The organism is Xanthomonas albilineans (assembly GCF_002939705.1).
In the GTDB taxonomy this organism is placed as follows: Bacteria; Pseudomonadota; Gammaproteobacteria; order Xanthomonadales; family Xanthomonadaceae; genus Xanthomonas_A; species Xanthomonas_A albilineans.
This window is the reverse complement of sequence record NZ_MDCB01000001.1, coordinates 57672-173014: the sequence shown is the minus strand read 5'-3', so window position 1 is coordinate 173014 and position 115343 is coordinate 57672. Positions and strand designations below refer to the sequence as shown.

Annotated in this window: 99 protein-coding genes, 2 tRNA genes and 1 other RNA gene (2 of these 102 cut by a window edge); 38 read left to right on the top strand and 64 right to left on the bottom strand. The window is 63.8% G+C overall.

Annotated features, from left to right (window positions below; genetic code table 11):
* The 3 genes in view from acnB to XalbCFBP2523_RS00735 are tightly spaced (at most 50 nt apart) and all read right to left on the bottom strand, a layout consistent with a single transcriptional unit that may run on beyond the window.
* On the bottom strand, positions 1-1646 hold the 5' portion of the coding sequence (gene acnB, locus XalbCFBP2523_RS00745; protein ID WP_045765660.1) for a bifunctional aconitate hydratase 2/2-methylisocitrate dehydratase. Its footprint begins 946 nt before the window's first position; the window shows 1646 of its 2592 coding nt (coding positions 1-1646); it begins with the start codon at positions 1644-1646; its stop codon lies beyond the left edge, outside the window.
* A gap of 50 nt (positions 1647-1696) precedes the next feature.
* A complete protein-coding gene (locus tag XalbCFBP2523_RS00740) occupies positions 1697-2104 on the bottom strand; it encodes a type II toxin-antitoxin system VapC family toxin (protein WP_012915862.1) in 408 nt (135 codons plus the stop codon).
* On the bottom strand, positions 2101-2358 hold the full coding sequence (locus tag XalbCFBP2523_RS00735; RefSeq protein WP_045766698.1) for an AbrB/MazE/SpoVT family DNA-binding domain-containing protein: 258 nt from the start codon (positions 2356-2358) through the stop codon (positions 2101-2103). The genes XalbCFBP2523_RS00740 and XalbCFBP2523_RS00735 overlap by 4 nt, the downstream gene beginning before the upstream one ends.
* Positions 2359-2509: 151 nt before the next feature.
* On the opposite strand from XalbCFBP2523_RS00735, the gene acnA reads away from it, so the two are divergent.
* The 3 genes from acnA (at position 2510) to XalbCFBP2523_RS00720 (ending at position 8242) form a co-directional block, all read left to right on the top strand.
* A complete protein-coding gene (acnA, locus tag XalbCFBP2523_RS00730) occupies positions 2510-5269 on the top strand; it encodes an aconitate hydratase AcnA (RefSeq protein WP_045765659.1) in 2760 nt (919 codons plus the stop codon).
* A gap of 291 nt (positions 5270-5560) precedes the next feature.
* Positions 5561-7243 (top strand): long-chain fatty acid--CoA ligase, encoded by a 1683-nt coding sequence (locus tag XalbCFBP2523_RS00725; protein WP_045765658.1) that lies wholly within the window; start codon positions 5561-5563, stop codon positions 7241-7243.
* A gap of 129 nt (positions 7244-7372) precedes the next feature.
* Entirely contained in the window at positions 7373-8242 is an 870-nt protein-coding gene (locus tag XalbCFBP2523_RS00720; protein WP_045756818.1) for a crotonase/enoyl-CoA hydratase family protein, read from the top strand.
* 60 nt (positions 8243-8302) lie between these two features.
* Here the strand turns inward: XalbCFBP2523_RS00720 and XalbCFBP2523_RS00715 are convergent, their stop codons facing one another.
* The 13 genes from XalbCFBP2523_RS00715 to XalbCFBP2523_RS00655 all read right to left on the bottom strand — a co-directional run bounded on the left by XalbCFBP2523_RS00715 (position 8303) and on the right by XalbCFBP2523_RS00655 (position 25731).
* Positions 8303-10480, bottom strand: coding sequence for an ATP-binding protein (locus XalbCFBP2523_RS00715; protein WP_045765657.1), 2178 nt, complete (start codon positions 10478-10480; stop codon positions 8303-8305).
* A 4-nt stretch (positions 10481-10484) separates the two neighbouring features.
* Positions 10485-11564, bottom strand: a complete 1080-nt coding sequence (gene rpfG / locus XalbCFBP2523_RS00710) for a cyclic di-GMP phosphodiesterase response regulator RpfG (RefSeq protein ID WP_012915856.1) — start codon at positions 11562-11564, stop codon at positions 10485-10487.
* Between the two features lie 207 nt (positions 11565-11771).
* Positions 11772-13289: a lysine--tRNA ligase gene (lysS, locus tag XalbCFBP2523_RS00705; RefSeq protein ID WP_045765656.1), complete on the bottom strand. Its 1518-nt coding sequence runs from the start codon at positions 13287-13289 to the stop codon at positions 11772-11774.
* A 96-nt stretch (positions 13290-13385) separates the two neighbouring features.
* A protein-coding gene (gene prfB / locus XalbCFBP2523_RS00700) for a peptide chain release factor 2 (protein ID WP_104629872.1) occupies positions 13386-14511 on the bottom strand; the annotation gives its coding sequence in 2 pieces (ribosomal slippage) (positions 13386-14435 and positions 14437-14511; 1125 coding nt in all).
* 160 nt (positions 14512-14671) lie between these two features.
* Positions 14672-16408: a single-stranded-DNA-specific exonuclease RecJ gene (gene recJ / locus XalbCFBP2523_RS00695; RefSeq protein ID WP_045766697.1), complete on the bottom strand. Its 1737-nt coding sequence runs from the start codon at positions 16406-16408 to the stop codon at positions 14672-14674.
* Positions 16405-17331, bottom strand: a complete 927-nt coding sequence (locus XalbCFBP2523_RS00690; RefSeq protein WP_045765655.1) for a phosphoglycerate mutase — start codon at positions 17329-17331, stop codon at positions 16405-16407. The genes recJ and XalbCFBP2523_RS00690 overlap by 4 nt, the downstream gene beginning before the upstream one ends.
* A gap of 4 nt (positions 17332-17335) precedes the next feature.
* Complete coding sequence (gene greA, locus XalbCFBP2523_RS00685) at positions 17336-17800, bottom strand: transcription elongation factor GreA (protein ID WP_196296903.1); 465 nt, start codon at positions 17798-17800, stop codon at positions 17336-17338.
* An 8-nt stretch (positions 17801-17808) separates the two neighbouring features.
* Complete coding sequence (carB, locus tag XalbCFBP2523_RS00680; protein WP_045765653.1) at positions 17809-21051, bottom strand: carbamoyl-phosphate synthase large subunit; 3243 nt, start codon at positions 21049-21051, stop codon at positions 17809-17811.
* Positions 21052-21154: 103 nt separating this feature from the next.
* A complete protein-coding gene (gene carA, locus XalbCFBP2523_RS00675) occupies positions 21155-22279 on the bottom strand; it encodes a glutamine-hydrolyzing carbamoyl-phosphate synthase small subunit (protein WP_045765652.1) in 1125 nt (374 codons plus the stop codon).
* Positions 22280-22444: 165 nt separating this feature from the next.
* Complete coding sequence (gene dapB / locus XalbCFBP2523_RS00670) at positions 22445-23161, bottom strand: 4-hydroxy-tetrahydrodipicolinate reductase (protein WP_045765651.1); 717 nt, start codon at positions 23159-23161, stop codon at positions 22445-22447.
* A gap of 206 nt (positions 23162-23367) precedes the next feature.
* A complete protein-coding gene (locus XalbCFBP2523_RS00665; protein WP_045765650.1) occupies positions 23368-23622 on the bottom strand; it encodes a DUF6587 family protein in 255 nt (84 codons plus the stop codon).
* Between the two features lies 1 nt (position 23623).
* Positions 23624-25483 carry a ferrous iron transport protein B gene (feoB, locus tag XalbCFBP2523_RS00660; protein WP_045765649.1) on the bottom strand — a complete coding sequence of 620 codons (1860 nt, stop codon included), beginning with the start codon at positions 25481-25483 and terminating at the stop codon, positions 23624-23626.
* A gap of 2 nt (positions 25484-25485) precedes the next feature.
* Complete coding sequence (locus XalbCFBP2523_RS00655; protein WP_012915845.1) at positions 25486-25731, bottom strand: FeoA family protein; 246 nt, start codon at positions 25729-25731, stop codon at positions 25486-25488.
* Between the two features lie 124 nt (positions 25732-25855).
* On the opposite strand from XalbCFBP2523_RS00655, the gene XalbCFBP2523_RS00650 reads away from it, so the two are divergent.
* The 4 genes from XalbCFBP2523_RS00650 (at position 25856) to yeiP (ending at position 29217) form a co-directional block, all read left to right on the top strand.
* Positions 25856-26644, top strand: coding sequence for an enoyl-CoA hydratase-related protein (locus XalbCFBP2523_RS00650; RefSeq protein WP_045765648.1), 789 nt, complete (start codon positions 25856-25858; stop codon positions 26642-26644).
* 165 nt (positions 26645-26809) lie between these two features.
* Positions 26810-27727 carry a hydroxymethylglutaryl-CoA lyase gene (locus tag XalbCFBP2523_RS00645; RefSeq protein WP_045765647.1) on the top strand — a complete coding sequence of 306 codons (918 nt, stop codon included), beginning with the start codon at positions 26810-26812 and terminating at the stop codon, positions 27725-27727.
* A gap of 82 nt (positions 27728-27809) precedes the next feature.
* A complete protein-coding gene (locus XalbCFBP2523_RS00640) occupies positions 27810-28580 on the top strand; it encodes an SDR family oxidoreductase (RefSeq protein WP_045765646.1) in 771 nt (256 codons plus the stop codon).
* A 70-nt stretch (positions 28581-28650) separates the two neighbouring features.
* Complete coding sequence (gene yeiP, locus XalbCFBP2523_RS00635; RefSeq protein WP_012915841.1) at positions 28651-29217, top strand: elongation factor P-like protein YeiP; 567 nt, start codon at positions 28651-28653, stop codon at positions 29215-29217.
* A gap of 78 nt (positions 29218-29295) precedes the next feature.
* Here yeiP and XalbCFBP2523_RS00630 read toward each other — a convergent pair whose 3' ends face one another.
* The 3 genes from XalbCFBP2523_RS00630 to XalbCFBP2523_RS00620 form a co-directional block, all read right to left on the bottom strand.
* A complete protein-coding gene (locus XalbCFBP2523_RS00630; RefSeq protein ID WP_045766696.1) occupies positions 29296-31203 on the bottom strand; it encodes an Lnb N-terminal periplasmic domain-containing protein in 1908 nt (635 codons plus the stop codon).
* A complete protein-coding gene (locus XalbCFBP2523_RS00625; protein ID WP_045756814.1) occupies positions 31203-31514 on the bottom strand; it encodes a DUF2388 domain-containing protein in 312 nt (103 codons plus the stop codon). Before XalbCFBP2523_RS00625 ends, XalbCFBP2523_RS00630 begins: the two co-directional genes overlap by 1 nt.
* Before the next feature lie 128 nt (positions 31515-31642).
* Complete coding sequence (locus XalbCFBP2523_RS00620) at positions 31643-33031, bottom strand: FAD-binding oxidoreductase (protein WP_045765645.1); 1389 nt, start codon at positions 33029-33031, stop codon at positions 31643-31645.
* 230 nt (positions 33032-33261) lie between these two features.
* On the opposite strand from XalbCFBP2523_RS00620, the gene serA reads away from it, so the two are divergent.
* Positions 33262-34503, top strand: coding sequence for a phosphoglycerate dehydrogenase (serA, locus tag XalbCFBP2523_RS00615; RefSeq protein WP_045765644.1), 1242 nt, complete (start codon positions 33262-33264; stop codon positions 34501-34503).
* Positions 34504-34543: 40 nt separating this feature from the next.
* Here the strand turns inward: serA and XalbCFBP2523_RS00610 are convergent, their stop codons facing one another.
* Positions 34544-35092 (bottom strand): NUDIX hydrolase, encoded by a 549-nt coding sequence (locus tag XalbCFBP2523_RS00610; protein ID WP_045765643.1) that lies wholly within the window; start codon positions 35090-35092, stop codon positions 34544-34546.
* Positions 35093-35266: 174 nt separating this feature from the next.
* Between XalbCFBP2523_RS00610 and XalbCFBP2523_RS00605 the strand changes: the two genes are divergently transcribed.
* From XalbCFBP2523_RS00605 to XalbCFBP2523_RS00580, 6 genes are all read left to right on the top strand, one after another.
* Entirely contained in the window at positions 35267-36739 is a 1473-nt protein-coding gene (locus XalbCFBP2523_RS00605) for an amino acid permease (RefSeq protein WP_012915835.1), read from the top strand.
* Positions 36740-36823: 84 nt separating this feature from the next.
* The gene (locus tag XalbCFBP2523_RS00600; protein WP_045765642.1) at positions 36824-38260 is read left to right on the top strand and encodes an amino acid permease; all 1437 of its coding nucleotides are present in this window, start codon (positions 36824-36826) and stop codon (positions 38258-38260) included.
* A 117-nt stretch (positions 38261-38377) separates the two neighbouring features.
* Positions 38378-39019 (top strand): methylthioribulose 1-phosphate dehydratase, encoded by a 642-nt coding sequence (locus tag XalbCFBP2523_RS00595; RefSeq protein ID WP_045765641.1) that lies wholly within the window; start codon positions 38378-38380, stop codon positions 39017-39019.
* A gap of 95 nt (positions 39020-39114) precedes the next feature.
* Complete coding sequence (locus XalbCFBP2523_RS00590; protein WP_045765640.1) at positions 39115-39681, top strand: 1,2-dihydroxy-3-keto-5-methylthiopentene dioxygenase; 567 nt, start codon at positions 39115-39117, stop codon at positions 39679-39681.
* Positions 39682-39684: 3 nt separating this feature from the next.
* Entirely contained in the window at positions 39685-40383 is a 699-nt protein-coding gene (mtnC, locus tag XalbCFBP2523_RS00585) for an acireductone synthase (RefSeq protein WP_045757966.1), read from the top strand.
* Between the two features lie 8 nt (positions 40384-40391).
* The gene (locus XalbCFBP2523_RS00580; RefSeq protein ID WP_080928198.1) at positions 40392-41456 is read left to right on the top strand and encodes a C13 family peptidase; all 1065 of its coding nucleotides are present in this window, start codon (positions 40392-40394) and stop codon (positions 41454-41456) included.
* A gap of 166 nt (positions 41457-41622) precedes the next feature.
* Here XalbCFBP2523_RS00580 and XalbCFBP2523_RS00575 read toward each other — a convergent pair whose 3' ends face one another.
* The 7 genes from XalbCFBP2523_RS00575 to XalbCFBP2523_RS00545 form a co-directional block, all read right to left on the bottom strand.
* Positions 41623-44787, bottom strand: a complete 3165-nt coding sequence (locus tag XalbCFBP2523_RS00575) for a discoidin domain-containing protein (protein ID WP_407070977.1) — start codon at positions 44785-44787, stop codon at positions 41623-41625.
* Positions 44788-44955: 168 nt separating this feature from the next.
* A complete protein-coding gene (locus XalbCFBP2523_RS00570) occupies positions 44956-45792 on the bottom strand; it encodes a carbohydrate ABC transporter permease (protein WP_045766694.1) in 837 nt (278 codons plus the stop codon).
* Between the two features lie 5 nt (positions 45793-45797).
* Positions 45798-46679, bottom strand: a complete 882-nt coding sequence (locus XalbCFBP2523_RS00565) for a carbohydrate ABC transporter permease (protein ID WP_012915827.1) — start codon at positions 46677-46679, stop codon at positions 45798-45800.
* Positions 46676-47989, bottom strand: coding sequence for a sugar ABC transporter substrate-binding protein (locus XalbCFBP2523_RS00560; protein ID WP_045765638.1), 1314 nt, complete (start codon positions 47987-47989; stop codon positions 46676-46678). The genes XalbCFBP2523_RS00565 and XalbCFBP2523_RS00560 overlap by 4 nt, the downstream gene beginning before the upstream one ends.
* Entirely contained in the window at positions 47986-49566 is a 1581-nt protein-coding gene (locus tag XalbCFBP2523_RS00555) for a glucoamylase family protein (protein ID WP_230599258.1), read from the bottom strand. Before XalbCFBP2523_RS00555 ends, XalbCFBP2523_RS00560 begins: the two co-directional genes overlap by 4 nt.
* A 361-nt stretch (positions 49567-49927) precedes the next feature.
* The gene (locus XalbCFBP2523_RS00550; RefSeq protein ID WP_012915824.1) at positions 49928-50212 is read right to left on the bottom strand and encodes a BolA family protein; all 285 of its coding nucleotides are present in this window, start codon (positions 50210-50212) and stop codon (positions 49928-49930) included.
* Entirely contained in the window at positions 50209-50508 is a 300-nt protein-coding gene (locus XalbCFBP2523_RS00545; protein WP_012915823.1) for a YciI family protein, read from the bottom strand. The genes XalbCFBP2523_RS00550 and XalbCFBP2523_RS00545 overlap by 4 nt, the downstream gene beginning before the upstream one ends.
* A 364-nt stretch (positions 50509-50872) precedes the next feature.
* Here XalbCFBP2523_RS00545 and XalbCFBP2523_RS00540 point away from each other — a divergent pair, with 364 nt between their 5' ends.
* Genes XalbCFBP2523_RS00540 through XalbCFBP2523_RS00530 form a run of 3 tightly spaced genes read left to right on the top strand, consistent with a single transcriptional unit; the run spans position 50873 to position 54271 of the window.
* Complete coding sequence (locus tag XalbCFBP2523_RS00540; protein ID WP_045765636.1) at positions 50873-51814, top strand: segregation and condensation protein A; 942 nt, start codon at positions 50873-50875, stop codon at positions 51812-51814.
* Between the two features lie 23 nt (positions 51815-51837).
* Positions 51838-52743, top strand: coding sequence for an SMC-Scp complex subunit ScpB (gene scpB, locus XalbCFBP2523_RS00535; protein ID WP_045765635.1), 906 nt, complete (start codon positions 51838-51840; stop codon positions 52741-52743).
* Entirely contained in the window at positions 52736-54271 is a 1536-nt protein-coding gene (locus XalbCFBP2523_RS00530) for a pseudouridine synthase (protein ID WP_045765634.1), read from the top strand. The genes scpB and XalbCFBP2523_RS00530 overlap by 8 nt, the downstream gene beginning before the upstream one ends.
* A gap of 411 nt (positions 54272-54682) precedes the next feature.
* On the opposite strand, the gene XalbCFBP2523_RS00525 is transcribed toward XalbCFBP2523_RS00530, so the two are convergent.
* The 3 genes from XalbCFBP2523_RS00525 to XalbCFBP2523_RS00515 all read right to left on the bottom strand — a co-directional run bounded on the left by XalbCFBP2523_RS00525 (position 54683) and on the right by XalbCFBP2523_RS00515 (position 61201).
* Positions 54683-55315, bottom strand: a complete 633-nt coding sequence (locus tag XalbCFBP2523_RS00525; RefSeq protein WP_407071003.1) for a hypothetical protein — start codon at positions 55313-55315, stop codon at positions 54683-54685.
* A gap of 264 nt (positions 55316-55579) precedes the next feature.
* Positions 55580-56401: a CDP-diacylglycerol diphosphatase gene (locus tag XalbCFBP2523_RS00520; protein ID WP_045765632.1), complete on the bottom strand. Its 822-nt coding sequence runs from the start codon at positions 56399-56401 to the stop codon at positions 55580-55582.
* A gap of 144 nt (positions 56402-56545) precedes the next feature.
* Positions 56546-61201, bottom strand: a complete 4656-nt coding sequence (locus tag XalbCFBP2523_RS00515) for an ESPR-type extended signal peptide-containing protein (RefSeq protein ID WP_045765631.1) — start codon at positions 61199-61201, stop codon at positions 56546-56548.
* A 272-nt stretch (positions 61202-61473) separates the two neighbouring features.
* Between XalbCFBP2523_RS00515 and XalbCFBP2523_RS00510 the strand changes: the two genes are divergently transcribed.
* Entirely contained in the window at positions 61474-62127 is a 654-nt protein-coding gene (locus tag XalbCFBP2523_RS00510) for a response regulator (RefSeq protein WP_045765630.1), read from the top strand.
* Positions 62128-62170: 43 nt separating this feature from the next.
* On the opposite strand, the gene XalbCFBP2523_RS00505 is transcribed toward XalbCFBP2523_RS00510, so the two are convergent.
* Positions 62171-65389: an ATP-binding protein gene (locus XalbCFBP2523_RS00505; protein ID WP_230599048.1), complete on the bottom strand. Its 3219-nt coding sequence runs from the start codon at positions 65387-65389 to the stop codon at positions 62171-62173.
* A gap of 368 nt (positions 65390-65757) precedes the next feature.
* Between XalbCFBP2523_RS00505 and XalbCFBP2523_RS00500 the strand changes: the two genes are divergently transcribed.
* A complete protein-coding gene (locus XalbCFBP2523_RS00500) occupies positions 65758-67011 on the top strand; it encodes an EAL domain-containing protein (RefSeq protein ID WP_012915813.1) in 1254 nt (417 codons plus the stop codon).
* A 4-nt stretch (positions 67012-67015) separates the two neighbouring features.
* On the opposite strand, the gene XalbCFBP2523_RS00495 is transcribed toward XalbCFBP2523_RS00500, so the two are convergent.
* The 4 genes from XalbCFBP2523_RS00495 to XalbCFBP2523_RS00480 all read right to left on the bottom strand — a co-directional run bounded on the left by XalbCFBP2523_RS00495 (position 67016) and on the right by XalbCFBP2523_RS00480 (position 70085).
* A non-coding RNA gene (locus XalbCFBP2523_RS00495) (sX9 sRNA) lies at positions 67016-67100 on the bottom strand.
* A gap of 370 nt (positions 67101-67470) precedes the next feature.
* Positions 67471-67905: a hypothetical protein gene (locus XalbCFBP2523_RS00490; RefSeq protein ID WP_045765628.1), complete on the bottom strand. Its 435-nt coding sequence runs from the start codon at positions 67903-67905 to the stop codon at positions 67471-67473.
* A 90-nt stretch (positions 67906-67995) separates the two neighbouring features.
* Positions 67996-68835 carry an amidohydrolase gene (locus tag XalbCFBP2523_RS00485; protein ID WP_045765627.1) on the bottom strand — a complete coding sequence of 280 codons (840 nt, stop codon included), beginning with the start codon at positions 68833-68835 and terminating at the stop codon, positions 67996-67998.
* Between the two features lie 101 nt (positions 68836-68936).
* Positions 68937-70085: a pyridoxal phosphate-dependent aminotransferase gene (locus tag XalbCFBP2523_RS00480; RefSeq protein ID WP_045765626.1), complete on the bottom strand. Its 1149-nt coding sequence runs from the start codon at positions 70083-70085 to the stop codon at positions 68937-68939.
* A 190-nt stretch (positions 70086-70275) separates the two neighbouring features.
* Between XalbCFBP2523_RS00480 and ccmA the strand changes: the two genes are divergently transcribed.
* The 11 genes from ccmA (at position 70276) to XalbCFBP2523_RS00420 (ending at position 78792) form a co-directional block, all read left to right on the top strand.
* Positions 70276-70923, top strand: coding sequence for a heme ABC exporter ATP-binding protein CcmA (gene ccmA / locus XalbCFBP2523_RS00475; RefSeq protein ID WP_012915809.1), 648 nt, complete (start codon positions 70276-70278; stop codon positions 70921-70923).
* Positions 70920-71615 (top strand): heme exporter protein CcmB, encoded by a 696-nt coding sequence (gene ccmB, locus XalbCFBP2523_RS00470; protein ID WP_045765625.1) that lies wholly within the window; start codon positions 70920-70922, stop codon positions 71613-71615. The genes ccmA and ccmB overlap by 4 nt, the downstream gene beginning before the upstream one ends.
* Before the next feature lie 115 nt (positions 71616-71730).
* The gene (ccmC, locus tag XalbCFBP2523_RS00465) at positions 71731-72480 is read left to right on the top strand and encodes a heme ABC transporter permease CcmC (protein WP_012915807.1); all 750 of its coding nucleotides are present in this window, start codon (positions 71731-71733) and stop codon (positions 72478-72480) included.
* Positions 72477-72653 carry a heme exporter protein CcmD gene (locus XalbCFBP2523_RS00460; RefSeq protein ID WP_045765624.1) on the top strand — a complete coding sequence of 59 codons (177 nt, stop codon included), beginning with the start codon at positions 72477-72479 and terminating at the stop codon, positions 72651-72653. The genes ccmC and XalbCFBP2523_RS00460 overlap by 4 nt, the downstream gene beginning before the upstream one ends.
* Positions 72650-72799: a hypothetical protein gene (locus XalbCFBP2523_RS00455; RefSeq protein ID WP_196297583.1), complete on the top strand. Its 150-nt coding sequence runs from the start codon at positions 72650-72652 to the stop codon at positions 72797-72799. Before XalbCFBP2523_RS00460 ends, XalbCFBP2523_RS00455 begins: the two co-directional genes overlap by 4 nt.
* Positions 72800-72988: 189 nt before the next feature.
* Entirely contained in the window at positions 72989-74923 is a 1935-nt protein-coding gene (locus XalbCFBP2523_RS00450; protein WP_045765623.1) for a heme lyase CcmF/NrfE family subunit, read from the top strand.
* Entirely contained in the window at positions 74923-75525 is a 603-nt protein-coding gene (locus XalbCFBP2523_RS00445) for a DsbE family thiol:disulfide interchange protein (RefSeq protein ID WP_045756809.1), read from the top strand. The genes XalbCFBP2523_RS00450 and XalbCFBP2523_RS00445 overlap by 1 nt, the downstream gene beginning before the upstream one ends.
* Positions 75522-75977 (top strand): cytochrome c-type biogenesis protein, encoded by a 456-nt coding sequence (locus XalbCFBP2523_RS00440; protein ID WP_045765622.1) that lies wholly within the window; start codon positions 75522-75524, stop codon positions 75975-75977. The genes XalbCFBP2523_RS00445 and XalbCFBP2523_RS00440 overlap by 4 nt, the downstream gene beginning before the upstream one ends.
* A 4-nt stretch (positions 75978-75981) precedes the next feature.
* Complete coding sequence (locus tag XalbCFBP2523_RS00435) at positions 75982-77025, top strand: tetratricopeptide repeat protein (protein WP_045765621.1); 1044 nt, start codon at positions 75982-75984, stop codon at positions 77023-77025.
* Positions 77026-77256: 231 nt separating this feature from the next.
* Positions 77257-78369 carry a homoserine O-acetyltransferase MetX gene (metX, locus tag XalbCFBP2523_RS00430; protein WP_045765620.1) on the top strand — a complete coding sequence of 371 codons (1113 nt, stop codon included), beginning with the start codon at positions 77257-77259 and terminating at the stop codon, positions 78367-78369.
* Between the two features lie 346 nt (positions 78370-78715).
* Positions 78716-78792, top strand: a tRNA-Pro gene (locus XalbCFBP2523_RS00420).
* Positions 78793-79142: 350 nt separating this feature from the next.
* On the opposite strand, the gene XalbCFBP2523_RS00415 is transcribed toward XalbCFBP2523_RS00420, so the two are convergent.
* The 7 genes from XalbCFBP2523_RS00415 to XalbCFBP2523_RS00385 form a co-directional block, all read right to left on the bottom strand.
* Positions 79143-79219: transfer RNA gene (locus tag XalbCFBP2523_RS00415), tRNA-Asn, on the bottom strand.
* 87 nt (positions 79220-79306) lie between these two features.
* Entirely contained in the window at positions 79307-79717 is a 411-nt protein-coding gene (locus XalbCFBP2523_RS00410; protein WP_045765619.1) for a type IV pilin protein, read from the bottom strand.
* The gene (locus XalbCFBP2523_RS00405) at positions 79717-83514 is read right to left on the bottom strand and encodes a pilus assembly protein (protein ID WP_045765618.1); all 3798 of its coding nucleotides are present in this window, start codon (positions 83512-83514) and stop codon (positions 79717-79719) included. The genes XalbCFBP2523_RS00410 and XalbCFBP2523_RS00405 overlap by 1 nt, the downstream gene beginning before the upstream one ends.
* 10 nt (positions 83515-83524) lie before the next feature.
* Complete coding sequence (locus XalbCFBP2523_RS00400; RefSeq protein WP_045765617.1) at positions 83525-84103, bottom strand: pilus assembly PilX family protein; 579 nt, start codon at positions 84101-84103, stop codon at positions 83525-83527.
* Complete coding sequence (locus tag XalbCFBP2523_RS00395) at positions 84100-85095, bottom strand: PilW family protein (protein WP_268989560.1); 996 nt, start codon at positions 85093-85095, stop codon at positions 84100-84102. Before XalbCFBP2523_RS00395 ends, XalbCFBP2523_RS00400 begins: the two co-directional genes overlap by 4 nt.
* Positions 85092-85586, bottom strand: coding sequence for a type IV pilus modification protein PilV (gene pilV, locus XalbCFBP2523_RS00390; protein ID WP_045765616.1), 495 nt, complete (start codon positions 85584-85586; stop codon positions 85092-85094). The genes XalbCFBP2523_RS00395 and pilV overlap by 4 nt, the downstream gene beginning before the upstream one ends.
* Before the next feature lie 25 nt (positions 85587-85611).
* Complete coding sequence (locus XalbCFBP2523_RS00385; protein ID WP_080928073.1) at positions 85612-86184, bottom strand: GspH/FimT family pseudopilin; 573 nt, start codon at positions 86182-86184, stop codon at positions 85612-85614.
* A 157-nt stretch (positions 86185-86341) separates the two neighbouring features.
* Between XalbCFBP2523_RS00385 and XalbCFBP2523_RS00380 the strand changes: the two genes are divergently transcribed.
* On the top strand, positions 86342-87379 hold the full coding sequence (locus tag XalbCFBP2523_RS00380; RefSeq protein ID WP_012915793.1) for a sensor histidine kinase: 1038 nt from the start codon (positions 86342-86344) through the stop codon (positions 87377-87379).
* Here the strand turns inward: XalbCFBP2523_RS00380 and ppnN are convergent.
* The 5 genes from ppnN to grxD form a co-directional block, all read right to left on the bottom strand.
* Positions 87369-88757 carry a nucleotide 5'-monophosphate nucleosidase PpnN gene (ppnN, locus tag XalbCFBP2523_RS00375; protein ID WP_045765615.1) on the bottom strand — a complete coding sequence of 463 codons (1389 nt, stop codon included), beginning with the start codon at positions 88755-88757 and terminating at the stop codon, positions 87369-87371. The genes XalbCFBP2523_RS00380 and ppnN overlap by 11 nt on opposite strands.
* A 109-nt stretch (positions 88758-88866) precedes the next feature.
* Positions 88867-92088: a TonB-dependent receptor gene (locus XalbCFBP2523_RS00370; RefSeq protein ID WP_045765614.1), complete on the bottom strand. Its 3222-nt coding sequence runs from the start codon at positions 92086-92088 to the stop codon at positions 88867-88869.
* A 419-nt stretch (positions 92089-92507) separates the two neighbouring features.
* Entirely contained in the window at positions 92508-93107 is a 600-nt protein-coding gene (locus XalbCFBP2523_RS00365; RefSeq protein ID WP_012915790.1) for a YhgN family NAAT transporter, read from the bottom strand.
* The gene (locus tag XalbCFBP2523_RS00360; protein ID WP_045765613.1) at positions 93104-93841 is read right to left on the bottom strand and encodes an SDR family NAD(P)-dependent oxidoreductase; all 738 of its coding nucleotides are present in this window, start codon (positions 93839-93841) and stop codon (positions 93104-93106) included. Before XalbCFBP2523_RS00360 ends, XalbCFBP2523_RS00365 begins: the two co-directional genes overlap by 4 nt.
* A complete protein-coding gene (gene grxD / locus XalbCFBP2523_RS00355) occupies positions 93841-94161 on the bottom strand; it encodes a Grx4 family monothiol glutaredoxin (RefSeq protein ID WP_012915788.1) in 321 nt (106 codons plus the stop codon). The genes XalbCFBP2523_RS00360 and grxD overlap by 1 nt, the downstream gene beginning before the upstream one ends.
* Before the next feature lie 130 nt (positions 94162-94291).
* On the opposite strand from grxD, the gene XalbCFBP2523_RS00350 reads away from it, so the two are divergent.
* A complete protein-coding gene (locus tag XalbCFBP2523_RS00350; RefSeq protein WP_012915787.1) occupies positions 94292-94870 on the top strand; it encodes a superoxide dismutase in 579 nt (192 codons plus the stop codon).
* A gap of 102 nt (positions 94871-94972) precedes the next feature.
* On the opposite strand, the gene XalbCFBP2523_RS00345 is transcribed toward XalbCFBP2523_RS00350, so the two are convergent.
* Both XalbCFBP2523_RS00345 and purE read right to left on the bottom strand, forming a co-directional pair.
* Complete coding sequence (locus XalbCFBP2523_RS00345) at positions 94973-96121, bottom strand: 5-(carboxyamino)imidazole ribonucleotide synthase (protein ID WP_045760626.1); 1149 nt, start codon at positions 96119-96121, stop codon at positions 94973-94975.
* Complete coding sequence (purE, locus tag XalbCFBP2523_RS00340) at positions 96118-96621, bottom strand: 5-(carboxyamino)imidazole ribonucleotide mutase (protein WP_012915785.1); 504 nt, start codon at positions 96619-96621, stop codon at positions 96118-96120. The genes XalbCFBP2523_RS00345 and purE overlap by 4 nt, the downstream gene beginning before the upstream one ends.
* 58 nt (positions 96622-96679) lie before the next feature.
* On the opposite strand from purE, the gene XalbCFBP2523_RS00335 reads away from it, so the two are divergent.
* The 3 genes from XalbCFBP2523_RS00335 (at position 96680) to XalbCFBP2523_RS00325 (ending at position 98298) form a co-directional block, all read left to right on the top strand.
* A complete protein-coding gene (locus tag XalbCFBP2523_RS00335; RefSeq protein WP_012915784.1) occupies positions 96680-96949 on the top strand; it encodes a Trm112 family protein in 270 nt (89 codons plus the stop codon).
* Positions 96946-97824 carry a carboxylating nicotinate-nucleotide diphosphorylase gene (gene nadC, locus XalbCFBP2523_RS00330; RefSeq protein ID WP_045765612.1) on the top strand — a complete coding sequence of 293 codons (879 nt, stop codon included), beginning with the start codon at positions 96946-96948 and terminating at the stop codon, positions 97822-97824. The genes XalbCFBP2523_RS00335 and nadC overlap by 4 nt, the downstream gene beginning before the upstream one ends.
* Positions 97825-97953: 129 nt before the next feature.
* Positions 97954-98298: a DUF3301 domain-containing protein gene (locus XalbCFBP2523_RS00325; protein WP_012915782.1), complete on the top strand. Its 345-nt coding sequence runs from the start codon at positions 97954-97956 to the stop codon at positions 98296-98298.
* Between the two features lie 230 nt (positions 98299-98528).
* Here XalbCFBP2523_RS00325 and XalbCFBP2523_RS00320 read toward each other — a convergent pair whose 3' ends face one another.
* The 6 genes from XalbCFBP2523_RS00320 to XalbCFBP2523_RS00295 all read right to left on the bottom strand — a co-directional run bounded on the left by XalbCFBP2523_RS00320 (position 98529) and on the right by XalbCFBP2523_RS00295 (position 103572).
* Positions 98529-98963 (bottom strand): ClpXP protease specificity-enhancing factor, encoded by a 435-nt coding sequence (locus XalbCFBP2523_RS00320; RefSeq protein WP_012915781.1) that lies wholly within the window; start codon positions 98961-98963, stop codon positions 98529-98531.
* Between the two features lie 73 nt (positions 98964-99036).
* Positions 99037-99672, bottom strand: a complete 636-nt coding sequence (locus tag XalbCFBP2523_RS00315; RefSeq protein WP_012915780.1) for a glutathione S-transferase N-terminal domain-containing protein — start codon at positions 99670-99672, stop codon at positions 99037-99039.
* Between the two features lie 170 nt (positions 99673-99842).
* Positions 99843-100589: a cytochrome c1 gene (locus XalbCFBP2523_RS00310; RefSeq protein WP_012915779.1), complete on the bottom strand. Its 747-nt coding sequence runs from the start codon at positions 100587-100589 to the stop codon at positions 99843-99845.
* Positions 100582-101844: a cytochrome b gene (locus XalbCFBP2523_RS00305; protein WP_045764402.1), complete on the bottom strand. Its 1263-nt coding sequence runs from the start codon at positions 101842-101844 to the stop codon at positions 100582-100584. The genes XalbCFBP2523_RS00310 and XalbCFBP2523_RS00305 overlap by 8 nt, the downstream gene beginning before the upstream one ends.
* Before the next feature lie 3 nt (positions 101845-101847).
* Positions 101848-102477 carry a ubiquinol-cytochrome c reductase iron-sulfur subunit gene (gene petA / locus XalbCFBP2523_RS00300; protein WP_045764401.1) on the bottom strand — a complete coding sequence of 210 codons (630 nt, stop codon included), beginning with the start codon at positions 102475-102477 and terminating at the stop codon, positions 101848-101850.
* A gap of 147 nt (positions 102478-102624) precedes the next feature.
* Positions 102625-103572, bottom strand: a complete 948-nt coding sequence (locus XalbCFBP2523_RS00295) for a lytic transglycosylase domain-containing protein (protein ID WP_045765611.1) — start codon at positions 103570-103572, stop codon at positions 102625-102627.
* Between the two features lie 283 nt (positions 103573-103855).
* Between XalbCFBP2523_RS00295 and miaB the strand changes: the two genes are divergently transcribed.
* Both miaB and XalbCFBP2523_RS00285 read left to right on the top strand, forming a co-directional pair.
* Positions 103856-105268, top strand: coding sequence for a tRNA (N6-isopentenyl adenosine(37)-C2)-methylthiotransferase MiaB (gene miaB, locus XalbCFBP2523_RS00290; RefSeq protein ID WP_045765610.1), 1413 nt, complete (start codon positions 103856-103858; stop codon positions 105266-105268).
* A gap of 111 nt (positions 105269-105379) precedes the next feature.
* Entirely contained in the window at positions 105380-106372 is a 993-nt protein-coding gene (locus XalbCFBP2523_RS00285; RefSeq protein WP_045765609.1) for a PhoH family protein, read from the top strand.
* A gap of 172 nt (positions 106373-106544) precedes the next feature.
* On the opposite strand, the gene hisIE is transcribed toward XalbCFBP2523_RS00285, so the two are convergent.
* Genes hisIE through XalbCFBP2523_RS00240 form a run of 9 tightly spaced genes read right to left on the bottom strand, consistent with a single transcriptional unit; the run spans position 106545 to position 114032 of the window.
* A complete protein-coding gene (gene hisIE / locus XalbCFBP2523_RS00280; RefSeq protein WP_012915773.1) occupies positions 106545-107171 on the bottom strand; it encodes a bifunctional phosphoribosyl-AMP cyclohydrolase/phosphoribosyl-ATP diphosphatase HisIE in 627 nt (208 codons plus the stop codon).
* The gene (hisF, locus tag XalbCFBP2523_RS00275) at positions 107161-107937 is read right to left on the bottom strand and encodes an imidazole glycerol phosphate synthase subunit HisF (protein ID WP_045765608.1); all 777 of its coding nucleotides are present in this window, start codon (positions 107935-107937) and stop codon (positions 107161-107163) included. Before hisF ends, hisIE begins: the two co-directional genes overlap by 11 nt.
* Positions 107931-108665: a 1-(5-phosphoribosyl)-5-[(5-phosphoribosylamino)methylideneamino]imidazole-4-carboxamide isomerase gene (gene hisA, locus XalbCFBP2523_RS00270; protein ID WP_045765607.1), complete on the bottom strand. Its 735-nt coding sequence runs from the start codon at positions 108663-108665 to the stop codon at positions 107931-107933. The genes hisF and hisA overlap by 7 nt, the downstream gene beginning before the upstream one ends.
* Positions 108662-109264 carry an imidazole glycerol phosphate synthase subunit HisH gene (gene hisH, locus XalbCFBP2523_RS00265; protein ID WP_045758788.1) on the bottom strand — a complete coding sequence of 201 codons (603 nt, stop codon included), beginning with the start codon at positions 109262-109264 and terminating at the stop codon, positions 108662-108664. The genes hisA and hisH overlap by 4 nt, the downstream gene beginning before the upstream one ends.
* A gap of 58 nt (positions 109265-109322) precedes the next feature.
* Positions 109323-110396, bottom strand: coding sequence for a bifunctional histidinol-phosphatase/imidazoleglycerol-phosphate dehydratase HisB (gene hisB, locus XalbCFBP2523_RS00260; RefSeq protein WP_045766690.1), 1074 nt, complete (start codon positions 110394-110396; stop codon positions 109323-109325).
* The gene (gene hisC, locus XalbCFBP2523_RS00255) at positions 110393-111493 is read right to left on the bottom strand and encodes a histidinol-phosphate transaminase (protein ID WP_045765606.1); all 1101 of its coding nucleotides are present in this window, start codon (positions 111491-111493) and stop codon (positions 110393-110395) included. Before hisC ends, hisB begins: the two co-directional genes overlap by 4 nt.
* Positions 111490-112785, bottom strand: a complete 1296-nt coding sequence (gene hisD, locus XalbCFBP2523_RS00250) for a histidinol dehydrogenase (protein WP_045765605.1) — start codon at positions 112783-112785, stop codon at positions 111490-111492. The genes hisC and hisD overlap by 4 nt, the downstream gene beginning before the upstream one ends.
* The gene (gene hisG / locus XalbCFBP2523_RS00245; RefSeq protein WP_045765604.1) at positions 112782-113696 is read right to left on the bottom strand and encodes an ATP phosphoribosyltransferase; all 915 of its coding nucleotides are present in this window, start codon (positions 113694-113696) and stop codon (positions 112782-112784) included. Before hisG ends, hisD begins: the two co-directional genes overlap by 4 nt.
* A 36-nt stretch (positions 113697-113732) precedes the next feature.
* A complete protein-coding gene (locus XalbCFBP2523_RS00240) occupies positions 113733-114032 on the bottom strand; it encodes a YerC/YecD family TrpR-related protein (protein WP_045765603.1) in 300 nt (99 codons plus the stop codon).
* 241 nt (positions 114033-114273) lie between these two features.
* On the opposite strand from XalbCFBP2523_RS00240, the gene XalbCFBP2523_RS00235 reads away from it, so the two are divergent.
* A protein-coding gene (locus XalbCFBP2523_RS00235) for a hypothetical protein (protein WP_045765602.1) crosses the window boundary here: on the top strand, positions 114274-115343 show its 5' portion. 73 nt of this gene lie beyond the right edge of the window; the window shows 1070 of its 1143 coding nt (coding positions 1-1070); its start codon is at positions 114274-114276; its stop codon lies beyond the right edge, outside the window.

Genomic DNA, 115343 nt, shown 5'->3' with positions numbered 1-115343 from the left:
AGGGTCACACCCGGCTGCATCTGCCCCTTGAAGCGCACCAGTACGCTCTCGGGCATGTCCAGCGGCATCACGCCGGTGGCCGCGGCGAACGCCACCAGGCCGGAGCCGGCCGGGAACGAGATACCGATCGGGAAGCGGGTGTGCGAATCGCCACCGGTGCCGACGGTGTCGGGCAGCAGCATGCGGTTGAGCCAGCTATGGATCACGCCATCGCCCGGGCGCAGCGACACGCCGCCACGGGTGGAGATGAACTCTGGCAAGGTGTGGTGGGTCTTGACGTCCACCGACTTCGGATACGCCGCAGTGTGGCAGAACGACTGCATCACCAAATCGGCGGAGAAACCCAGGCAGGCCAGATCCTTCAACTCGTCGCGGGTCATCGGGCCGGTGGTGTCCTGCGAGCCCACCGAGGTCATCTTCGGCTCGCAATAGGTGCCGGGACGCATGCCCTGCCCGTCCGGCAGGCCGCAGGCGCGGCCGACCATCTTCTGCGCCAGGGAGAAGCCCTTGCCGGTGTCCGGCGGATCCATCGGCAGGCGGAACAGCTCCGACGGCGGCAGGCCGAGGAACTCGCGCGCCTTGGCGGTCAGGCCGCGACCAACGATCAGCGGAATGCGGCCACCAGCGCGCACTTCGTCGAACAGCACGTCCGACTTCATCGCGAACTCGGCGATCACCTGCCCGTTCTTCAGCGCTTTGCCATCGTAGGGGCGAAGTTCGACTACGTCGCCGTGCTCCATCTGCGACACATCCAGTTCGATCGGCAGCGCGCCAGCATCTTCCATGGTGTTGTAGAAGATCGGCGCGATCTTCGACCCCAGGCACACGCCACCGAAACGCTTGTTGGGGATGTACGGGATATCCTCGCCGGTCCACCACAGCACCGAGTTGGTTGCCGACTTGCGCGAAGAACCGGTACCGACCACATCGCCAACATAGGCAACCAAATGGCCCTTGGCCTTGAGATCGGCAATGGCCTGGATCGGGCCGCGCTTGCCGTCTTCTTCCGGCTCGAAGGGTGCGCCGTCGCGCTTGTTCTTCAGCATCGCCAGCGCGTGCAGCGGGATGTCCGGGCGCGTGGTGGCGTCCGGCGCCGGCGACAAATCATCGGTATTGGTCTCGCCGGGCACCTTGAACACGGTGATGGTGAGGCTGCGCGGCACTTCCGGCTTGCTGGTGAACCACTCGCCCTGCGCCCAACTCTGCAACACCGCCTTGGCGTGCGGGTTACCGGCCTCGGCTTTTTCCTGCACATCGTGGAAGGCGTCGAAGATCAGCAAGGTGTGCTTGAGACCTGCCGCTGCCGTCGCGCCCAGTTCCGGGTTGTCCAGCAGTTCGATCAACGGATGGACGTTGTAACCGCCCAGCATGGTGCCCAGCAGCTCGGTCGCGCGGGCAGGCGAAATCAGCGGGGTCTTCTCGGTGCCAAAGGCGACCGCGGCCAGATACGAGGCCTTGACCTTGGCGGCATCGTCGACGCCAGCAGGCACACGCTGGCTCAACAGTTCGACCAGAAACTGCTCTTCGCCAGCAGGTGGATGCTTCAACAATTCGATGACTTGCGCGGTCTGCGTCGCGCTCAGCGGCAACGGCGGGATACCGAGCGCGGCGCGCTCTGCGACGTGGTGGCGATAGGCTTCCAACATGCGGGTTCTCCGGGATTAAAGACAGATGATGAGCAGGCGGTGGTGCGGAATCAGGCCGCAGGTCTGGGGACGATGATCTTCAGACCTTTGAAGTAGTCGCGGAAAAAGCCATCGTCGCGGGTAATCAAGGCATCGCACTGGAGCATGGCATGGGCGCCGATCAGGAAGTCGGCCACCACCCGTTCGCGCTGACCACCGCGGGCACGAAACCGGCGCTGCATCTCGCCGGCGCGCAACGCCGACTTCGATTCCAGGGCATTGAAACGGATGCTCATCTCTTCCAGAACCGACAGCGCCTCGGCGCCATCGCGCAGCGCCGCGCAGACCTCCGCCAGGACGATACCGCAAACCACCACCGGGCCGGTGCTCAGGCACTGGCGCAGACAGGCTTCGGCCGCATCGGCCTGCGGGCTGTCGGCCAGCAGATCCACCAGCACCGAGGAGTCGATCGCGATCACGCCGTGGCGTCCGACTCGAACGGATCGCCAGGCGCACGGCCACGGATCGCCCGCATCGCCTCATCGGTGCTGTCGAAGCCATCGAGCTTGAAGCGGCCACGCGCACGCGAGATCGCATCGTCCACGCTCTTGCGCAGGATGATGCGGCCAGCGTCCAACTCCACTTTCAGCACCGTGCCCTTGCTCAAGCCCAAGGCATCGCGCACGGCTTTGGGCAAGGTGATCTGTCCACGCTCGGCGACGATGGCTTCCATGGCGAACCCCATTTCAGATATGTACAAACTATACATACTAAATTACACATACTCAAACCCGTAGACGATCCCCGACCGCAGCCCAACGTTTACACTGAATCGGTCAGACTGCGGCACGTCCCTACAGCCTCGATGCCATAGGAGTTCGATCATGCACGACACCTTTTCCACCCGCACCTCGTTGGAGGTTAACGGCAAGCGCTACACATACTTCAGCCTGTCGCGGCTGGGCCAGCGCTTCGACATCGCCCGCCTGCCCTACTCGCTGAAGATCCTGCTGGAGAACCTGCTACGCCACGAGGACGGCGGCGCGACCGTGAGCAAGGAACACATCGAAGCGGTAGCGCGCTGGAATCCCACCGCCGAGCCGGACACCGAGATCGCGTTCATGCCGGCGCGCGTGGTGTTGCAGGACTTCACCGGCGTACCCTGCGTGGTGGACCTGGCGGCGATGCGCGACGCCGTGGTCAAACTGGGCGGGCGGCCCGAACAGATCAACCCGCTGATTCCCTCCGAACTGGTGATCGATCACTCCGTGCAGGTCGATGTGTTCGGCAAACCCGAAGCGCTCGATCTCAACGGCAAGATCGAGTTCCAGCGCAACAAGGAACGTTACGGCTTCCTGCGCTGGGGCCAGAAAGCGTTCGACAACTTCAAAGTGGTGCCACCGAACACCGGCATCGTGCATCAAGTCAATCTCGAACACCTGGCGCGGGTGGTGATGACCGGCGAACGCGACGGCGAAGCGATCGCCTATCCTGACACCGTGTTCGGCACCGACAGCCACACCACCATGATCAACGGCATCGGCGTGCTCGGCTGGGGCGTAGGCGGCATCGAAGCCGAAGCGGCGATGCTCGGCCAGCCCTCCTCGATGCTGATTCCGCAGGTGGTGGGCTTCAAACTCACCGGCAAGCTGCCCGAAGGCGCCACCGCCACCGACCTGGTGCTCACGGTGACGCAGATGCTGCGCAAGCATGGCGTGGTCGGCAAATTCGTCGAATTCTTCGGCGATGGCCTGCAGCACCTGCCGCTGGCCGACCGCGCCACCATCGGCAACATGGCCCCCGAATACGGCGCCACCTGCGGCATCTTCCCGATCGACGCCGAATCGCTGACCTACCTGCGCCTGTCCGGGCGCAATGCCGAGCAGATCGCACTCGTCGAAGCCTACGCCAAAGCGCAGGGCCTATGGCACGACGCCGACAGCCCGCATGCCAGCTATAGCGCTACGCTGGAACTGGACATGGGCCAGGTCAAACCCTCGCTGGCAGGCCCCAAGCGACCGCAGGACCGGGTGCTATTGGAAGACATGCAGCGCAACTTCCGCGATAGCCTCGTGCCGTTCGCCGATGCGCGCGCCAAGCGCCGCAGCGACGCCGTGCAGGAAGACCGGCTCAAGAACGAAGGCGGCGGTGGCACCGCAGTCGGGGCCCAAGCGGCGCAGGCACACAGTGCCGATGCCAGCGGCGCGGGCTGGCAGCTGCGCGACGGTTCGGTGGTGATCGCCGCGATCACTTCCTGCACCAACACTTCCAACCCGGCGGTGATGCTCGGCGCCGGTCTGCTCGCGCGCAATGCCGTGGCCAAAGGGCTGAAGGCGCAACCCTGGGTCAAGACCTCGCTCGGCCCAGGCTCGCTGGTGGTCACCGACTATCTGAAAAAAGCAGGCGTCATGCACGACCTGGAGAAGCTCGGCTTCTACGTGGTCGGCTACGGCTGTACCACCTGCATCGGCAACTCCGGGCCGCTACCGGAGGAGGTGTCGGCGGCCATCGCCAAGGACGACCTGGTCGTGACCTCGGTGCTGTCGGGCAACCGCAACTTCGAAGGCCGCGTGCACCCGGAAGTGAAGATGAACTATCTGGCCTCGCCGCCACTGGTGGTCGCCTACGCCATCGCCGGCACCACCGACATCGACCTCACCCGCGACCCCCTGGGCACAGGCAGCGACGGCCAGCCGGTCTACCTGCGCGACATCTGGCCGAGCAACAAGGCGATCGGCGACACCATCGCCGCCACCGTCGGCCCGGAGATGTTCAAGCAGAACTATGCCGACGTATTCAAAGGCGACAGCCGCTGGAACACCATCGCCTCGCCCGACGGCGAGCTGTACGCCTGGGACGACGCCTCCACCTACATCAAGAACCCGCCCTACTTCGACGGCATGACCATGCAGATCGGCCGCATCGAGGACGTGCATGGCGCGCGCATCCTCGCGCTATTCGGCGACTCGATCACCACCGACCACATTTCTCCAGCCGGCAACATCAAGAAAGATTCGCCAGCAGGCCGCTTCCTACAGGAGCGTGGCGTGCAACCGGCGGACTTCAACAGCTACGGCAGCCGCCGCGGCAACGACGAGGTGATGGTCCGCGGCACCTTCGCCAACATCCGTATCAAGAACCTGATGTTCGGCGGAGAAGAAGGCGGCAACACCCTGTACCACCCGCCCGGTGGCGGACAGCCGCAGAAACAATCGATCTACGACGCAGCGATGCAGTACAAGGCCGATGGCGTGCCGCTGGTGGTGATCGGCGGCAAAGAATACGGCACCGGCTCCTCGCGCGACTGGGCGGCCAAAGGCACCCACCTGCTCGGGGTCAAGGCGGTGATCGCCGAGAGCTTCGAGCGTATCCACCGTTCCAATCTGGTCGGCATGGGCGTACTGCCGCTGCAGTTCCTGGATGGACAGAACACGCAAACGCTGGGCCTTGATGGCTCGGAGATCCTGCACATCACTGGCCTGCAGGACGGCGGCAGCAAGCGCGCAAGCGTCACCGCAACCAGCGCCGACGGCCGCTCGCAGAGCTTCGAAGTGGCGGTGATGCTGCTGACCCCGAAGGAAATCGAATACTTCCGCCACGGCGGTCTTTTGCAGTACGTGCTAAGGCAACTTGCCGGTCGCTGATCCTCATCGGATCGGGCACGCTCCACGGCAGCCAGAAGAGGGCGGATCCAGCGCCAATCCACTCTCATGCGTTTTTACGCTTTGGACGGTGTTGCGCAACGCGTTCTGGCGCAAGGCAAGACAAGCGCCGCCATGAACGCGGCCAGCGTGTGCGTTCGTTACTGCATCCGGGTGTCGCACTGTCAGTTGTGCGCGGTTCGACTTTTCATCATGGAACGGTATGCTGCCAGAGCTAAAATGCGACGAATTCTGTCCGTTACGTACCCATCAATGCGTTGCTTGGAGTGACATATGAATCTGGATCGTCCGTGGTTGCAGAGTTACCCGCCTGGCGTTGACGCCACGATCGACGTCGAAGCGTACCGCTCGGTCGCCGAGGTGTTCGAAACCGCCGTCGCCAAGTTCAGTGATCGCCCCGCCTATTCCAACTTCGGCACGACGTTGACCTACCGCGAGGTCGGCGCACTGTCCCGGCAATTCGCCGCCTATCTGCTGGGCGAACTGCACCTTAAAAAGGGTGATCGGGTCGCGCTGATGATGCCGAACTGTCTGCAATACCCGATTGCCACCTTCGGCGTGCTGCTGGCCGGCATGACCGTGGTCAACGTCAATCCGCTGTACACCACACGCGAACTGCGTCATCAACTGATCGACTCCGGCGCCAGTGCGATCATGGTGGTGGACAATTTCTGCAAGACCGTGGAAGACGCGCTGGCCGGCACGCCAATCAAACAGGTCATCACCACCGGGATGGGCGACATGCTCGGTTTTCCCAAGGGAGCGCTATTCAACTTCGTCCTGCGCTACGTCAAGAAGCTGGTACCCGACTACACGATCAGCAACGCGATTCGGTTCCGCGAAGCACTCGCACTCGGCCGCAAGCATACGCTGTCGAAGCAGGATATCGCACCAGAGGACATCGCATTCCTGCAGTACACCGGCGGTACCACCGGCATCGCCAAGGGCGCGATGCTGACCCATCGCAACCTGGTGGCGAACATGCTGCAGGCCGGCCATTGGATCACCGTGACCGGCAAGCTGGAAGAAGGCAAGGAAGTCATCATCACCGCACTGCCGATGTACCACATCTTCGCATTGACCGCGAACGGGCTGATCTTCGTAAAGATCGGCGGACTCAATCACCTGATCAGCAACCCCCGCGACATGCCCGGCTTCATCAAGGAATTGAAGCGATTCCCCTTCACCGCGTTCACCGGGGTCAATACCCTGTTCAACGGACTGCTCAACACGCCCGGCTTCGCGCAGTTGGATTTTTCCTCGCTGAAGTGCACATTGGGCGGCGGCATGGCAGTGCAACGCGCCGTCGCCGAACACTGGAAGCGGGTCACCGGCCTCACTCTGGTGGAAGCCTACGGACTCACCGAAACCTCGCCGGGCGCTTGCATGAATCCATTGACGCTTGACGAATACAACGGCTCGATCGGGCTACCGATCCCCTCGACCGATGTGTGCATCAAAGACGACCACGGGCAGATCATGGCAACCGGCGAAATCGGCGAGTTGTGCATCCGTGGTCCACAGGTAATGAAGGGTTACTGGCGCCGCCCCGAGGAAACCGCGCACGCGATCGACGCCGACGGCTGGTTCCGGACCGGCGACATTGCGCGGATGGACGCGCAGGGGTTCTTCTATATCGTCGATCGCAAGAAGGACATGATCTTGGTTTCAGGTTTCAATGTATACCCGAACGAGATCGAGGAAGTCATCGCGATGATGCCAGGCGTATTGGAAGTGGCCGCGGTCGGTGTACCGGACGAAAAATCCGGCGAGGCGGTAAAAGTGGTAATCGTCAAAAAAGACCCGAACCTGACCGCCGAAGAGGTGAAGGCACACGCCCGTGCCAACCTGACAGGCTACAAGCAGCCGCGCACCGTCGAATTCCGCAAGGAATTGCCCAAGACCAACGTCGGCAAGATCCTGCGACGGGAGTTGCGCGACGCGCAAATGCATTAAGCAGGCCAGCGCGCGGTGGCACGAAAGAGTACGGGCTCAGTGTACCAAGGTGTAGCATCCACCGGGTGGAAACGCACTCGCCCGCTGCGCCACATTAATTTCTGCGGGCGCTTATTCCGAGACCCCGCCATGAGCATGATCGATACCCTGCCCCGTTCCCTCCCCTATTCCAGCATCCGCGTCGAAGCCAATGGCAACGATGATAGCCATTGGCTATACATGCACGCGAATGCGCAGCCGGGAATACGTCCCTGCTTCCATAGCTATATGATCGACGAGGTGCTGGCGGCGTTCGAAGCGATGACCATGTGGCCGCATCCATCCAAGAAAGCGACGCTGAAACATCTGGTCATCGCCTCCGATACGAACGTCTTCAATCTTGGCGGCGATCTGGCGCTTTTTTCAGAACTCATCCGCAAAAAGGACCGCGCACGGCTTCTCAGTTACGCCACACGCTGCATTAACGGCGTCCATCAACTACACCAAGGGTTCGCCGGCGATGTCCGCACCATCGCGTTGTTGCAGGGCGATGCGTTGGGCGGCGGACTGGAAATGGCGCTGGCCTGCCACACCATCGTCGCCGAGGAAGGCATCACCATGGGCTTGCCCGAGGGCATCTTCGGCCTGATTCCGGGCATGGGCGCCTACAGCTTTCTCTGCAAGCGCGTCGCCCCGCATGTCGCCGAACGCATCATTCTGGGTGCCGATCTGTACAGCAGCGAGCAGATGCACGCGATGGGCATCGTCGATGTACTTGTACCAAAAAACGAGGGCGTGGAACGCGTCAAGCAACTCATTCATAACCAGCGTCGCAACCCGCAGTCGTATCTGGCGATGAACGCTGCACGCAATCTGGCACAGGCGGTATCGCTACAGGAACTGCAGGCGATCACCGAGATATGGGTCGAGTCCGCGTTGGCGCTGGACGAGAAATCGCTGCGGACCATGGCTCGACTGGTGCGCGCGCAGACCCGACGCACAGAAGACGTCACGACCTGAACGTATGACGCCACGGTCCGCGAATAGCCCGGTTTAGCACCCCGGGCTATAACGCAAAGGTCAGCGCAATTCGCCCTCTTCGGAGGACGCGCTGAGGCGGGCACGCGCCTCAAGCGCCTCCCTGCCCTCTGTCAACGCGGCATTGAGCGCCATCAACCGTGACTTCCACTCGCTACGGATCTGCCAATCGGCCATCTGCATCATTTCACCGCCGAGACTGGCCAGCTGTACCAAGCCCAGATTGCTGGCCACGCCCTTGATCGCATGGGCGTGTTCGCGTAAACGCTCCCACTGTCCCGCATCGCCGGCGAGCTGCATACCCCCCAGGCAACCCTCGGCATCGTTAAGGCACTGGGAGATGAACTCGCGCTCGAATCCATCACCCATTCCGAGTCCGGCCAGTTCATCCAACACCGACGAGTCAAGCACGCCATCCACCACTCCGACAGGCGGTCGCACGGCGGGCTCATTGGAAAGGCGCAAGCGACCTGCCGCAGCGATGTCGGCAAGGGTGTCCAATAGCCGGTTAGCAACCACCGGCTTGGCAAGAAAACTATGCGCACCGGCCTGTTCGCATCGCTTGATCGACTCGGGGGTGACGTCGGCGCTGAACATCACCACCGGCGTGCGCAGACCACCGGCATGCATGACCCGCAATTGCTTGAGCATGTCCAAGCCGCTCATGTCCGGCATGTGCAGATCGACGATCACCGCATCGAATTCGCTTTCCGCCAGGGCATCCAGCACCGCTTCGGCACCATCGACACAGATGCTGCGATGGCCAGCCTTCTGCAGCATGCGCTGCAACACCATCCGGTTGGCAGCATGGTCGTCTGCGACCAGGATACGCATGCTGCGCACGCGCGCCCGGTGACGCAAGAAGGGATCGGAGAACGCGATCACATTCCCCCTCGCATCAAACTCCTCGACCGCCGGCACCCCCCTCGCAAGCGTCTCCGCTGCTGCCTGCGTCGGAACGCTGGCGGCCACGAACGGCAATTCGAACCAGAAATGGCTCCCCTGCGGCGCGCGCTCCTGATATCCGATGCTGCCCCCCATGGCTTCGACCAAGCCCTTGGCGATGGTGGTGCCGAGGCCACTGCCTTCGTAACGACGCGTCAAGCCGACGTCGGCCTGTTCGAACGCATCGAACAGGCGTGTGCGCATTTCCGGCGCGACCCCGATGCCGGTGTCGAGAATGTCGAATCCCAGGCGCGTCGGCTGCCCCAGTTCGTTCCTGTGCAGGCGCACACGGATGTCGACCTTACCGATTTCGGTGAATTTGATGGCATTGCCGGCCAGATTGAGCAGCACCTGACGCAGATGCCCAGGATCGCCGTGCAGGGAATCCGGCACATCCGGCGCGACCTCGACCTGGTAGGCCAGGTTTCTTACACGTGCCTGCGGCTGCAGGATCAAGCTGATGCCCTCGAGCGTTTCGCGCAGCGAGAAATCGCGCTTGTTCAGGCGCAACTTGCCCGCCTCGATCGCCGAGATATCCAGCACCTCCTCGACCAATGCCAGCAGACTGCGTGCGGACGCCTGAATGGTATTGAGGCACTCGCGTTGTTCGGCGTCCAGCCGCGTGGTCGCCAGGACTTCGGTCATACCGGAGAGGCCATTGAGCGGCGTGCGGAACTCATGGCTCATATTGGCCAGGAAACGGCTCTTGGCTTCGTTGGCGCGCTGTGCCTCCTTGGTTGCCCGAGTCAACTGCTGCAGCAGTTCGGAGAGATACAAGGGCACAGCGAACAAGCCAATGAGCAGACCGATCCCCAGGCCGATGTTGTGACGCCAATAAGGCGTCACCAAGATCGTGGCGCCAAAACTCACCACCCCCATCGCCACCGCCAGATACAGATAGCGATTGCCGTAGCGCAGGCCATTGCCGACCGTCACCCACATCACCACGACGTACATCCAGGCTAGCGGCTCGCCCATGCCCATCATGGCGGCTGCAATCAGGCCGTAGTCGGCGGTCATGCCGACGACCCGACGCACATCGCAACGCTCCGGCCGCCACAGCAGCCAAGCAACAATGCAAACCGAAAGCACCAGCCCCGACGCAACGACAGCAACCACATTCATGTATGCGTGCTGGGACAAGGAGGAACGGGGACCAGGCAGCAACACGTACCCGAGAATGATCGAAATCACCGCGATACGCACCAGTGCCTGCGCGTGTTCGCTGTCCTTGCGTTGGACAATGCGCTGTCGAACCCACTGGATCGGCCTCATCACGTCACACCCCCGGTCGCGCGGATGCGGTGGAGAACTTCTCGCAGACCACCTGCAGTTGCTCGCGACCGCGAAACAGCGCATCCACGCAGCGCGGGTCGAACAGACGACCACGCTGGGCGTAGAGATAAGCGAGTGTCGCATCCATGGTCCAGGCCTCCTTGTAGGGACGCGGCGAAATCAGCGCGTCGAAAACGTCGGCAACGGCGACGATCCGCGCTTCCAGCGGAATCGCTTCGCCGACCAATCCATCCGGATAACCGCTGCCATCGTAGCGTTCGTGATGGCGCAGCGCGATCAGCGCGCCGACTTGGATGAAACGGTTCTGACTGCCGCTGAGCAGTTCGTAGCCGATGCGCGGATGCATGCGCATGACTGCCATCTCGTCCTCGTTGAGCTTGCCCGGCTTGAGCAGCACCGCATCGGGAATGGCGATCTTGCCCATATCGTGCAGGCTCGCCGCCATCTCGATGACCCGCACCTCATCCTCGGACAGCCCCAGTTGTTCGGCAATCAGCCCGGCCACATGCGCCATGCGTTCCAGATACGCACTGGTGCCGGCATCGCGGTACTCGATGGCCCGCGCCAGCCGCGACAGGGTTTCGCGCTCGCGCTCCTCCACTTCGCGCATGCTGGCCAGCAGACGTTGCTCCAGCGACATCGCGCGTTGCTTGATGTTTTCGCTCTGCAGACGCAGTTGCAGCAGATTGTGACAACGTGCGCGCAATTCGCGCGGTCGGATCGGCTTGACCAGGAAATCAATGACCCCGGCTTCCAGCGCGGCCTGGCGGATCGGCTCGTCGCCGACCACGGTGATCAGAATGATCGGGATATCGCGGTGCTTGGGCTGGCGCCGCAAACGCCGCGCGAACTCCAGCCCGTCCATTCCCGGCATGCGGTAGTCGAGCAGCAACAGATCGACCTTGCCCGCCTCGCACCAAGCCAGCGCGGCCTGCGAGTCGCCAAAGTCGCGCACGCTCAGTTCCGGCGCGATGTCTTCAATCACATGCCGCAACATCGTGCGAGCGGATGTTTGATCGTCGACGATGACAATATTCAAGCGATTATCCATCTCCGCCGTCATCGGAGCGCGATCCCCATTCGAGGATGCTCCTGAGAGGCTTATGCTGGCATCATGCATTTGTAATTCTCCGCCCGCGGCACAGCGCGGGCTACTGAGACAACCACGGGAGCGCAATGGCACTGATCATGCCGACACGTCCACTTCACTTCCGTTTGCGGGCAACCCCTGATGCAGAATGCCGCCATCCCAGGCTTTGGAGTATAGATATTAAGCCTGAGGGCGCATGTACGGGAATAGCAGGACGTCACGGATCGAGGCACTTCCGGTTAATAACATGACTAGACGATCGATGCCAATACCCAGGCCACCGGTCGGCGGCAGGCCCACTTCCAACGCCCGGATGTAATCGGCGTCGAAATGCATGGCTTCGTCGTCCCCCCCCTCCTTCGCCGCAACCTGGGCCTGAAACCGCGCCGCCTGGTCTTCCGGGTCGTTGAGTTCGGAAAACCCATTGGCGATTTCCTTGCCATTGATGAACAATTCGAAGCGGTCGGTATAACCAGGCTCCGTGTCGCTGGAGCGGGCCAGAGGCGACACCTCGACCGGGTGATCTGTGATGAAGGTCGGCTGGATCAAGGTCGGTTCGACCGTCGCCTCGAAGATTTCCAGTAGCAGCTTGCCCCAACCATAGGACGGCTTGGTCCGGATCTTCAGCCGCTCGCAGTGGCGTATTAAGGCCTCACGGTCGGTACAGTCGGCGGTGCTGATCTGCGGATTATGGTGGCGCACGGCCTCGTCCATGCGCCAGCGGCGAAACGCCGGCCCCAGGTCGATATCGACGCCATCCCAGTGTACCTGGGTGGTCCCGAGGACGTCGCGGGCGACGTCGCGGATGACGCTCTCGGTCAGGTCCATCACCTCGTGATACGTGGCATAGGCCTCGTACAACTCCATCATGGTGAATTCGGGATTATGTCGGGTACTGACGCCTTCGTTACGGAAGTTACGGTTGATTTCGTAAACGCGCTCCAGGCCGCCGACCACCAGCCGTTTCAGATACAACTCCGGGGCCACGCGCAGGTACAGATCCAGATCCAACGCATTGTGGTGGGTGGTGAATGGCTTGGCCGTGGCACCACCGGGAATGTAATGCATCATTGGCGTTTCCACTTCCAAAAAGCGGCGCGCATCCAGCCAGGCGCGCATCGCGCGGATGATCTTGGAGCGCTTCACGAAGACCTCACGCGCCTCCGGCGACACAATCAGGTCCACGTAGCGCTGGCGGTAGCGCTGTTCCACGTCGGACAGGCCATGCCACTTATCCGGCAATGGACGCAGCGCCTTGGTCAGCAGCCGCAGTGCGGTCGCCTTGATCGAAAGCTCGCCGGTCTTGGTCCGGGTGAGCCCACCCTCCACTGCGATGATGTCGCCGATATCCCAGCCTTTGAAGGCATCGTAGGCCGCGCCCAGCGCATTGGCCTGCAGGTATAGCTGAATACGCCCGGACTCGTCCTGCAACTGCACGAAGCTGGCCTTGCCCATGACCCGTTTGGCCAACAGGCGCCCGGCCAGACGCAGGCTGCGGCCCTGCGCTTCCAGCGCATCGGCGGTCCAGCGCTCCAGGTCGGCAAACTCGGCCTGCACATCGCCGGCGAAGTCGCTGCGACGGAAATCGTTCGGATAGGCCACACCCTGGGCGCGTAACGCAGCCAGTTTGGCGCGCCGCTCGGCGATGAGGCTGTTCTCGTCGACGGAAAGCGAGGGCGCGGGAGTCTGCTCGGTCATGGGAAAAATACGCGTGAGGAAAAGGAATGGATGCAGTGGTCAATTTATTTTCGTGACGCACGACAAATTGCTTCATTGGCGTTACAAAGCGACCGATCAGGCATCGCTGCGTTTGGCACCGGCTTCCAGACCGGACTTGAGGCTGGCCTCGACGAACTCGTCCAGGTCCCCATCGAGCACCTTTTGCGTGTCGCTGCGCTCGATGCCGGTGCGCAGATCCTTGATCCGGCTCTGGTCGAGTACGTAGTTGCGAATCTGGCTACCCCAACCGATGTCGGACTTGGTCGCCTCGACCGCGTCGCGCTCGGCGTTGCGCTTCTGGATCTCCAATTCGTACAGCTTGGCGGCAAGCATCTTCATCGCGTTATCGCGATTCTGGTGCTGGCTGCGCCCGGTCTGGCAGGCGACCACGATCCCGGTCGGCACGTGGGTGATACGGACCGCCGACTCGGTCTTGTTGACGTGTTGGCCGCCCGCCCCGGAAGAACGGTAGACATCGGTCTTCAGGTCGGCCGGATTGATGTCGATGTCGATGTTGTCGTCCACTTCCGGCGACACGAATACCGAGGTGAAACTGGTGTGACGGCGGTTGTCCGAGTCGAACGGCGACTTGCGCACCAGGCGATGCACGCCGGTCTCGGTCTTCAGCCAGCCATAGGCAAAATCGCCCTCCACGCGCAGCGTGGCGGACTTGATCCCGGCCACTTCGCCACCGGACACTTCCATCAATTCGGTCTTCCAGCCGCGCGATTCGCACCAGCGCAGATACATGCGCAGCAAAATTTCGGCCCAATCCTGAGCCTCGGTGCCGCCGGCACCGGCCTGGATATCGACGAAGGCGTTGCAGCTATCCATTTGCCCAGAGAACATGCGCTGGAATTCCAACTTTTCCACCTGCGTCTGGAAACGGTCGACATCGGCGATCACCCCCTGCGCAGTGTCCTCGTCGTTCTCGCTCTCGGCCAATTCGAGCAATTCCAGCGACTCATTGAGTCCCTCGAGTACGCTGGCGATGCCGCCGACGGTCTTCTCCAGGTTGGCGCGTTCGCGACCCAGGCCCTGGGCGCGCTCGGGATCGTTCCAGACGTCAGGGCTTTCCAGCTCGCGGGCGACTTCTTCTAGACGCTCTTTCTTGGCGTCGTAGTCAAAGAAACCCCCGTAGCGACAGCACCCGATCGGACAAATCGGCGATACGATGACGGATGGGATTAAGCTCAATCATTGCGGGGTTTCCGGCAAACAAGAGCGCGATTCTAGCAATTCCGGGCGCACGTCTGCAGTGCCAGTCCGGCGTTTGCTTGGCAGGACCACCCGAACCCAGCTGCACCTCGCCGAAGTCCAACGCATTTGACTTCGAAATACATCGCGCATGCCGCAGCGACTCAGTCCGCCAGGCGCTGGTAATACTCCACCACCAGTTGCACGGCCTCGCCACCGAGATAATCGTCGGCGACCAGGCGATAGGCCACATGCACACGGCGCCCCGGTTCGCTGCCACGCCAACCGTTGAAGTAAATTGCATTCAATGGTGCGCGACGGCCAGCACAGCGTAGGCTCAACTTGAGATGGCGCTCCTTGAGCACACGCCATTGCAGCACTTCGAATTCACCGTCGAATAACGGTTCGGGAAATCCTTGCCCCCACGGCCCACCCAGGCGCAGCGCTTCGGCGTGGCGATGATCCAACTCGTGCGGCTCCAGCACACCATCGCTATGCAATTCGGCATGCAGCAGTTGCGGATCCAGGCTAGAGCGCGCGTATTCGCAAAAGGCCTGCTCGAACTCGGCCAGCGCAGCCTGGCGCAGACTCAACCCGGCGGCCATGGCATGCCCACCGAACTTGTCCATCAATCCAGGCCGGCGCGCCTCCACCGCCGCCATCGCATCGCGAATGTGAAAACCGGGGATCGAGCGCGCCGAACCGCGCAACTGGTCGCTGCCTGGCTCGGCGGGAGCGAAGGCGATCACCGGACGGTGCAGACGGTCCTTCATCTTCGACGCGACCAGGCCGATCACCCCCGGATGCCATTGCGGATCGAACAGGCACACCGCCACCGGCGGCTGCTCGGGTGCAGCCAGCAGCGCCTGCGCCACCACCGCCTCGGCCGCGTCAGTCATCTGCTGCTGCACCGCGCGGCGCTCAGCATTAATCTGCTCCAGCGTCGCAGCGATCGCATGCGCCTGCTGCGGCTCCTCGCACAGCAGCAACGCGATGCCCAGTGCCATGTCTTCGAGGCGACCGGCGGCATTGAGCCGTGGCGCCAGCGCGAAGCCGATGTCGCTGGCACTGAGCCGTGCCGGATCGCGGCCGCTGACTTCGATCAACGCACGCAGGCCAAGACAGCCGTCGCCGCGCTGCAATCGGCGCAATCCGGCCGACACCAACGCGCGGTTGTTCGCGTCCAACGGCACCAGATCGGCAACAGTACCGACTGCGACCAAGTCCAGCAGCACGCCCAGATCCGGCATTGCGGCGGTCGCGAACGCACCACGTTCGCGCAGATGCCGGCGCAGCGCCAGCAACACGTAGAAGATCACCCCGACGCCGGCCAGCATCTTGCTGGGGAACGCATCGCCGGCCAGATTGGGATCGACGATGACGTCGGCGAGCGGCAGCGTCCGCCCCGGCAGATGATGATCGGTGACCAGCACCCGCCAGCCCAGCGCCTTGGCCGCGGCGACGCCGGCATGGCAAGCGATGCCGTGATCGACCGTGACCAGCAGATCCGGCTGCAGCGGGGCCAACTCGGCCACCAACGCCGGCGACAAGCCATAGCCATGCACCATGCGATTGGGAACCGCATGCAGCACCTGACTGGCCCCAAGCAACCGTAGCCCACGCACCGCCACCGCACAGGCGGTGGCGCCGTCGCAATCGAAATCGCCGACGACCAAAATACGTTGCTCGGCCATGATCGCCTCGGCAAGCAAGGCGACCGCCGCGTCGATGCCGCTCAACGTGTCCGGTGGCAGCAACTGCGCCAGAGTAGGCTGGGCCAGGATCGTGTCGTGCGCGCCGCGCGCGGCGTAGACGCGGCGCAGCAGCGGCAGGGTGGCATCACTCCATTGCCCGTCCACGACCGCGACGGGCCGCCGGGTGATGCGCAACAGCTGGGTCATCCGTGCAGACGTGCCAGCGGCCGCCGCCAGAAACGCCAACGTTGCGTGCCGGCGATGCGGAAGCAGGCGCCGTCCTCGAAATCCAGCAGTACCTGTTGCAATTCGCCCTCGCACAGCGCCCGCAGCAGCGGCTGCATCAACTCACCGACGAATTGCTCCGGCGCACGCAACTGGCGTAGGTCGATCAACGCATCGACGCGCGACGCCTGCGTCTGGTCGGGGCCGATACCGGCCGCCTGGGCCAGCGCACACAGCAGTGGCTCGCGGCTACGTACCTGCACGTGCGCGGTGGCGACCGTGGCCGGCAGCGCGCCACCGCCCCAGAACCATAGCGAATTGATCGCCGTCTGGCCGCGGGCGACGCGCTCGCGGTTCCAGGGATGCTGATGCAGCAGCACCTGCGCATCGGTCAGCAAGGCGCGCCAGCGGCGTGCGTCTTCGCCCTGCGGCAGATAATCGAACAGATCCGCACCTAGCACCTGCGCCGGCGCGGTGAACACAGGCAGCGCCTGCCCCGGCGGCACGCGCAGATACCAGCGCGTGGGATCGGGCGCATCCAACGCCAGTACGTTCTCGGCGAACAGATCCTGCAAGGCCGGCAGCAGCGCGTCTAGGTCCACCGCATCGATGGCGAGCATGTCGCCATGCGCCATCAACCGCGCGCCCTGCATGTCCGGCACCACATAAGCGGGGTCGGCACGCAGCCAGAGGCTATCGCCAGCGTCGCCGGCATCGCGTTGCCGGGTCAGCGCGGCGACCGGCCAGGAGCCGGACGGCAACGCGAAATGGCGGCGCAGCTGTGCTTCGCTGCCGGGCTGGCACTGTTCGCGGTCGGCACGCCCGAAGGCGCGCGCCACCTCGCCGGCCAGCGCAACGCCGGCCAGACGACTGCGCTCCGGCAACAGCACACTGGCAATCGTCATGGCCTCAGCCGAGGTATTGAACGCTGACGATTTCGTACTCGCGATGCCCGGCCGGCGCATCGATCCCGACGCTATCGCCTTCCATCTTGCCGATCAGTGCGCGCGCCAGCGGCGAGGAAATCGCGATCAAGCCCAGCTTGATGTCCGCCTCCAGGTCGCCGACCAACTGATAACGCTTTTCTTCGTCGGTCTCCACGTCGGCCAAGGTCACGGTGGCGCCGAACACCACCTTGCTGCCGACCGCCAGCTTGCTGATATCGATGACCTCGGCATGCGACAGCTCGCTCTCTAGGTGCTTGATGCGGCCTTCGATAAAGCCTTGTTGCTCGCGCGCGGCATGGTATTCGGCGTTCTCCTTGAGATCGCCGTGCGCGCGGGCCTCGGCAATGGCGTTGATGATTTCCGGGCGCTTGACCGATTTCAGGTGGTCGAGCTCTTCGCGCAGGCGCTGCGCGCCTTGCAAGGTGATCGGGGCTCTCACGCTTCCAACTCCTTATGCAGTTCCTGCAGCGCCCAGACCGGGCCGGTGCCGCGGAATTCCAATGAATGCACCAGCGCACGCGCGCCGGCGACCGTGGTGGAATAGGTGACGCGCTGTTGCAGCGCTTCACGTCGAATCGAGAACGAGTCGGAAATCGCCGGCCGGCCCTCGGTGGTATTGACGATATACACGATTTCGCCGTTCTTGATCCGATCGACGATGTGCGGACGCCCCTCGGCTACCTTATTGACCTGTTCGCACTGCAGCCCGTTCTGCTGCAGCCAGGCACAGGTGCCGCGGGTGGCGACCAGCGTGTAGCCGCGTTCGACCAGCGCCTGCGCCACCGGCAGCACACGCTGTTTGTCTGGATCGCGTACCGAGACGAAGGCCTTGCCCAACGGTGGCGCCTTGATCCCACCGGCTTCCTGCGCACGTGCGAACGCGGCGCTGAAGCTGCGCCCCACGCCCATCACCTCGCCGGTGGAGCGCATCTCCGGGCCGAGGATCGGGTCCACGCCCTGGAACTTGGCGAACGGGAAGATCGCTTCCTTCACCGAGTAGTAGTCGGGCACGATTTCCTTCAGCGCACCCTGTTCGGCCAGGGTCTTGCCGGCCATGCAGCGCGCGGCGATCTTGGCCAACGGCACGCCGATAGCTTTGGACACGAACGGCACGGTGCGCGAGGCGCGCGGGTTCACTTCCAGCAGGTACACGATATCGTCGCCGGCATCGTTGACCTGCACCGCGAACTGGGTGTTCATCAGCCCGACCACATGCAACGCCTTGGCCAATTCGACCACCTGCCGACGCAATTCGGCCTGGGTAGCCGGCGACAGCGAGTACGGGGGCAGCGAGCAGGAGGAATCGCCGGAATGCACGCCGGCCTCCTCAATGTGCTCCATGACCCCGCCGATCAAGACCTTCCCATCCTTGTCGGCGATGATGTCCACGTCCACTTCCACCGCGTTGTCGAGGAAGCGATCCAGCAACACCGGCGACTCGTTGGAGACCTTGACCGCATCGCGGACATAGCGCGCCAGGTCGGACTCGCCGTACACGATCTCCATCGCGCGACCACCGAGCACGTAGCTCGGGCGCACCACCAGCGGATAGCCGATCTCCCGCGCCAGCACCAGCGCCTCTTCGGCGTTGCGGGCGATGCGATTCGGCGGCTGCTTCAAACCGAGTTGGTCGACCAGTTGCTGGAAGCGTTCGCGGTCCTCGGCCAAGTCGATCGAATCGGGCGAGGTGCCGATCACCGGCACACCGTTGGCTTCCAGCGCGCGTGCCAGCTTCAGCGGAGTTTGTCCGCCGTACTGCACGATCACGCCCTTGGGTTGCTCCAAGTCGACGATCTCCAGCACGTCTTCCAGCGTCAGTGGCTCAAAGTACAGGCGATCGGAGGTGTCGTAGTCGGTGGACACGGTCTCAGGATTGCAGTTGACCATGATGGTCTCGTAGCCATCCTCGCGCAGCGCCAGCGCCGCATGCACGCAGCAATAATCGAACTCGATTCCCTGGCCGATGCGATTGGGGCCACCGCCCAGGATCATGATCTTGTTGCGGTCACTCGGCGCGGCCTCGCACTCGTCCTCGTAGGTCGAGTACAGATAAGCGGTACTGGTGGCGAATTCGGCCGCGCACGAGTCCACCCGCTTGTACACCGGGCGCACCTTGTGCGCGCGGCGCAATGCGCGGATCGCGGCCTCGTTGGTGCCGGTCAATTGCGCCAGGCGCGCATCGGAGAAGCCGGCGCGCTTGAGCGTGCGCAGCCGCGCGGCGTCGAGCGCATCGAGGCCGTCGGCAGCCACTTGCTTCTCCTGCGCGATCAAGTCCTCCATCTGGTCCAGGAACCATGGATCGATGAACGACAGCGCATGCACCTGCTCCACGCTCATGCCCGCGCGGAACGCATCGGCGACGTAGAACAGGCGCTCCGGGCCAGGCGCTTTCAGCTCGTGCCTGAGCGCGGCCAGATCGTCCTCGTTGCGCAAATCCAAACCGGTCGGGTCCAGCCCGATCTTGCCGGTCTCCAGGCCGCGCAGCGCCTTCTGCAGCGACTCGGAGAAGGTGCGACCCATCGCCATTACCTCCCCCACAGATTTCATCTGCGTGGTCAGGCGCGCATCGGCCTGCGGGAATTTCTCGAACGCAAAACGCGGGATCTTGGTGACCACGTAATCGATCGCCGGCTCGAACGAGGCCGGGGTCAAACCGCCGGTGATCTCGTTCTTCAATTCGTCCAAGGTATAACCCACCGCCAACTTGGCCGCGACCTTGGCGATCGGGAAGCCGGTGGCCTTGGATGCCAGCGCCGAGGAACGCGACACGCGCGGATTCATCTCGATCACCACCACGCGCCCCGTCTGCGCGTTGATGCCGAATTGCACGTTGGAGCCACCGGTATCCACGCCGATCTTGCGCAGCACCGCGATGGACGCATCGCGCAGACGCTGGTATTCCTTGTCGGTCAGGGTCTGCGCCGGAGCCACGGTGATCGAGTCACCGGTGTGCACGCCCATCGGGTCCAGGTTCTCGATCGCGCAGACGATGATGCAGTTGTCCGCGGTGTCGCGGACCACTTCCATCTCGAACTCCTTCCAGCCCAGCACCGACTCCTCGACCAACACCTCGCTGGTCGGCGACAACTCCAAACCGCGCCCGACGATCTCGATCAGTTCCTCGCGGTTGTAGGCAATGCCACCACCGCTACCGCCCAGAGTGAAACTGGGCCGGATGATGGTCGGATAGCCCACCTTGGTCTGAATCTCCAGCGCTTCTTCCAGCGTGCGCGCCACCGCCGCCTTGGGACACTCCAGGCCGATTTCGCCCATCGCCACACGGAACAACTCGCGGTCCTCGGCCATGCGGATGGCCTCGCGTTTGGCGCCGATCAGTTCGACACCGTACTTTTCCAGCACACCGTGATCGGCCAGATCCAGCGCGCAATTCAGCGCGGTCTGCCCGCCCATGGTCGGCAGCAAGGCATCGGGCTTTTCCTTGGCGATGATCTTCTCCACCGTCTGCCAGTTGATCGGCTCGATGTACACGGCATCGGCCATGTTCGGGTCGGTCATGATGGTGGCCGGGTTGCTGTTGACCAGCACCACGCGGTAGCCCTCGTCGCGCAGCGCCTTGCACGCCTGCGCGCCGGAGTAATCGAATTCGCAAGCCTGACCGATGACGATCGGGCCGGCGCCGATGATGAGGATGGTTTGAAGGTCTGTGCGCTTGGGCATGAGGATTCTCAGTAAAGGCGGTCCTGCCACGCCACGGGGGCCTGCCAGGTGATCTGATGACGCCAGCGGTGGAGCGACAACGGCAAGGCAGGCGCTGCGGCCATCAAGCGGCGGCGGCCATCAGCGCGGTGAACCGATCGAACAACGGCGCCACATCGCGCGGCCCCGGCGAGGCTTCCGGGTGACCCTGGAAGCCGAAGGCCGGAGCATCGCTCAACTCGATCCCTTGATTGGTACCGTCGAACAGCGAACGATGCGTCACCCGGACATGCGCAGGCAGCGAGGCTTCATCGACCGCGAAGCCATGGTTCTGCGAGGTGATCATCACCTGACCACTGTCCAAATCCTGCACAGGATGGTTGGCGCCATGGTGGCCGTGCCCCATCTTCAAGGTCTGCGCGCCAGCAGCGAGCGCCAACAGTTGGTGGCCCAGGCAGATACCGAAGGTCGGGATCTTGCGCGCCAGCAGTTGCTTGATCGCGGCGATCGCGTAATCGCACGGCGCTGGATCGCCGGGACCATTGGACAAAAACACGCCATCGGGCTGCATCGCCAACACCTGGTCGACCGGCGTCTGCGCCGGCACCACCGTGACGTCGCAGCCACGCTCGGCGAGCATGCGCAGGATGTTGCGCTTGACCCCGTAGTCGTAGGCCACGACCTTGAACCTCGGCTCGGCCTGGACAAAGACGTTGCGGTCCAGATCGAGCTGCCCCTCGCGCCACGCATAGGGTTGATCGGTGGACACCACCTTGGCCAGATCCATCCCCTTGAGCCCGGGGAAGCCGCGCGCCGCGTCCAGCGCGGTATCCACATTGACCGCGCCAGCCATCAGCGCGCCATTCTGCGCGCCCTTCTCGCGCAGAATGCGGGTCAGCTTGCGGGTGTCGATGCCGGCGATGGCGACCACACCACGCTGCGCCAGCCACTGCGGCAAGGCCACCTGGCTGCGCCAGTTGCTGGGACGGCGCGGCACGTCGCGCACGATCAGGCCAGCCGACCAGACCCGGGCGGCCTCGTCGTCCTGGTCGGTGCAACCAGTGTTGCCGATATGGGGATACGTCAGCGTAACCAATTGGCGCGCGTACGACGGATCGGTCACGATCTCCTGATAACCGGTCATGGCGGTGTTGAACACCACTTCGCCGACGGACAGGCCAGTGGCACCTACGGCAACGCCCTCGAACACGGTGCCGTCTTCAAGGACAAGGATTGCGGGTTGAGTCACGGGGTTCGCCTTGGGGGAAAAGAGGAACCCTGCCCCACCAAAACTTGCGGCTGCAAGAAACCGCGAACGCGGCGCTTCTCCGGGTTCGTGGCGATGGGTAACAGGCGAGGGAGAATTGTACCGACGCGCGGCGGTCCGCGCCAGCCGTTTGTATCAAAACGCCGTTCAGCCGAGCAGGTCGCGCAACCGATAGGCCGCCGGCGCGCGCCCGGGCAGGCGTGTGGCCGCATGCAACGCGCCACGGGCAAAGATGTCGCGATTACTGGCGCGGTGCAGCAGCTCCACTCGCTCGCCAAGGCCGGTGAACTGCACCAAATGCTCGCCGACGATGTCGCCGGCGCGCAGGCTGGCATAGCGCGGGGTCGCACCACCGTGTGCGGCCGCCTCGCCCAGCGTGAGCGCGGTACCGGAAGGCGCATCCTGCTTGTGTACATGATGGGATTCGACGATATCGCAATCCCACCCCGGCAGCGCCGCGGCGGCACGCTCCACCAGTTCGTTCAACACTGCCACACCCAGGCTGAAGTTCGACGCCCAGATCAGCGCAATGCGCTCGGCGGCGGCGTCCAAGGCCTGCCGCTGCGTGGCATCCAGGCCGGTGGTCCCCGATACCAGCGCCGCGCCGCGTGCAACACACAACGCCAGGACCGGATCGAAGCCCTCCGGCAGGCTGAAATCGATTGCCACATCGAATGCGGGCACGCCATTGAGTTCGGCCGCAGCGAAATACGGCACGCCATCGATCACCCGCTGCGCCGGTGTTCGCCGCAACACCGCAGCCACCACCTGCAACGCCGCATCCTGCGCAGCCAGACGCAACAACGCCTGGCCCATGCGGCCGGACGCACCATGAATCAACACACGCAACGGAGCAGTCTTCATCCGCCAAGGCTAGCGGTTTGCAGCCGAACACAACAGAGGGAAAATCAAAAACGAGCGCATCTGACGCGAAACGCTGACCAGCGCCAGCGCGCCAGCGCACCGCGCAAGCAACGATGAAGGATGAAGAACGCCGTCATCGATATCGCATCGCCCTGCACATACGGTTACGTCTGCGCATGGCGCTGCCCTGACCAACGCGGCGCGGCTCAATGTCGACGCGATGGCGCGGGACCGCAGTTGTCGCAACCGCCGCAGGCACCCGCGCCAACGGTGGGCGGTGGCGCGATCGCCCGCCCCAAGGATTGCAACCAAGCCGGGCGACCCGGCCGCAGCAACACTCGCGCCAACGCACTGCGCAACCAACGCACGGTGCCGGGGAATTGCTTCTTCAACACCACCCAAGCGCTGACCAGCACCGCCAGCGCGATCAGCAGATACTGCAGCAACAGCGAGGCGCTCATCTCAACCCGCTCCCAGCGCCACCGCGACCTGGTAGGTGATCAACGAGGCCAGATAGGCCAGCGCGAACAAGTAGCACGCGGCAACGCTCATCTGCTTCCACGAATTGGTCTCGCGCTTGATCGTAGCCAGGGTGGAAATACACATCGGCGCGTAGATGTACCAGACCAGCAGGGATAACGCGGTGGCCAGCGACCAGCCATTGCCGATCAACGGCGACAACGCCTGCGCGGCGGCAACGTCGTCGGTAGCGGACAACGCGTACACCGTCGCCAGCGACGACACCGCCACCTCGCGTGCGGCCAACCCCGGGATCAGCGCGATACAGATCTGCCAGTTGAAGCCCAGTGGCGCGAACACCACGGTCATCGCATGGCCGATACGCCCGGCGAAGCTGTAATCGATCATCGGCATGGCCGCATTGACCGGTGCCGACGGGAAATTCAATAGAAACCACAGCAGGATGGTCAGCGCAAGGATGATGCCGCCAACGCGCTTGAGGAAGATCGCCGCACGCTCCCACAGGCCCAGCGCCAGATCCCGCAGGCGCGGAACGCGGTACGAAGGCAGCTCCAGCAACAGCGGGTGCTCGCCCTTGTCGCGGCGCCATTTCTTCATCACCCAGGAAACCACCAGGCCACTGACGATGGCCGCCACGTACAACCCGAACAGCACCAACCCCTGCCGATTGAACAGCCCCCAGACCTGCTGTTGCGGCACGAACGCCGCGATCAGCAGCGTGTACACGGGCAACCGCGCCGAGCAGGTCATCAGCGGCGCCACGAGAATGGTGGCCAAACGGTCGCGCGAGTCCTGGATGCTGCGCGTGGACATGATGCCGGGCACCGCGCAGGCGAAGCTGGACAGCAGCGGGATAAACGAGCGCCCGGACAATCCCGCCGCCGACATCATGCGATCGAGCAGAAACGCCGCACGCGGCAAGTAGCCGGATTCTTCCAACGCCAGAATGAAGGCGAACAGGATCAGGATCTGCGGCAAAAACACCACCACACCGCCTACCCCGGCGATGATGCCATCCACCACCAGACTGTTCAGCGGCCCAGTCGGCAGAGTCGCGCCCACCCAGGCGCCGAGTGCCTTGCTGGCGCCGTCGATCAGGTCCATCAGCGGCTTGGCCCAAGCGAACACCGCCTGGAAGATCAGGAACATCACCAGCACCAGGGTCAGCAACCCGGCGACCGGATGCAGCAGCCAGCGATCCAGCGCGTCGTCGATGCGCGCAGTGCGGCTGGGCATCGTCACCGCGCTCGCAAGCATATTGCGCACCTGTTGGTGATCGTCGCCCTGCGCATCGACCGACGCCACCACGGGCGGCAACGCCGGCGCCAGCGCGTCCAGGTATTGGACCAACGCACGGGCGCCGTGGCGACGCACCGCCACGGTTTCGATCACCGGCACGCCCAGCGCCTGTTCCAGCGCCTGCCGGTCGATGCGGATACCACGGCGCTGCGCGGCGTCGACCATATTCAGCGCTACCAGCATGGGCTTGCCCAGCGCGCGCAGTTCCAGCGCGAAACGCAAGTGCAGGCGCAGGTTGGTCGCATCGACCACGCACACCAGAACATCCGGCGCCGGCTCGCCTGGGTAGAAACCGCGGCACAGATCGCGGGTGATCGCTTCGTCGACACTGGCCGGTTGCAAACTGTAGGCACCGGGCAGATCCAGCACCGCGAACTCGCGTCCGGATGGCGCACGCAAACGCCCCTCCTTGCGCTCGACGGTGACGCCCGCATAGTTGGCGACCTTCTGCCTGCTCCCGGTCAACTGATTGAACAGCGCGGTCTTGCCGCAGTTCGGATTACCGACCAAGGCCAGCCGCAGCGGCGCGCGGGCGTCGCTCATGATTACACCTCGGCCACGGGACTGACCTGCACCCGGGCCGCTTCGCTGCGGCGCAGCGCAAACCGCGTATACCCCACCTGCACCAATAGCGGCTCGCCGGCGACCGGCCCACTGGTCAGCACCTGCACCTGTTCGCCGGCGACGAACCCCAGCTCGCGCAGACGCCGCGCAATGGCGTCGTTGGGCTGGCGGTCGTGCACGGATTCGACCAGGGCGCTGCTACGCAACGGCATATCGGACAACGTCACAACACGTTCCGGCGATAAGAATAATTATCAATTGTAGCACCGCCGGGGGGCGTCATGGCGGCACCCGCGCAGCCGGCTATGATCGCCCAATGGCGGCCATTGTCCCTCCGCACGAGATCCATCGATGAGCGATGCACTGCTGTTGGAGCGATCTGGCAAGGTCATGACGCTGTATTTGAACCGCCCCGCACTGCGCAACGCCTTCGACGCCGCGTTGATCGCGCAACTCACCGACGCCCTGCAACAGATCGCGGTCGATCCGCTGATCCAGATCGTGGTGGTAGGCGGCGCCGGCACCGCGTTCTCGGCCGGCGCCGACCTGCAATGGATGCGTTCGATGGCCAGCGCCAGCGCACAGGAAAATCACGACGACGCGCTGGCGCTGGCACGGTTGATGCGCGTGCTCGACGAACTGCCCAAGCCCACCGTCGCGCGCGTCCACGGCGCCGCGTTCGGCGGCGCGGTGGGGTTGGTCGCGTGCTGCGACATCGCGGTGGCGTCCACCGATGCGCGCTTCGCGTTCAGCGAAAGTCGCCTGGGTCTGCTGCCGGCGGTGATCTCGCCCTACGTGATCGCCGCGATCGGCGCACGCCAGGCGCGACGCTGGTTCGCCAGCGCCGAGCCGTTCGACGCCGCCAGGGCGGCGCTGATCGGCCTGGTACACGAGGTGGTGGCACCGGAGGCGCTGGACGCAACGGTGCAACACCAAGTGGCGCTGCTGGGCCAAGCCGGGCCGCTGGCCACGGCGGCGGCCAAGACCCTGGTACGGCGCGTTGCCGCCGGCGGCGAACGCGATGCGCTGGATCAGGCCAACGCCGCGCTGATCGCGCAGTTGCGGGTCTCGCCCGAAGGCCAGGAAGGCCTCGGCGCGTTCCTCGAAAAGCGCGCTCCACGCTGGATCACACAGACCTGACATGCCACCAGAGCGCGCCGCATCAGCGTCGACTACCTCCAGGCTTCCAGCGCTGGCGAGCCACCCGTGCCGCTGCTGGTGGCGGCCTGAATCAGCAATCGTCGTGATCCGAACCGTGTCTGCCACGCTTGCCTCTCCCGTCATAGATCTACAGAGGCTGCACCCATGAGCGATATCGTGCGCATTGTGGAAGTCGGCCCGCGCGACGGCCTGCAGAACGAGAAGACCTGGGTCGCCACAGCCGACAAGATCGAGCTGATCGCCAGATTGTCTCGCACCGGCCTGCGCAGCATCGAGGCGACCAGCTTCGTCAGTCCGAAATGGGTACCGCAGCTGGCCGACGCAGCGGAGGTCTACACCGGCATCGTCCCGACGCCAGGCGTGGACTACTCGGTGCTGGTACCCAATCTACAGGGCTACGAGCGCGCCATCGCGGTCGGCGTGCGCGAGGTCGCGGTGTTCACCGCTGCCTCCGAAGCCTTCAATCGCACCAACACCAATGCAGGCATCGATGCATCGCTGGCGCACTTCGCGCCGGTGCTGGCGCGTGCCGAAGCGGACGGGGTCAAGGTGCGCGGTTATGTTTCCACCGTCCTTGGGTGCCCATACCAGGGCGTGGTCCCACTGACCGACGTGGTGCGAGTGGCGCAACGATTGCACGCGATGGGTTGCTACGAAATTTCGCTGGGCGACACCATCGGTGTCGGCACGGCGGCCAAGGCGCGGGCGATGCTGCGCGCGGTCGCCAGCGAGGTGCCGATGGCGGCGCTGGCGGTGCACTTCCACGACACCTACGGCCAAGCACTGGCCAACATCGCGGCATGCCTGGACGAAGGGGTGCGCGTGGTCGATGCGGCGGTGTCCGGTGCTGGCGGCTGCCCCTACGCCAAGGGCGCCAGCGGCAATGTGGCCAGCGAGGAGGTGGTCTACCTGCTGCACGGCAACGGCATGCAGACCGGCATCGACCTGCCGGCGTTGGCCGCCACCGGGCGCTGGCTGGCGCATCGACTTGGCCGGCGCACCGGCAGCAAGGTCGGTCAAGCGCTGGCGACGGACGACGACGCAACGGCGCCCGCAGCGTGACCCCACGCGCACGGCGGCATGCGCCGCATCGCCGCTCTCCCGGCTAAACTGCGGTTTTTCCGCGTCCGCGAAGGAAACATCCATGCAACTTGCCGATCTACGCGCCGTGGTCACCGGCGGCGTGTCCGGCCTCGGTCTAGCGGTGGCGCAGCGCATCGTCGCCGAGGGCGGCAAGGTGGCGCTGTTCGATCTACACGAGGACAAGGGCGCCGCCGCGGTTGCCGCACTGGGCAAAAAACAGGCCTGCTACCTGCGCACCGACGTCAGCAACGAGGCCCAGGTGGCGGCCCAGTTGGACGCCGCCCAGGAGTTCCTCGGCGGCCTCAACACCGCGATCAACTGCGCCGGCATCCTTGGCTCAGGCCGTGTACTCGGCAAGGAAGCGCCGATGGCGCTGGCCACATTCCAGAACACGGTGATGGTCAACCTGATCGGCAGCTTCAACGTCGCCAAAGCGGCGGCGAACCTGATGCAACACAACACGCCCGGCGAGGATGGCGAGCGCGGCGCGATCGTCAACACCGCCAGCATCGCCGCCTACGAAGGCCAGATCGGCCAGACGGCGTATGCCGCATCCAAGGGCGGCGTGGTGGCGATGACCCTGCCGATGGCGCGCGAACTGGCGCGCTTGGGCATCCGCATTAATACCATCGCCCCCGGTATCTTCTGGACACCGATGGTGGATGGCATGCCCGAAGCCGTGCAACACTCGCTGGCCTCCGCGATCCCGTATCCTTCGCGCCTCGGCCAGCCAGAGGAATTCGCCGACACGGTGATGTTCCTGCTGCGCAACCGCTACCTCAATGGCGAGGTGATCCGCCTCGACGGTGCGGTGCGCCTGGCGCCCAAGTGACCGCAACATCGGCCCATTAGCCCATATTCCCCAAAGCCCCTCTTCGCTTCCATCCAAATACTGTGCCGCCATGAAAGCCAACGAAATCAAGAAAGGCAACGTCGTCGAATACAACAATAGCGTGTACCAGATCCGCGACATCGAGCGCAGCTCGCCGCAGGGCCGTGGCGGCAACGTGCGCTTCCGCTTCGTCATGTACAGCGTGCCCGGCGGCAACAAGCTCGACGCCAGCTTCGACGGCGACGACGACCTGCGCGAAGTGGAATTGATGCGCCGTCAGGCCACGTTTTCCTACAAGGACGGCGAGGCGTTCGTATTCCTCGACGACGAGGACTACACACCCTACACACTGGACGCCGATGCCATCGGCAACGACGCCGGTTACATCACCGACGGTCTCAGCGGCATCTATGTGCAGGTCATCGACGACCAGCCAGTGGCGATACAACTACCGCAGAGCGTCACCCTGGAAGTGATCGAGACACCGCCGGAACTCAAAGGAGGCACCGCAACCAAGCGGCCCAAACCCGCCAAGCTCAACACCGGCATCGAGATCATGGTGCCGGAGTACATCGGCAACGGAGAACGCGTGCTGGTCAACACCACCACCGGCGAGTTCGCTGGACGCGCTGATTGAGCGCATGCCTGCGCGGTCGGCAACGATGTTTGCGCGAGTGCATCGCGCAATGGCAGCCACCCTGCAACGCGTTACCACTCATTGGACTTGCGGCAATTGCAACCGCGAAGGCGCACTCAACTGCAATCCGCCGCCCTCGCGGTTGAGCGTGCGCAGCCGCGCACCCAGCGTCGACAGGTTCGTGTCGACCTGCTCCAGCTCGGCCTGCAACGGCGGCGGCAACAGATCACGCAGACGTTTGCGTAATGCAGTGCCGTCGGCGCGCAACGCCGCGATCCGTACCTGACTCTGCTCCTGCAACCAAGCACGCTCCTGCGCCTGCGGCAGGCCGTAGCCCGGCTGACCCTGCAATAGACTGGACGGTTGACTCAACAACCCCTGCTGCGCCAGCACCGCGCGCACCGCCGCAGCCGCCTCGCGGGTATCACCGGGGGGATCCAAGCTCCCGCCAGAACGCACCAGCGCAGACCAGGGCGACGTGCGCAGATAACGCCGCTTCAAGGTATCGCGGGCGCGCATCTCGGCACGCAGGCGAGCCGCATTCTCCAACAGCAACAACGCCGCACTGGCGCGCAGGTCGCCGCGTTGCAGCCACGCCGCGCGCTGTGCGGCCGGCAGGTCCAGCCAGGCATCCACATTGCGTGCCGGTAACGCCAGACCCGCACGCGCCACCGCGAACATCTCGGCGAAATACGCGCTCGCCGCAGGGAAGTAATAGCCCTGCCGCACCGCTGCCGCGTTGTCCTCCAACACCGAGGCATCGGCAATACCAGCACGCAGTAGGCGCTGGCGCAGGCCGGTCGGGGTGATGCCGGACAAGTGCGCGGCCGACAGTCGCGGTACCGCGTCGTGCAGCAAGGCGTAGGTTTCTACGGCGCAGTTGTTGCTTAGGAAGTAGTAGCGACCGTCGTAGCTCCAATGCAGTTGTCCGGCGCGCTCCAGCAAAGCGGCGATCTCATCGCGACGCAGGTTCAGCGGCAACGACTGCAGCCCGCGCAGTTGCACCTGGGTGTAGTCGTCGATTACTTGATGCAGCGGCAGGACGAACAACCGCGACGGATACGAACCGATCAATCCACGCAGGTTGGAAATCTGCACGTCGTTGACGAAGGCGCGAAACGACAACACCAGGTGGTCGGCCAGATCGAGCCGGCACTGCGGCCCGAGCGGCCGCCCCGGCGCGCAAATCACCAGGCGCAGCATGCTGTGGCCCCAGCGGCTCATCGGCTGCGTATTGCCTTCGGCCAGCAGGTAATCCACCGCATAGACCCGCGCCGGGTCCACCTGCACTAGCAGTGCCTGCTCGGCCAGCGGGTCCTGCACAAAGGCCAGGCCGGGCGCGCAACGGGCTGGCGGCGGCGTCCATGCCAGACGCTGGGCGAAATAGTCGGCCAACGCTGGACGACGGCAGACATAGTCCGGATCGAGCAGGACGTGCTCCAGATTGACCGCGACGTATTCCGCCGGCGATTCCAATTCGTAACGATCCGGACTGCGTTCGGTGAGGGCGTTGTGGCCACGGCGCAGGCCCAGGCGCATCGGACTCACCTGCCAACCCGCCAAGTCCAGCAGGCGCGGATCGGACGATAAGCGCCCGGCTGCGGAATGGTCGTAAACATGCGCCAGTTCGTGCAGCAGCGCGGCCAGGGCGGGCCGCCGCGCCGGATCGGTGGCCGGATCGGTGTCGGCGTTGGCCGCCATCCAGTCGCGCAGCAATTGCTTGTTCAACAGCACCCGCCGCGCCAGGGCGCGTCCATGCACCTGCGGCGGCAGGTCGTCGCGCCACTGCACGGGCACAGAGGCGGGCAGCTCCGCCGCCCATACCGGCGGCAGCCGCGCCTGCGCGGCATCGAGCAAGGCCCGACTGGCCGCACGTTCGGATGCACTCAGCCCCTGGTCCTCGCATTGCAATTGCACGGCCTGCGCCGGAACCGCGCAGGCCAGCGTCGCCAGAACCAGCCACCGCGCCACGCGGCGGCGTGGTATCACAGCGCCAGGATCGCCTGCGCCAATTCCAGGTCGCTGGCCTGCCGCGCCTGCGGGTTGCGCTCGCGCAGCACGCGTAGTGCCGCTTCGAATTGCGCGCCACGGATACGACCGGCGCTGGCGACGAAACCGGCCGCGTCGTCGCGCGCCTGCAACACCACCTTATTGTTTCTATTGGAACTATTGTCCGAGGAATCCGAACTGCCGGCCGAGCCAGCCGACGCGGAACCGGCAGAACTACCGGCGAAACTGGACGCCTGCGCGAACGCGGGCACGATCAAAGCCAACAGCAGGGCGAGGCGCGCGGTCATTCGGGTCATCGCAATCGTTCCAGACAGGGTCGTGTAGAGGAGCTCGGCCAAGGCCGCAGCGTATCGCCGAGCGATCCACCACGAGCAGTGGCTGAACCAGTGATCGGGCCGCGACGCGGCATGCGTGCTCAGCTATCGAACAGTTTACCTGGATTGAGCAACCCGGATGGATCGAACACGCGCTTGACCGCACGCATCAGCGCAATCTCCTGCGCACTGCGGGTACTGTCCAGGTAGGGCTTCTTGACCAGCCCGATCCCATGCTCGGCGGAAATGCTGCCACCGTGCGCGGCCAGCACCTGCGCGAGCAGCGTGGTGACGTGTTCGCAGGCGGCGATGAAATCCGCCGACGCGGTGGCCTCGGGCTTGAGCACGTTGATATGCAGGTTGCCATCGCCGATGTGGCCGAACCAGACCACGTCGAACTGCGGGTAGGCCTGCGCGAGCAGCGCCTGGGTCTGCGCCAGGAACGCCGGCATCGCCGAGATCCGCACCGAGACATCGTTCTTGTACGGCGTGTAGCGCGCCACCGCCTCGGTGATGCCCTCGCGCAGGCGCCACAGCTGCGCCGCCTGCGCCTGGCTCTGGCTGATAACGCCATCCAGGACCCAGCCCTGCTCCATGCACGCCTCGAACGCGCCCAGTGCCGCAGCTTCCTGCGCTTCGTCGCCGCTGGCGTATTCGGTGACCACGTAGTACGGATAGAGCGTCTCGAACGGCGCCTGCGCGCCATGCGCCAGGACATACTCCAGCGCGCGGTCGGTGAAGAATTCGAACGCCTCCAACTGCAACCGAGAACGGAACGCTGCGAACACCTGCATCAACACCTCGAACGAGGGCAGCGCCAGCAGCATCACGTTGCTGGGCGGCGGCGGATCGGTGAGCCACAAGGTGGCCTCGACCACGATGCCAAGCGTGCCTTCCGAACCAATCAACAACTGGCGGAAATCGTAGCCGCTGGAATTTTTGATCAGCCCGCGGTTCAGATCGAGCAGCTCGCCACTGCCAGTGACCACTTTCAGCCCGGCGATCCACTCGCGGGTGTTGCCGTAGCGGATCACGCGGATACCGCCGGCATTGGTGGCAATGTTGCCGCCGATCGAGCACGAGCCGCGCGCGGCGAAGTCCACCGGATACACCAGGCCATGTTCGCGGGCGGCATTGTGTACCGCCTCCAGCGGCATGCCCGCCTGCACCGTCAACGTGCGATCAACCGGGTCGAAGGCCAGCGTTTTGTTCATCCGCTCCAGGCTCAGCACCAGTTCGCCGTGCGCCGCCACCGCGCCGCCTGACAGGCCGGTACGGCCCCCTGAGGGCACCACCGCCACCGCGTGCGCGTTGGCCCAGCGCACCACCGCCTGCACCTCCTCCACCGTGGCCGGAAGCGCGACCGCCAGCGGCGCCGGGGTCCAGCGCCGGGTCCAGTCGCGGCCGTAGTGTTCCAGATCGGCAGGGTCGGTCTTCAGACGCAAGGCGGGAACGGCGTGAGCCAGGGCGTCCAGGCGCGGGTCGGTCATGATCTAGATCAGCGGGGAAGGCAAGCCCTCAAGCGTGCCAGTGTCGCGCGGCCGCGTCCAGCATGCACGACATTGGATGGATGCAGGAGAAACCATTATCGCCGGTCTTGCCGACACGCTACGTTGACGCTGCGCCGCCATCCGCATTGCGACCCATGGCGAGGAGGCACCCAAGCGCGGACGCATCTGGCATAGTGGCCGGCCCCGTTGGCCATCGCCCGCTCGCCGCAATGTCGCCCAAGAAGACCTCGTTTCCGAAGCAGGATATCCGCGTGCTGCTGCTCGAAGGCATCAGCCAGACCGCCATCAACACGTTCCGCGCGGCCGGCTATTCGCAGATCGAAGTGCACGCCAAGTCGCTGCCGGAAGACGAACTCAAGCAACGCATCGCCGAGGCGCATATCGTCGGCATCCGCTCGCGGACCCAGCTCAGCGCGCCAGTGCTGGCGCAGGCCAAGCGTCTGATCGCGATCGGCTGCTTCTGTATCGGGACCAATCAGGTCGATCTGGACGCGGCCGAACTGGCCGGCATTCCGGTATTCAACGCGCCGTACTCCAACACCCGCAGCGTTGCCGAACTGGTGATCGCCGAGGCGATCCTGCTGTTGCGCGGCATTCCGCAAAAAAACGCCGAGTGCCATCGTGGCGGCTGGTCCAAGTCGGCCACCGGCAGCCACGAAACCCGCGGCAAGGTACTGGGCATCGTCGGCTACGGCCACATCGGCACCCAGGTCGGCGTGCTGGCCGAAGCACTGGGCATGCAGGTGATCTTCCACGATATCCAGACCAAGCTATCGCTGGGCAACGCGCGCGCGGCCGCCGACCTGGGCGATCTGCTGACACGCGCAGACGTGGTCACCTTGCATGTGCCGGAACTCGCCTCGACCAAGGACATGATCGGCGCGGCGCAACTGGCGCAGATGAAGCCGGGCGCGCACATGATCAACGCGTCGCGCGGCAGCGTGATCGACATCGATGCCCTGGACGCGGCGCTGCGTAGCGGCCACATCGGCGGCGCGGCGGTGGACGTGTTCCCGGTCGAGCCCAAGGGCAACGGCGAGCTGTTCGAATCGCCACTGACCATGCACGACAACGTGATCCTGACCCCGCATGTGGGCGGCAGCACGCTGGAAGCGCAGGACAACATCGGCGTGGAAGTAGCGGCCAAACTGGTGCGCTACAGCGACAACGGCAGCACCTTGTCGGCAGTCAACTTCCCCGAGGTCACCCTGCCCGAGCATGCCGAAAGCCTGCGTCTGCTGCACATCCATCGCAACGTGCCGGGCGTGCTATCGCAGGTCAACGATCTGTTCTCGCGCCACAACGTCAACATCGACGGCCAATTCCTGCGCACCGACCCCAAGGTCGGCTATGTCGTGATCGACATCGCCGCCAGCGTGGAGCAGGCGACGGCGCTGAAGGAGGAACTGGCGCGTGTGGCGGGAACACTGCGGACGCGGATTCTGTATTGAGGACTCGGGCGCGGACCATCCCCCGACACGGGAGCACACATCAGCGCTCGCGCAGTTCCCATTTCTTTGCCATGCGCCGCAGCGATGGATCCAATTCGGCATCGTCGCGCAATGCGGCGATCGGGCGCCAGGCCAGAGCCAGCGACTCGACGCTGACCACGAACGCCTCGTCCGCCCCTGCGCACACCACGTAGCGCGCGTCGTAATGCCAATGGCCTGGGACATCATCGCGCGCCGGAATCCAGTGTCGATCCAGATCGAAGATGGCGCCGTCGAGCAGAGACAACCCGGACAAACCCGACTCCTCTTGCGCCTCCTTCAACGCCACCTGCGCCAGATCGCGCTGGCCATCAGCATGACCGCCCAGTTGCAGCCAGCGCCGCAGCTTACGATGGTGGGTCAGCAAGGTGCGCGTGCCGTCGGCACTGACCAACCACGCCGAGCCGGTGAAGTGACCGGCCAGGCGCGCGCGCGCGAACGGATCGGCGGCATCGTCCAGCAAAACGAGAAACTGCGCCGCAAGCTCCGCCTGTTCCGGGTATCGATCGGCATATGCGTGCAACGACTGGCGTAAAGGCGATTCGGACATGCAGATTCTCGCAATCGGGCCGGCCATGGTCGGCGTGCAACGCACAGCGCAGCTTGTGGTGGCCGTCTGGCTTTGGCATGGTACGACGCCTGCGCCATCCACTCCTGGAACGGGCGCATCATCACCTCAATTACCCGGGCGCCTGCCCCCCCGACCCTACCTGGGATGCACCGAATGCTGAAGTCTCTATTGCGGGTCAAGCCGATCGAACCCGCCGGCCATGTCGACGCCGGCGAACCGTTCGAGGGCAGTTTGCAGGGCGAAGCCTGCCTCAAACGCAGCCTCACCGCCAAGCACCTGATCATGCTTGGCATCGGCGCAGTCATCGGCGCCGGCATCTTCGTGATGACCGGGCAGGCCGCCGCTCACCATGCCGGTCCGGCGGTGATGCTCTCGTTCGTGTTCGCCGGCATCGCCTGCGCCTTTGCCGGACTGTGCTATGCCGAATTCGCTGCGATGTTGCCGGTTTCCGGTAGCGCGTATTCCTACTCCTACGCCACCCTCGGCGAAGGTGTGGCCTGGTTCATCGGCTGGTGCCTGGTGTTGGAATACCTGTTCGCCGGTTCCAGCGTCGCGGTCGGCTGGTCGGCCTATCTGATGAGCTTCGTCACCGGCACGCTGGGGCTGCCGTTCCCGGCGGAACTGGCCAGTGCACCGCTGCAATGGACCGGCCATGCCTTCGTCGCCTCCGGTCATCTGGTCAACCTACCGGCGGTGCTGATCGTCGCCGCGGTCAGCGTGCTGTGTTATGTCGGCGTCACTCAATCGGCGTTGGCCAACGCCATCGTCGTGACGATCAAAGTCGTGGTGATCTGCCTGTTCGTCGGCGTCGGCATCTCGCATATCGACCCGGCCAACTGGACCCCGTTCATTCCGGAGAACACCGGCCCAGGCACGTTCGGCTGGAGCGGCATCTTCCGTGCCGCCTCCATCGTGTTCTTCTCCTATATCGGCTTCGACGCGGTTTCCACCTCCGCCGGCGAGACCAAGGACCCGCAGAAGAACATGCCGATCGGCATCCTGGTGTCGCTGGCGATCTGCACGATCATCTACATCATCGTCTGTGCGGTGCTGACCGGCCTGCTGCCCTATACCCAACTCGGCACCGCCAAGCCGGTGGCCACGGCGCTGGAGCACTATCCCAGCCTGGCCTGGCTGAAGACCGTGATCGAGATCGGCGCCATCGCTGGCCTGTCCTCGGTGGTGCTGGTCATGCTGATGGCGCAGCCGCGCATCTTCTACACCATGTCCCGCGATGGTCTGCTACCGCGGCTGTTCGGCAGGGTCCACCGCAAGTTCCATACGCCCTATGTTGGCACCATCGTGGTCGGCGTGCTCGCCGCGCTGCTGGCCGGATTAATCCCGCTGGAGGTCCTCGGCGAACTGGTGTCGATGGGGACCCTGCTCGCCTTCGCCACGGTCTGCATCGGCGTGCTGGTGCTGCGTTTCACCAAGCCCGAGCTGCCGCGCCCGTTCCGGGTTCCGCTCGCACCGCTGGTCTGTCCGCTCGGCGCGGTTGCCTGCGTGTTGCTGTTCTTGCAAGCATTCCAGGAACACTGGAAGGTCTTCGTCGTCTGGACGCTGCTCGGCTTGTGCATTTATCTCTGCTACGGCATCCGCAACAGTCATCTGGCCGACAAGGCCTGATCTTCACCTGCCATGCCCGGCGTGCGCGCCGGTCTTCACGTTCGTTCCTTCGTAATGTGCGCCACGCCCGGCTGGAGCCGTTCCATGCTCAAACACCTCTTGGCCACCAAACACCCGCACGCCAGCCACGCCGATGCCGGCGGGCTGGGCCTGCAACGTGTGCTCGGCCCCTGGGGCCTGACCGCGCTGGGCATCGGCGCAGTGATCGGTGGCGGTATCTTCGTCATCACCGGCCAGGCGGCGGCCAACCATGCCGGGCCGGCGATCATGCTCTCGTTCGTGCTCGCCGCGCTGTGCTGCGCGTTCTGCGCACTGGCCTATGCCGAATTCGCGGCGATGGTGCCGGTGTCCGGCAGCGCCTACACCTATACCTACGCCACATTCGGCGAACTGGCGGCCTGGTTCATCGGCTGGATGCTCGTGCTGGAATACGGGGTATCGGCATCGGCGGTGGCGGTGAGCTGGACCGGCTACTTCCTCAGCCTGCTCGACCACTTCCACCTCCACCTGCCGGCAACGCTGGTCAACGCGCCACTGGATGGCAAGCTGCAGCGCACTGGGGCGATCGCCAATCTGCCTGCTGCCGGCATCGTGCTGCTGCTGACCTGGCTGTGCTATGTGGGCATTCGCAAGTCCTCGGCGATGAATATGGCGATGGTGGTGCTCAAGAGCGGCCTGGTCGTGCTGGTGATCGTGGCCGGTTGGCGCTACGTGGACCCAGCCAACTGGCATCCGTTCATTCCCGCCAACGAAGGTGCCGGCAAGTACGGCCTGGAAGGCGTGCTACGCGGCGCGGCCATGGTGTTCTTCGCCTACATCGGCTTCGAAGCGGTCTCGGTCGCGGCGCAGGAATCGCACCGGCCGCAGCGCGACCTGCCAATCGGCATGATGCTATCGCTGGTCATCTGCACCATGCTGTACATCGCCATGGCCGCGGTCATGACCGGACTGGTGCCGTATACCCAACTCGGCACCGACGAGCCGGTGGTAACCGCAGTCGCCGCACACCCGCCGCTTGCCTGGCTGCGCGTGGTAGTGGAGGTCGGCGCACTGATCGGCCTGTCCTCGGTGGTGCTGGTGATGATCATCGGCCAGCCGCGCATCTTCATGATCATCGCCCGCGACGGCCTGCTACCGCCCCTGTTTACCAAGATCCATCCGAACTACCGCACCCCGCACGTCAACACGCTGATCACCGGCATCGGCATCGCCCTGCTGGCCGCATTGTTCCCGCTGGACGTACTCGGCGAACTGACCTCGATGGGCACCTTGATCGCCTTCGCCGCGGTTTGCGCCGGGGTCCTGATCCTGCGCAGCACCCAGCCGGATTTGCCGCGCCCGTTCCGCATTCCGTTGGTCTGGCCGATCTGCATCGCCGGCATCCTCAGCTGTCTTGCATTACTGTCGGCGATGACCACGCACAACTGGCTGCTGATGGCCGGCTGGACCGCGATCGGCCTGGCGATCTATTTTGGCTACGGCTATCGCCACAGTCATCTGCGCAACGGTCCCAAAGCATAAGCCCCGAATAGTGCAGGCATCGTGCGAGCCGGGACAATACGATTGTCCCGGCTTGAGCGCGTGATTCCCGCGAGCGCGGTCATCCCAAGCGCGCCAGCAGGCCCTAAACTAAGACACATGAATGCCCTGCCCTACGACCCCGAACGCCTGCGCACGCTGGCCCAGTTGCTGATCGGCAACATCCGCGAACTGTCCCAGGCCGGCTGGACTCCAGCCACCAGCAGCAATTTTTCCCATCGTCTGGATGCGTGCCATGCCGCGATTACCGTGTCCGGTCGCGACAAGGGGCGGCTGGTGGAGGATGACATCATGGTGGTGGACTTCGACGGCCAGGCCGTGGGTCGCCCATTACGCCCATCCGCCGAGACCTTGCTGCATACCCAACTGTACCGACGCTTTCCCGAGATCGGTTGCGTATTGCACACGCATTCGCCGGTACAGACCATCGCCTCGCGCCTGTACGCGGCACAGGGCCACGTCCGCCTGGAAGGCTATGAACTGCTCAAGGCACTGCACGGCAACCAGACCCACGAGACCGCGGTGGACCTGCCCGTCTTCGCCAATACCCAGGACATGACCGTGCTAGCCGCGCAGGTGGATGCGCTACTGGACCGCAACGCGCTGTGGGGCTACCTGATCGATGGACACGGCTTGTATGCCTGGGGCCGCGACATGGCCGAAGCGCGCCGGCACCTGGACGCCTTCGAGTTCCTGCTGCATTGCGAACTGGAACTGCGCAAGCTGCGCGCGCAAAGCTAAGCGACGCCGCACCGCGCAACTGCGTTCCAGCGCCGCAACAGCCGCCCGCAGCGCACCTGCTACCCTTTTCTTCCCCGCCGCTTTCGCCTACCGCCATGAGCCGACTCCGCATCTTCGCCAACACCACTCCCGAGGCGCCACTGTTCGATAGCCGCGATGGCGATGCGATCGCCACCGAGTTGCAGAAAATCGGCGTCGTCTTCGAGCGCTGGCAGGCCAGCCAGCCGATCCAGGCCGGCGCCTCGCCCGAAGCCGTGATGGCCGCCTACCGCACCGACATCGACCGCCTGGTGGCCGCGCACAACTTCAAGACCGTGGACGTGGTCAGCATCGCCCCCGACCATCCGCAGCGCGAGGAGATGCGCAAGAAGTTTCTCGACGAACATTTCCACAAGGAAGACGAGGTGCGCTTCTTCGTCGCCGGCTCCGGACTCTTCACCCTGCACGTGGACGGCAAGGTCTACGAGATCGAATGCGTGCAAAACGATCTGATCGCGGTGCCCGACGGCACGCGCCACTGGTTCGACATGGGCCCGGAGCCACGCTTCGTCGCGATCCGCTTCTTCACCGAGCCCGACGGCTGGATCGGCCACTTCACCGGCACCGACATCGCCCAGCGCTTCCCGCGCTACGAGCCAGCCCAGCGCGGCGAGGCGCACTGAACCATGGCCGGTCCGCGTGCGATCCTGACCGATATCGAAGGCACCACCAGCAGTATTTCCTTCGTCAAGGACGTGCTGTTCCCCTACGCGCGCCGTGCCCTGCCCGACTTCGTCCGCGACCACGGCCAGCAGCCGCAGGTCCGGCAATGGCTGGACGCGGTGGCCAGCGAATGCGGCGGCATCTGCACCGACGCGGTCATCGTGGAGACGCTGCAGGGCTGGATCGATCAGGATCGCAAGCACACCGCACTCAAGGCACTGCAGGGCATGATCTGGGAAACCGGCTACCGCGACGCCGATTTCACCGCGCACATCTATCCCGATGCCGCGCCGGCGCTGCGCCGCTGGCACGCCGATGGCCGCGTGCTGTACGTGTATTCGTCCGGTTCGGTGCCCGCGCAGCAGTTGTTCTTCGGTCATAGCGACGCTGGCGATCTACGCGACCTGTTTTCCGGCTGGTTCGACACCGAGATCGGCGCCAAGCGCGAGCCATCCAGTTATGCGCGGATCGCCGAGGCGACTGGCCTGCCGCCAGCGCAGGTCGTGTTTCTCTCCGACGTGGTCGCCGAACTGGACGCCGCACGCGCGGTCGGCCTGGACACGGTGCTGATCGACCGCCGCGCCGATTATCCGCAACCACGTCAGGGCGAGGCCTGCAATGGGCACCATCGCGTGGAGAGCTTCGCCGACCTGGATTTTTGAGCGCACGCATGCGTACATCCGTCGCTACGTTCATCGCGTCCGTGACACCGTCACTATGCCGCCTGCCAGGGCGGTTACTGCTGGCATTCCTGTTGGTGCTGGTCGTGCCCGCCTGCCACCCCGATGCCGGCGCGGCGCCAGCGGCCGATGAAGCGCAGACACCGCAGGATCCGTTCGATCAGGCGCAACTGCGCCGCGCACTGAGCGCGCTGCAACCGCAACGTCCCGGAATCACCGACCTGTACGTGGTCGGCTTCGCCGGCGACGCCAGCGAAGACGTGTTTCGCAACGAAACGCTATACCTGCGCCAACTGTTCGCCCGGCGATTCGGCGCCGCCGGACGCATCGTCACGCTGATCAACCATGGCGACAATCTCGGTGCCCATGCCTATGCGCCGCAGGCCTCCTACGACAATCTGGCCGACACCCTGCAACGCATCGGCAGCCTGATGGACAAGCGCGAGGATGCACTGCTGCTGTTCCTGACCAGCCACGGCACCGAGCAGCACGAGCTGTATCTGCAATTCGGCCCAGGCGAGGACGCCGAGTACGACACCATCACCCCAAAAGAACTGCGCGGGCTGCTCGACGATGCCGGCATTGTCAACCGGATCATCGTGCTGTCGGCCTGCTACTCCGGCGGCTTCGTGCCGGCGCTGAAGACACCCGACACCCTGATCATCACCGCCGCGCGCCGCGACCGCGCCTCGTTCGGCTGCGGCAACACCGCCAGCGCCACGTATTTCGGCCGCGCCTGGCTGATCGACGCGCTGGCGCGCACCAGCGACCTGATCGAGAGCTACCACTTGGCCAGCGCGGAGATCAATGCGCGCGAGCGCGAGCAAGGCGAAACGCCGTCGTATCCGCAGCTATACGTCGGTGCGCGGATCGCACCACTGCTGCGGCGCTGGCGCGCGCAATTACGCCCCATCGCGGCACCGGCATATCCCTATCCCGAGCCGGACACAGCGGTCGCGCCGCCGACAACAACGGTACAAACGTCCCACCGCAGCAGCAGGACGACGCAGACAACCAGCCCAACCGTTCATGCCTCAGAAAAAGCTGAGCAGTGAGCGCGCCTCACATCGTCGGCAACGCCAGCAGCGGCACTCTCCCCTCGCTGATGACATGAAAGCAGCGCCGCGACGCCACCAATAAGAACGGCTGCCCAAACGTCACCCTCGCCGATTCTAATCGGCACTTGCGATTCCGAATTTCCACACCACAAAAGCCTCGGCTTTAACGCATCTCGATCTGCACATCCGCCGGCAGCGTGCGGATACGCAATTCACCGCGTTCCCATTGCGCAGATGCACCATTAACCTCGGTCCGGCCAGGTTCGCCTGGGTACGGCCAAGGCAGCACCAGGCCACCGCTAGGGATACGCAGGCCATCGGAAACATTCAACACCAAGCGGTTCTTATGCCGCCGCAGTCGATAACTCAGCAGCCCATGCGCCGTGCGCAGTTGTTCGATGGACACGCCTTTGCCGTCGAACCAGTCGATCGGAATACCTGCCGCCAGCACCAAGCTGTCATCGCCATCGCGGGTGTAAGCGAACATGTCCAGCGCCGAACGCACGAAATCCGAGGCCACCCAGGCGTGCGGTAGATCGCCAAGAAAAAATGGCGTGCGCGGGGTACGCGAGACCACTTCCGCCCACTGGTTCCAGGGAGGCGGCGTGCGATCCTTGAAGAAGAACGTGGTCGCCTCCCAGGCGCGCTCGCGCCAGCCCAGCCGCACGAACGCGGCGACATTACGCCACTCGTATGGGGTGTAGTCCTTCCACGCGCGCTGACCATCACGGCGACTCACGAACTCGCCCCAATAACGCTCGAAGGTGGCATTCAACAGTGCAGGTGGCAATCGCACCTGCTCGCCACCCGGCGCCAACGCGATGGTGCTGGAAGTAGGATCGAAATCGCCCAGTTCAGCCGACCCCGGTAGAAAATCGATGTGGTGCTGCTGCGTCGCAGCTTGCAGCGACGCATCCAGATCCTCACGAAACTGGTCGCGCGCAGCGGACAAACTGGCGACATCCTCGCTGCGGCCCAACTCGGCGGCAAGCGTTGCCGCATCCGTGTAGCCGCGCAAGGCCCAGAAATCGTCCCAGTAGGCGTGCATCGGCTTGGCCGAATAGCCTTCGTGACTGATCGACGCCGGCATCATTCCGTAGAACGCCGGATTGCGCGCACGGTTTTCCTCGGTCCGCTCGCTCAAACGCAGTTGCTCCATGTACTGATACGCGCCCAGCACGTGTGGCCACATTTGCTCCAGAAACGCATGGTCGCCGCTGTAGCGGTAGTAGTCGGCGATGGCGAAAATCAACTCGCCATGGCTGTCGTTCTCCGGCACAGGATCGCTACCGCGATCGTCCACGCAACACGGCACCATGCCATTGTCGAACTGGTAGGGCGCGTACCAGGCAAGGTAGTCACGCACCACATCGGCGCGTCCCAGGCGCAACAGGGCGTCGGAAATCATCGCGCCGTCGCGGATCCAACTGCGCGAATACGAACGGGTGCCCGGTTGCAGGCGTGGCCCGATCCGCGAGATCAGTATGTGCGCCAGTGCCGTGCGCAGCGTATCGGCCAGGGCCTTGCCTTGCGCCGGCAAGTGCAATTGCACCCGATCCAATTTTTCGTGCCATTGCGCCGCCACCTGCTGCTGCGCACGCGCCGCATCGAAGCCGAGCGGCAGCACATGCAGCCCAGTCTGCGGGATCACCAACGCCACCTCGCGCACCTCGCCCGGCGCCAGACGCCCACGGTACAGCAGTGCCCCGGAAGCCAACCCGTCGGGATCCTGCGCTTGCTGCGGCAAACCACTGCTGTCGGCAGCCAATCGTTCGATGTCCATTCCGGCGTCGAACGCGGTGGCATAGGCTGCGTCTGGCTTCTGAACCGCGAACACCCGCGGCTGGCCATCGACCCGCACCTGCGTGCCGTCGAACGCCAGCGCACGGATCGGACTGACTCCGCCGAGCGTGTTAAGGAACTGGCTGGGCGGGTTTACCTGGAACGGACGTACCGCCAACGCCAAGGTGTAATCGTGCGCCTGTTTGCTTGGATTGCTGAGCCGATAACGCGCCACCAGCTGCGACTGCTCCGGTTCGCCCTGCACGAACGCAGTCACGCGTAATGCGGCGTTGTCGTGGCGCCAGTCCACGCTGGGAATGGGCAGGTAATCGTCCTGCAAGCTCTGCGCGGCCTTCACGTCGGCCCAGCTCAGGCGCTTGCCATCCAACAACAGGAACGGTTCGATGCTGAAGCCGCCCTTGCCCACTTCGATCGTGCCATCCTCACCGATCAAGCCTTGTTCGCGACCGCCATCCAGGCCGACGATGGTCCAGTACGGCTGCTCTGCGCTGAAGCCACGCGGGAACCAACCGCGAGGAGATTGCGCCGCCACCAATTTGATGAAGTCGTTCGTCGTCGCGGCAAACGCTAGCGGCTGCAGCGCGATGTCGGCAATGCCGTAGTGAAAGCTGGGGCCGTCCTCCAGGTCGAAGCGCACGTAGCGCGCCTCGGTTTCCGGTAGGGCCAGCCAGTCGATACCCCCGTTACCAGCAGTGACCGCGCGCAGTTCGCGCCAACTGCTTCCGTCGATCGAACCCAGCACCTTGTAGCGCGAGGCATAGACACCAGGCGCCCACTGCACCTTGGCACCGCCGAATTCGCGCACCTTGCCCAGGTCAAGCATCACCGTCTGGGTCTTGGCGTTGCCGCTGTACCACACGGTATCCGGCTTGCCGTCGGCAATCCGCTGCCTCAATGCCGGTGCGGTGTCGGTGCTGACCTTGACCGTCAACGGCGAGGTATCCTGCGGCGGTAACGGGATCAAACGCAGTTGATCGAAGCACACCGTGCCGGCACCGCCAGCCTGGTTGTAGATGGTGAACTCGATTTGCGCGCTGCGCTTGAGTTCTTTCTCCGGACTCGGCCCCCAGGCCTTGGCGATCTGCCGCTTCTTGAAACTAACCGGGCTCCATTGCGTGGGAAAATCGTAGCGCGGTCGGTTGACCCACCACACATTGTCGCCGCTGGCATCGATCAGTTTGAACTGCAGGTCGTTGCGCGGCGAATCACCGCGCAACTGGAACGCGAACTGGTAATTATCCGGGTACTCGATCGACAACGCTCGACGGATGCTGGCATAGCCGGACACCCCGTTGAAATCGTAGTCCAGACACACGGCCTTGGCCCGGCCACCGCCGGGTGCCTGCACCAGTCGGGTGGAGGCAGTGACCTGATTGGAAGCAACGATCTGCCAGTTGTCCAGATTATTGAAACTGTCCAGCGTCACAGGCGCACTCGGCGGCGCAGCGAAGGCATGCACCGCCATCAGGCCACAAATCGCCAACACTGTCCTTACAGCCGCCATATTGCGCATCGCACCTCTCATGTCTGGTTATCCTGCTTGCGTTACCTAAGCGCCGCTGCGCTTCATGCCTGACCACCACAGCCTAAAGGCCGATGGAGGGAAGCCCTCGGCCACTGTTCCCACCTGTGGCGACGAGTAGCAGATGGCGTGTGCTTGCCTATGCGCACCGATGGAAACAAGCGCTGCGCCTCAGCCCTTCACGCTACCAAGCAGCAAACCCTGGATGTAATAGCGCTGTAGCGCCAGGAACAACGCCAGCACCGGAATCACCGTCACCACCGCGCCGGCCATCATCATTTCCACGTCCATGATGTGCTCGCGCGACAGTGCCGCCAATGCCACCGGCAAGGTGTAGTGTTCCTGGTCGGTCAACACGATCAGCGGCCACATGAAGTCGTTCCATGCGGCCATGAAAGTGAAGATGGTCAACGTCACCAGCACAGGCTTGAGCATCGGCAACACGATCTGGAAAAAGATGCGTAGTTCGCCAGCACCGTCGATGCGCGCCGCTTCCAGCAACTCGTCCGGGATCGAACGCGCATACTGGCGCACCAGAAAGATGCCGAACACCGTCGCCAGCGCCGGCACCACCACGCCACCGAAGCTGTTGACCAGATGCAATTGCTTCATCAACAGGAACAGCGGCAGCATCGCAACCTGCGCTGGGATCACCAATGCCGCCAACAGCACCTGAAAGATCCGCTCCTTGCCGACGAAACGTAATTTGGCGAAGGCGTAGCCAGCCATAGTATTGATCAGCAGCGAGCTTAGCGTGATCGCGCACGACACCAATAGGCTGTTGGCGAAATTGCGTGCCATACCGGTGTGCGCGAACAACTCGCCATAGTTGTCCAGCGTGGCGCCACTGGGCAATAACGGCGGTGGAAAGTGGCTGGCCTGCCCGGCCGGCATAAACGACACCGACACCATCCACGACAGTGGCGTCAGGCTGAACACGGCGAGCAGCAGCAGCCCGCCATTGACCAGCAGCGCATGCCAACGCGAAGCACCGATCTCCCGGCTCATGCCACTCATACCAAGTCCTTCTTGCGGCCGAAACGCAGCATGACCGTCGTCACTGCCAGGATGATCAGAAACAGCAGGAACGCCACCGCCGAGGCGCGGCCGAGGTTCCACCACTTGAAGCCCTCCTCGAACATGTAATACAGCACGCTGACCGTGCTTTGCAGCGGATCGCCGCGCGTCATCACGTAAGGTTCGGCAAACAGCTGGAAGTAGCCGGACACGGTGATGACCCCGACCACCAACAACACCGGCCCCAGCATCGGCAGGGTGATATGCAGCAATTGCCGCCACTTCGATGCGCCATCGATGCGCGCCGCCTCGTACAGATCCTGCGGAATGGCCTGTAGGCCAGCGAGAAAGATCACCATGTTGTAGCCGAAGTTCTTCCAGACAGCGAACAGCATAATGGTCGGCATCGCCCAGTGCGGGTCGCCGAGCCAGTCGATCGGGCCGATGCCCACGTGTGCCAGCGCATAATTGACCAGGCCGTAGCGGGTGTGGAACAGGTAACGCCAGATCACCGCCACCGCCACCAGCGTGGTCACCACCGGCGCGAACAGCGCGGTGCGGAACAGCGCCTTGCACCGCGCCACCGGCGCATTGAGCAGCAGCGCCGCGCCAAGCGAGGTGGCAATGGACAGCGGTACGCCGACGATGACGAAATACGTGGTATTCCAGAGCGACTTCCAGAACATCGGTGTCTGCAGCAACTCCAGATAGTTGCCGACACCGACGAAACGCAAGTTGTGGCGGTCAGCCAGCGCGTACAGATCGAAATCGGTGAGGCTCAGCAGCAACGCCGACAGCACCGGCACCCCGAAGAACACGCCGATCACGATCAGCGCCGGGCCTGCGAACAGCCAGCCGACCAGGGAACCGCGCTTCATGGCGCCGCTCCTGCGGCCGGTGCGGTCGCTGCCTGCCTAAGCTGCTGACGCTGGATCCAACGCCGTTTCTCCAGGATCTCGTCGACACGCTCGTCCAATTCTCGCATCGCCTTGTCCTGCGGTTCGCCACCACGCACCACGCGTTCGGTGGCCAGACGCATTTCCTGCACGATGCGTTCCCATTCCAGCACTTTCGGCGCCGGCTTGACCCGTTCCAGCTGATCGCCGAATGCGTGCGCCAGCGGATCGTCGGCCAACGACGGATACGCCCAAGTGCTACGCCGAGGGGGCATGTCGCCAATCAGCGCGTGGAAGCGTGCCTGAATCTGTGGCCGCGACAGGAATTCGATCAGCCTCCACGCCGCGTCCTTGTGCTCGGACCTACGGAAGATCACCAGGCTGGTACCACCGGCGATGCCCGCGCCGGGACCGTCAGGACCGGGCAACGGCAGCGTGCCCCATTGGTCCTTCAGCGCCGCGGGTTCGACCTGGCGGAACTCGCGGATGTTCCAAGGTCCGGAAATGTAGAACGCGTAGAGCCCATTGAAGAACTCGTCCCACACGTTGGAGATCTGGGTCTCGGACATCTTCGGTGCCCAGCCGCGCTCGAACATATTGGCGTAGAACGCCAGTGCCTTGCGGAAATCGGGGCTTTCGAAATTCCCGTAGTTGTCGTGGTCGCGCAGCAGCGGATCGGGCCATTGCAGGCCCAGCGACAATTGCTGCTCGAATTCGTTGAGAGGCATCAAGATCGCATAGCGCTTCGGCCCGACGTGCCGCTTCACCGCCGCCATCGCCTGTTCCCACTCGGCCCAGGTCCGCGGCAGCGTCTCCACGCCAGACGCGCGCAGGATGTCCTTCCGGTAGAACAGCAGACGCGTATCCACGTACCACGGCACGCCATAGAGCTGACCGTCGATGACGCTGGTGTCCCAGATGCCAGGGAAATAGTCCGCCGGGTCCACGATCTTGGAATGGGCCACGTAGGGCTGCAACGGCTGCAAAGTGCCCAACTCGGCGAACTCCGCAATCCAGGTATTGCCCAACTGGCACACGTCCGGCAAGCCGTCGGCGGCAAAGGCGGTCAGCAACTTTTCGTGCGCGGCGGTCCAGGGAATATTCTGGATCTGCACGTGGATCCCGGGGTTTTCCTTTTCGAATTGCGGGATCAATTCGGCCACGACCTCGGCCTCGCGCCCCATCGCCCAGAACCGCAGCACCTCGCCTTGCGGCGCACGTGCGCAACCGCACAACGCCATCACCAGCCACCACAACAGCAGCCAACGAAGGATCGTGCGCGGCGTACTCATCTGGGATTGTGTGACTGACGCGGCACGGAATTCTGTGGTGCCTGTACGGGGGCGGCGCGCGATTCGGCGATGCCGATCTCCCTGGCCTTGGCGGCCTGTTCGTCCTTCTTCAGCACCGACTGCGCCTCACCGTCCGGGGTTAGCCAACCGCCACTGAAACCAGCGCGCTCCAGCCCGGTCCGGATGTACTTGTTCTTCTTCATGACGTTCCAGACGAACTCATTGCGGTAATTCGCGATCATGGCCAGGATCGGCCCCTGATCGATGCCGATGTAATCGCTGGACACCCAACCACGACCAGGAACGACCCGCCCAGTCTTGAGCGGAATATCGTAGTTGAAACTGGGGTTGAACGAATCCAGGAAGCCATAGCTGGAGTAGATGAAGTCGCCATAGCGCTTGTGCATTTCCTCGGCAGCAGGAATCACCACCTCCGGCGCGAACACCAGCGAGGCAATCGCGGCGGTGGGCGCCAGGGTGCCATCGTCGAAGTTCTCGCGCAGGCCCGCGCCGCGCGAGGAATAATGGCGAAACTGACGCTGATCGCCGTGGTAGTCCTGCTCGGTGTTCTGCGGACCATCGCTGGCGGTCAACCCCCACACGTTCTCGCCATAGTCCTTCCACTTCATCGGATTGGCGATGGCGTACTCACGCTGCGCCAGCACCGCGCGGCGACTGTTGAGGAAGTAATCGATGCCGCGTTCGCGCATGTACTCGTCCTGGATGTCGCGGAAATCGATCCAGACATGGCTGTACTGATGCGCGAACATCGGGCCGAACGAAAGATACTCCTGCCCGTAATACACGCCCCAGTCATTGTTATAGGTGCGCGTCCATAGCGTCCACGCATCCGGGCTGACTGAGTGGGTCGGCGAACCGAGCGCCAGCACGTAAAGCATCATCGCTTCGTTGTAACCGGTCCAATCGTGGTTGATGAAGCCGCTCTCCGGAAACCACCCCATCGAGATCAACGGCTCGCGCTGCTGCAACCAGCCCCATTCCACACGCTTGTACAACGTATCGGCGATGTCACGGATCTGCTTCTCGCTGGCATCATCGCCGTCGTAGTAAGACTGCGCGAACAGCACGCCCATCATCAGCATGGCGGTATCGACGCTGGACAGCTCCACCCAGCTGTCATAGCGACGGCCATTCTGCATGTCCAGAAAATGATAGTAGAAGCCTTTATAGCCCGCCTTGCCGGTGCGCTGCGGCCCCAGCGGGGCATCGCGGAAGAAACGCAAGGTGGTCAGTGTGCGGTCCACCGCCTGTTTGCGGCTGATCCAGCCGTTCTCGATGCCGATGGGATAGGCGGTCAGGGCAAAGCCGACCGAAGCAATACTGGCGAACGGACGCGACGGAAAGCGATCAGGGGTCAGTCCGTTGGTTTCGTTGGTGGTGTCCCAGAAAAACTGGAAGGTGCGCCGCTCGATGTCGCTGAATAGCTTAGGCAACTCCGGCTTCACCGGTTTCGGCGGAAGCTGCGCCTCGATCAGGATCACCTGGACCGGCTTCTTCTGCACCAGCTTCGGTTCCTCGGCTTTCTTGCACGACGTCAACAACACGCCTGCCGCCATCATGAGCAGCAAAATGCGTGCGGAACTGCGTTTTTGCCTCATCGTGCCACCCCGTATACGTTTACCTGCACCACACACCATCCTTACCACAACCAGTGCAACGCCACTGGCAAGCTTGGGCCGCAGTGTCGCATTGCTTGTCGATAGCCAGGTTGAATTCCTTATCGTCCAACGTGGAATACGGGTCGTACTGCATGATATCGCACGGCGTGGTGACCGCCAGGCAGCGACTGGCGACGTTTTGTTAGCCACTTTGAAATTCGTCGAACCGATCTCGGCGACAGGCCCGCGACATCATGATCGGGCTTGTTCAGAACGCTGCAGTGCCGACGAGCGGCCGCATCCCAGTCCAGACGCAATGTCAGCCCCCAGCCCCCGGAACCTCGGCGCGGATCGACAGCGCATGGATGTCGGTCTGCATCATGTCGCCTAGCGCGGCATACACTGCGCGGTGCCGGGCCAGGGGTCCCATGCCCGCGAAAGCGGCGCTGACCACGCGCACATTGAAATGACCACGACCATCACGCGCACCGGCATGCCCGGCATGACGGTGGCTATCGTCTTCGATCTCCAGCGCCAACGGCGCGAACGCCGTCTGCAGCGCCTCGCGGATCCGCTCGACCCGGTCTGCGGCCACCTGACTCATGGCAATACCTTGCGGAACGGCCGCACTTCGACTCGCGCATAGACGCCGGCCGCGACATACGGATCGGCATGCGCCCAAACCTGCGCCTCGGCCAACGAGTCGAACGCAGCCACCACCACGCTCCCGCTGAAGCCGGCAGGACCCGGATCTTCTGCGTCGATCGCCGGACACGGCCCGGCCAACAGCAGGCGTCCGGCCTCCTGAAGCGCCACCAGCCGCTGCAAATGCGCCGGCCGTGCCGCCGCGCGCCGTGGCAACGCTTCCTCGCCATCGTACCCCTCGATCACGTACCACATCCGCTACCTGCCTTCGTTGCGCACCGAACATCGACAAATTCTACCGCCGCAACGCTGGACACCGACCCTGCCGGCGCATTACCCTTAGCACCATTGCACGCGGCCGGATGCAGCGTCCCGTCGGTAGCTGGCCACTCAAGCCCCCTTCCGACGGCTAATTCGCTGCCTGACACCACCCGCGCAGACGTCCTCCTCCGTTGTTCCGCCGCCACGCCACACGTGGCGTGCGTCGTGTTATTTGTTGAATCAGGGATCGCGTTGCGGGGGCGACGCGCCATAAACCGCACTACTGCCGGCAAGGAGCTGCGCAAGGTCCTCCCTGCCCTGCCCTGCCCTTCGCTACCGCAACACCGATGTCCAACCGATGACCTCCGAACTCGCGCTAGACGCGAACCCGCCAATCCAGACGACCACCCCACAGCAGCAGGAAATGCCGCTGGCGGTGGTGCATGGGCAACCGGTGCTGCAGATCCCGCAGGATCTGTACATTCCGCCGGATGCCCTGGAAGTCATCCTGGACGCATTCGAGGGCCCGCTCGACCTGCTGCTGTACCTGATCCGCCGGCAGAACCTGGATATCCTGGACATCCCCGTCGCCGAGATCACCCGACAGTACGTGGACTACATCAATGTGATGCAGGAACTGCGTTTCGAACTGGCGGCCGAGTATCTGGTGATGGCCGCGATCCTGGCCGAGATCAAATCGCGGATGCTGCTGCCCCGCCCGCCGGTAGAAGACGGCGAAGAGGTGGATCCACGGGCGGAATTGGTCCGGCGCTTGCAGGAGTACGAACGCTTCAAGCAAGCGGCGGAAGACATCGATGCGCTGCCGCGGCAGGACCGCGACACCACTGTGGTACATGCGTACGTACCCGACCGTACCGCCGTGAAGCTGCCGCCGCCGGTGGAACTGAAGGAAATGCTGCTGGCGCTGTACGACGTGCTCAAGCGTGCCGAATTATTCAGCGGCCACGCGATCAAGCGCGAAGCCTTGAGCGTGCGCCAGCGTATGGGCGACGTGCTGGGCCGTCTGGACGACGGCAAGTTCCACCGTTTCGAATCGCTGTTCACTGCCGAGGAAGGCAAGCTGGGCGTGCTGGTCACCTTCCTCGCCTTACTGGAACTGGCCAAGGAGCAGTTGCTGGACATCGTCCAAGAGCCACTGGCGCATGTCCCAGCAGACGCCACCGAACGACCACCGTTGCCGCCGATCTACGTCAAATCGCTGGCACTGGGCAACACCAACGCACCACTGCAGTTCAACAGCGAGTTCGACGACAGCGACACCGCCGACGCCGCCCCCTGAGTCCACCAAGAACCCACCCACGCATGGATCAAGCGCTGATCAACCGCATCGTCGAAGCCGCCCTGCTCGCCGCCAACCAGCCCCTGCCGCTGGTGCAGCTGCACGGCCTGTTTCCCGAGGACCAGCCCGCCCCGCCCGGCAGCATCGAACGCGCACTGGAGCAATTGCGCGAAGCCTGCGAAGACCGAGGCGTGGAACTGGTCGAAGTCGCCTCCGGGTTCCGCTACCAAGTGCGCAGCGACGTGCATGCCTGGGTGGCGCGGCTGTGGACCGAACGCAAAACCCGCTACACCCGCGCCACCCTGGAGACCCTGGCACTGATCGCATACCGCCAGCCGATCACCCGCGGCGAGATCGAACAAGTGCGCGGCGTGGCGGTGAGCAGTAACATCATCCAGGCATTGGAAGAGCGCGAGTGGATCCGTGTGGTCGGCCACCGCGACGTGCCGGGCAAACCCGCCTTGTTCGGCACCACCAAAGGGTTCCTGGACTACTTCGGACTCAAACGTCTGGACGAATTGCCGCCCTTGTCCGAGCTCAAGGACATCGGCGAACTGGAGCCGCAGCTGCCGTTGGATCGCGACACGCTACCGGTGGGCGACATGGCCCAAGCCAGCACCGATGCGAACGCCCAAACGGCATCGACAACGACCGGCAACACCACGCCGGTGCCCAGCGCAGATACCGACACCGGGAACGACAACGCAACACCATCAGTTCCAAATGCCGCCGACGCCGACGCGCCGACCGCATGGATTTCCGATACCGCCCCGACGGGCGAACCCGAAGCCGCGCCGGGCGAGCGCGCGGCGGATGCGAACGAAGCCGAAGACAACGCCGTCGCGACGACGACCGTGGCTGTTGACGATACCGATTCCGAACCACAGGCCGACGCGCACCGCGCCGACCGGAGCCAAGTAAATGAGTGACACCCCCCGCAAGCTGTCGTTGAACACGCTCTCGCTCAAACGCGACGCGAGCGCCGCCGAGCAGCCGAAACTGGAAGAACGCCTGCACAAGGTCCTGGCCCAAGCTGGGCTGGGTTCGCGCCGCGCGCTGGAACAGCGCATCGCCGACGGCCTGGTCAAGGTCAATGGCGAAGTCGCGCAGACCGGCATGTCGATCAAGAGCGGAGACAGGATCGAACTGGACGGACGCAGCTTTGTCGCCAGTGCGCTGACCGAGCCCGCGCGCGTGCTGATCTACAACAAGCCCGAAGGCGAAGTGACAACGCGCGAAGATCCCGAAGGCCGCCCCACCATCTTCGAGGCACTGCCGGCGCTGAAGGGCGCACGCTGGATCGCGATCGGCCGCCTGGACATTAACACCACCGGCCTGCTGCTGCTCACCACCGACGGTGAACTGGCCAACGCGATGATGCACCCCTCCTACGAGATCGAACGCGAATACGTGGTGCGCGTACGCGCCCCGGAAGGCGAGGAAAGCGTGCCGGACAGCATGATCGAGCGCCTCGCACGCGGAGTCGTGCTGGAAGACGGCAGCGCCAAGTTCGACGAAATCGAACGCATCGGCGGTACCGATTCGCACGACTGGTTCCGGGTGGTGGTCAAGGAAGGACGCAACCGCGAAGTACGCCGTTTGTGGGAATCGCAGGGTTGCCAAGTCAGCCGACTCAAGCGTACCCGCTACGGCAAGGTGGCGCTGCCGCGCGAAGTATTGCGCGGACAATCCATGGAACTGGCGCAGGACAAAGTCGAGGCGCTACGTGCCGAACTGAAGCTGGAAGAAGGCACGCCGTCGGCGCTGACCCTGCAGCCGGTGATCGGCCAACGCAAGGCCGCCAAGGCCGCCAAGGCCGTCGTGCAGGTGGGGCGCGGCGGCAACGCCTACGTCAACGGCCATAACGCCGCCGACGAAGGGCGCGAACTGCGCCGCTTCGACACCTTCCGCGAAGACCGCGGCCGCGGGCGCGGCGGCAAGAAACCGCACGGCGGGCTGACTGTAAGCGGCGAAATGGCCGCCAAGCAGGCGCAAAAACCATTCAAACAACGCACCCCGAAGGGACCCAAGCCGTTGCCGGACGGCAATCCCGCCGCCTTCCGCACCTGGTACGTCCCCGATGGCGTCAGCACCGGCCCGGCCGGGCACCGCAACGCGGGCCCAGGTGGTCGCGGCACGGGGCAAGGGCAAGGCCAGGGGCGTCCCTATGCCAAGCCGCGTCCGGCTGGTGGCGGCGCGGGTGCAGGCCAAAGCCGCAGTCAGGGCCAAGGCCAGCGCAAGGCGCATCCTTACGGACATCCAGGCAATGCACCCAGCTTCCCGTCCGACCACGCCAATCCCGGTTTCAGCCCCTACGGCGCCGCACCGCGCTCCCCGCGTCCAGCCGGCCCCCGCGCCGACGGGCAGAAGCGTGGCCCAGGCGGTCGCCCGGCTGGTAACCGCCCCGGTGGCGGGCGTCCGGGCGGCGGCAACCACGGCCCGCGCGGCGGTCGCTGAGTCTCCAGGCACTGGCGCAGGGGCGCCTAAGCACCGACATCATCAAGAGTGCCTGCGCAACGGCGCTCTTTTTGAGCGGCGCGCGCGATCGACGCCACCGCCCGCGACCGCCAAGCGGAAATGCGTAGAAAGTGATGAACGCACATCTGGCCGCGTTCGCATTGCATCGTGCATTGGGCGCATCGTTGCCCCACACCGGCTCGCCCGCGCAAGCAAAGCAACGAAGCGAAGCGCACGCAACGGGAGATCGCGACGTTAGCGACCGTGGTCAGTTGCGATACCGAAAGCGCAGACGGTAAGCCGCATCACGTATCCATCGGGCAGCACCGGCCTCTCTCTGTCACCCATCAAGAAGATCGCACTTGGCCACGACGTGCATGTGCGGCTGCGTCATCATGGGAAGGAGCTGCCTCAGTCGCTGTGCGGCCGGCAATCGGGCCCATAGGCAACGCTATAAGGCCGGTCCATGCAACGCGCCAAGCCCTCGACCACGTCCGCATTCAGTGGCCAACGTATTTCGAACGTCTGGCCGTCGGGCAATGACATGTGCAGCATCCCATGCTGTAAGGGTGGTAAGTCCGCAGATGGCCGCACTGCTTTCAGCGCACGCCTGGCTTTAGCGAATCCCGCGCGGTCGTGCGCTAGGAACGCCACGGTTGCATCGACATAAGGATTCCACCCGGCGACATCCTGCGACGGCGGCTTTTTGGAAGTCTGCATCAACGCAATGGCCGCAGCGCTGTCGCCAGCGAATGCGCGCAATTGTCCTTCGTGCCAGTAAAGCAACCCGACATCGGCCGAATGAGGATGGGACTTCCTGTAATCGCGGATCAAATCGGCAGCGGCCAGTTCGCAGCCTGGCCGCGCCGCCAATGCACGCCAACCACCGCCACCATTGCTGACATCCTGGTCGAACTGCTGCTGGTCGAGGGCCAGCAATGTGGACCGGTCGACCGCGCACGACGCCACCACCTGCCCGGCAGCCGCCCCGACAGGAACCAGCAACAGCCAGAACATCAGCGTAACAAGGGCCGCCATGGCAATTGCCACATCGCCTCGATGCGGCTCATGCGAGTAAAGAAACATCGGCATCTTCTCCGGGGTCTTACGCGCTCGGCAGATTCTCGCGCACAACCACCGCACGCACCAGCGCTACATTCGCGCAACTCCAGCAAAGCCGAGATATTTTGGAAACCCAGGCGCCAGCCGCACGCGACCCGCATCACCGACCAAAAACGCAGATGACACCTCAAGCGACTAGCATGCAGAGTTAGCTGTCGGCGGGTATTCGGCACCCTAGCGATCCCTTTACCACTGCACGCCACTGCGTTCACCCGGCCACATCACGCGCGAGTTCCATGAAGCGGAAAAACTGCGCGTACCAGCACTCGTACAGGTGTCGTCCTGCAGTTCGCGCGTCGCACCCAACGTTGCCCCCCGACCCAGCAAGGTCCGCGGTAATGCCAGCAATACGAAACGGCCATCCTGCAACCTGCTCAAAGCCAAGCCGTAGCGTTCCAGTTTGACGGGATTCTCGGGAAGCTCCTCGGCCAAGCGAATGAACGGACTGTGCTGAATCAGCTCCTCTTCGCTCAAGGTTCGCAAATAGTAATGGTGCCCTTGCAGCCAGTATCCGCTCCAGCGCGGATTCCAGTGCGCCCCCACCGATGCCAGTCGCTGACGGATGTCTGCGCGCAAGCAGGCGATGTGCAGTTCTAGCTGGTTCTGCAAATGCGCCGTTTGCGCATTGACGACAATGGCCACTGCGGTATCGGGAACCGCTTTGCCCAGAAGTTCCGAGAGCGCGCCGCGCGCGCGCCATGCCAGCCAGAAATAATTCGGCGTTTCACGCCGTTGTAGCAACGGACTTTCGACCCCGACAATTCGGCGGGTCGGAACCAACACGACATGCGCCCGGCCGTCCCTGTCCTGCAACAAGGCATAATCCTGCGCCAAGTCCATGGCCCGGAACGGCATCGCCTCCCCGGAGCACGACGCATCGGACGCGCATTGCCGGTGGACGACACGCCACACTGTGTCTGCATGATGGCGATACAGCGCCAGAACGCTTCCCACCGTCATCAACGACAGCGCCATCACGCCAAACGCGCGGTATCCGAACATATTCATCTTCGACACATTTCTTCCCCGTCGCCCGGCTTCCTACCATCGCCGCCGGCAACAAAAAAGCGCGTCCGTGGACGCGCTTGTACGCGTGGTTGGGAGGCCACCGGCCGGCGCATTACACCAGCGACCGACCGGCGGCAGCCCGGCTTACCAAACCATGCCAGCCCCCACTGCCACACCGGCATCGCCACGGGTGGTGGCACTGGCGTTGACCTTGAACAGGTAACGACCACTTTCGCTGATCTTCGACACGCCCACTGCGATCGCCTGTTCGCCGCGGAACGAACTCAGCGACACGCCCGCCGCGCTTTGATCCGGCTGGTACGCCTGCGGCAGGCTGGACATCGCCATCGCCGCCGCCACGCCGGCACTGGCGCGCCGATCGACCTGACCCACACGGGTATCGGTGTAGTTGCGCGACCAATCCACCACACCGCTCAGCCCATCGTTCAACTGCCCCACATTGACCGCATCGGTAAGCTGCGTTCCCGCTGCCACGTTGGTGATCTGGCGCTGATTGGTGGCCGAACCCACCGACACGCTATTGGCACGATCAGCCACCGATCCCTGGCCCAAGGCGACGCTGTTGGCCTCCGTGGCCTTGGCTCCCTTGCCTACAGCCACACTACCGGCACCGGAAGCGACCGCATCCGCGCCCATCGCCGTTGCGTTCAAACCGCTGGCCTGACTGTTGTTGCCGGCAGCCGTGGTGCTGGTGTTACTGGCCGTCGCCGTCGGACCAACCACCACCGATGTGCCGTTGTTGCCGACGGCCACCGGAACCACCTGATTCGCGGGAGTGCTGCTAGCACTACTGGATTCGGCCTTACTACTGCCGGTCCCGCTGCCACCCGAGAAAGCACTGCCTTTCCTGGTCGTCTCCTGCATGGTGGTCAGCGAACTCTGCAAGGTGGAAATCGTGCTGGAGTTGTCTTGCACTTTTTGGTTGGTGGCATACAGTTGCGAGCCATTCACCGCATCGGTGCTGCTAGCACTTAGACGGCCAGCGGCGACATTCTGGATCTGCCGCTCCGCACCCACCGCACCGACGCTGAACGCACCGACCGGCGTGCTGCCCGCAAAGTTGTAGGTGGAGCCGCCCAGGGTCGTCGATGCTACCGCTGTGGTCGCCGCCGTGCGAGCACTCGCACCAATCGCCACGTCATTCGCGTTGCCGGCGACCGCATCGGGGCCGATCGCAATGCTGTCGGCACCAGTGGCAACACTATCTTCCCCGCTTGAATTGACCCGCATGTACTTCACACCGTCGCCGCCCTGGATACTCTTGACCGCATGGTCGAGCTTGCTCACCTCGGTGTTGGTCGCATGCAACTGCGAACCGTTGACCGCATCGGTACTGGTTTCGGACAGACGACCAGCGGCGACATTGGTCACCGTGCGCTCGTTGCCCGCGCTGCCCACGCTGACCGTGCTGGTCGGCGCGGTGCCAGCAAAGGCGTAGCTGTGACCATTGAGCACGACGCCTTTGGTGGCAATGGCCGAACTGGTCGTGCTGCCACTCCCCAGGGCGACATCGCCGGTGGAGCTGGCAACCGCCTTGCTGCCGATGGCGACCGCGTTCTTAGCCTGCGCACTCGAGCTATCGCCGATCGCGATCGAGGCCGCACCGCTAGCTTGCGCAGAAGCACCCTGCGCCACGCTGTAGCCTCCCGACGCGGTGGCGTCACTGCCTTGCGCCACCGCTCCCAGACCGGACGCGGAAGCATTACTGCCCTGCGCCACCGCATCGCCGCCGAGCGCACTGGCCCCCTTGCCGATCGCCAACGTGCGGTCACCCGCCGCGTTGGCGGCCACGCCAATCGCCGTGCTGTCGGTGCCGGTCGCCACGCTGTCATCGCCGGTGGAGTTGGTATTGACGTACTTCACGCCCGTTCCTTGCTGCAGTTTCTCCAAGGTCTTATTGATCTCGGTCACCTTGCCTCCAACCGAGCTCACCTCGGTGTTGGTCGCATACAACTGCGAACCGTTCACCGCATCGGTGCTGGTTTCGGACACGCGGCCCGCCGCCACGTTGGTCACTGTGCGCTCGTGACCGGCGCTGCCCACGCTCACCGTGCTGGTCGGCGCGTTGCCCGCATATTTGTACGCGGTCCCGTTGATGGTCGCACCGGTGGTCGCCACCGTCGCCGCCGTGCTGCTGCCCGCACCCAGAGCCACCGCACCGGCCTGATCGGCCGTGGCACGGTCACCCAACGCCAGGGACGATGTACTTGAAGCCTTCGCGTTGTTACCAGCCGCTAGGCTATTGATGCCCGAGGCGACACTGAAGTTGCCAAGCGCCACAGCACGCACCTCACTGGCCTGCGAATGCGTACCGACCGCTGTGCTGGCGCCTCCGCTGGCCGATGCCCACACGCCATGCGCAACCGAGCTGTAACCCGACGCATTAGCGCCCCCTCCGATTGCGACACTGCTACTGCCACTCGCACTACTGGAGGTGCCGAGCGCGACGGCATTAATGGAGGAGGATTTGGTGAAATTGCCCAGCGCGATGCTGCCTTCACCCGAAGACTGGCTGCTCTTGCCCTGTGCGATGGCGCTGTAGCCTTCAGCCGATGCGCCTGCTCCCAAGGCCAGGCTGTTGCCGCCGGTGGCCTTGGCCAAGCTACCGACCGCGACACTGCTTTGACCCGACGCCTTGGTGTTGAAGCCCAACGCCGTCGCGGTGTATCCGCTGGCGTTGGCATTATGACCGAGGGCGCTGCTGGCTATGCCGCTGGCATTGGCCGAGCTACCGACCGCGACACTGCTTTGACCCGACGCCTTGGTGTTGAAGCCCAACGCCGTCGCGGTGTATCCGCTGGCGTTGGCTTGATAACCGAGGGCGCTGCTAGCTATGCCGCTGGCATTGCTCTCACTGCCCAACGCCAGCGCGCTGTGGCCACCCGCTTTGGCAGCCACGCCCACCGCCGTGCTGTTGACGTCGGTGGCCTTGGCCGAGCTACCGACCGCGACACTCCTTTGACCCGACGCATTGGTGTTGAAGCCCAACGCCGTCGCGGTGTATCCGCTGGCGTTGGCTTGATAACCGAGGGCGCTGCTGGCTATGCCGCTGGCATTAGCCGAGCTACCGACCGCGACACTGCTTTGACCCGACGCCTTGGTGTTGAAGCCCAACGCCGTCGCGGTGTATCCGCTGGCGTTGGCATTATAACCGAGGGCGCTGCTGGCTATGCCGCTGGCATTGCTCTCACTGCCCAACGCCAGCGCGCTGTGGCCACCCGCTTTGGCAGCCACGCCCACCGCCGTGCTGTTGACGCCGGTGGCCTTAGCCAACTTGCCCAGCGCCATGGCGTTATCGCCATAAGCCGCCGCCGCCGGCCCCATCGCACTGCTATCGGTGCCGCTGGCAGTGCTGTCGTCCCCAGTCGAGTTGGTATGGACGTACTTGATACCCTCGCCATTTTGCAGATTGGTGATGGCAGTGTTGATCTCCGTGACCTGATCACCAAGCTTGCTGACCTTGCCACCGACCGAACCCACCTCGGTGTTGGTCGCATACAACTGCGAACCGTTCACCGCATCGGTGCTGGTTTCGGACACGCGGCCCGCCGCCACGTTGGTCACCGTGCGCTCGTGGTCGACGCTCCCCACGCTCACCGTGCTCGCCGGCGTGGTACCCGCATAGGTGTACGCGGTCCCGTTGATCGTCGCACCGGTGGTCGCCACCACCGCCGCCGTGCTGCTGTCCGCACCCAGCGCTACCGCACCAGCCTGATCGGCCGACGCCCCCGCACCCAGCGCCAAGCTGTTGCCGCCCGACGCTGAGGCTTTACTGCCTTGCGCCACCGCTCCAAGACCAGACGCGGAAGCATTGCTTCCCTGCGCTATCGCATCGGCTCCAATCGCACTGGCTCCCTTACCGATCGCCAACGTATGGCCACCCGACGCGTTGGCGGCCACGCCAATCGCCGTGCTGTCGGCGCCGCTCGCCACGCTGTCATCGCCGGTGGATTTTGTATTGATGTACTTAACACCCTTGCCGTTTTGGAACTGCTTCACCGTGCTGTCGAGCTCGGTAACCTTGCTGCCCACATTGCCCACCTCGCTGTTGGTCGCATACAACTGCGAACCGTTCACCGCATCGGTGCTGGTTTCGGACACGCGACCTGCCGCCACGTTGGTCACTGTGCGCTCGTGGTCGACGCTCCCCACGCTCACCGTGCTCACCGGCGTGGTACCCGCATAGGTGTACGCGGTCCCGTTGATCGTCGCACCGGTGGTCGCCACCACCGCCGCCGTGCTGCTGTCCGCACCCAGCGCTACCGCACCAGCCTGATCGGCCGACGCCCCCGCGCCCAGCGCCAAGCTGTTGCCGCCGGTGGCCTTGGCCGACTTGCCCAACGCCACATCGTTGACAATGGTCGAGGAATTGTTCGGCTTGTCTTTCGTATTGGCCTGGCCCGCAACCGCACCATTGCCCAACGCCATGGCGTTATCGCCATAAGCCGCCGCCGCCGGCCCCATCGCACTGCTATCGGTGCCACTGGCCTTGCTTTCTTCCCCAGTCGAGTTGATTTGGACGTACTTCAAGCCCGTGACATCTTCCGGTTGCGGTTGGTCATCGGAGCATACCCAGCCATGATGCCAGTAGCAGATGGCAGCACGCGCTTCATTTTCTGCACTCACAATGCAGACCAGCGTTGCTAAGCACAAACCAAGAAACGGCGAATGGCTCGCCCGCTTCTGCCGCCCTCCCTTGGCCTTGGTCTTGGCCAATTCAGACACGATCACCCATGCGCCCATGGCACGATTCCACACGATCTTGAATGCCCTGTTCATTTCCATGCTCCCGCTGAAGGTGCATAGAAATTAGATTTCTCCCGACACCACGACGATGGGATCGCCCCCAATTCATCATTGGGCGAACGCCTAAAAAAAAGCCGTATTGGGCGAACGCCTAAAGCCGTGCAGCACGCTATGGCTTGTTCAGCAAAAAGCAAAGAGCTGCGGCAGGCGCGATATTCTCTCCACTGAGCCATACCTGGCCGGGTTACCGTATGATTCGTCGGATAGGCGCGTATGCGACGGCAATTACCCACAGGAACTGAACAATGGACAGGATCCGTGTCGGCATCGCCGACGACCACCCGATCGTGCTGCTCGGCGTCACCAGCGTGCTGAAAGACAATCTGGACATCGAAGTCGTATTCAGTTGCGATGCCATCGACCAGTTGCTGCGGTCGCTCGCCGAGCAGCCGGTGGATGTGCTGTTGTGCGACTACGAGTTTGAGAGCGACCCACAGGCCGATGGCCTGCACTTGCTGCAGCGCCTGCGTCGGCTCGCCCCGCAGATGCGGCTGTTAGTACTCAGCGCGCATACGGCGCCGTCGATCGTCTCGGCCGCCTTGCAACTCGGCGCCTCCGGTTTCATCGGCAAGAGTCGTGCCGATTTCGGCAACCTGGTCGCTGCCGTACGCGACGTGGCAAGTGGCCGCCTCTATGTACCAAGCTCGCTGTCGGCGGCGCTGCTGACCACGCGCTACAGCAGGAGCAGCGCCACCGGGGTAAACACGCTCTCCGCCAAGGAAGCCACGGTGGCACGGATGACCGCCGATGGATTGTCGTTGGGCGAGATCGCCGCACGGCTCAAGCGTAGCCCCAAGACCATCAGCAACCAGAAGATCGCGGCCATGAAGAAGCTAGGCGCCAAGAACGACGTGGAACTGGCCACCATACTGCGCGAACTGGACATCGATGGCACCTAGCCGAACGCTGACAGATAGGAGCCGACGAACCTCGGTCACGCGCTCAACCCGCCACAGCCTCTACATGCGACAGTAGCTGCCGACAGCGCGACCTCAGCAACATCCAATCCCCGCCCGCATAAGCCTGCTGCAGCAATTGCAATTCTTCCACCAGGTCGTCCATTCCCAAGGCCATCAACGCACCCTGCAGGCGATGTATACGTCGGCGTAGCGACTCCAGGTCCTGCACGGCCAAGGCCTGCTCGATAAGTTGCCGCTCCGCCCTCCATTCAGCGTGAAACGCCTGACGCAACATCGCGTCCAATTCATCGGAGCGGTACTCCTGGGGCTTGGCGGAATTTGTGGAAGAGGATCGAGACAAAATGGCATTCCTCAAGACGCGACGCAGGTCGCTCAATAACACGGGTTTTTGCAGTGAGTCGGAGAACTGCTCGGTATCGGCACTGATCTCCGCCGCCGCCGATGCCGAGGTCGCCACCACCCGCGCATCCGGATCGAATTCGCGCAACTTGCGCAGCAAACCGACGCCATCCAAGTGTGGCATGCCCAGATCGGTGATGACCAGATCGGCGCGGCGCTCGAGCCACAGCTTGAGCGCTTCCATGCCATCGATCGCCACACGTACCCGAGTACATCCTAGCGCCGCCAGTTGGTGTTTGATCAAGGTGCGGTTCACCGCATCGTCTTCGGCAACGAGAATGTCCAAATTTTGCTCCACGCCCTCCACAACGGCCCCGCTCGCGCGCCGCTGCGCATGTTCGGCGGCGGTGCCCGTCAGCTCGGCCAACGCTTCCAACAGCCCCGCATAGGTCAGCGAACTCACCTCGATCTGTTTTTCGTGTCGCCGTGGGGTCAACGGCCCTTTGGCCGAAACGAAGACCGTGCCGAGCATAGGAACCGCACTCAAATCGGCGCTGCGCCAGGTGCGGTTATCGGCTTCGGCCACGATGCGGACATGCAGCGAGGCGTTCGCAGCGTCGGCAGCATGCAAGCTCGCACCCCAGCGGCGCAGACGCTCGGCGAGCATGGCGCGCCAGGCAGGATGGGGACACAGCACATCGACGACGAAACCCTCCAATGGCCGCGATTCGGTAAGCAGAGCGCGGCCAGTGCGCTTGAACGGCAGATCGACCCAGAACACGCTACCGGTGCCGGGCTCGCTGCGCACGCTGATGCGCCCGCCCATCAGGTGAGACAGATTGCGGCACAGGAACAAGCCCAACCCGGTTCCGCCGAAGCGTCGGCTGATACTGTCGTCGGCCTGCGCCAGCGGATTGAAGATCGCCGACTGCATCGACGCAGGAATGCCGATTCCGGTATCTGCCACCTCGAAGCGCGCCCATAGCTCGCCGTCGGCCTGCTTCAGGCAACGCGACGAGATCATGATCGAACCGCGTTCGGTAAACTTGGCCGCATTGCCGAGCAGATTTTGCAAAATTTGCGCCAAACGTTGATCGTCGCCCTCCAGCATCGCATCCAGATCCGGATCGGTAACGCAGTAGAACGCCACCCCACCCTGCAAAATCGACGCACCGAAGCTGCGTGCGCAACGCTCCAGCACCTCGTTGGGCGACATCTGCACCGGATTGATCTTCAGCGCATTGGCCTCGAGTTTGGTCGAATCGAGCAGCGCGTTGACCAGGTTCAACAAGGCGTCGAACGAGCGGCGGATCATGTCCACCCACTCGCCCTGCTCGAAGCTCAGCGGACTGCGCGAGAGCAGTTCTAGATGCCCCATCGCCCCGTGCAACGGCGTGCGGATCTCATGGCTGACGATCGCCAGGAACATCGACTTGGCCCGATTGGCCTCGTCGGCAGTCTGCTTGGCTTCCATCAACAGCATTTCGTTGGCTTTGCGCTCGTTGATATCCACCAGGCCCAGCAGAACCACCGGTTGTCCGCCGAAACGGGTCTGCGAAGACGCCACGCCGATGTAGCTGTTCTGCCCTTCGGCCAGATCCCAACGCACCTCGATGAAGGAATGGCGATCGCCAGCCACGGCTTCAGCGTTGCGTTCGCACATGACATGACGATAGAAGCCAAGGTTACCCTCGTCGGGGAGATTGCCGAGCATACGCTGGGCCACCCCGTTCTCCAGCATCACCGTATCGGTGTCGGGCGCGTATATGCCAATCCCAATCGGCAAGGTATCGATGATGGCCTTGCTGAAATGCTCGGCCTCGATCAATTTTTCGGCACTTCTGAGCAGCGGCTTGGTCACGCGCAGATCGAAATACACCGTTGTGGCCCACATGAACCCCAGCGCCAGCAAGCAGACCAGCGCCCCGGTGACGAACTCGTGCTGCAGATTGCCCAGCACTTCTTCCCAAGTGTAGGCATAGACAGCGATCCAATCCGGGCCACCGATGCGCTGGGCCACGAAGAAGGTTCCACTGCGGTAGAACGCGATCGGCTCGCTACCCACCAGGGAAAACCGCTCAGTCTGCGCGCGCACCCTGCGCAGCAAATCCGCTTCCTCGGCACCGCGCGGGTAATCTCCCAGATTCTCTTGACCGGCATTGCTCAACAAAAAGAAACCGGGACGTCGCGTCTCCTTTCGTAGAAAAAAGCGCATGAACTGACGATCCGGTAGCGACAGCGCAATGGTAAAAATACGCCGACCATCACGAAACATCGGCACGATGAGTTGCGATACCGACAACCCTCCGTCGCGTTCGTCGGCGGGCCGCCACAGCGGCCGCTGGCTACGCAGGTCTTGCGCGGGCGTGGCCGCGATCAAACGCTCTGGCTCATCGATATGTTGGCGGATGAATGCCCTCACTCCGTCGCTGCGCGCGCTCTGCAACTGAGCCAATCCCATGGCCGGCGACACCGCCATGAAGGTGGCATCGGGTGAATAAAGGAAGCCATCCAGAGTCACTCCGGTCTTCTTGGCATCGATGGAAGGCGCTGCGGACATGTCGCGCACCACGCGCAGCGCCGTGGCCAGGCGAGCCGCGTCTGCAGTGCCGTTCAATGAACTAACCAGGGTGAACGGCACAGCGGTGAGGTCGTCCTCGGTGACCGTGACGCCCTTGCCTTCGGCAAGCTTGCGCGCATAACGCTGCACCGGCACCACGTCGTTCTGACGCAGATTCCATACGCCTTCGTAAAGATCGGCGAACTGGACCAGCCGCGCCGACAACTCGTCCACCTGCGTCTGCACCTCCTCGCTGCTCTTGACGAACTGCGCGATCTGCTTATCGCGGTACTGGTCGATGATGCCACTGCAGAACAGCAACGCGGCGGCGACGATGGACATAGAAAGCGCGGTCGCGGCACCGTAGAGGATGCGCCGGTAGTATCGGCCCGTTCTGGCGAGCAACTTTTGCGGCATTTCTATCCCCGAACGAGCGCAACGCCGTGACGGCAGGGCAGGAAGAACATGGCTCTGCAGGATAGCCCAGCATCTGCGCCATCACCAGCCACGACGTTTCCTACATCTAGCTTACATGCGCCACGCACGCATGCATCGCCAGCGTGGCGAGCCTAGGCGTTTTAGGCAACAGCCTATGGATAGCTGGGCCCCACGCCATCGTGCCGGGGCTGGCACGCGCGCATGCTGGGACGCATCGAGTGTATCGATTATGCAATCGCACACCGTTGCCAGCAGCTTCGACCGGATCAGCCATGAACAGCACAGCGCATATTCCTTTTATCAGCATAAAGAATGCTATCGTCGCTTACGAAAACGAGTTGCAAGGTAGCTATGTGAGCAAGCTTTTGCAGCGTCTCGGCGCAACGCACATCTATAGCGCCACCGATAGCGGAGCACTATTCGAGCAGATCCGCACGACATCGTTCGACCTACTGGTCGCTTCCGCGCGTCTGCCAGGCGCGTCGATCCTGCAATTGGTGGATGCCCTGACCCAGATACGCTACAGCGGCCACCTGATCGTGAGCGGCTTGACGGACATGCGTATCCAGAGCGCGATCTATGAGTATGCGAGACAACGCGACAGCAGAGCGATGCAGGTGATCTTCGCTGGAGAACCCCTGCGCCTGTTCGATTTCACCGACATGCTTTACCGGGCGGCGACACCGATCACTGCCGATGCGAATGGCCAGGTGATCGAGGACCCTGCCGCACTCATTGGCGCCAACGAGGTGTTTCGCGCCTATCGCGCCGGCGAGATCGCCGCCTTCTTTCAGCCAAACTACTGCCTGACCACCGGCACCATGGTCGGCGCGGAAGCCCTCGTGCGGTGGCACCACCCAACACTGGGCGTAATGAGCCCGGACCGCTTTCTGACCACTCTGGAAGAGTGCAACCTTGGCTGGGAACTGATCGACCAATTCATCGACACGGTTGCCAGCGTCAGCCAATCGCTGACTGGAACGCCACCACTCAAGCTGTCGATCAACATCTCCGCCAGGGATATCGTCTCAGCGACCTGGGCGGACAACGTCGTGCAACGACTCAAACACTCTGGCGGCAGCAGTAGCCAATTCGCGATCGAGGTGACAGAGAGCGGCAGCACAAGCAACAACAACACCATCATCGCTGGCGCGGTGGCGCATTGGCGCCTGAACGGCATCGATTGCGTCATCGACGATTTCGGTACCGGTGCGTTCTCACTCAACCGTCTGTGCACCGCGCCGTTCAATCTCCTGAAAATCGACCGACGAATGGTTTGGCGCTCACGGCTGACCCGTCACGTATTCGATATGCTAGAGACGATGGTGCAATTGGCGCATGGATTAGGCATGCGCGTGGTTGCCGCAGGCATCGAAACCGAAGAAGACCTGATGCGAATGCGCAGCATCAAATGCGACATCGGCCAGGGCTACTACTTCAGCCGGCCATTGCCCATCGCACAGTTCCAAGATCTTGCCAACTCCCAGCAGAACATCTTCGGGCAACGCACTAGCAACGCCCACTAAGAGTGGCTAACAAAACGTCGCGAGTCGCTGTCGGGTGGGCACGGACAGCGCGCAGGAACCGCAGTATATAGACGGTTCATGCGGTACATGAGGATTCCGAGCACTGCCCGCCCCTACCCACCCGGCCGCAGCGCAGTAGTTTTGTTAGCCACTCTTAGCAGCGGGACAATCAAGGCGCCGAACACGCTCCCTTGACTGCACAAGTCGGCCAACCCGTGTAAGACGCTGCTGTCGCTCCCCTTGCTCTAACCACTTTCGCCTACGACAGGGCGTGTTCGCCGCGACGACAACCTGACACGATGACGATACGGCCGGCGCTTGAGCGAAACAAAAAAATGATCGAGACGAAATCCGTTGAAATTGCCCTGGGAGGACCCGTGCACCTGCCAGTCGCTTGCCGTAGCCGTCTCGCCCGCACTTGCTTACAGGGCGAGACGGCTAGGATGTAGTGCGCGCCAGTCAGCGGCGTTCGATGGTGAAACCAGCGACGTCCAAGCCCAGATCAAAGCCCTTACCGGTACCGGCCAGCGCCAACGAGATGTCGCCCTTGGTCATCACCTGGGCATCGGACGACTTCACCACACCAGCATGCGCTTCTGCCGACGCATAGGTGCCCAACAGATCATTGAGTGAATAAGCGCCGGTAAAACGACCACGGCCATTGACGATCTTGGATTTACCCACGCTCAGGCCGCCGCCCTTAACGCTGATCTTGACCGGGATGCTGGCACCGTTGTCGCAGGTGATGGTGCCGTTGCCTTTAGCGCTCTTGTACAACAGCGACCAACCGGACAAGTTGAAATGCAACTCGCAGTCGATGTTACCGGCGGCATGCGCCTGCGGCATAAATGCGATACCGACAAGCAGCGCGGCAATCGTAAGCAATTTGGTCATGGCAACGCTCCGTTGGGATCATATGGGGGCGAGCCTAGCAGCGCCTCCGACTAGGCGGTGTGTGTGCCGCCGTCGCCGTCACGACGCCGTTCAGGCATCGGCATTGGGTGCGCCAAGGACAAAGGCATCGGCATCGAGCATCGCCGGGAAGCGTGTACGATGCGCCACCAATGCCGTCGCGGAGATGGTCGTGGTCGCGACCTGCTCGCGTTCGCGAATTTCCAACTGCGGCTGACCGAGGAAATCGATCACCGCGCTGTCGCCAGCGTAATGCAGGTCGTTGCCATCCACACCGACGCGGTTGACCGCCGCCACGAAGCACAGGTTCTCGATCGCCCGTGCGCGCAGCAGCGTCCGCCAGGCATAGGCACGGGCCGATGGCCAGTTGGCGACGAACAATTGCAGGTCGAAATCCAGCTGCCCCGGACGTTCGACGTCGTAGCGGTTGCGACAGAACACAGGAAAACGCAGGTCGTAGCAGACCTGCGGATTGATCCGCCAGCCCTTCCATTCCACGCATAGGCGCTCGCGCCCGGCGGCATAGCGCAGATGTTCGTTGCCGTAGCGGAACAGATGGCGTTTGTCGTAGTGCTGCAATGCGCCATCGGGCGTGGCCCACAGCAATCGGTTGAAGACCCGGCTATCGCCGTGCGCATCGGATACGCGCAGTTGCACGCTACCGGTCACCGCCGCATTCAATCGCATCGCCTGCGCGCGCACCCACGCCACCGTCGGCCCCTGCATGTCTTCGGCCTGCTCCAGGGCGTCGTTGGAGAAACCGCTGGTGAAGGTCTCCGGCAGAATGACCAGATCGGTAAGGCCGGCCAGCGGCGCCAGCAGTTCGGCATAATGCGCGCGATTGCCAGCAGGATCGTGCCAGCGCGTGTCGCCTTGGACGAGAGAAATGCGGAGGTCGTGCGTTGGGGGCATGGGATGTCCGGAGTAGTGAAGGATCCAGACCCGGGATCCGGAAAATCAACTGCGAGATCGGCTGCTCTTAACTCTGCCGAGTCCCGGGTCACGGCAATGCATCAGAGCCGCAGCAAACGCTCGATCGCCGTGTCCAGCGTGGCCGCGTTCTTGGCAAAGCACAGCCGCGCCAAACGCTGGCCGTGCGGCGGGATCTGGTAGAACGGCGACAGCGGGATCGCCGCCACTCCTTTCTCGATCGTCAGCCACTTCACGAACTCGGTGTCGGGCAGATCGCTGACCGCCGAATAATCGACCAGTTGGAAGTAACCGCCCGGCACCGGCAGCGGCTTGAGCCGAGTCCCCCGCAATTGTTCGCCGAAGCGGTCGCGCTTGGCCTGGTAGAACGCACCGAGTTGCTCGTCATGCTCGGGCTGTTGGCGAATCATCGTAGCGAAAGCATGCTGCGCCGGGCCGAAGCTGGTGAACGTATTGTACTGGTGGAGCTTACGGAACTCGACGCTGAGCGCCGGCGGCGCGATCGCGTAGCCGATCTTCCAGCCGGTGCAGTGATAGGTCTTGCCGAAGCTGGAGATCACAAACGCGCGTTCGCGCAGTTCCGGCCAGCGCAGCACCGATTCATGACGGCGGCCATCGAACACGATGTGCTCGTAGACCTCGTCGGAAATCAGGAAGATGTCGCGACCGCGCAACAGCTCGGCGACCGCCTGTAGATCCTCGGCACCGAGCATTGCGCCGGAGGGATTATGCGGGCTATTGATCATCAGCAGCCGCGTCCGCGGCGTGATCGCCGCACGCACTTGTTCCCAGTCCACCGCGAAACTGTGCGGATCCAGCGACACATGTACCGCGCACGCGCCGGCCAGATCGATCGCCGGCTCGTAGCAGTCGTAAGCTGGATCGAGCACGATCACCTCATCGCCTGGACGCACGACAGCATGGATGGCGTTGAACAATGCCTCGGTGGCACCACTGGTCACGGTGACCTCCGTGTCCGGATCGACCTGGGCGCCGTAGCAACGCAGCGCCTTCTCGGCGATGGCCTGACGCAGCACCGGCACACCGGTCATCGGCGGGTACTGGTTGTGACCCTCGCGCGCCGCCTGGGCCAGTGCGTCGATCAGGCGCGCCGGGGCCGGGAAGTCGGGAAACCCTTGACCCAGGTTCACCGCGTCATGCTCAGCAGCCAATTGCGACATGACGGTGAAGATGGTGGTGCCCACCTTGGGCAGCTTGGTCTGCAGGTGCATAGGTAAAGATGCGGCAGTGGGGGGGGGAAGCACCCAGTGTACGCAATGCCGCTTGCCGGCGATGCGCCACGGCTGCGTAAAACAGTGTCACCGCGCACGCCCGCCGACATCCGCCGGACGTCCGTATCTCTTACAATGCATCTTCTCTTGCCAAGCCCGCCGCCGCGCCATCCGTCGCGGTTCTTCGCCGATGACCGATCCGCTGCATGCTTCGCCACCGCTGTTGGCTGCGCACGGGCTCACCTTCGCCCGCGATGATGCGGCCGTGTTCGGCCCGCTGGACTTCCGCCTGGATGCAGGCGAAGCGCTGCTGGTACAAGGCGACAACGGCGCCGGCAAGACCACGCTGTTGCGCGTGCTGGTGGGCCTGCTGCGCGCCGAGGCCGGACGCATCGAGATCGACGGCCACCCGGTGCGACGCGGCGACCGCGCCCGCTTCATGGCCTACCTCGGTCACCTGGGAGCATTGAAGGCGGACCTGAGCACTCTGGAAAATCTACATTACGTGTGTGGCCTGCAGGGCCGCCGCGCCAAGCAGATGCCTGGCAGTGCATTGGCCATCGTCGGCCTGGCCGGCTACGAGGACACGCTGGTGCGGCAGCTTTCCGCAGGACAAAAAAAACGCTTGGCGCTCGCGCGGATGTGGTTGTCGCCAGCACCGCTCTGGCTGCTCGACGAGCCCTACGCCAATCTCGACCTGGACGGCATCAACCTGGTCAACCGCATGATCGCCGCACACCTACGCAGCGGTGGCGCCGCCTTGGTCACGACCCATGGTGCCTACGCCGCGCCGCCGGTGCGCACCCGCCTGCTGCAGTTGAGCGGAGTGGACGCATGAGCCCGGCAGCGCCCGTCCCTGGCCTGTTGCAAGCCACCCACGCATTGCTGCTGCGCGACCTGCGCCTGCTATGGCGCCGCCGCGGCGATGCACTGCAGCCCGTGCTGTTGGCCCTGCTGATTGTGATCCTGTTCGCGCTGGCATTGGGCAACCAGCCACGCCTGCTCGGCGATGTCGCCGCCGCCGCACTATGGCTGGCCGTGCTGCTGGCCGGGCTGCTGGCATTGGACAGCCTGTTTCGCAGTGACGCCGAGGACGGCTCGCTGGAGCAATGGTTATTGGCGCCGGCCCCGTTGGCCTGGCTGGTGCTGGTACGGGTGCTGGTGCACTGGACGACCACCGCCTTACCGCTGATCGTGGCGACGCCCTTGCTGGGCGAATTGCTGCACCTACCGCATGACCGCATGCCGACGCTGCTGGCATCGTTGGCGCTGGGAACCCCGCTGCTCAGCCTCATCGGCGCAGTCGTGGCCGCGTTGACGGTGAGCATGCAGCGTGCCGGCATCCTGGTCGCGCTGCTGGCGCTGCCGCTGTACGTGCCGGTGCTGGTGTTCGGCGCCGGCAGTGTGGCAGCGGCGGCACAGGGACTGGATCCTGGCGGCGGCTTGCTATTGCTGGCGGCGGGACTGGTGCTGGGCCTGGTACTGGCCCCGCTGGCGGCGGCGGCGGCAATCCGTATCGCGCTGAGCTGAGCGCCGTTGGCGCAGCGTCGACGCGGCATGGGCCGTACCATGCAGCGATGACGTTGTCGTATCGCATCGCTATCGCCGCATCGACGCCCGCCTTCCACCCGCTAAAATCGACCGCATGGCCTCCCTCGTCCGCTGGTTCCACCAACTCGGTTCGCCGCCCGTTTTCGATCGCCTCGCCGCGCGCTGGGCGCCGTGGTGTTACCTGCTTTCGTTGGTAATGGCCGGCGCGGGCATCTGGCAGGCGCTGTTCGTGGTGCCCGCCGACCGCTTGCAGAGCGACGCCTTTCGCATCCTTTACATTCATGTGCCCTGCGCCTGGATGAGTTTGTTCGTGTTCGCGCTGATGGCCCTATATGCGGCGATCGCGCAGGTGTGGCGGATCAAACTCTGCGAGATCCTGGCAATGGCCTGCGCCCCCATCGGCGCCGCCTTCACCTTGATCACCCTGCTGACCGGCAGCATCTGGGGACGGCCGATGTGGGGCGCATGGTGGGATTGGGATCCACGCCTGACCAGCGAACTGATCCTGCTGTTCCTGTACATCGGAGTGATGGGCCTATACCGGGCGATCGAGGACAGGCGCATCGCCGCGCGTGCCGCCGGGCTACTGGCGATCGTCGGGGTGGTGTTGCTGCCGGTGATCCGCTACTCGGTGGTGTGGTGGAACTCGCTGCACCAGGGCCAAACCATCCGTCTGTTCGGCCAATCCAGCATGGACGCGAGCATGCTGCCGCCGTTGTGGTGGATGGTCGCGGCGACCAAGTTCTGGTTCGCCGGCGCGTTACTGACACGGGCACGCGCCGACAATCTGCGCCGCGAAGCCGGCAAGGACTGGGCCGCGCAACGGGCGGAGGCGCGCGGATGAACTATTTACCTTACGTGGCCGGCGCCTACGCGGTGTTCGCTGGCGTCTTGCTGGCCGACTTCGTGCTGGCACGCGTGCAACTGCGCAGTGCCCTGCGTGCGGCACGACTGCGCGCGCAGCGCAAACGCCAGACCAAGACCGAACCAGCGGCCCCACAGGATCTGAGCCGATGAATCCGCAACGCAGGCGGCCGATGCACGATGGCGCGTTCGTCGCCGAGGAAGTGCCGGCCAAGCACGACAAAACCTATATGCCGAGGGAACTGGCGGAGAACATGGACCAAGCGCATCGCAAACATGATGTGGGAGCGAGGCGGTGATGACATCGCTCCGGCACTGGTTATCGGTGCCCAGGGATCAGGCAAAGCGACTGTGCGCCACCTGCTACGCGCTCGCGCATCCAGACATCTTCCTTGGCACCGTCCACTTTTGCTCTACCTGGGCCACGGATTCCGATTCGCCTGTCCCGGCTGATTGGTTCAGGGATCCCGAACTGCGGGACTCGCACCATGCTGCCTGAACTGGGCCAACTCCTGCTGATCCTCGCCTTGTTCACCGCCGTGCTGCAGGCCGTGGTGCCGCTGGCCGGGGCGCAACGCGGGGACGCACGCTGGATGGCAGTGGCACGTCCTGCGGCATACGCGCAATTGCTCCTGGTCGCTGGCGCCTTCGCGTTGCTCACGTGTGCCTTCGTGACCGGGGACTTCTCGGTGGCCTACGTGGCCGACAATTCCAACGCGCTGCTGCCGCTGGTATACCGTTACTCGGCGGTGTGGGGGGCGCACGAAGGATCCTTGCTGCTGTGGACGCTAATTCTTGCGCTGTGGACCGCGGCCGTGGCGCTGTCTTCGCGGCGCCTGCCTGCCAGCGTGGTGGCGCGGGTGATCGGCACGCTGGCATTGGTGAGCACGGGTTTCCTGGCCTTCCTGCTGTTCACGTCCAATCCATTCGCGCGACTGTTGCCGGCACCGCTGGAAGGACACGATCTCAATCCGCTGCTGCAAGATCCTGGGCTGGTGATCCATCCACCGCTGCTGTACACCGGCTACGTCGGTTTCGCGGTGCCGTTCGCGTTCGCCGTGGCCGCGTTGCTGGATGGGCAAGTGGATGCGCGCTGGCTACGTTGGACGCGACCTTGGACCAATGTGGCCTGGGGATTTTTGACCATCGGCATCGCCCTGGGCAGTTGGTGGGCGTATGACGAATTGGGCTGGGGCGGCTGGTGGTTCTGGGATCCGGTGGAGAACGCCAGCTTCATGCCATGGTTGACCGGCGCGGCATTGTTGCATTCGCAGGCCATCACCGAAAAGCGCGGCAGCTTCGCCGCGTGGACATTGCTGCTGGCGATCGCCACGTTCTCGCTATCGCTGCTGGGGACGTTTCTGGTGCGCTCGGGGGTACTGACCAGCGTGCATTCGTTCGCCGCCGATCCGGCCCGTGGTCTGTTCATCCTGGTCTTCCTGAGTCTGCTGTGCGGTGGCGCGCTGCTGCTGTACGCACTGCGCGGCGGCCATTTGGGAACAGCCACAGACACTGCGCGACAAGCGTTCGCCGCTGCCTCGCGCGAGACCCTGCTGCTGATCAACAACCTGCTACTGACCTGCGCCTGCGCGATGGTACTACTGGGCACGCTGTATCCATTGCTGGCCGATGCGCTGGGCCTGGGCAAGCTCTCGGTTGGGCCGCCCTATTTCGGCACGCTGTTCGTGGTGCTGATGGCACCGCTGGTCGCCCTGCTGCCATTCGGGCCGCTGACCCGCTGGCAGCGCGAACAAGCAGCGCGACCGCTGGCGCTGCTGGCGCCGTGGGCAGGGCTGGCACTGTTGGCCGGGACGCTCGGCTTCTTCCTGGCACCGCAAGGTCCATGGAAAACCGGCGTCGGTATCGCCGCGGCGGCCTGGGTGCTGCTTGGCACCGCACGCTTCGTATGGAGTCGGATCCAGCTCAAAGGCAGCCGCTTCACCGCTGAAATGCTGGGCATGACCCTGGCCCATGGCGGTATCGCGGTGTTCCTGATCGGCGCGTTGCTGGTGGAAGCGCTGGAGCAACAGCGCGAAGTGGCGTTAGCGCCTGGGCAGCACCTGGAGATGGGCCGTTACCGCTTCGAACTTCAAGATCTTGACCAGCATCGCGGACCGAACTACGTGGCCGAACGCGCCCACGTGCAGGTGCTGCACGACGACCGCCCACTGACCCAACTGTTTCCCGAAAAGCGCTTGTATGCCAGTGGCGGCCAGGCCATGACCGAAGCCGGCATCCACGCCGGTCTGTATGGCGACATCTACGTTTCACTGGGCGAACCATTAGGCGGTAACGCCTGGGCGATACGCCTGCAAATCAAACCCTTCGTGCGCTGGATCTGGCTCGGCGCGGCACTGATGGCGCTGGGTGGTTTCGTCAGCGCAGCCGACCGGCGCTTGCGTCGTTCTCCGGAGACCCCATGATGTCTAATCCCACCTCACCTCGCCTGCCCCTACCTGCCATCCTGCTCGGCGCACTGTGCTGCCTCTGCCTGCTGGCGCTGCTGCTCTACGCGGTCAAGCATTCCGGCAGCGCCGATCGGGATGCACTGCCATCGACGCTGATCGGCAAGCCCGCGCCAACGTTCACGCTGCCCTTGTTGCACGACGCCACGGTGCGCGTGCACAGCCGCGACTTGCTCGGCGCGCCCTATGTGCTCAACGTCTGGGGCAGTTGGTGCCCGTCCTGCCGCGAAGAACACCCGATCCTGACCCACTTCGCCCTGAGCAAGCGCGTACGCGTGATCGGCTACGACTGGAAAGACACGCGCGACGATGCCCTGCACTGGCTGGAGCAGTTGGGCAACCCATTCCTGGCGGTGCTGTTCGATCCCGATGGCCGCACCGCGATCGATTGGGGCGTGGCCGCAGCGCCGGAGACCTTCCTGGTCGACGCGCACGGCGTGGTGCGCTGGAAGCATGCCGGGCCACTGACCGAGCCCATCATCCAGAACGAACTGCTGCCGGCGCTGCACCAAGCCGAACGCGCGGCTCCCGCAGCGACGTCAGGCCAGGCCGGCCAATGAACCGCCGCCGGCGCGCGTTGCGGTGTGGACTGCTGGTGCTGTTGGCGTGGTCCACGCTGGCCGGCGCCGCGCCGGTCTCCGACCCGACCCCGCTGGCCTACCGCTCCGCCGCCGAGGAAGCGCGCTTCCATGCATTGACCGCCGAGTTGCGCTGCGTGCAATGCCAGAACCAATCGCTGGCCGATTCGCATGCGCAGATCGCCATGGATCTGCGCCGCGAAGTGCTGGAGCTGATGCAGCAGGGCCGCTCCGACGCGCAGATCAAGCAGTTCCTGGTCGCCCGCTATGGCGAGTTCGTGCTCTATCGGCCACAACTCGAAGCGCGAACCTGGCTGCTGTGGTTCGGGCCACTGACGCTGCTCGGCGCTGGTACGCTGCTGCTGGCCCGACTGGTGCGTCGACGCACCACAGCCGCGAACGCCGCGCCACTGCAAGATCAACAGGAGTGGTGAGGCGATGCTGAGTTGGCAGATGTCCAGTATCGCCGTGGTACTGGCAGCATTGGTGTTCGCGGCGGTGCTGTGGCCGCTGCGCGGTGATCGCCGCAGTCGCGCACTGCTCGCGGTGGCGGTACTAGCGCTGAGTGCGGCGACCGCTGCGCTATACGCCCTGATCGGCACGCCAAAGGCGTTGCAGGCGCAACAACGCCAGGCACCGCGCACACTGGAGGAAGGCATCGCGCAATTGCAGACGGCATTGCGTAAAGACCCCGCGCGCGCCGACGGCTGGGCGTTGTTGGGCCGCAGTCAGCGCGCGCTGGGACGCCATGCCGAGGCCGCCGCCGCCTTCGCCCGGGCAGTAAGCCTGGCACCGGATCAGGCACCAATCCTGATCGAAGCCGCCCAGGCGCGTGCGCTCGCCGACCCGCAGCGCCGTTTCGACGACAAGGCGCTCGCCTGGCTACAAAAGGCGTTGCAGGTCGCACCGAACAGCGAACGCGCAGCCTGGTTCCTGGGGATCGCGCAACGCCAACGCGGCCAAAATGGCGCCGCTGCCGCCACCTGGCAAACGTTGCTGCCGCGCGTGGATGCTGAAACCGCCGAGGCCTTGCGCCCGCAGATCGATACCGCCCGTGCCGCCGCCGGCCTACCGGCATTGCCGACAACGGCGATCGCCGGCACCAAGCGCGTAACCGGCAGTACAACGCCCGCCGCCGCGACACTGACTGTGGTTGTCTCGGTGGAGCCGGATGTCGCCGCAAGCATGCGTCTACGCAAGGATGCCAGTCTCTTCGTGATCGCACGCGTGCCCGGTGGCTCCCCGATGCCGGTCGCGGTGCAAAAACAACCGCTGGGAGCGTTGCCGTTGCGGGTCACGCTCAGCGATGCGGACCGTCCGATGCCGACGCAGACGTTGTCGCAACTACGGCAAGTCGAAGTAGTCGCGCGGCTATCGGCCAGCGGCGATGCGAAACGTCAGGACGGCGACATGGAATCGGCAGCGGTGATAGTGACGCTGCCGACCAGCGCGCCGGTGCAACTGAGAATCGGCAAGCACTGAAGCAAACTTCGCATCGACACACACCTCCCCATGCCAGGACAGGTCACATGCGCGACGCAAGCACGGCCAACGCCTGCGATGTCGGTACAGACCCGCTATCGATACGGCGACCACGCACGCCGTATCACTGAGGAACGCGCAATCGGATTTCGTACACAACGCCGCTATCGCACTAACGACGCGACACTTCCCTATACCGCTAACGTGCAGCACACGCTCTAGAATCGGCGCATGACCGAATTCATCCCGCCCGGTAGCCGCTTTCTCGCCCTGCCCTCGCCGTTCCCGATGAAACGCGGCGGCTACTTGCGCGACGCGCGCGTGGCTTACGAAACCTGGGGCACGCTGGCGGCAGACCGCGGCAACGCGATCCTGATCGTCACCGGGCTGTCGCCGGACGCGCATGCCGCCGCGCACGCCGACGATCCCACACCGGGCTGGTGGGAACACATGCTTGGCCCCGGTAAACCGATCGATACGCAACGCTGGTTCGTGATCTGCATGAACGCATTGGGCAGTTGCAAAGGCTCGACCGGTCCGGCATCGCCGCATCCGGACGATGGCCAGCCGTACCGCTTGCGCTTTCCGGAGTTATCGATCGAAGACGGCGCCGCCGCCGCCGCGCACGTGGTGCGTGCGCTGGGCATCGCGCAACTGGCCTGCCTGATCGGTAATTCCATGGGCGGCATGACCGCATTGGCGCTGTTGCGCCAGCATCCCGGACTGGCGCGCAGCCATCTCAACATTTCTGGTAGCGCGCAGGCGCTGCCGTTCTCGATCGCGATCCGCTCATTGCAACGCGAAGCGATCCGCCTGGACCCGAAATGGAACGGCGGCGACTACGACGAAACCCGCTATCCCGAATCGGGCATGCGCATGGCGCGCAAACTCGGCGTGATCACTTACCGTTCGGCGCTGGAGTGGGACGGCCGCTTCGGTCGCGTACGACTGGACTCGGACCAGACCGATGAGGATCCATTCGGCCTGGAGTTCCAAGTCGAAAGCTACCTCGAAGGCCACGCGCGGCGTTTCGTGCGCCGCTTCGACCCCAACTGCTACCTGTATCTGAGCCGCTCGATGGACTGGTTCGATCTGGCCGAATACGGCGATGGCGACATCCTTGCCGGGCTGGCGACGATCCGCATCGCGCGCGCCCTGGCCATCGGCGCCAACACCGACATCCTGTTCCCCGTGCAACAACAGGAACAGATCGCCGAAGGCCTGCGCAATGGTGGCGCCGACGCACAGTTCATCGGCCTGGACTCGCCGCAGGGGCACGATGCCTTCCTAGTCGATTTCGCACGTTTCGGGCCAGCGCTACGGCAATTCCTGGACACGCTGTAAATCGCTCGCCTCCATCGCACAATGCGGTCTTGCCGCTATCGCCACCGATGGCAACACCCTCACCCTTGACAGCAGTGCTACTACGCAAACGCCGTGGCGACATAGCCGCAGTCGTCTTCCGACACCACCAGCCCCCACATCAATGCGCACCGTTAGCTTTGCACTCTTTCCACTCCCTGGCGCCAACCTACTTCCAACCCGCTCCGCCTGGGATGCCGGCATTACCATCCTCAACGGCATTAGATTCGGGGCCGACCATGTTTATGATCACGAGTCCAAGCGACTGAATATTTTCGCCAAGGATCTTGCCGAGGGCGGGTGACACCCGTATCATGTACGGCTCCTTCGGGGTGTAGCTCAGTCTGGTAGAGCGCTACGTTCGGGACGTAGAGGTCGCAGGTTCGAATCCTGTCTCCCCGACCAAGTGATAGAACAGAGAAAAGGCTCTAAAAGCCGCAGAAATGCGGGACTTTAGGGCCTTTTCGCTGCTCCCGGCGACTTGCCCAGGGTTCTGTAAACACTCATGACCTTGGTTACGCGTAGCGGCACTCGAACTCTACAGGCGGCAAATTGCCATTGGAACCATGGCAACGTTTGAGGTTGCGACGTCCTCCCGCTCTGAGTACCAGTCGGATTTAGGGTGGGTCACCGCCCCTTCCATCCTCGCCAACTGTGAGATGCGCCGCCGTCCGGTCTGGGCATCAATTTTACGCCCAATTTTACGTCCGCCAGCAAAAAGGGCCGCTTTCGCGACCCTAACTGTTTGAATCATATGGCGCCCGAAGTTGGACTCGAACCAACGACCCCCTGATTAACAGTCAAGTGCTCTAACCGGCTGAGCTATTCGGGCGGGGAGCCGAATTGTATATAGGTGCTCGATGCCTGACAAGAGGCAGGCGGCCGGACAAGGAAGGGGTCACGAGACCACTCTGGAGGGTCACCAACAGTTCGCCGCCGCCGCAGTACGTGTGCCGGCCTGATCCAAACCGAGTGTGCCGCATGTCGCATCGCTCTGAAGCGCTGTCGGAACCGCGTTCAGAATGAAAGTCGTGGCGGCGGGCTGACCTTTCGCATAATCAATCTTGTAGAACTGCGCCAGGTCCGGGCAAGCGGCCGCCGGCGCAGGCGCCCCGACATAGGTCATATTCGCAGTGTAATAACGCTCCATCAGCTGAGCCGCCTGCTGCAGACAGACCTCCGCCGCCGAACGACGCGATTTGACGATGGACCACTGGTAGCTGGCGAAGGCAATGCCGGCCAGGATGCCCACGATCGCCACCACGATCATCAGCTCGATCAAGGTGAAGCCAGACTGCCGGCGCCGTGCCGGTAGAGAAAACTGTCGCATCAATCTTTCCTCTGAAGTTCGCGCCAGGATACGCGCTTCATACCGAGCGCGCTGCTGTTGGTGCCAAAGGTAGTCGTAGTGCCATTGTCCAAGCCGACCTGCATCTGATTACCGATGAAGATCGGGTTGTTGGGACTACTGTTCAGGCCAACTCCCGAAACCGGAACGCCATTGAGTGTATCGCCGCTGCCGGAACCGCCGCTGCCATCCAGATCGAAGAACGACTGCGGCAAGCGTCCGCCCGTAAATGGATTGATCGCCATCACGAAGCCCTTGCCACTGGGACTGCACACATCACCGGAATCGGGAATACGCGTGGTGCCGATCAACGCCGTTCCCTGGAAAAAGTTGGAGACCACCATGCGCTCGCCCTGCGGTATCCGCGGGGTATTCGGCAGCGCCGGAGGCGACAGCAGATCCATGTACCAGCCATCCTGGCCAGGAGTCGGCTTGTCGTCGATCACCCGAACCGGATAACCATTGACCACACCCTCCTGCAAGATGTTGACCTGATTCAACGTAGAACGGCTGGAAGGAATCGTACTGCCACGATCAATGAGGCCGTACCAAGTCTGCACATCTTTGTTGCTCAGATCGGCAGTGGACAGATACTTGCCGGTCCCGAAAAACACCCAACTCAGCCCTGTGGCCGGATCCTTCGCCGCAGCCGGGGCCGCGGTGATCGGCTGCACAGTGCCCCCGTAGGTTGCACTGAACAATTTACTCGGCGTGCCGGTAATGCCGCTCATGCTGAAGCGCCACATGTTGCCTTGCAAATCGCCGGCATAAATTCGGTCGATGATGAAATTATTGTTGGAAGACCACGCCAGCACCGGCGACAAGCCATTGCTCCCCTTGGCATTGGTGTTGATAGTCGTCGCCGCGCCGGTCAACACGTTGACCAGCACCAGAGTGGCCGAATCGGCGCTATTATTGGGGCCGTTGCCCAGCATCACGTACCACTGGCCATCGACAAGCTGCCCGATGATCGGTTTGCCTAGGTTGTTGCCTAGCGCAGGGATGTCCGTGGATGTCTTATCCCAGAGCAAGGAAATGTTATTGGGATCGGTCACATCCAGTGCAAACATGCCCTGTCCTCCCCGCCCCATGGTACCGACCAAGACAGAGCGCCAGCCATTCGCCACCGTGTAGACATCCGACACGGTGAGCTCGCCATCGACATAATAGCGGTGCTGGTAATTCGGATCGGTATAGTCCAGCAATCCGGTCATCGCCGCTTTCGGCACGAAAGCGAACTTCTCGACACCTGACGTGGCATCGAACGCATGCAGCATGCCGTCATTGGCGCCTACGTACAGCATCGGCGTGCGCTTGGAATTATTGGCAGCGAAAGCGGCATAGCTGCTGGCGCCGGTGAACTTCGCGGCGCTGTAGAGCTGAGGATTGGGTGCGGCCACGTAGACCGGCTGCGAATCGACGATATCGCCCATGATGCCGGTACGCGCACGAAGATTACCACCAGGAGTGCCACCTTTTTCTTGGGAACGGTCGCCGCGCAGATAATTGATCTGATTTTGCGTGGCCGATGCCAGCGGCGTGTTGCTCAGATTGCCGTAGGCAAAGTCGGCCATGCTGGTAGTGACCCCATCAACTTTGGCGAACTTAATCGTCCGGGAACTCCACAGGGGAAAATTCGCGTTCGCGCTCCACGCCTGGGTCAGCGCACCGGTGGTTTGATTGACGTCGTAGGCAACCACATCGCCACGCCAAGTGCCGCTGTAAAACAGGGATTGATAGACCCTGGCACCGGATTCCAGCTTGCTTGTATTACTGGCGAGCGATGCGGCGGAGCCTACGACTTGCTGGATGATGTGCTCGAACGCATTGCGCAGGCTGGCCAGCATCTTGCTCGCGTCACCAACGCCGTAATAGTTGTTCGCCTGTTTGAACGTGGTATCCCCGTTGACGTAGGAACTGCCGTCCCACCATGTAGAGTCTGGCAAGGGACCCAGATTGGTATCCGGATCGTAGCCTTGCGGCACCTGGAAACCGCCATATTTCGCCGCCAACCAGAATTGATTGGTGGCTGGCCCGTAGTATTGATTATACTCCACAGCATCCACCCAATACGTGGACAGGGTCTGCATGCCAGGCAAGCCATTCTTAGCAGTGTCCGGACGCAAATCCTTGGTATGCGCATCGTAGGCGAGCGCCGCGATGAAAGCGGAATTACCAGATCCTCCAGGGTTGAATTGACCGCTGTTTGTACGGGCCGCCGCCTGGGCTGGGCTGAGCCCCTCCTTCTGCCAGATTTGCGTCATACGCGTCATCACGTTCACGGTGTTGTCGGCGGACACTTCCGGAGGCTTGGGCGGCTCACCTGCCAGGTTGGTATTGTTGCCTGGCAGATTCTTATCGTAGTGGGTATTGGTATCGCCAATACCCAAAATCACATTGACCTGACAACGGTAGGCAATAGGATCGTCCCAGTTGGTAATGACCGGAAAACCGTCAGCCTGCTGATACATGTTCAACGATGAACCACTCAACGCCGAATACGCCGCGATGTTGCCCTGGTTCTTGAAATAACGGATAGCCGCGTAGTAAAGCTCGCTGACATCGTCGAAGCTTTTGATGTTTTTTCCAGTATTGAGCTGGCCGAATTTGTTCAGGTAATTGATGACACCACTGTTGACGATGGGATTGGAAGCTCCAGCAATCGTGTTCGCGGCATCGGTAGCATCGGGATTTTTGTAGATGATGCCGGTGCTTGGATCCCACTCACTGGCCGCATTGAGAAGCGTCCCTTTATCGGGATTGTAGGTATAGGGACCAACGAACTTCTGCCTAGCACGCAGGATCCCGCTGTCGGCACCGGAACCCTGCTGGATGTCCACATCCTTGTAGCCGAAGATACTGTAACGGACCCGCTTGGAATACTCCTGAATCAAGCCTTCGGGCTTGTAATTACCACTCGGATAGGCAACGCAATTATCCTCTAGGTAGGAGATTCCCTTGCTAGCATCGCAGACCTTGACCCGAACCGACACCTGGAAGATCAAGGTCGAATCCGGGACGCACCCCCTAGAAAACCCGCATGGCGTACCGTCCCTGGGATTGACATTAGCTCCATTCAACGTATGGACGCTTGGATTGTAAGGAATCGGCGTGCCAGGGTTGCTGATGCTGAAGTTGGTGTTGTTGAAGTTGGTGTTGTTGCTGAAGTACATTTGGTTGCCAAGACCATCAATCTGCATATTGAAGTTCTGCCAGCGTGCAGGCGTACCACCCGCGATAAGCCCCGGATTGTTGCTGATCGTACGCCGCGGGAAATCGCCAGTCGACGGCCGATCGGCAATCGCCTTTTCCAGAATGGTTTCGGTGGTGGTATCGCGCGAACGGTAACCACCGGTCAAGGCCGAGCGGAACGGGTCGATGGTCTGGGTAGCGGCCCAATTCAGAAAATTACCGGACCATAGATTGCTAGAACTTGGGCAAGCATAACTATTGCCCGTCAGCAAGCTGACAGGATAGAAGTAACGATCCGTTTCGTCGCTGGCGTTGTAATGGTATTGATAGCACTTACTGGAATCGAAATAACCAACGAACTTGACCGTAGGGGAATAGACGTCGGACAGATTCGCCTTGCTGATGACGGTGGGGTATTCGGTCGACGCCACGAATGCCAGGTTTCCCGGCACCGCGCTCCCCAGATACAGCGGCGACTGCGAGACATCCACATCCGCGCCAGCGCCACCGGCGGTCCCGATCAACACGCCTGCCACCACCGCAAGGAGCCAGTCCCGGCATATCGCGTTCTTTGCTCGATTGCTCATACAGGGATCCTTACTTGACAGTGACATTGGTCTGCAACACGACGATGGCGCGACCACTGGCCGAGGCCGGGCTGACGCTGCGCGCAATGACGCGGTAGTAGCTCTCCATCGAGGTCCCGCCGGTCCCGCCGTATTGGTTCTGGTTGATGCTCGACCCCAAACTCAATTGGTCTTGGCTGGTGCGCTGCCCCAGATACTGGATGTAATACTGCGCCGGACCCGCCTGCCCCTTCGGAGTCACCGTTCCGTTCACCCAGCACTCCTTCGCGCCCACCGCACAACCGCCAGTTGTAGTGTCGTTATAGGTATTGGTAGGAACGGCCGGGCATACGGTCGCGCCACCGGAACAATTGAAACCGACGGTGTTGCCATTGACAGCGTTTGCCTGGATGAAGTTCTCGGCATCGCGCAGTGCGCCTTCGGCGGCCTGGAAGCCGAGGCTACGGTCGTACATATTGGACGACATGCGCTCCTGCAACAGGGTGCTGCGTAGCACCGCCAAGCCCAACAAGGTCATGATCAACAGCAACAGCAGAACGACGATCAGAGAAATACCGGTTTGCCGGGTTGGAGACGGAGAGATGTTCATGGGTTCCGGTTCCTGATGCTCACGGTCGTGCTGAAGGTGCGGGACACTGCCGGCGGCTGGCCCGCGGCCACCGGGTCGTTGGAATTGACGGTCATGACGATCCGCACGGCGATCACATTGGCCCAGTTGTTGGCATTGCTCACCACGCCCGCATCGACGTAAGCGGTAGCGCCGCTCACTAAGTACGTGAACTGCAGGTCGGTGACGCCTTCGGCGATTTCATTATTGGCAGACGCCCCACCCGGACCGATCACCTGCTGATACAACGACGTGCCGACCTTCGAGCTGGCTGTGGCAACGTACCAGCGCACTGCTCGCAGCTCGGAGAGGATGGAATTCATCTCGAACGTGTAGTTGTTCACGCCAGTGGCGCAAACAGACGGCAGCCGCCCAAGCTGATTGCACGCATTGAGCGGGGCCCCAGCATAGCTAACGGCTGTGCTGGCGACGAGACCGACCTGCAGCACCGCAAGCTGCTGCCGGTCGCACAGCAGCATGATCGCGTAGGAATGCAGATCGGGCGCCGCCGCGTTGAGGGTCAAGGTCATGGTGACCGGATCGTGCGCAGTCACGGTCGCGCCCCCCGTACCGGCGGAGAGCATCTGGATCACATCGGTGTTGTCCGCAAGCCTGATCGGAGGGGTGAGCTTGAGGTCTGCCGGACCTCGGTTTTCGTAGCCACTCAACGGCATCGCCCAGTTCGTCCACCACAGACTGGTGGGATTTTTCAGCACGTTGACCACCGGCAGCCCGGAATCGCATTGATTGCCGCCGGCCTCGCGGATGTCCTGCGCCATCATTTCGAAGCCGGTTCGGGCGGTCTCCTGGATCCGACTGAGGCCTTCGGTCGCAGAGTAGGTCTGGCGGTTGGAAATGAAGATCCCGATCGCCGCGCCGACCACCAGCAGGCCGAGCAGCATCGAAATCATCAATTCGATCAGGTTGAAGCCCGATTGGCGTCGTGGCCGCTTATGGATAAAAAGAGGCTTCACAGTTCGGTCACCGTTGCTAATGTCTGGGTCGCGCTGCCGTTAACGCCACCCGCGTTCTTGCCGCGGCTGTCGTCCCATTGCACGGTGATCGTGCAAATGACTGCGCCCTTGGGATTGGCTGCACAAGCAATGGCGCCGCAGGTTCTCTGATTATCTCCAGCTAGGCTGCCACTGATCGCGGTCTTCAAGCCGTTGAGCCATAAGGCTTGGTCGCTGGAGATGATATCGGTGGCAGTGGGTGCGTTGCACAGCATGCCGGTGGTGTTGTAGCCACTCTTTATCGCCACAGCACGGTTGGCACGCATCGCATCGAGAATCGCATAGGTTTCCATCACGATCTGGCTGCGCTGCAGCGCGCTCTGGTTGTTGCGCAGCGCGGTGGTCTGCATGGCCGCCACCCCCAGCATCCCCACGCCAAGAATCAACACCGAAATCATGACCTCGATAAGGCTGACGCCTGCCATGTGTCTACCGCTGTCGAACCGTTTCATCGTCTCTCCGCTTCCCGAAACCGACTTAGCCGGTGGTGTTGCACGTGCCGTTATCGCTGGACGACTGAACCCGGATACGGCTGCCGCCGAGCATCTCCACGTTCCTGACGTTGTTGGGTGGACTGGTGGGATTGACAACCGGCATACACACCGCGATGACCATCGTCAACGGATCGCCAGCGTTGTTGCGGGCGACGCCGTCGGCACCGAAGGTCAGCCTGTCGTTCAAGCCATCGAGGACGTTGCTTCGAACGATCAGGTCAGCGCGCAAGGTACTCGTGCGCAGGACGGTGCCATCGCGGGCAACGACCAAGAATCCAGTCCAGTTACCGCCGGCGGCGCAGGCTTTGCCATTGTCGCTGCGGCACAGGCTCACACCACCGTTCAGGCGAACCGCCTCCGAACGCGTCAACTGCAGCGCGGCAACCAGTTCGTTGGCGGTACTGGTCAAGCGGTTGCTGCGAATCAGCGCGGTAAAGCTGGGCACCGCCAGCGCCACCAGGATCGCCAGGATGGCGATGGTGACCATCAATTCGACCACCGTGAAGCCACGCTGCCGCGCCGGCTCGACAAGAGCGCGCTTCCCATGAACTACCATAGATCCCCCATCTCTATCCCCAGGTTAACGCTAGCGGCGGGGCTCCCGATCCGCCAGCCATTGCCGACGAATGGCAGCAATTCAGGGGTAGACGGCCCGTGCGCCGGGCAACGCCAGCCGGCATGATGTGCCTCCGTGCTCACCCCGCCGCCTCACGATGCCCGCTTCCGCCTATTCCAACGATCAGTTGCAGGTCCTCAAGCAGCCGTCCACCCTGATCTGGATCGTGATGGCGGGCGAGTGCATCGCCGCCATTTTGGCCCTGACTCCATTCCCAGGCACCAGCACGACCAGTAATCGCTGGGTGTATTTCGGCCTGGCGTCGCTGGGCATCCAGTGGATCGCGCTACTCACCCTGGCCAGTCTGCTGCTGTTGCGCCGAATCCTGGCAAGGCGCGGATTTCTGGCGATCACCACCGCAACGCTGTGCCTGATGCAGGCGCTGACCTGGCTCATCAGCGGACTCGTCCTGTCGACCTTCGGCGATTATTGGCAGCTCTCTACGGGGTCATGGCTGACGCTGTCGCTGCAACTATCGGGCATCGCGTTGCTGATCGGCTTACTGGGCATGGCCGCGTTGCACAATCATGTACGCATCAAACAATTGGTGGAACGCGCCAAGCAGGCCGAGATCGACGCACTCGCCGCGCGGGTCCAGCCGCACTTTCTGTTCAACACGCTCAACACCGCGGTGATGCTAGTGCATCGGCAGCCACAGCAGGTGGAGCAACTGCTGATGGACCTGTCGGACCTGTTCCGCGCCGCGTTGGCACGCCCCGATCTGGTCGACCTGCAAGACGAGATCGATCTGGCCAAGCGGTACCTGGACATCGAAGCCATCCGTTTCGGCCCGCGCCTGCGCGTGCACTGGACCCTGCCCCACGCCATTGCGCCGATACGGATTCCGCGACTGTCGCTGCAACCCCTACTGGAGAACGCGGTTCACCACGGCATCGAATGCGCCCCCGAGGGCGGCGAGATCTGCATCGGCATCGACGAACGCAGCGACGCGCTTGAAATCAACATCCGCAATCCCCTGCCCCCCAGCGGCGCGGCGCCGCACCTCCAACGCGGCCACCGCGTTGGCCTATCGGCCTTGCGTACCCGGCTGGAGAGCCTGCAAGGCGCCTCGCTACGCACCGCCAGCGATGGCGACAGCTTCGTCGCCACGATCCGGATCGCGCTCAGGTCATGACCCGGTAGCAAGGCCGGTACTCGCCGGAGATCTTCATCCGACGCTGTTCGACGAAGGCGCGTAGCAGCGCGTCCAACGCCTGCATCATGTCCGCATCGCCATGAATTTCGAACGGTCCATGCTGCTCGATACGACGCACGCCGTCTTGCTTGACGTTGCCGGCGACGATGCCGGAAAACGCGCGGCGCAAATCCGCCGCGAGCACGTGCGGCGGCCGGCCATGGTGCAGATCGAGGGCCGCCATTGCCGCGTGCGTCGGCTCGAACGGACGCTGGTACTCCAGTGGAATGTGCAAGGACCAGTTGAAGTAATACGCGTCCCTTTGTTCCTTGCGGTGCGCGCGTACCTGCTGGATGCCAGCGGCCATCTTGCGCGCCACCGCGACCGGATCGCCGACCACGATTTCGTAGCGGGAAGTGGCTGCCTCGCCCAGGGTCAGACGCAAAAAACGGTCGATCTGCGCGAAGTACGGCGCGGCGATGGTCGGGCCCGTCAGGATCAGCGGGAACGGCAAACCCTGGTTTTCCTCGCGCATCAGGATCCCGAGCAGGTACAGGATCTCCTCGGCAGTGCCGACGCCGCCGGGAAACACGATGATGCCGTGGCCGATGCGAACGAAGGCCTCCAGGCGCTTCTCGATGTCCGGCAGGATCACCAGATGATTGACGATCGGGTTCGGCGATTCGGCGGCGATGATGCCCGGCTCGGTGAGGCCGATGTAGCGGTTATCGTACTTGCGTTGCTTGGCGTGGGCGATGGTGGCGCCTTTCATCGGCCCCTTCATCGCGCCCGGGCCGCAACCGGTGCAGATGTCCAGCCCGCGCAGACCCAGCTCGTAGCCGACCTGCTTGGTATACAGATACTCCTCGCGCGAAATCGAATGGCCGCCCCAGCACACCACCAGCCTCGGGTCGTTGGGCTGCAGGATGCGCGCGTTGCGCAACTGCCCGAACACGGCGTTGGTGATGCCTGCGCTGGATTGCAGATCGAACGTCGATTCCAGACCGAGTTCGATGGACATGTAGGCCAAGTCGCGGACCACGGCGAACAATAGTTCGGCCACACCGTTGATGATCTCGCCATCCACGAAGGCCATCGCCGGGGCATTGATCAAATCGATACGCACGCCACGGTCGCGTTGCAGTACCTGGATATCGAAATCGTGATATAGATCGCCGGCAGCACCAGGATCGTCGGAAGCGCTGCCGCTGGTCAACACCGCCAACGCGCAACGCCGCAATCGATCGTGCAGACCACCGCTGGAAGCATCGCGTAACCGCGCCACTTCCACGCGCGAGAGAATGTCCAGGCCGCCGCGCGGGTAGATCCGCGCATCCACTACCGGCAGCGTATGCGCCGCCGTATTGCTGGTCGTCATATCGGATGTCGTGTCGTTGTCGTCAGCCGGCGACTTTAACGTCAGCCACCACAAAAAGAAAACAGCCAGGTCGCCCTGGCCGTTTCCCACGCTTCAGCTTGCGCCGCGATCAGAACTGATAGCGGAAACCCAACTGCAGCGACCACTGCGACACGCCGGTGTTGAACCCATCGGCATCGGCATTGGCCGCCGTCGGCTGATCGGTGTACAGGGTGTTGTACACGTACTTGCCATTGTAGATGCCCTGCAAGTTGGCGACGCGGGCATCGGCGTAGAAGCCATAGTCGTAGATCCTGCCCCACTTTTTGTTCAACAGATTGCCCACATTCTGGATGTCCAGCCACAGCTCCGACTTGTGCCCCTTGAAGAGGCCGGGCAACTGCTGGCTGATGCGCACGTCGAACGTATTGATCCAGGCGGAGCGGAAACCATTGGCTGGAGCGTAGCTACCAGCGTACTTGGCCAGCTGCGGGTTCTGCGCCAACCAGTCGAAGAACTGTTTCTGCAGCGCCGGATTGGCGGTGAACGCACCTGTATTGCTGAGGCTACCGAACAGCACGTCGCCCGGCCCCTTCGGCACGTAGAACAGGTCGTTGGTCGAACGGCCGTCGCCGTTGGCATCGCCGTTGAACAAATAGCTGTAGGGACGGCCACTGCGGCCTTCGTAGACCAGACCGACGCGGGTCTCGTAGTCGCGGAAGAACATATGCTTCCAGTCCAACGAACCGGAAATACGGTCCTTGATCGCATAGCGCGATTTGTTTTCGGTTTCGGAATTGGCGTTGAACGCGTACTGGTTCCCCCAGCCCGAGCTGGCGGTGGAACTGGTCAGCGAACCGACTTCGGTGGCGTGGGTGTAGGTGTATCCCAGGCTCCAGGACCAATCGCCGCCTTCGCTGAACGGCTTGGACAGCGACAAGGTCAACTGCTGCGTCCTGCCCTTGTCGGTATTGTCGATCAGGTAGACATCGCTGTAGCCGGCGTTGCGGCCGAAGCGATTATTGCCGGCCGCCCATGGACGGCCAGTCTGCGACGGATTCCAATACAGCGCGCGGCCATCCGGACCGTAGTAGGCCGGGCTCGGATCCTGACCCGGTGTAGCGACGGAACCGATGTTCAGGCTCTTGTAGTACAAGCCCTCCTTGACCTTGGTCACCAGCACTTCGGCCGACGCCACGATGCCGTTCCACGGCAGTTCGTGGTCCAGTGCCAGGTTGGCCTTGTACAGCGACGGCAGTTTGAAATCCTTGCCGACGAAGTTCACCCCCTGGGTGGCCGAGCCCGGCGTGGTGGGAACCGGCTGGGTGTTCTTATTGGCCCTGAACGGCAGGCGCGGATCGTAGGTGGTGAAGCTGTAGGCGTTGTAGTTGAAACCAGTGTTGGAGTAACTGTTGGCGATCCACACCTCCGGCGCATCGCCCTGGAACAGGCCTGCGCCGCCGCGCAGTTGGGTCGGGCGCTCGGTGTCGAAGGTGTAGTTGAAGCCAACGCGCGGCTGGATCAGGAAGCCACCGCTGAAGGTCTTGCTGTTGTCGTAGCCGAATGCAGCCTGCGCACCCGCGTTATAAGCCGGATCCGGGCTGACGCCGGGACGGTCGCCACGCAGACCCAGGGTCAGGGTCAGGTTGCTATTGACGTACCAGGTGTCCTGTACGAACAGGCCAAGATTGGTGTTCGTGTAGTTGGCGGCGATCGAACCCGGCGTACGCTCCTGGTTGAGTTGGTAGGAACTCCAGCGGCCGCTGGCGAAATTGTCCAGACCGAAGAAGCTGTACACGCCCCAGCTATTGCGACCGTACAGGTCGTAGATGTCGTTGGTGCTGTAGTCGACGCCAAACTTCAGATTGTGATTGTCCAGAGTCAGGGTGCCCGCACCGTAGTAATTCCAGGTCTTCGTGGTGAGGATATTGCCCTGCGAATTGGCCTCCGTGCCCAGGTACAGCACGTCGCCGGTCGGGTTGGCGACCGCGCCGCCGAAGTACACCGCAATGCTCGGCGCGTCGGTCGGGACCACACGGATCGCGGAGTAGTCGCGGTAAGACACTTTGAACTCGGTGGAGAAGTTCTCCGACCAATCGCTGAACAACTGACCGACGTAGCTCTCTACACTCTTCTGGTGCTGGTACCAATAAGAACTCAGCGACGCCTGACTGGAATTACCGGCGCCGTTGATGCGCAGCTTGCTCTGGTCCAGCTTGCTGTAACGGAAGCTGGCGCGGTGGTTGTCGCTGATGTTCCAGTCCAGCTTGAGCGCATATTCCTTCAGATCGGTGTTGCCGTCGCTGTTCAAGCTACCGGCGTCGAAGCCATAGTTTTTAGCGATCTGCTCCGCGCGCGTCACATCGGCCATGCCGTAACTGGCGTTGGGCTTGCCCAGCGCCGTGCTGCCCAGATCGATGCCAGGCGCGTCCTGTTTGAACTTCTCGTAGTTGGCGAAGAAGAACAGCCTGTCTTTGACGATCGGGCCACCGAAAGTCGCACCGTAGGTCGTCTCTTTATTGAAACCATTGAACTTGCTGCCATCGGGATTTTTACCGAACCAGTCGCCATCGCGCATGGAGCCGTAGACCGAACCGTGGAATTCGTTGGTACCGGACTTGGTCACCGCATTGACGGTGGCACCAGCGGCGCTGGCGCTACTGACATCGTAGTTGGACACGTTGACGTCGATGGCTTCGATGGCCTCCATCGACACCGGCTGACGCCGGGTGGTCATGTTGTTGCCTTCCAGGCCGAAGGTGTCGCTCGCCGAGACGCCATCGATATTGATCGCGTTATAGCGCGGGTTCAAACCACCGGCGCTGATCGTGCCCGAGGCGCGATCGACAAAGGCCACTCGCGGGTCCAAACGCATGTAGTCCTGGATGTTGCCATTGATCGACGGCAACGCCTCGATCTGCTCGCGACCGACGTTGGTCCCGGCACCCATTTTGGTGGCGCTGAACACTTCCGAGCCGCTGGCCGCAACGACGGCGTTGACCGTCTCCAGCGTGGTCGGCGCGGCCATGTCGCCGGTCAACTCGGCATTGATGCTGGCGGTCTGATTAACGCCCAGGTACAGGCCATCTTCCGTCTTGGTGCCTTCGCCCGGCTTGGTGATGGTGATGGTGTACGGACCGCCGACACGCAAGCCGCGCGCATTGTAGCGACCGCTGGCATCGGTGGAGACCCGGTTGACCGTGCCCGACTCGACGTGGGTGATGGTCACCTCGGCACCGGCGACCGGCTGGCCAGCATGGGTCACCAAGCCGCCGACACCGGCGGAGGTACTCTGGGCGAACACGGGCGCAGCAGCGAGCACTGCGACCAAGCCCAACGTGAGCTTGGACATCCGCAGACGGGATTGAATCATTGCAAAAGCCTCAATGGAGTTTGACGAAATGCGCATAGCACACCGCGCTGGTGCGGGCGCACGGCAACGGAAGCAGTGAAGAGGCGTTCCCACTTGCCACCCCGCAATTATTAACATAAAATTAACACCGTAAGGGAGAGAGGGTCGTGTTGCAGAACCACGACAATTCGACACGAACGGACATGGATAAGGACGCAAGCCCCCAGTCATCTTGCTATCGATGGCGTCAGTGCAGCGTGCGCCCCGGCCGCACAGCGCCGCGCATGGGCCAGGTGGTCCCCGCTTCTTGCCACCTCGCTCGCCTGCCGTGGCAACGGCCTGACCCGCGCGCGCCCTTGCCGCCGCCTATCGGGCAACCACCGCGGACAACACCCACGGCCCGCTAATGCGGGAAGCACTCAACCGGCAAGCGGGGATTTCAGATAGGTGCTGATTCCATCCAGGAACATCTGCACCGAAATCGCCACCAGCAACATGCCCATCAACCGTTCGACCGCGGTCAATACGCGCATGCCGAGCAGCTTATACAACAGGGTGCCGGAAAACAGCAGCGCCGAGGTTGCCAGCCAGGCCAAAATCAACGCTAGGCTCCATTCGCCCAGGCGCGTCGGCTCATTGCTGCCCATCAGCATCACCGCCGCCATGCCCGACGGGCCAGCCACCAACGGAATCGCCAGCGGCACGATGAAAGGTTCACCTTCGGGAAGCTCGCCCAGCAGCCCTTCCGGCCGCGGGAAGATCATGCGGATGCCGATCAGGAACAGCACGATGCCACCGGCGATCGCCACCGATTCCTGGCGCAAATGCATCACCTCTAGAACGTACTTCCCCCCCCAAAGGAACCCCATCAGCACCATCAGGGCGATCAGCAACTCGCGCGCCAGCACCACGCGCTGCCGCTTGCCCGACAACGGCTTGAGCACGCTGAGGAACACCGGGATGTTGCCCAGCGGATCGAGGATCAGAAATAACAATAGTGCCGCCGAGAGAATGGTCATACCGCAGGAGTCCAGGTGGTGCCGCCATGCACTGCGCCGGCAGGGGACAGCAAATCCACGCAGGCCGCGGCGTAACGTGCGGGATCCACCGCGTCGAGGTCTTCGTGATGGGTATAGGCGCGCGCGCGCAACGGTGTGCGCATCGGGCCAGGCTGCAACCCCGCCACACGCACGCGCGAAGCGGCCAGTTCGCTATGCAGGCTCGCCAGCAGACCCCGACGTCCGTACTGGGCCGCGCCGTAGCCTCCCCAGTAGGCTTGGCCAACACGCGCCGGGTCGTCCAATGCGAACACGATGGCGGCATCCGGCGCCTGCCGCAGCAGTGGCAGACAGGCCTGGGTCAACCAGGCCGGAGCCGTCAGACCAACGTGAATGGCACGCGCGAAATGCGCCGGATCGGCATGCTCGAACGGCGTCAGACCAATGAAATCGGCCGCGCAGTGCAGCAGCCCGTCCAGACGCCCCAACTCCGCCTGCAGGCGCTCAGCCAGGGTCGCATAGTCCTGCGGCGTGGCCCCCAGCAGGTCCAGCGGATAGAGCAGCGGTGGCGCGGCGACCGCGGCGACCGCATCGTAAACCCGATTCAGCCGCGCAGGCTTGTGCCCGAGCAGAACCACGATGGCCCCGGCCTGGGCGCAGGCAAGGGCCGCAGCGCTACCCAGACCACCGGCTGCGCCGGTGATCAGCACCACCCGCTGGGCCAGCACGCCGGCCTGCGGCACCACCGCCTGCATCACGACAGGTAAGCCTCAGTCACAATGCGCTGCAACTCACCGGACTCGAACAACTCCAGGGTGATGTCGCAACCACCAATCAATTCACCATGGATGAACAACTGAGGAAAAGTCGGCCAATTCGAATAACGAGGCAGATTGGCGCGAATTTCCGGTTCATCGAGCACGTTGATCGTATGCAACCGGTCGGCGCCGGCAACCAACAACGCCTGCAGCGCACGGCTGGAGAAACCGCACATCGGATACTGCGGCGTCCCCTTCATGAACAACACAATGGGATGCCGTTCAACATCGGCCTGGATGCGCTCCATCACCTGCATTGCGGGTTCTCCTCACTGTTGCTGGGGCGAAAGAGTGACCTCGACGATCGACTAGACTTTCGCATCGCCGCATAGTGTAAGCCCTGCGCGTGATCGTACCGAAACACGCGCACCCCGCCACCGAGGATCCATGGCCATCGAACTCGCCCCGCTGCCCTACGACCACAGCGCACTGACGCCGCATCTGTCGGCGGCGACACTGGACCATCATCACGGCCAACACCAACGCAGTCTGGTGGAACGGCTCAATGCACGCATCGCCGGCAGCGAATTGGCCGATTTGCCGCTAGAGGATCTGCTGCGGCGCGCACAGGGCCACCTGTTCGAAGAGGCCGCCGAGATCTGGAATCACGCGTTCTACTGGCGCGGCCTGCGTCCGCGCGGCGGCGGCGAGCCCGGAGGAGCGCTTGGCGAACTTCTGACCAAGCGCTTCGGCGACATCGCCAGTTTCAAGACCGAGTTCACCCGCATGGCGCTGAGCGTGTTCGGATCGGGCTGGGTCTGGCTGGTGCAACGCCCGGACGACAGCTTAGCCGTGATCGTCACCGCCAATGGGGTGTCACCGCTAACTGGCCACGATGTCCCGCTGCTCGCCTGCGACATTTGGGAACACGCCTACTTCATCGATTACCCCAACGACCGCGCGCGCTACCTGGAGGCGTTCTGGAAGCTGGTGAACTGGGAGTTCGTGGCAACCAACCTGCGCTGAGATCGCACCCGCGACGCAGGCAGCACCGGGAGGCCGGCACCCGCAGACAAGCCCCCTGGACCGGCCACAGATCGACAGCGATTCGACAACGATGACGCTGGGTCAGCGCTGCCCACGCAGCGCGGCGATCACCGGGGCGACCTGGGCCTCACGTTGCAATTGCGCACCGACCGTCTGCAGCGCCTGCGCGAGCGCCTCGGCCGCATCCTCGCGTAGCGTGGCGTGGCCGACCTTGCGTCCCTCGCGCGACTCCTTGCCATAGTCGTGCCAATGCCCACCGGGCTGGGCCAGCACCGGCGCGGCATCGGGCATCGCACCAATCCAATTGAGCATGCAGGCATGGCCACACATGCGCGTGGACCCCAGCGGCAAGCCGAGCACTGCGCGCAGATGATTTTCGAATTGCGAGGTCTCGGCGCCTTCGATGGTCCAGTGGCCGGAGTTGTGCACGCGCGGCGCCATCTCGTTGGCGAGCAACACCCCATCGCGGCAGAACAACTCCAGCGCAAACACGCCGACGTACTGCAGGCGCTCGGCCAAGGCCCGCGCATGCGCGACTGCCGCCTGTTCCAACGCGGCATCGGCCTGCGCCGGAGCCAAACTGGCCGACAGCACGCCTTGGACATGCCAGTTCTCGGTCAGCGGCCAGGTGCGGAATTCGCCATCGCGGCCACGTACCGCCACAACGCTGATCTCACGCTGGAACGGCACGAACGCCTCGACGATCAAGCCGACACTCGACGCCTGCGCGCCCAACGCCGCCCAGGCCGCATCGGCATCGGCCACGGAGGCGATGCGGAACTGGCCCTTGCCGTCGTAGCCAAGACGGCGGGTCTTGAGAATGCACGGCGTGCCAACCATGGCCAGTGCCACATCCAGCTCCTCGCGGCGATCGACCGCGGCAAACGCGGGCACCGGGATGCCCAGTTCTCGGAACAGAGTCTTCTCGGCCAGGCGGTCCTGCGCCACTGCCAACGCATCCGGACTGGGGAAGACCGGCACCTGTCCCGCCAGCCACTCGGCGCTGCTGGCCGGCACGTTTTCAAAGTCGAAGGTGGCCAGATCCACCTTGGCGGCGAAAGCGGCCAGCGCCGCCGCGTCGCGGTAATCGCCAACCTGCAGCGGGGCGACCTGGCCGGCGCAAGCGTCGGCCACCGTATCCAGCATGGCGAAGCGCAGGCCCAGCGGCGCACCGGCAATCGCCAGCATCCGAGCCAACTGCCCCGCTCCCAGAATACCGACCGTCGTCATTGGCGCGGATCGTCCTTGGCCATCACGTCTTCTGTCTGGCGCTGGCGAAACGCGCTCAGCGCCGTGGCGACATCGACATGCTCGGCCGCCAACATCGCCGCGGCGAACAGCGCGGCATTGGCCGCGCCGGCATTGCCGATAGCGAAGGTGGCCACCGGAATACCCGCCGGCATCTGCACGATCGACAGCAACGAGTCCATGCCATTGAGCGCCTTGGACTGCACCGGCACGCCCAGCACCGGCACTACCGTCTTGGCCGCGAGCATGCCCGGCAGGTGCGCGGCGCCGCCGGCACCGGCAATGATCGCGCGCAGCCCACGCGCCGCCGCCGCCTCGGCATAGGCGAACAGCACATCCGGCGTGCGATGCGCCGACACGACCTTCACTTCATGGTGCACACCCAAGGCATCGAGCTTCTCCGCTGCGTGCTGCATGGTCTCCCAATCGGAGCGGGAGCCCATCACGATGCCGACGAGCGGCGTGGTTTGTCTGGAGGCCATGGCCGTCCCCTGCCTTAAAGACGTATTCTAGCCGTCTTCCACGCAAGACGAAGACCGGATGGACCGCAAACTCCTCGACCTGCTGTGCTCGCCCGACACCCGCCAACCGCTGGCACTGCTGGAGGCGCGCGGCCTGGAAGCACTGAACCGAGCCATCGCCGCCGGCGGGGTCAAGCGCGCCGATGGCGGCGCACAGACCCAAGCCCTGCGCGAAGCGCTGATCACGCGCGACCGCAAGCAGGTGTTTCGCGTCGAAGACGGCATCCCGGTACTGCTGTCCGAAGAGGCGATCGCCACTTCCCAGCTCGCCGACTTCCCGGCCAAATGAGCCCCGACACGGCGCGACTCCAGCCGCCAGCACAGCACCTGATCGACGCCGATGTGGCGCGCGCACTGGCCGAGGACCTGGGCAGCGGCGACGTCACCGCCGCATTGCTACCCGACCGCGCCGACAATGCCTACCTGCTGTGCAAACAGGAGGCGGTGATCGCTGGCCGGCCCTGGTTCGACGCCTGTCACCGCACGCTCGATCCGCAAGTCAGGATCCAGTGGCGCGTGGCCGAGGGCGAACGGGTGGCAGCAGGCACAGTGCTAGCCCTGTTGCACGGGCGCAACCGCGCCCTGGTCAGCGCCGAGCGCGCCTCGCTGAATTTTCTGCAGACCCTCTCCGCCACCGCGACCGTCACCGCCGCCTACGTGGCCGCGGTCGCCGGCACCGGCGCACGCATCCTGGACACCCGCAAGACCCTGCCCGGCCTGCGCCTGGCGCAGAAATACGCGGTCCGTTGCGGCGGCGGCAACAACCACCGCATCGGCTTGTACGACACCGTGATGCTGAAAGAAAACCACATTCATGCCGCAGGCTCGTTGAGCGCGGCAGTGGCTACAGCACGCGCACAGTGGCCACAACTGCCCCTGGTAATCGAGGTGGAAACCCTGGACGAGCTACGCGAAGCCCTCAGCGCCGGTTGCGAGCGCATTTTGCTCGACGACTTCACCCCGGAACAACGCCGCGCCGCAGTGGCGATTGCCAGCAACGAATTTCATCAGCGCGGCATTCCACTGGAAGTCTCCGGCGGCGTGGACCTCGACACGATACGCGCGATTGCCGAAGACGGCGTGGACTGCATCTCCATCGGCGCGCTGACCAAGCACGTGCAAGCGGTGGATCTTTCGCTCAAGCTGGGTTCGCCCCCGCAGTAACGCGATCGCTCGTGCGCATGCAAGATGGTGGTCTGCACAACAGACGCCCATCAACCAAGCCACAACGTCGCATCACGATTCAGGCGATCAGGATTGCCCTCTTGCCCGACGCCTGGTTACAGTGGCCGCATGCCTAGTCTGATTCTGCTGATGATCGTCGGTGCGGCCGTGTTCGCGTTCTGGAACGCCTCGCGTGCCGCCGCCGAACGCGCCGAAGTCCTCGGACGCAACGCCTGCAAAGCCGCCGACGTGCAATGGCTCGACCAGAGCGTACACGGCACGGGCCTACGCCTACGGCGGCTGCCCAACGGTTGGCTCGGCTTCGAGCGCAGCTTCCGCTTCGACTATTCCTGCGACGGCGTGGACCGGCACAGCGGCCGTCTGGTGCTGCTCGGGGATCGACTGATTACTTTCGCCGGGCCATCTGTCGCCACCGTGACCGCGCTGCATGAGGCGCGAGCGCCCCACCAATAAGACGATCCAACGCAACCGGTCATGCGTGCCATACGTGACGCAGCCCCTCCGCGTCACAGCGACGGTATCCAACGCATGGATACGCACGAAGCCGAGAATTCGGCCGGCATGCGCAAGCGCCGTACGCTCCTGGCGAAAGCATCATCGCCACACCTGCGCGGACTGACTGCACAGCCCGCCCGAGAGAAACAGCACATGGCGAGCGGCAATGGCTCGCCCCGAAAACAGCCCTACTTCACTACGCGCAGACGCGGGCGCTTACCGGCCTCGTCGGAACTGCCAGGACGCGGCGGCGGGGGCGCATCGCCGTCGGGCGGCTGCTCGCCCGGACCATGAATATCGTCCGGCAGCGCCATCCCCTGCCCGGTTTCGCGCGCATAGACTGCCAGCACCGCAGCCATCGGCACCTGGACCGGATAGCTGACACCGCCAAATCGAGCGGTGAAGCTGACTCCATCGTTGTCGATCTGCAAACGCACCACCGCGCGCTCGGCGATGTTCAGCACCACCCGGCCATCCTTGACCGCGCTCGGCGGCACCTGCACACCGGGCAAGCTGGCATCCACCAGCACGTGCGGGGTCATACCGTTGTCGTTGATCCATTCCACCAGCGCCCGCAACAGGTAGGGGCGATGGCTGGTCATGCGGTAAGTCTCGTCGCTCATACGGCAATTCCACGCGCCAGCGCGTAACGCCGACGCAACTCGAAACACAGCGGGCCCACCACGCAGATGGGCATCACGTTGGCAGGTCGCGCAGTTTCTTTTCCTGGTCCGTCAGGCTGCGGATGAAACCGGGATTACGGAAGATGCGGTTGCCGTAGTCTTCGATCGCCTTGCCATCCTTCGGCAACGGGATATCCAGCGCCTGCAGGCGCCAGATGATCGGCGCCATCGCGCAATCGGCCAGACTCATCTCCGGGTTGAGGAAGAATTTGCTGGCCTTGAACAGTGGTACCGAGGCGGTGAGCAATTCCTTCAGGCGCTTGCGGCCGGCTTCGGCCTGGGCTTTGTTGCCGAGCTGGATCGCCTGCACTTGCGGCACCCAATCGTGTTCGATGCGCAACATCGCCAGGCGCAAACGCGCACGCGAGAGCGGATCGACCGGCATCAACGGCGGATGCGGATAGCGCTCGTCGAGGTACTCGCTGACCACCGAGGCGGCGTACAGCACCAATTCGCGCTCGACCAGCGTCGGCACGGAGTGGTATGGATTGAGATCGATCAGGTCTTCCGGCGGATTTTGCGGATCCACCGCCACGAAATCATAGGTGACGCCTTTGGCCGCGAGCACCAGGCGAACGCGGTGGCACAAGACGTCATCTGTGGAGGAAAACAAGGTCAAGGTATTTCGCATGCGCAAACTCACCGCCATTCAAGGCTCTCCGACGACCGGAATCCGCCGGCCGCATCGACGCCGTCCGCACCTTGCGAACGGTCGCCACGGCCGCTGAGTGTGCAACCCTCGCACACAAAAGCCAATAGGCTGAACAGGGGAATCACTCAGCAATGGTGCAGCAGGCGCGTAGACAACATCAAAAGCGCTCAATGCACGTCCTTCCAGTATTCCTTCTTCAGCAGATGGGCCAGGAAGGTGAGCAAGGCCAGAAACAGCACCACCCACACGCCCAGACGCTGCCGTTTCAGCGCCGCAGGCTCGCCAGCGTATTCGAGGAAATTGCTGATGTCACGCACGGTCTGGTCGAACTCGGCAGGGGTCTGCTTGCCCGGGGAGGCCAGTTGCAAGCGCTCCACCGGTTTGTCTACACCCGGCTGCGGCGCCTTGCCGTAGACCGGCTGCTGCAAGCCTTGCAGTTCCCACAGCGGATTTGGCATGGAAGCGTTGGCAAACAGCCTGTTGTTCCAGCCCAGCGGGCGCGACTGGTCCAGATAGAACGATTTGAGGTAGGTATAGACCCAATCGGTGCCGCGCACCCGGGCGATCAGGCTCAGATCCGGAGGTGCCTTGCCGAACCACTTGGCCGCCGCCTCGTGTGGCATCGCGGCCTCAATGTGTTCGCCGACCTTGGCGCCGGTGAAGTTGAGATTGTGCATCACCTCATCCTCGCTCAGGCCCAGGTCCTCGGCCATGCGCGAGTAACGCAGGTACTTCAACGAGTGGCAGCCGGAACAATAATTCATGAACCCCCTGGCGCCACGCTGCAGCGAAGCGCGGTCGCCAAGATCGTTACCCGCCTGCAATGTGGCACCGCCCTCGCCCGCCAACGCAGGAACCGACAGCAAGCACATGCAAGCGACGCAGGCCAAGAGAGCGATCAGGCGCTTAGTCATGGCTGCTCACCCGCTCCGGCACCGGCTTGGTGCGGTCCAGCGTGGTCCAGATCGGCATGGTCAGGAAGAAAAGGAAGTACAGCAGCGTCAATACGCGGCCGATGTAAGTCTCGATGATCTCGGTGCCTGGACCGGAGCCGATCACCCCCAACCACACGAAACACACCGCCAGCACCGCCAGCATCACCCGCGAGATCCAGCCACGGTAGCGAATCGACTTAACCTTGGCGCGGTCCAGCCACGGCACCAGGAACAGGATCGCGATCGCCGAGAACATCACCAGCACGCCGCCGAGCTTGTTCGGCACCACCCGCAACATCGCGTAGTACGGGGTGTAGTACCAGACCGGCTTGATGTGCTCCGGCGTGACCAAGCGGTTGGCCTCGGTGAAATTGTCGTGCTCCAGGAACAGACCGCCGAAACCGGGAGCGAAGAAGATGATGAAGGCGCCGAGCATGAGCAGGAAGCCGACTCCGACCATGTCCTTGACCGTGTAATACGGATGGAACGGGATACCGTCGGCCGGCTTGTTCGGGTCCCAACGGTTGCCCTTGGGGCCTTTCTTGATCTCCACCCCATCGGGGTTGTTGGATCCGACTTCGTGCAGCGCCCCCAGGTGCAGCACCACCATCAGCAACAGCACCAACGGCAGCGCGATCACGTGCAGGGCGAAGAAACGGTTGAGGGTGGCGTCGGAGGGCAGATAGTCGCCCATGATCCACTCGGTCAGACCATTGCCGATCACCGGGATCGCGCCGAACAGCGAGATGATGACCTTCGCGCCCCAGAACGACATCTGCCCCCAAGGCAGCACGTAGCCCATGAAGGCTTCGGCCATCAACACCAGGTAGATCAGCATGCCCAGGATCCAGACCAGTTCGCGCGGCTTCTTGTAGCTGCCGTACATCAGCCCACGGAACATGTGCAGATAGACCACGATGAAGAACAGCGAAGCACCGGTGGAGTGCATGTAGCGGATCAGCCAGCCCCAATCCACGTCGCGCATGATGTACTCGACCGAGTTGAACGCCTCGGCCGCGCTGGTCTTGTAGTGCATCGTCAGGAAAATGCCGGTCACGATCTGATTCACCAGCACCACCAGTGCCAACGAACCGAAGTAATACCAGAGGTTGAAATTTTTCGGCGCGTAGTACTCGGCGATGTGCTTGCGGTAGAACGGCATCAGCCCAGGAGCGCGCTCGTTGACCCAATCGAACACGCTGCCCGCGGTGCGGGTGAGGAGATTGTCGGTCATGACTTAGGCCCCTCCTTTCGCGGACGCACTCGGGTCCACGCCGATGACTAGCGTGTTGTCGTCCTGGTAATGGTGCGGCGGCACCAGTAGATTGATCGGCGCCGGCACGCCCTGGAACACACGCCCGGACATGTCGAAACGCGACTTGTGGCAGGGGCAGAAATAGCCGCCCTTCCAGTCTGGATCGTAAGGCTCGGGGCGAATCTCGGCGACCATCTCCGGCGAGCAACCCAGGTGGGTACACAGACCGACCAGCACCGAGATATTCGGCTTGATCGAGCGGTAGTCGGGGTTTTTCAGCACGTAATCCGGCTGCTGGTCCTTGTTCTCGCACTTGGGATCCTTGAGCCGACCATCCAGGGACGGCAGCGCGTCGAGCATCGCCTTGGAGCGCTTGACGATCCAGATCGGCTGGCCGCGCCATTCCAGAATCAGACGCTGGCCCTCCTGCAACGCGCTGATGTCGGCCGTGATCGGCGCCCCGGCCAACTTGGCCTTGGCGCTAGGCTCCCAGGATTTGATGAAAGGAACCGCGACGCATCCCGCGCCAACCGCGCCCACGACGGCCGTGGTGGCAGTGAGAAAGCGGCGACGCCCTGTATTAACCGAATCGTTGACCCCATCGTTGGCCATCCGGCACTCCGATCTGTGATTGGGTAGCGTGAGGCTGCCAGCAACTCGGTGGGGATCGAGTTGCATCGAATTCACCGCAGTGTAGCGGAACCCTTAATCCGCCGACAATGCAGCCGGCACATCCGCGCGCCATGGGCACCCACGGGGTCAATGCGCGGCCGAACCCGCGCCACGGTAGCGTTCGGCGAGTACGCCAACCCGCTGTACATAGAGCTGCGTCTCACTATACGGCGGCACACCGCCGTGTTTGTCTACCGCGCCTTCGCCAGCGTTATAGCCAGCCGCAGCCAAGCTGAGGTTACCGTTGAAACGTTTCAACAACCAGGCCAGATATTGCACGCCCCCACGGATGTTTTGCGCCGCATCGAACGCATCGCCGACGCCGAAACGGCGCGCCGTCATCGGCATCAACTGCATCAGGCCCTGCGCGCCGGCGCGACTGAGCGCCATGGGGTTGTAGGCCGACTCGGCATGGATGATTGCACGCACCACCGCTTCCTCAACCCCGTACTCGCGCGCGGCAGCGGCAATCTCGCCCTGGTAGGCGGTCGTGTTCAGGCGCACAGCGCCGAAGTTCACTCCGGAGTTGGCGCAGGCGTAGCAGGTCTCCATGAAGCTGTAGTGGATCGTGCGTACCGTCCCCAGACTGGCGACTTGGGTTGGCCGGGCACTGGTGTAATGGCGCACGCCATCTTGCATGTAAGAGTAGAGCTGGCCGCTAACCAACCGCTGCGGTAAGGCAGCGGCCACAGGAACCCCACGTGTCGGGACCATCCTGGGCACACCTGGCGCCGGGGCGGCGACCGAAGCGCTAGCCTGGGAAGCCTGGACGCCAACCGACGGAGCCGCCAAGGCGACGACACGATGGGCAGGGGCGCGCTCGGCGACGGCCTTGGCCGGGACCGCTGCGGCCTGCGCAGCGCGGTGTTCGGGCATATAGTGATCGATCACGCTGCAATTGCCGCCGGACACGCGCTTGTTACCGTAGCTGGTGACACCGTCGGTACCGATGCATTTGTATACGGTACCCGCGCTGGCCGGCGTAGCCGACAGCGTGGCGATTACCAGCCCCAGAAGCCACAGCATCCCCTTCATGGCGGCAGTGTCCCAACTTCCCCACCGGTTGCCAAGTCCGTGCTGATTGAGCCACCCGAGGCCGCAGCCGTCGTCCTATCCCGGGAGCAAGATGGGCTTGACGCCTCCCAACCCGCTCCCACTCCCTTCCGTGCCCAGATGATAGAGCGTTTGACCATCACGACAGGCTGCGGTCAGTGCATGCACACGGGGGGCATACGGGGCAGCCAACCGGGCACCTGCGCAGAGACGCCTGCACGGGTAAACTCATCGGCTACCTTTCCACCCGCCTGGATTCAGCGCCATGCCCGGGACTGTCCTGCACCCCCTGCCCTCCGCCAGCACCCCCGCCACCCCGTCGCCAGCGCGTGGCAAGCTGTACATCAAGACCCACGGCTGCCAAATGAACGAATACGACTCGGCCAAGATGGCCGACGTGCTCGCCGCCGCCGAGGGGCTCGAGCTAACCGACAACCCCGAAGAAGCCGACGTGGTTCTGGTCAACACCTGCTCGATCCGCGAGAAGGCGCAGGAAAAGGTGTTCAGCCAGCTCGGCCGCTGGAAGGCGCTCAAGGCCGGCGGCAAACAGGTGATCATCGGCGTGGGGGGATGCGTGGCGTCGCAGGAGGGCGAAGCGATCGTCAAACGCGCGCCCTACGTGGACCTGGTGTTCGGCCCGCAGACCCTGCACCGGCTGCCGGAGTTGATCCGCGCCCGACGCGCTTCCGGGCAATCGCAGGTGGACATCAGCTTTCCCGAGGTTGAGAAGTTCGACCGGCTGCCCGAGCCGCGCGCCGAGGGGCCATCGGCATTCGTGTCGATCATGGAGGGCTGTTCCAAATATTGCTCCTTCTGCGTGGTGCCCTACACCCGCGGTGAAGAGATCAGCCGACCATTCGAAGACGTGCTGGTGGAAGTGGCGCAACTGGCCGCGCAGGGCGTGCGCGAGATCAACCTGCTCGGCCAGAACGTCAACGCCTATCGCGGCCCGTATGCCGACGCCGACGTCGGCGAGGACCCGCAGCACGCCGATCTGGGTCTACTGATCCGCAGCATCGCCCAGATCGAGGGCATCGGTCGCATCCGCTTCACGACCTCGCACCCACTGGAGTTCAGCGACTCGCTGGTGGACGCCTACCGCGACGTGCCGCAACTAGCCAACTATCTGCACTTGCCGGTGCAGGCCGGCAGCGACCGCATCCTCAGCGCGATGAAGCGGGGCTACACCGCACTGGAATTCAAACAGAAGATCCGCAAGTTACGGGCGGTGCGTCCGGACATCGCGATCAGCTCGGACTTCATCGTCGGCTTCCCCGGCGAGACCGACGCCGATTTCGACAAGACCATGAGACTGATCGAAGACGTCGGCTTCGACCAGAGCTTTTCTTTCATCTATTCGCGGCGCCCGGGCACGCCGGCCGCCGACCTGGAAGACGACACCCCCGAAGCCGTCAAGCATGCACGGCTGACACGGCTGCAGGCGCACATCAATGCCCATGCGCAACAAATTTCGCGCAGCATGATCGGCAGCGTGCAGACGGTGCTGGTCGAAGGCCCGTCGAAAAAGAACCCGGCCGAACTGACCGGCAAGACCGAAAACATGCGCTCGGTGAACTTCCCCGGACATCCGCGCCTGATCGGACAGTTTGTCGAGGTGACGATCACCGAGGCGCTGAGCAATTCGCTGCGCGGACGCGTAGTCGCAGACGTGGATTGAGCCCGCGCGATAGCGCCACATGCGCTGGTCCTGCATTGCCGTGCGGGTTACGCTTGCCTCCCAGGCGCTGAACAATACGCGCAGCGCATGCACTGCCGCACCTACATCGCAATGACCAAAGCATCCGCACACCACGACTTCACCCTGGACCCCGCCGACACCGAGCGGCTGGCCAACCTGGCCGGGCCCTTCGATGCACACCTGCGGCAGATCGAGCTGCGCCTGGGCGTGGAGATTTCCAACCGCGGCAACGTGTACCGGGTAACCGGTCAGGAAGCGGCCGTGGCTTCCGCCCAACAACTGCTGCAGGCGCTCTACGCCGAGGCCGACAGCGTGATCTTCGACGACCAGCAGATCCATCTGCGTCTGAACCAGGCCAACGTCGATCAGATCGCCCAGCGCGCCTATCAACCGCAGGACGTAGCGATCAAGGTCAAACGCGGCACCGTGCGCGGGCGTGGCGCCAACCAGGCCAAGTACCTGCACCAGATCGCCACCCACGACATCAATTTCGGCATCGGCCCGGCCGGCACTGGCAAGACCTTCCTGGCCGTCGCCAGCGCGGTGGAGGCGCTGAACGAGTCGCGCGTGCAACGCTTGATTCTGGTGCGCCCGGCGGTGGAGGCCGGCGAGAAACTCGGCTTCCTGCCCGGCGATCTGAGCCAGAAAGTGGATCCGTATCTGCGCCCACTATACGACGCGTTGTACGAAATGCTCGGCGTGGACAAGGTGGTGAAGTTGCTGGAAAAGAACGTCATCGAGATCGCGCCGCTGGCCTACATGCGCGGGCGCACGCTCAACGACGCCTATGTGATCCTGGACGAGGCGCAAAACACCACCATCGAGCAGATGAAGATGTTTCTGACCCGTCTGGGCTTCGGCAGTACCGCCGTAATCACTGGCGATCTAACCCAGATCGACCTGCCCAAGCACGTCAAGTCCGGCCTGCGCGACGCAATCGAGGTGCTGCACGAAGTGGACGGGGTCAGCTTCACCTTTTTCGAGGCACGCGACGTGGTCCGGCATCCGCTGGTCGCACGTATCGTCAACGCCTACGAGAAACGCGACGTCGGCGATCGCGCCAACGGCGATCTGTCCGCATGACCCAATCCTGAACAGAGGCGCTGGCGACGAGGTTGATCGGCGCCGCCAGCAGTCTCAGCAGTGCCGACCCGACGCCACGGTTTCTGAGTCGCGCAGCGGTCTCGGCGTTGGCAGTTAAGCGATCACCAAGTTCAAACTGTTGCCGCAAGTGGATAAAACGCGCTGCCCAGCCTCAGCGGTGCCGCGTCTCCAGCACCTCGACCGCATCGGCCAGCGCCAAGCCACGTGCGCGTAGCAACACGGTCAGGTGATACAGCAGATCGGCCGATTCGCCGAGCAACTCGGCATCGCCCTGGGCCACGCCGGCGAGCGCGGTCTCCACGCCCTCCTCGCCCACCTTCTGCGCGATACGCCGGGTCCCTTGCTCGAACAGGGTGGTGGTGTAACTGCCAGGCGGACGTTCGCCTTCGCGCTGCGCGACCAGCCGATCCAGCGCACCAAGGAACTGCCCAGGCGCCTGCGGGAAGCAACTGGTGCGGCCAAGATGACAGGTCGGCCCGCGCGGATGCGCCAGCACCAGCAGCGTGTCGTAATCGCAGTCGGTGTCGATCGCGACCAACTCCAGCGTGTGGCCCGAGCCTTCGCCCTTGGTCCACAGACGCTGTTTGCTGCGGCTGTAGAAGGTGACCAAACCGCTGCGGCGGGTCGTGGCCAACGCCTCCTGATTCATGTAGCCGAGCATCAGCACGCGCAGGGTGGCCGCATCCTGCACCACCACCGGCAGTAGGCCATCGCCCTTGTTCCAATCCAGCGCCGCATCGTCGACGGCGCCCGTGTGTTCTGTATGTTCATGTGCCATCGCGCACCTCGATTTGACGTTCGCGCAAGAAGCGCTTGAGTTCGGGAATGGGAATAGCGCCGCTGTGGAACACGCTGGCGGCCAGCGCGGCATCCACGTCGGCGCGCTCGAATACCTCGGCGAAGTGCAGCATCTCGCCAGCGCCGCCGGAAGCCACCAGCGGTACCTTACATACTGCGCGCACCTCGTATAACTGCGCAATGTCGTAGCCACGGCGGACACCATCGTTGTCCATGCAGTTGAGCACGATCTCGCCAGCGCCCAGCTGCTGCGCTTCGACCACCCAATCCAGGGTGCGCATGCGCAGCGCCTGGGTCTTGTCGGGATCGCCGGTGAAGCGGCGCACCCGCCACTGGCCATCCTCCTCGCGGATCGAATCGATGCCGACCACCACGCACTGCACACCAAAGGCGTCGGCCAGTTCGGCGATCAGCGCGGGGCGTTCCAGGGCTGGGGAGTTGATCGAAATCTTGTCGGCGCCGGCATGCAGCACTGACCGCGCCGTGGCGACATCGCGGATGCCACCGGCAACGCAGAACGGAATGTCCAACAGCCGCGCCACGCGCTCGACCCAGGCGTAATCCACCGAACGCCCTTCTGGGCTGGCGCCGATGTCGTAGAAGACCAATTCATCGGCGCCCTGGTCGCGGTAGCGCAATGCGAGTTCGGCGATATCGCCCATGTCCACGTGATCGCGAAACTTCACGCCCTTGACCACACGGCCATCGCGCACGTCCAGGCACGGAATGATGCGCCGGCTCAGCATGCCAACGCCTCGTCCAGGCGCAAGCGCCCCTCCAGCAACGATTTACCCAGCACCACGCCGGCACAACCGACCTCGCGCGTTGCGCGCACGTCGGCCGCATTGCGGACGCCGCCGGAAGCCTGCACGGCCACGTCTGGCGCGATCTGGCGCAAGTGCGCATACAGCGCCAGATTCGGTCCGGACAGCATGCCGTCGCGGGCGATGTCGGTACACAGCAGATGGGTCAACCCGGCTGCCGCGTACTCGCTGGCCAGCGCGTCCAGGGTCAGCGACGAGGTCTCGGTCCAGCCGAGCACCGGCAACCGCCACACCTTCTTCGCATCCTGCCGTGTGTCCAGCGCCACAGTGATACGCGCCGGCCCGAACTCGGCCAGCCATGCCAGCACCGACTCGCGGTCGCGCACCGCCAACGAGCCGATGACCACGCGGGTAGCGCCGGCATCGAGCATGCGCTGCACATCGGCACGCGAGCGCACGCCGCCGCCGGTCTGCACATGCAACCCGGTCTGAGCACGGATGCGCTCCAATAACGGCCCCAAGGTGTAGCCGCCTGCGCGCGCGGCATCCAGATCGACCAGATGCATCCACTGCGCGCCAGCGTCGGCGTAAGCCTTCGCTCGGCGCAGCGGATCATCGCCATAGTGGGTCTCGCGGGCATAGTCGCCCTGCGCCAGCCGCACCACGCGGCCATCGCGGATATCCAGTGCGGGATAGACCAGGAAGCTCATGGGAAATCGGTCTCGAGAAAGTTGCGCAGGATGCGTGCGCCAGTGTCGGCAGAACGCTCGGGATGGAACTGCGCGCCACAACGGCGCCCGTGCTGCACCACCGCACTGAACAAGCCACCATGGTCGCAGGCGGCCACCGTGTCGGCAGTGACCGGCGCCGCATAACCATGCACGAAGTAGGCGCTGGCCTGAGCCGGCAGGCCCTCCAGCAGCGGCGATGGCCGCATCGATAGCAAGCGGTTCCAACCCATGTGCGGCACCCGGATACCCGGCGCCAGCGGCATGCGCCGGACCACGCCGGCGAGTACGCCCAGGCAATCGACTTGGCCTTCTTCCGAATGCTCAAACAGCAACTGCATCCCCAAACAGATGCCGAGCAACGGCACCTGCAACATGCGCAGCGGTTCGATCAGGCCCTGCGCGCGCAGCCGCGCCATCGCCTGCGGCGCGGCGCCGACGCCGGGCAGGATCACCCGTGACGCGCCCTGCAGGCCCGCCGCGTCGCTTACCAGTCGCGGCTCCACTGCCAGGCGTTCCAATGCATAACGCACCGAACCGAGGTTGGCGCCGCCCGCGTCGATCAAGGCCACCGTGCTCATCGCCGCCTCCACGCACGGGCACCGTGCGGTGTGCGCTGCATCGGCGTCGCACGCGCGCTCACAGCACGCCCTTGGTCGAAGGCAGCGCCGCGCCATCGCGGCGCACGGCCTGGCGCAACGCACGCGCCAAGGCCTTGAAGCAGGCTTCGATCTTGTGATGATCGTTGTCGCCACGCACGCTCAGGTGCAGATTCAAACCGGCCGCGTCGCACAGCGAGCGGAAGAAATGCGGCACCAGTTCGGTGGGCATATCGCCAACCCGCTCGCGCTTGAATTCCCCTTCGAATACGAAATAAGGACGCCCGCTGAAGTCCAGTGCGGCGCTGGCCAGGGTCTCGTCCATCGGCAAAGTGAAGCCGTAGCGCCCGATGCCACGCTTGTCGCCCAGTGCCTGACGCAGCGCTTGTCCTAGGGCCAGACCGGTGTCTTCGATGGTGTGGTGTTCGTCGATGTGCAGATCGCCCTCGGCATGCACGTCCAGGGCGAAGCCGCCGTGCTTGCCGATCTGTTCGAGCATATGATCGAAGAACGGCAGGCCGGTGGCACAATGCGGATCGCGTACCAAGTCCAGATCCAGTTCCACCGCGATCCGGGTTTCCTTGGTGTCGCGCTGCACCCTGGCGCGGCGCGGCGCATCGGCCAATGCATGGGCGATGCCGGCCCACTCCCAATCGCCGCCGAACTGCGCGGTGCGCAACTGGAAGCCGCGGATATGCAGATTTTCCGCGAACTGGATATCGGTCACGCGGTCACCGACCATCGCCGAACGCGCCCAATCGATGCTGCGGTCCTGCAAGTACGTCAGCATCAGGCCGATGCCGGGCTTGCGCGTGGGCGCATTGTCGGCCGGCCAACTGCGGTCGATCAGCACCTCGCGAAATTCAATCCCTTGGCTGGCGAAGATCTGCAGCATCAAGTCGTTCGGACCATCGAACGCGGCCTGCGGATACGTCGCGCTGCCCAGGCCATCCTGATTGGTGACGATGACGAACTGATAGCCGGCATCGCGCAGCTTCAGCAGCGCCGGGATCACGCCCTGCACGAAACGCAGCTTCTCGTAGGCGTCGATCTGGAAATCGGCCGGCTCCTCGATCAGCGTACCGTCGCGGTCCACGAACAGGATCGGGGTCATGCCGCCGCCCTCCACGCCCGCAAGGCATCAAGGACGCGCTGATTCTGTTCCGGCGTACCGAGGGTGATGCGCAAGGCATCGCCCAACCCGGCTGCGGCACGCTGGTCGCGCACCACCACGCCGGCCGCCAGCAAGGCCTGTAACGCACCCTCGGCATCGTCGAAACGCAACAGCAGGAAGTTGCCTTGCGATGGATAGACCCGGCGCACACCCGGCAGCATGGCCAGTGCGGCCTGCATGCGCGTGCGTTCCTCGCGTACCTCGGCCACGCGCAGCGCGGTCTGCCGCAGCGGCTCGGGCTGCAACGCGGCCAGCGCCAGATGCAGGCACGGCGCCGGGATCGGATACGGCGCCTGGCAACGCCGCAGCACCGCAATCAGCGCTGGATCGGCGATCAAGCAGCCGATCCGCGCCGCCGCCAGCGCGTGCGCCTTGGACAAGGTCCGCAACACCGCCACATTCGGCTGACGCGCCAGCAACGTGGTCGCCGAGGGCTGATCGGAAAACTCGCCGTAGGCTTCGTCCACCACCAGCAAGGCACGATCCTGCAAGCGTTGCGCGGCGAGGGCGATGTCGTCCAAGGCGATGGCCGCGCCGCCAGGATTACCTGGCGAACACAGGAACACCAGTTTGGCTCTCTGGCTCAGTGCCGCGTCCACGACCGCATCGAGATCGGCGTGCAGTCCGTCCGCTGCATCGCACAGCGGCACCTCGACCACGCGCGCGTTCTGCATCCGGGCACACACCGCATACATGCCGAAGACGGGCGGCGTGATGACGATCGCATCGCGGCCCGGCTCGCATAGCGCGCGCAGCAGCAAGTCGATCGCCTCGTCGCTGCCGCGACCGATCAGCAGTTGTTCCGGCGCACAGCCGTACAACGCGGCCAGCGCCGCACGCAACTGCGGCGGCTGCGGGTCCGGATAGCGGCGGTTGTCGGCATCGCGGTCGGCCAGGTTGGCCCAGGCCGATTCGTTAGCGTTGAGCCAGACCTCACCCTGCACTGCGCTACTGCGCGCTGAGGAATAGCCAGTGAAGTCACGCAAGTCCGGGCGCACCAGCGCCAGCAGCCCAGCGGAATCGGTGGAGGCGCTCATCCCGCCTTCTCCATGCGTAACGCCACCGCGTTGGCGTGCGCGTCCAGGCCTTCGGCACGCGCCATCAGCACCGCGCAAGCGCCGATCGCGGCGATACCGGCCTGGCTGGCGCTCTGCACGCTGACGAAATTCTGGAAGCTGGCAACGCTGATCCCGCTGTAGGCCCGCGCCGCGCCGCTGGTCGGCAGCACATGGTTGGTGCCACTGCAGTAGTCGCCCAGGGCCTCGGGGGTGTAGTCGCCGAGGAACACCGAGCCGGCCGCCTCGACCCGTTCCAACCAATCGCGCGGCGCGCGCAGCGCCAGAATCAGGTGCTCGGGCGCATAGCGATTACTGATCGCGAAGGCCTCCTCGAGCGTGCCGACCTGGATCAGTCGCGACGCGGCCAGCGCCTGGCGGGCGATCGCCGCGCGCGGCAGCGTCGCCAATTGCCGTTCCAGCTCGTCCTCCACCGCATCGATCAACGCCCCGCTGTCGGACAGCAGCACGACCTGCGAATCCGGACCGTGTTCGGCCTGCGACAACAGATCGGCGGCGACGAACGCCGGATCGGCGCCGGCATCGGCGATCACCAACACCTCGGACGGGCCGGCCGGCATGTCGATCGCCGCCGCGCCGGCCTGCGCCACCTGCCGCTTGGCCTCGGTGACGTAGCTGTTGCCAGGGCCGAACAACTTGTCGCACGAAGGCACCGAAGCGGTCCCGAAGCCCATCGCGGCAATGGCCTGCGCACCGCCGAGCTTGAACACGCGATCCACTCCGCTCAGTCGCGCCGCGACCAGCACCGCCGGATCAGCCGAGCCATCGGCGCGCGGTGGCGTACACAACACCACCTCGCGGCAACCGGCCAATGCCGCCGGTACGCACAGCATCAACGCCGTGGACGGCAGCGGTGCGCTACCGGCCGGCACGTACAGGCCGACCCGACCGATCGGCCGCACCACCCGCTCGCAGACGACCCCAGGCGCGGTCTCCACGGCATACGGCTGAGCCACGCCGGCGCGGTGGAAGGCGGTGATCCGCGTCATCGCCTGCAGCAGCGCCTCGCGCAACGCCGCCGGTACCGCCGCCTCGGCCGCGACGAATTCGTCGGCACCGACCTCGAACTGCTGCAGCACCACGCCATCCAGGCGCGCGGTGATTTCCTGCAACGCCACATCGCCATCCGCGCGCACCTGCTCAAGCAGTTGCGCCACCGTCGCGCGGGTCTGCGCAGCGACGGCTTGCACCGGTCGGGTCAAGGCCTGGGTGCGGGCCTGCGCGTCGAGCGCATTCCAATCCAATCGATTCATGCGAGCGAGCGCTCCACCGTCAACACCATCAAGCCCTGCGCACCCGCACGCTCCAATTCTTCCATGCGCTGCCAGGTAATCGCGCCGTGACACATCGTCTGCAACTGCAATGGTTCATCCACATCGCCGGGCAACTGCACCAGCGGGTCGGCATCGGGCAGCAACCGGGTCAAGTCGGCAACCCGGTCGCGCGCGGCACGGAACATCAGCAACTTGCTGTCGCGCAACTTGAGGACGCCGTCGAGCCGGCGCAGCAACATCGCCGCCAACCCAGCACGAGCGTCGGCTGGTTCGCGCACCGGCCCGGCCAGCACCGCCTCGCTGTCCAACAAAGTTTCCACAGGCTTGAGCTGGTTAGCGGCCAGGGTCGCGCCGCTGGACACCAGATCGCAGATCAGGTCGGCGGTACCCAGGCGCGGCGCGATCTCCACCGAGCCGGACAGTTCCACCACTTGCGCCTCGATGCCGCGCGCCTCCAACCAATCGGCCAGCACCGCCGGATAGCTGGTGGCGATCCGCTTGCCCTGCACCTGCTGCGGGCCGCTCCATTCCCACTGCTCCGGCACCGCCAGCATCAGCCGGCATTGGCCGAAGTGCAGCCCGCGCAGCGCACGGTAGGCGTCGGGCAGACCATTGCGACGGCGTTCGCCGGCCTGTTCGTCCAATTCGTTGCGACCAACAATCCCGAAGTCGCACACGCCATCGGCGATCAGCCCAGGAATATCGTCGTCGCGCACCAGCAGCAGATCCACCGGCAACGACTCGCCATAGCAGAACAACTTGTCGCGACTCTCGCGCCAGCTCAGTCCGCAGGCGGCCAGCACCGCACGTGCCGGCTCGGCCAGGCGGCCGCTTTTCTGGATCGCGATACGCAGCCGGTCGCGTGCCGGCGCTGCCAGGGAAACACTCATCAGGGCATCTCAGTGGGAAGCAGAAGGGCGCGCCGTCTACCGGCGTAGCGCCGCGGCATAGCCGCCAGCGCCGTATTCGAGGGTCCGCGCAACGCGACCGATCGTGGTCACGCTGACCTGGGTCAGTTCATGGATCTCGCGGTAGGGCAGGCCCTTGAGTAGCAAAGGCACCACGCGCCAACGGTCTGCCATTGCCTCCAGCTCGGCCGGCGTACACAAGTCCTGCAGAAACGCAGCGACGTCCTGCGGCCTGTCCAGCTGGGCGAGCGTGCGCGCCAGCGCCTTGAACGCGGCGGCGCTGTCACGGTCTGCTACGGAGGCGGGGCGCTGTTTCATTCTGCTAATGTAATAGCATGTTAGCACAAATGTCAAACCCCGACCAATCGCGCTGACCCGCCCTCACCACGCGGCGGAACTAACATCCCATGGCTGGCGTGGCTGCCGCAGAGTCGCTAGCATCGCCACGATAGCCGCCACGGCAACGTCCATGCATCGTCCTCTCCTTGCACACCTGGCACTGCTTCTCTCGACGAACGCACTCGCGGATCCGACGCCGCCGGCCACACGGCCATCGACCATGGCTGTCGCCACCACCAACGACGAGGCCAACAATCAGCTCCCGATCCGTTCGCAATCCCAGCTCGATGCATACCTGCGCGCGCATGCTGGCGAACCCACACCACTGGACGCATTCTCCCCCGGCGCACGCGAGCGCTTCATCGACGGCCTGGTATTCGGCCGCATCGGCCTGAGCGGGTTCGACACCCAGGATCTAGCGCAACTCACACGCGAACAAGGGCGCGCACTCCTCGCACTATTCGGGGCCGCGCAGTATGCAGACACCCTGCCCCACTGGGCGAAGCAAGCACGCGCCGTAGACACCGCCACCACAATCGGCGCATTTGAACACCGCTACAACGGATATAATCGCCTCCTGCGCCAGCGACAAGACGAAGACCGCCCCCCCTGGCCATCGCTACGCGCCGCGCTGCCCGAAGCCTTCGACCGCAGCGCTGCGGCGCAACTGGACAACGCCTCGCTCACACTGTTGTACCGTGCCATCGTCGCGACCTACACCCTGCACCCCACAGCGGCAGGACTGCAAGCGCAACTGCGCACGCTGGAGTTGCTGCGCGATCGCGGCCAGGCCGACGCCGCGCAACTGGACACCGCCGGCAACGCGCTATTGCTCGCCCATCGCACCGAAGACGCGCGCCGACTGCTGGCGACCGGCGGCGACGCCGACTGGCCGCACTGGCTACGCTTCGACGACCGCCTGGGCCCAGGCGCACATGGCCCGACGCTGTGGTCGCTGGATGCCGGCGGCACGACCTTGCGACGGCAACCCATCGACCTACGACGCCCGCGGATTCTGGTCACCGCCGGCTGCCACTTCGCAGCCGATGCCGCACGCGCCATCGCCAACGACCCCAAACTCGGCCCGGCCTTCCGCCGCCATGCGCTATGGCTGAGCCTGCCACCGGGCGCGGAAGACATGGGCGACGTCCGTGCCTGGGACCAGCGCCACCCGCAGATGCCATTGCATCCGATCTACGCGGCGGCGGAATGGCCGCTGCTACCGCACCCCTGGACTATGCCGACCTTCTTCCTGATACGCGACGGACGCGTGCAAGCGCAATTACAGGG

Coding starts and splice junctions, on each gene's coding strand:
- XalbCFBP2523_RS00735 (WP_045766698.1), bottom strand. CDS start 2,358: ATGGAAGCCATCGTCGCCGAGCGTGGACAGATCACCTTGCCCAAAGCC.
- acnA (WP_045765659.1), top strand. CDS start 2,510: ATGCACGACACCTTTTCCACCCGCACCTCGTTGGAGGTTAACGGCAAG.
- XalbCFBP2523_RS00725 (WP_045765658.1), top strand. CDS start 5,561: ATGAATCTGGATCGTCCGTGGTTGCAGAGTTACCCGCCTGGCGTTGAC.
- XalbCFBP2523_RS00720 (WP_045756818.1), top strand. CDS start 7,373: ATGAGCATGATCGATACCCTGCCCCGTTCCCTCCCCTATTCCAGCATC.
- XalbCFBP2523_RS00715 (WP_045765657.1), bottom strand. CDS start 10,480: ATGAGGCCGATCCAGTGGGTTCGACAGCGCATTGTCCAACGCAAGGAC.
- rpfG (WP_012915856.1), bottom strand. CDS start 11,564: ATGACGGCGGAGATGGATAATCGCTTGAATATTGTCATCGTCGACGAT.
- lysS (WP_045765656.1), bottom strand. CDS start 13,289: ATGACCGAGCAGACTCCCGCGCCCTCGCTTTCCGTCGACGAGAACAGC.
- recJ (WP_045766697.1), bottom strand. CDS start 16,408: ATGACCCAGCTGTTGCGCATCACCCGGCGGCCCGTCGCGGTCGTGGAC.
- XalbCFBP2523_RS00690 (WP_045765655.1), bottom strand. CDS start 17,331: ATGACGATTGCCAGTGTGCTGTTGCCGGAGCGCAGTCGTCTGGCCGGC.
- carB (WP_045765653.1), bottom strand. CDS start 21,051: ATGCCCAAGCGCACAGACCTTCAAACCATCCTCATCATCGGCGCCGGC.
- dapB (WP_045765651.1), bottom strand. CDS start 23,161: ATGAAGACTGCTCCGTTGCGTGTGTTGATTCATGGTGCGTCCGGCCGC.
- XalbCFBP2523_RS00665 (WP_045765650.1), bottom strand. CDS start 23,622: ATGAGCGCCTCGCTGTTGCTGCAGTATCTGCTGATCGCGCTGGCGGTG.
- feoB (WP_045765649.1), bottom strand. CDS start 25,483: ATGAGCGACGCCCGCGCGCCGCTGCGGCTGGCCTTGGTCGGTAATCCG.
- XalbCFBP2523_RS00650 (WP_045765648.1), top strand. CDS start 25,856: ATGAGCGATGCACTGCTGTTGGAGCGATCTGGCAAGGTCATGACGCTG.
- XalbCFBP2523_RS00645 (WP_045765647.1), top strand. CDS start 26,810: ATGAGCGATATCGTGCGCATTGTGGAAGTCGGCCCGCGCGACGGCCTG.
- XalbCFBP2523_RS00640 (WP_045765646.1), top strand. CDS start 27,810: ATGCAACTTGCCGATCTACGCGCCGTGGTCACCGGCGGCGTGTCCGGC.
- yeiP (WP_012915841.1), top strand. CDS start 28,651: ATGAAAGCCAACGAAATCAAGAAAGGCAACGTCGTCGAATACAACAAT.
- XalbCFBP2523_RS00625 (WP_045756814.1), bottom strand. CDS start 31,514: ATGACCGCGCGCCTCGCCCTGCTGTTGGCTTTGATCGTGCCCGCGTTC.
- XalbCFBP2523_RS00620 (WP_045765645.1), bottom strand. CDS start 33,031: ATGACCGACCCGCGCCTGGACGCCCTGGCTCACGCCGTTCCCGCCTTG.
- serA (WP_045765644.1), top strand. CDS start 33,262: ATGTCGCCCAAGAAGACCTCGTTTCCGAAGCAGGATATCCGCGTGCTG.
- XalbCFBP2523_RS00610 (WP_045765643.1), bottom strand. CDS start 35,092: ATGTCCGAATCGCCTTTACGCCAGTCGTTGCACGCATATGCCGATCGA.
- XalbCFBP2523_RS00605 (WP_012915835.1), top strand. CDS start 35,267: ATGCTGAAGTCTCTATTGCGGGTCAAGCCGATCGAACCCGCCGGCCAT.
- XalbCFBP2523_RS00600 (WP_045765642.1), top strand. CDS start 36,824: ATGCTCAAACACCTCTTGGCCACCAAACACCCGCACGCCAGCCACGCC.
- XalbCFBP2523_RS00595 (WP_045765641.1), top strand. CDS start 38,378: ATGAATGCCCTGCCCTACGACCCCGAACGCCTGCGCACGCTGGCCCAG.
- XalbCFBP2523_RS00590 (WP_045765640.1), top strand. CDS start 39,115: ATGAGCCGACTCCGCATCTTCGCCAACACCACTCCCGAGGCGCCACTG.
- mtnC (WP_045757966.1), top strand. CDS start 39,685: ATGGCCGGTCCGCGTGCGATCCTGACCGATATCGAAGGCACCACCAGC.
- XalbCFBP2523_RS00580 (WP_080928198.1), top strand. CDS start 40,392: ATGCGTACATCCGTCGCTACGTTCATCGCGTCCGTGACACCGTCACTA.
- XalbCFBP2523_RS00575 (WP_407070977.1), bottom strand. CDS start 44,787: ATGAGAGGTGCGATGCGCAATATGGCGGCTGTAAGGACAGTGTTGGCG.
- XalbCFBP2523_RS00570 (WP_045766694.1), bottom strand. CDS start 45,792: ATGAGCCGGGAGATCGGTGCTTCGCGTTGGCATGCGCTGCTGGTCAAT.
- XalbCFBP2523_RS00565 (WP_012915827.1), bottom strand. CDS start 46,679: ATGAAGCGCGGTTCCCTGGTCGGCTGGCTGTTCGCAGGCCCGGCGCTG.
- XalbCFBP2523_RS00560 (WP_045765638.1), bottom strand. CDS start 47,989: ATGAGTACGCCGCGCACGATCCTTCGTTGGCTGCTGTTGTGGTGGCTG.
- XalbCFBP2523_RS00555 (WP_230599258.1), bottom strand. CDS start 49,566: ATGGCGGCAGGCGTGTTGTTGACGTCGTGCAAGAAAGCCGAGGAACCG.
- XalbCFBP2523_RS00550 (WP_012915824.1), bottom strand. CDS start 50,212: ATGAGTCAGGTGGCCGCAGACCGGGTCGAGCGGATCCGCGAGGCGCTG.
- XalbCFBP2523_RS00545 (WP_012915823.1), bottom strand. CDS start 50,508: ATGTGGTACGTGATCGAGGGGTACGATGGCGAGGAAGCGTTGCCACGG.
- XalbCFBP2523_RS00540 (WP_045765636.1), top strand. CDS start 50,873: ATGACCTCCGAACTCGCGCTAGACGCGAACCCGCCAATCCAGACGACC.
- scpB (WP_045765635.1), top strand. CDS start 51,838: ATGGATCAAGCGCTGATCAACCGCATCGTCGAAGCCGCCCTGCTCGCC.
- XalbCFBP2523_RS00530 (WP_045765634.1), top strand. CDS start 52,736: ATGAGTGACACCCCCCGCAAGCTGTCGTTGAACACGCTCTCGCTCAAA.
- XalbCFBP2523_RS00520 (WP_045765632.1), bottom strand. CDS start 56,401: ATGAATATGTTCGGATACCGCGCGTTTGGCGTGATGGCGCTGTCGTTG.
- XalbCFBP2523_RS00515 (WP_045765631.1), bottom strand. CDS start 61,201: ATGAACAGGGCATTCAAGATCGTGTGGAATCGTGCCATGGGCGCATGG.
- XalbCFBP2523_RS00510 (WP_045765630.1), top strand. CDS start 61,474: ATGGACAGGATCCGTGTCGGCATCGCCGACGACCACCCGATCGTGCTG.
- XalbCFBP2523_RS00505 (WP_230599048.1), bottom strand. CDS start 65,389: ATGTCCATCGTCGCCGCCGCGTTGCTGTTCTGCAGTGGCATCATCGAC.
- XalbCFBP2523_RS00500 (WP_012915813.1), top strand. CDS start 65,758: ATGAACAGCACAGCGCATATTCCTTTTATCAGCATAAAGAATGCTATC.
- XalbCFBP2523_RS00490 (WP_045765628.1), bottom strand. CDS start 67,905: ATGACCAAATTGCTTACGATTGCCGCGCTGCTTGTCGGTATCGCATTT.
- XalbCFBP2523_RS00485 (WP_045765627.1), bottom strand. CDS start 68,835: ATGCCCCCAACGCACGACCTCCGCATTTCTCTCGTCCAAGGCGACACG.
- XalbCFBP2523_RS00480 (WP_045765626.1), bottom strand. CDS start 70,085: ATGCACCTGCAGACCAAGCTGCCCAAGGTGGGCACCACCATCTTCACC.
- ccmA (WP_012915809.1), top strand. CDS start 70,276: ATGACCGATCCGCTGCATGCTTCGCCACCGCTGTTGGCTGCGCACGGG.
- ccmB (WP_045765625.1), top strand. CDS start 70,920: ATGAGCCCGGCAGCGCCCGTCCCTGGCCTGTTGCAAGCCACCCACGCA.
- ccmC (WP_012915807.1), top strand. CDS start 71,731: ATGGCCTCCCTCGTCCGCTGGTTCCACCAACTCGGTTCGCCGCCCGTT.
- XalbCFBP2523_RS00460 (WP_045765624.1), top strand. CDS start 72,477: ATGAACTATTTACCTTACGTGGCCGGCGCCTACGCGGTGTTCGCTGGC.
- XalbCFBP2523_RS00455 (WP_196297583.1), top strand. CDS start 72,650: ATGAATCCGCAACGCAGGCGGCCGATGCACGATGGCGCGTTCGTCGCC.
- XalbCFBP2523_RS00450 (WP_045765623.1), top strand. CDS start 72,989: ATGCTGCCTGAACTGGGCCAACTCCTGCTGATCCTCGCCTTGTTCACC.
- XalbCFBP2523_RS00445 (WP_045756809.1), top strand. CDS start 74,923: ATGTCTAATCCCACCTCACCTCGCCTGCCCCTACCTGCCATCCTGCTC.
- XalbCFBP2523_RS00440 (WP_045765622.1), top strand. CDS start 75,522: ATGAACCGCCGCCGGCGCGCGTTGCGGTGTGGACTGCTGGTGCTGTTG.
- XalbCFBP2523_RS00435 (WP_045765621.1), top strand. CDS start 75,982: ATGCTGAGTTGGCAGATGTCCAGTATCGCCGTGGTACTGGCAGCATTG.
- metX (WP_045765620.1), top strand. CDS start 77,257: ATGACCGAATTCATCCCGCCCGGTAGCCGCTTTCTCGCCCTGCCCTCG.
- XalbCFBP2523_RS00410 (WP_045765619.1), bottom strand. CDS start 79,717: ATGCGACAGTTTTCTCTACCGGCACGGCGCCGGCAGTCTGGCTTCACC.
- XalbCFBP2523_RS00405 (WP_045765618.1), bottom strand. CDS start 83,514: ATGAGCAATCGAGCAAAGAACGCGATATGCCGGGACTGGCTCCTTGCG.
- XalbCFBP2523_RS00400 (WP_045765617.1), bottom strand. CDS start 84,103: ATGAACATCTCTCCGTCTCCAACCCGGCAAACCGGTATTTCTCTGATC.
- pilV (WP_045765616.1), bottom strand. CDS start 85,586: ATGAAACGGTTCGACAGCGGTAGACACATGGCAGGCGTCAGCCTTATC.
- XalbCFBP2523_RS00385 (WP_080928073.1), bottom strand. CDS start 86,184: ATGGTAGTTCATGGGAAGCGCGCTCTTGTCGAGCCGGCGCGGCAGCGT.
- XalbCFBP2523_RS00380 (WP_012915793.1), top strand. CDS start 86,342: ATGCCCGCTTCCGCCTATTCCAACGATCAGTTGCAGGTCCTCAAGCAG.
- ppnN (WP_045765615.1), bottom strand. CDS start 88,757: ATGACGACCAGCAATACGGCGGCGCATACGCTGCCGGTAGTGGATGCG.
- XalbCFBP2523_RS00370 (WP_045765614.1), bottom strand. CDS start 92,088: ATGTCCAAGCTCACGTTGGGCTTGGTCGCAGTGCTCGCTGCTGCGCCC.
- XalbCFBP2523_RS00365 (WP_012915790.1), bottom strand. CDS start 93,107: ATGACCATTCTCTCGGCGGCACTATTGTTATTTCTGATCCTCGATCCG.
- XalbCFBP2523_RS00360 (WP_045765613.1), bottom strand. CDS start 93,841: ATGCAGGCGGTGGTGCCGCAGGCCGGCGTGCTGGCCCAGCGGGTGGTG.
- grxD (WP_012915788.1), bottom strand. CDS start 94,161: ATGCAGGTGATGGAGCGCATCCAGGCCGATGTTGAACGGCATCCCATT.
- XalbCFBP2523_RS00350 (WP_012915787.1), top strand. CDS start 94,292: ATGGCCATCGAACTCGCCCCGCTGCCCTACGACCACAGCGCACTGACG.
- XalbCFBP2523_RS00345 (WP_045760626.1), bottom strand. CDS start 96,121: ATGACGACGGTCGGTATTCTGGGAGCGGGGCAGTTGGCTCGGATGCTG.
- purE (WP_012915785.1), bottom strand. CDS start 96,621: ATGGCCTCCAGACAAACCACGCCGCTCGTCGGCATCGTGATGGGCTCC.
- XalbCFBP2523_RS00335 (WP_012915784.1), top strand. CDS start 96,680: ATGGACCGCAAACTCCTCGACCTGCTGTGCTCGCCCGACACCCGCCAA.
- nadC (WP_045765612.1), top strand. CDS start 96,946: ATGAGCCCCGACACGGCGCGACTCCAGCCGCCAGCACAGCACCTGATC.
- XalbCFBP2523_RS00325 (WP_012915782.1), top strand. CDS start 97,954: ATGCCTAGTCTGATTCTGCTGATGATCGTCGGTGCGGCCGTGTTCGCG.
- XalbCFBP2523_RS00320 (WP_012915781.1), bottom strand. CDS start 98,963: ATGAGCGACGAGACTTACCGCATGACCAGCCATCGCCCCTACCTGTTG.
- XalbCFBP2523_RS00315 (WP_012915780.1), bottom strand. CDS start 99,672: ATGGCGGTGAGTTTGCGCATGCGAAATACCTTGACCTTGTTTTCCTCC.
- XalbCFBP2523_RS00310 (WP_012915779.1), bottom strand. CDS start 100,589: ATGACTAAGCGCCTGATCGCTCTCTTGGCCTGCGTCGCTTGCATGTGC.
- XalbCFBP2523_RS00305 (WP_045764402.1), bottom strand. CDS start 101,844: ATGACCGACAATCTCCTCACCCGCACCGCGGGCAGCGTGTTCGATTGG.
- petA (WP_045764401.1), bottom strand. CDS start 102,477: ATGGCCAACGATGGGGTCAACGATTCGGTTAATACAGGGCGTCGCCGC.
- XalbCFBP2523_RS00295 (WP_045765611.1), bottom strand. CDS start 103,572: ATGAAGGGGATGCTGTGGCTTCTGGGGCTGGTAATCGCCACGCTGTCG.
- miaB (WP_045765610.1), top strand. CDS start 103,856: ATGCCCGGGACTGTCCTGCACCCCCTGCCCTCCGCCAGCACCCCCGCC.
- XalbCFBP2523_RS00285 (WP_045765609.1), top strand. CDS start 105,380: ATGACCAAAGCATCCGCACACCACGACTTCACCCTGGACCCCGCCGAC.
- hisIE (WP_012915773.1), bottom strand. CDS start 107,171: ATGGCACATGAACATACAGAACACACGGGCGCCGTCGACGATGCGGCG.
- hisF (WP_045765608.1), bottom strand. CDS start 107,937: ATGCTGAGCCGGCGCATCATTCCGTGCCTGGACGTGCGCGATGGCCGT.
- hisA (WP_045765607.1), bottom strand. CDS start 108,665: ATGAGCTTCCTGGTCTATCCCGCACTGGATATCCGCGATGGCCGCGTG.
- hisH (WP_045758788.1), bottom strand. CDS start 109,264: ATGAGCACGGTGGCCTTGATCGACGCGGGCGGCGCCAACCTCGGTTCG.
- hisB (WP_045766690.1), bottom strand. CDS start 110,396: ATGACCCCGATCCTGTTCGTGGACCGCGACGGTACGCTGATCGAGGAG.
- hisC (WP_045765606.1), bottom strand. CDS start 111,493: ATGAGCGCCTCCACCGATTCCGCTGGGCTGCTGGCGCTGGTGCGCCCG.
- hisD (WP_045765605.1), bottom strand. CDS start 112,785: ATGAATCGATTGGATTGGAATGCGCTCGACGCGCAGGCCCGCACCCAG.
- hisG (WP_045765604.1), bottom strand. CDS start 113,696: ATGAGTGTTTCCCTGGCAGCGCCGGCACGCGACCGGCTGCGTATCGCG.
- XalbCFBP2523_RS00240 (WP_045765603.1), bottom strand. CDS start 114,032: ATGAAACAGCGCCCCGCCTCCGTAGCAGACCGTGACAGCGCCGCCGCG.